Here is an 81,127-nt window from a genome sequence, read left to right as displayed (position 1 = left end):
CTCAGCTGGCAGGAAACCTGACCGCCGCCGTAGACGATACCGCGAAAAAGCTGCGTGCGCGTTTACTGGCGCTGGCCAGCCAGACCCAGGGTTCTCCGCTTGCCGGCGTACCACAGGATCGGCTCACGCTGGCGAACGGGGGGATACAGCTCACCGCCAAACCTTCCCAGGCCGTCAGCTTTAGTGAACTGATTAAGCTGGCTCACCTGGACGGGCTCAGCGTGGAAGGTGGCACCTTCTCTCCGGAGATGTCAGCGCAGGAGCGGGACAGCGTCACCGGTAGCCTGAATGAAATGAGTCGACCACAGGACGTGTCGGCTCACAGCTGGAGTGCGCAGTTTGTTGAAGTAAGGGTGGATGAAGATTTTGGCACCATACGTCTAAAGCGCATGGTCGCGGCTTTCGACAGTGGCCGGCTCTATAATCCCAAACTCGCCCGAAGCCAGTGGGTGGGCGGCATGATTATGGGCGTAGGTCAGGCATTACTTGAAGGCGGAATTATTGACCCGCGTAATGGCAGAGTGATTAACAACAACCTGGCCGACTACCTGATTCCAGTGAATGCAGATATTCCCGCCATCACCACCATTGATGTTGGCGAACCTGACTACAAAGCCACCAGCATGGGCGGCAAAACGGTGGGTGAACTCGGCATTGTGGGCGTTGCTGCGGCCATCAGCAATGCGGTTTATCACGCTACCGGTAAACGCGTCAGGGATTTGCCCATTACGCTGGACAAGATCCTTTAAGCATGCACGGCGATGTTGGCAGGAGTGCGGGTGTGAAAACGGCAATTGTGCTAACGGCGGCGGGAATGAGCCGCCGGTTTCGACAGGGAAATGGCCACCACAAACTGCTGGCGGTACTGGAGGGAAAACCCGTTTTGCAGCACACGCTGGAACAGGCAAAAGCAAGCGGTATGGATGTCATTGTCGTCACGCGTCCGGAAGATAAGGCCATTCATGCGTTGCTGCACGACGTAAGACCGGTATTTTGTGTCAGTGGCGGTTTGGGTGAGTCGATAGCGGCAGGCGTCAGCGCCTGTCTGGACTATGATGCGGTCATCATTGCACTGGGAGATATGCCTTTTCTCACCGCTGAAAGCTATCAGGCGGTGAACCAGGCTTTGCATTTTTATCCGCTTGCGCGCCCGCAGGTTGAAGGCCAGCCCGGTCATCCGGTTGGCTTTCAGCGATCGTTTTTTCCCGCGTTGCAACAGCTGACAGGCGATGTGGGTGCACAAAGCGTGCTTAAACATCAGCAAATCCGCTATGTGCCGCTCAGCGATCGGGGTTGTCTCGACGATATTGATTACCCGGATGACTTACGGCACGTCAGGAGCCACTTATGATTACATTGGATCAGCGGGTTATCGACACGGCCTTGCGCTGGCATCATGCGGGGCAGGCGGTCTGGTTGTGTACCGTACTGCGTACCTGGGGCTCTTCGCCCCGGGCGCCCGGCACGATGATGGTCATCAACCAGGAGGGCGAGTGTTGTGGTTCGCTTTCGGGTGGCTGCATTGAAGAGGATTTTTTGGCGCGTCTGGCAGAAGGACATTACCGGGTAAACAGCCAGGTCATCCGCTATGGCGAGGGTGGACGGCAAACCCAGGTACAACTGCCCTGTGGTGGCAGGCTGGACGTGCTGGTGGAATACCTGCTCCCTGATACTGTCAGCGGCGCGCTGTTACAGGCCATGCATCAGGCGCTCATCGGTAAATCCCGGCTGATAAAAACGTTGTCCGCAGGCGAACGTGCATCCTGGGACGTTGTGGCCCTCTCGGCCGTGTTACCTGTTCTCAGCTATCAGGACCCTGACATCGTGTTGCCCGTGGGTGCCATTCCCGAACTGTTGGTGGCAGGCTATTCTGCCGTTGCGTTTGAATGCATTCGTTTTGGCCAGCTGTTGGGTTTTCATGTACGGGTCTGTGAACATCGTCCGGAGATGTTAAGTGAGCTGGAACGCCACTTTATGGGTGAAGATAACATCACGATTGTGCCGCAGCATCCTGCACGCTGGCTGGAGTTAAACGGTGCCCATGCTTCAGTTGCCATCGTATCGTTAACACACGATCCCCGTATTGATGAGTTAACCATGATGGAAGCGGTCAACACGCACGCATTTTATATCGGCATCATGGGATCGGAAAAAAACAGCGCTAAACGAAAGGCTCGCCTTCAGGCGATAGCGGGATTTGATCAGGAGGAACTCGCCAGGATTAGCGCGCCGATTGGCATAGCCATCGGCAGTAAAACGCCTGCGGAGATTGCGTTGTCGGTGATGGCAGATATCGTACGGATTAAAAACCAACATGGAGCTTAGGTCAGCAGAGGGGCCGGCGGCGCTACGTGCAGCTTGCCGCCGGTTCGCAGGTTACTGCGACTCTTTCTCCAGCGAGTAAAAATAGGTGCCTGAATAGGGAACGGGAAGGAAATCGTTAAAGATCTGCCGCAGGGTTTGTTCCGGATTAACGTCATTAAACAGGTCTGGATAAAGGGTTTTGGCAAAAAACTCTGCTGCGGCAACATGCCAGGGGCTGAGATAAAAATTATGCCACATTGCCGCGGCATGACCGTTATGCAGCGCACGCAGCTGCTTCAGGCCATTTTGTTGCGCGGTGAGCTGCTGCAGGGACGCACGCGTTTCCGCCTGACTGATGGCGGGACCGATACGAAGGTCTGAAGCATCGTCGCTGCCACCGCTACCGGTCGCAAAATAATAATCCGGATTCGCGGTAATCACCGTTTCTTCATTCAGCCGACCGAATACGCCAGGCACCTTCTTACTGGCAATATTGTCTCCGCCCGCAAAGGACAGCACATCGCCAAGGCTTCCGTTCACGGCGGTCACGCAGCATTCATTTCGGCGGCCCAGGTGAAGCTGTAACAGCACGGTGGGTTTATGGCCCTGAAAACCGGCAAGGCGCTGCTGAATAGTCTGCATATGTTGCTGATAAAACTGATTGAAAGCCGTTGCCCGCTGACGCTGATTCAGCACCTCTCCCAGAATGGCAACACTGCGCGTCGTGTTTTGCAGGAGGTGTACGCGTAAATCGATTTTCACCACGGGAATATTGGCTGCTTTTAATACCGCTTCCAGCCGTTGCCCCGCCTCACTGCTGCGAGCCAGTTCGGGCAGGATCACCACGTCCGGTTTTAACGCAATCACCCGCTCAGGATTGATATCATTGGTGCCATCTAGCCCTGTTGACGGTATGTTCAGCATCTCGGGAAACTGGTGCGCGAAAATATCCCATGTCTGCCGGTCGTACTTTTTCAGGTCCTGCGGCCAGCCAACCAGCCTTTTGAAAGGATTGCCGGCCTCCAGCATGGCAAAGGTGTACAGCATCCTGCTCTCACCCAGGACGATTCGCTGGGGATGATCGGGCACAGTAACCCGAGTGCCATTGATATCGGTAATCGTTTTACCCCAGGCGAGCGTGCTGATTGTCACGGACAGCAGCAGGAGCGTGCGCAGCCAGAACTTCATAAAAGAATCAGAATTCAACACGGGCTTGTACCATCAGGTTGCGGGTTTCACCTTCACGTACGCGCAGGTTACCGCCGCTCGACGTGTAATAGTGTTTGTTAAACAGGTTATTCAGATTAAGCCTCAACTGAGTTTTTTTGCCCAGCAGGTGGGTGTTCCAGGCAATGAAGCCGTCAGCGACAACGTAATCCGGTAAAGTAAAGCTGTTGTCAGGATCGCCCGCACGACTGCCGACATAGCGTGCACCACCACCGACACGAAAATCGCCGGGCAAACCCGGTATGACCAGGTTATGACTCAGGTAAAGCGCACCGGCATGTTCAGGCGCATTTTGTAAGCGGTTGCCGTTGTTGGCCGGATTAATCGTGTCATCGACGATCTCGGCATTGTCATAACTGTAATTGGCACTGATATCCCAGTCGGGCGCAACTTCGCCATTCAGCTCAACTTCCACGCCCTGAGAGCGCGCTTTGTTAACAGGACGGGTCGTGCCATTAATGCTGAGTGACATCTGCTTTTCATCAATTCTGTAAAGCGCGACCGAAGCGAACAGGCGAGGGGAGATTTGCCATTTGCTTCCTACTTCCCAGGTCGTTCCCTGCTCGGGCTTGCTGACATTACCTTCGTCATCCACATCCGTTGAGGGCGTGAAGGATTTACTCATGCTGGTGTAAAGCGAAATATCAGGCGTTAGTTTATAAATCAGCCCGGTTTGTGGCAGGAATTTATTCCCTTCATCATCCAGTGTCTGAATCACCGGGTTGAAACCTTTTGAAGCCCGTTGCTCGTAATGTTGGTATCGCCCGCCAACCACCGCGATCCAGTCGGGACTCAGCGAAATGCTGTCTTTCAGATAAACCGAACGGCTGTGAATACGGTTCAGGTTGTTGGCATTCGCGCTATTTTCAGTGGTGCTGTCGGTTACGGGAGACAGCATGTCATAAACCGGATTGAAATAGTTGAAGCGCCGGTCATTTTTGCCCTGATACTGATGCGCACGATAGGTTTGATTCATTTCATAATCTGTGCCGAATACCAGCGCATGTGTCATGCCAAAAAGTTCTGGATTACCCAGCACATCCCACGACAGGTAGTTGGTTTTTTGATTAAATCCGCGGTTGGCATCGGCACGCCGCGTAACCACGCCGCTGGCAGGATCAATCGCCGTCACCCGCACTTCATTATTGTCATAACGGCGCTGATTCCAGCCAAGGGTCAATCGCGTACTCCAGCTGTCATTAAACTGCCAGTCGTAATGAGCGTTGAGTGCCTGATTGCGTCCCCAGGCATGATTGGCTTTGTCATCCAGTCTCTGCTTGTAGGGCAGGTCGACAGGAGAGCCGTTAATAAAGGCGGTGCCGCGGTCGTAGGGAATGTCATAACGATAATCGCTGTAACTCACTAACAGGCTGGCTTTTTCACCATACCATTGCAGCGACGGGGCCAGCAGCGAGTGTTCATCACTGCCAAAATTACGCCAGTAATCCTGACGTTGTTTTTCTGCGATCAGCCTGAAGGCAAAGCCATTGCCCAACGGCCCCGTCACATCCAGCGTACCGGCACCGCCGCCTTCACTCGCGTAGCGACCGCTTACCGAGGATTGCCATGAATATTGAGGCTTTTTGCTGATGACGTTGATCACTCCACCAGGATTCTGAATACCGTAGAGCAAAGACGCCGAGCCTTTGAGCACCTCAACGCGTTCCGTTGTGGCATCCAGATTTAACCCCTGGCTGCTGCGGATGCCATCACGATAAATGGAACCATCGGAATTGCTACCAAACCCACGGCGGACAAAACCATCTTCTGTTCCCGCCAGTGTGTTTGCCTCAGCAACGCCACTGACAAAACGCATCGCGTCGCTCAGGCTGCTGGCCTGGTAATCGTCGAGCTGTTGCTGTGTCACGGTACTGACAGATTGCGCCTCATCCAGACGAGACACAGGGGTTTTCGTGCTAACGCTGCTGGTGGAGGCGGCATAGCCGTCATTGCTGTTAGCGTCGCTGGTTACTGTCACCGTATCATCACTGGTCGCCGCCAGGCTTTCACCCGGTGCAAGCAGCGCGCCAGAACAGATCGCCAGCATCACCGCCTGCTGGATTCCCAGGTGTTTAATATCGTTGGAACGTTTTTTCATTATTTGTTTTCGCTGATCATCAAAGAGAGAAATAAAGTAAATAACCACATTGACTGCGTGTATTTATTCAGCGACGAAGGAAAAGCATAAAGGATCTGTTCACGCGCTGATTTGTAATTGATAATCATTCAACCATTGCGCGGTGTAGTAGTAAACAGAAATACCGGAATTTTCACTACATGTTAAAATGCACACCGCAATGCTTTGTCCTGGCTGGTTTTTGCCTTTTACTTAATGAAATTAAAGATAATTATCCCTTTTCCAAAACGGATTTCGGCAGGCGATGGGTGGTAAGCAGACGGCTGCTTTCCGCATTGCTGGCTTTCTGACTACAGTTTGCAGGTTTACTATCAGTGGAAAGCGAAAGAGAAAACCGGGTCCTTAAAAGCTTTACTGAGCCTCAGGCAATGGGATTTTCTCACCTGTGCTTAGTTAACCGGGAAAACGAAAAGGGTATGTCACAGTGTTTTTGCTATTTAAAAAAGGCGGACGATCATCGGAATGCAAGCTAAAAGCCGCGTTGACATATTGGGTGAGCGTTTACGTTCACGTGAGCAACAACTCTCTCCACGCCTTCTGGTGGTTGCACATTATATAAATGACAACCGGGAAACGGTGATTGACAGTACGGCAATGGAAATTGCTACTGCTAACCATACGTCTGACGCCACCGTTATCCGTGCCATCCAGGCGCTGGGTTTTTCAGGTTTGCGCGATCTCAAAAAAGTGCTGCAGGCCTGGTTCGGGCCTGGCATGTCTTCTGAAGAGAAGATGATCACCACGGTGAATGACGTGACGCGTGATGTCTCCTCCTCAATAGACTTTGTTTTGCAGGGACATCTTCATGCGTGCCACGTTTTATCTTCTGAGCACAACCGTCAGGCGCTGGCTGAGGCGACTTCATTGATGATCGAAGCCCGTCAGGTTGCCATTTTTGGGATCAATGCCTCAGGCATCCTCGCTGATTACAGCGCCCGGCTGTTAAACCGCATTGGCTTACCGGCGTTTTCACTTAATCGTGCAGGCATTGCGTTGGCGGAGCAAATGTTGGCTTTGCAACGGGGCGATGTACTGGTGATGATGGCGCAGAAGTCAGCGCATCGTGAGGGCAGCACCGTGATACGCGAAGCCAAAAGGCTCAGCATTCCTGTTATTTTACTCACCAATGCCACCGACTCGTTTTTTGCCCGGGAAGCTGACGTGGTGATCCACGTTCCGCGCGGGGGAGAAAATGGCCGCATCCCGCTACATGGCACCGTCATGGTTTGCCTGGAGATGATGATTTTATCGGTTGCCTCTTCCCTGCCAGACCGCACAGTGAAAACGATGAAACGTCTGCAGGATTTCTACAGAGGGCTTAAGCCTGCGGCTAAGAAATAGCGCATCCGTTTTGGTGTAACAAAGCTGGACGATAATCTGGCAAATCCCGCGTTGCCACGGCCCAGGGCTGAACAGTCGCCCTCAACCGTTAAGGCGCATTTTTGAACGTATCCCGGCATCAGCGATGAGCAGGGGGCTGGCATTTTTCGGAATTTTAAAAAAAATTTCTGTTTTTGCGAGCACACGCCTGCTTTCGCCTGGAGCGTTCTTCAATCAACGGCTATTACTCTGCCGTGACGTTATTTGCTGTTCTTCGATTTATCCATCCTTGTTACGTCCCTGAACGGAGCTAATCATGAAGAAAGATCGTGCATGGTTTCCTGTGTCGCTAGTGGCCCTTGCCACCATGAGTGCCCTGATAACCCCGCTGCCGGTAATGGCATGGGACAGTCTTACCGTATTTGGTGACAGCCTGAGCGATACAGGAAACGTCGGCCGGTTTACGTATAATTCCGCAAATAATCTGCTTTATGATGAAATTATCGCTCGCGAAGCAGGGCTGACATTGCAACCCTCTTCCGCTGGCGGTAGCAATTACGCAGCAGGAGGCGCCGTTGCTGTGCCTGCCCTTAATCCACAATTTAATACTCAGGATCAGGTTGCCCGTTATCTGGCTTCTACCAATGGTCGGGCCGATCCCAATGGCTTGTATATTCACTGGATAGGCGGCAACGATCTGGCGGCGGCGGTTGCTCTTCCGCCATTGGCCACATCGATTGTAGATAACAGTGCAGGCGCGGCAGCCAGCCAGGTCAAGGCGCTACTTGATGCTGGCGCGGGCACCGTGATTGTGCCGACGGTACCCAATGTGGGGGCGACACCCGCATTAATAGAGGCGATTCTTCAGCCGTTCAGTTCCGCTGCCGTGGCTGCTGCGTTTCAGTCTCTGGACGCGGCAGCCACGCCTGATAATGCAGCGCGACAGCAGGCCATTCAGGCTGCGTTTAATCAGGCCGCCGCGCAACTTTCAAGTGTGCCCGCGGTTCGCGACCTGATTGCGCAACAGTTATTTGCAGCATGGCAGCAGCTGAGCGGTCAGGCGGCAGCACTGACCGCGCGGTATAACCAGCTTGAAGAAAACGCACTGGCAACCACCCAGGGAAATATTGTTCGGGTGGATATCAATGGACTCTTCAGTGAAGTCATCCAAAATCCCGCCCTGTACGGGCTGAGTAATACGGCAGGCATGGCCTGTCCACCCGGCACTTCTTCCGTAAACTGTACCTCAGCAACAGCGGGTTTTTCATCCCAGCAAAATTATCTGTTTGCCGATCGTCTTCATCCCAGTCCTGCCGTACATGCCATTATCGCTGACTACATCCAGTCGATTCTGGATGCGCCCGCCCAGGTGGCTGTGCTGACCCAGGCACCCCTGGCCATGCTGCATGATATGCACAACACACTGGATGGTCATTTACAGCAACAGCGCAAGCAAGCTTCAGAAGCAGGTCAGTTCACGGTGTTTGGCGGTTATGCCGGTCAGCACGCCCGCAACAAAGATGATGTTTTTAACGATGGCGACACCGATACCGCTAATCTGTCTGTTGGCATCGGTTATCAGCTCACCGATAACTGGCAGGCGGGGGCATTGCTGTCGACTGCCAGTCAACGGCAGCAGCCCTCTGATCGTTATGATTACCGGCTTCGTGGCAACATGGTCGCGCTCTGGAGCCAGCTTCAGCTATTGGATCAGCTGTGGGTGAACGCCGATGTTCACTATGCGGATCTGGATTATGACGGGATAGAACGTCAGATTAAACTCGGGCCCGCTACCCGCACAGAACAGGGAAGCAGCGCAGGAAAACTCATGGGGATGCGGCTGCAAACGGGCTGGGATTTACCGTTAGGCAATGTGGTCACCACCGGGCCCGTTGCCAGCTATGCGCTGGACTATGTTAAGGCGGACGGTTACCAGGAGCTCGGCGACAGCAGCAGTGCGATGCGGTTCTCCGGGCAAACCCGGCACTCACAAGTTGGCGCAGCAGGTTGGCGTGTCGACACCAAAGGCTTATGGATCAATCCATGGGCGCAGGTGAGTTATAACCATCAGTTTGGAGATACTGACTCCTCAGTGAGCGCAGGTTTAAAATCGACCCGTACTGCCTTCCGACGTAACAGTGCAGGCCAGGATAAAGACTGGGTGGATATGGCTGTTGGCGCGAACGTACCCTTCGGCGATACGGTAACCGCTTATGCCGCCGTATCGACGGTGGCGGGTGCCAGTGATTATCATGAAGTCACATGGAACCTGGGTCTGAGCGCACGCTTTTAGGGTGAGTGATTCGCAGGGACGCGAGACATTTTATTCTTACTTATCAGACTGAGCCGGGCCAATTCATCCGTTGCAATGACGTCATGGCGTGCAATGATAACTTCCGGTGGGACAGGGCAGGTGGCACAGAAAGTTTGACGCCACCCGCTTCGCAAGCGTGTTTTGGTAAGGTATAGTTCGCGTTTTTGGAGGAACCATGCTGACCAATTCATCTACACGGCTCAATAAATACATCAGTGAGAGCGGAATATGCTCTCGTCGCGATGCCGATCGCTTTATCGAACAGGGTAACGTTTTCATCAATGGCAAACGCGCCGCGGTGGGTGCCCAGGTTTTTGCCGGCGATGTCGTAAAAGTGAATGGTCAGTTAATTGAGCCACGTGATGAAGATGATTTAGTGCTGATTGCACTGAACAAGCCCACCGGGATTATTACCACCATGGAAGAGGGTGAGCGCGATAATATCAGTGACTTTGTTAATCACAGCAAACGCGTGTTTCCTATTGGTCGTCTTGATAAAGATTCCCAGGGCTTAATTTTTCTGACCAACCACGGCGACCTGGTCAATAAAATTTTACGTGCCGGCAATAACCACGAAAAGGAATATGTGGTTACCGTCGATAAACCTGTTACCGATGAGTTTATTGCGGGCATGGCGGCAGGCGTTCCTATGTTGGGAACGGTGACCAAAAAATGCAAAGTAAAGAAAGAAGCGCCTTATGTGTTTCGTATTACGCTGGTTCAGGGGCTTAACCGGCAAATCCGTCGCATGTGCAAACACTTTGGCTATGAAGTGACGAAGCTTGAACGCACGCGCATCATGAACGTCAATCTCAAGGGCATTCCCTTGGGTGAATGGCGCGATCTGACGGATGATGAATTAGTCGAGCTGTTCAAATTACTGGAAAACTCATCCTCGGATGAAAAACCAGCGAAGAAAACATCACAAAAAAGTCCGGCGGCGAAAAAGCCGATGAAAAGTGCACCTAAGCAGGGTGATAAGACCGAGGATAAATCTGCGTCGCGCAAGCGTTTCAACCAGCCCGGCCGTAAGAAAAAAGGGCGTTAACACAGGTGCCTGTCAATGCGTCCACGCCCGCTAATTATCAGTGAATACCGGCCTGAATGGGCAGATCACTTTTCAACTGAAGCTGCCGCTGTTGCGGCGGCGCTGGGCGACACGCTTGTGACTATCCATCACATTGGCAGTACAGCTGTGGAAGGCTTAGCGGCAAAACCCGTCATCGATATGTTGACAGAAGTGTTAAATCATGACTCCCCGACTGCTGAGGCGCTAATACTGATGGGCTACCAATCGCGCGGAGAAAACGGGATGCCGGGGAGACGCTATTTCACGAAAGGTGCGGAGGCGCGGACCCACCACATTCATGCTTTTATCTCTGGCAGCCCCGATATCAGGCGGCATCTCGCCTTTCGGGATTATTTACGTCACTCTCCAAAGGTACGGGATGAATATGCGGCGGTTAAACGCGCTGCACAACTTGCCTGTCAGGGCGACATCAAGATTTACGGTCAATTGAAACATGATTTTATTGCCTGTCATCAGCAACGGGCATTAGCCATATTCCCATTCTGATTTATCCGCTCAAATTTTAACGCTATATCCGCTGACGCCCGACAACCGTTTCAGCCCTGCGTGTGCTTGCCTGCTCAGGAAATAAGCGCGCCTGAAATCCGTAGCCTCATACAAAAACAACGGACAGGATGGGGTGAAGATACCTGTGTAGCGCGCGAGTGATTAAAGCATTACTGAAGCCGTGCTTAACGCCGCACAATCAGAGGACGCCACCTTTTCAGGATGAAAACGGCATGGCAGGATAAGCCAAATAACAAAGGAGTGGGCCTGATGTTACTGAAAGGTATGAATGATCCGTTGCTTAAGGCGTATCAGAACCCGAAATCAAGGTTGATGATCAGCCGTTTCAGAGGATTAGCCGGGGATCGACGGCTCAGTGACTGGCAGGTATTTTGTATTCTCGTGAATGGATTTACTAATTACTGGTATGTGCACTCAGGTCATTTCACCATCAACGTTGAATTAACTAAAACCCGACAGTTCGATTTCATGCAGGATTTTTTGCATTTTTCCGTCACGCTGGACGGCTTATTGAGTGATGAGAATTTTCGCTGTCCCGATTTTATTTTGCCGCATTATGATGTGCCTTATGAATTTTGCCGTTGGCGCAACAAGCGTGGCTACGATTCACAGGTGACGTATGTGGGTAACCACGGTGTAAAAACACATAAAGGCCTGTTTATTGCCACCCATGATGTCGCCCGAGATGAATATCATATGAAATGGGAAGGTACTATTACCGTTTTTGATAAAGCCTTTTTTAAAATGGGAAGTTTCAATACCACGAGCGACTTTTTGGTCAATGACATCACCAAAAACATTCGTGAAGGCGTGATTAAACATCTGGGCCTGTATCGTGACCTGTTTAATTATATTTTCCCTTCGCCAACGGCCGCGCGTATTCAGGCTCGTGACAGTAAACGTTACCTGGCAAGGAAATAAAAAAACGGCGAGCGCGGAGTGGGCAGAAACCTGCTCTGGTTAAAACGTCATTATCCAGGGTCTCAGCCAGGCAGCTTCCATTTAAGCCAGGTATCAAGCTCCGTCTCAGCCATTGGCTTTATATTAAAATACTCACGTGCAACATCGTCACGGTCTTCTAAAGGCGGAGAAACCGATGGCGGGTAATCTTTTCCATCGGCCAGCACAAGGGTATTGAGCGCTTTTAAGGTAGTAAAAATGCTGTGGGCAATCAGACGTGACGTGATCCTGGCATTAAGTTCTTTTGCCAGTACGTTATCAAGTTTTATGACTTCAGGCGGGCTCTGTCGTAGGTAACGTATTTTGCTGTAGCCCTTAGCCGTATCTTCCCATGACATGCTGAAGCCTGAAAGCCTGAGCATTTCCAGTCCGAGCATAGCGGTTGGACTGTCAATCATATGCTCGGTTTTCAATATGTTGATGATAAGCATTGATGTGGGAAGGGCGGCCTTGAGCATTTTTTCAGCCAGTTTTTCTGCAAACGTGCTGTCAGCAATATCTCGCTCATTAATACTGATTGTTATTGGCAACTGGACATGATGATGTCGTAAACGTTTAAGGCGGGAAATGGCGCTGTCGACCTGCCAGGTTGTCAGTTGCGTATCAAGTTCCGTCCCTTTAGCCAGAGCGACAAAGTGATCTGCTAACAGCTCACCGCGTAACGGATGATGCCAACGCACCTGTGCTTCAAGACCAACGGGTTTACCACTTTTAATACAGACTTTGGGCTGAAAAACCAAGAATAAGCCGTGATTGTGCCGTAAGGCTTCTGCCAGGTCGCTCATCAAGGTGACATCAGTCGCGCAGCTTATGTCGCTGATTTCATCAAAACGAACCTGAGATAATGTCTGTCCGCTGATGTACTCCAGCGCATTGACTGCCCGTCGGAGGACTTCATAAGGCGGCGCATCGCTGGCAATAAAATCAGTTTGCTCCGTATAGGTCGTCAGCGCCATGGTCAGACCGTCGCCCATATCAGCGCTGATCGCTCCCAGTCGCTCAGCTACCCAGGTTGCACTCACGGGGCTGTCAGCCTGGGTTAAAATAGCAAAACGTCCTGTTGCGATAGTGTAAAACTGGCAGCCATTAGTTGGCCGAAGGCGTAACAGCAATAGTGTCGCGACATCTTTCAGCAGTGACTCCAGCGCGGCCATGCCCAACGATCGGGATAACTCAAACGCGCGGGACATATCGATACAATCAATCAACACCAGACGGCGCAGCGATTTATCCTTTTGGGTGGCAAGGTGCTGTATATCGCGAATAAGACGTTCGCGGTTGGCTAACCCGGTAACCGGTTCGATGAAAGCCGCGGAGTGCCAGGCATCAAGAAAAGCGATGATTAACCCAGCCAGGGATTCTGTTATTTTTTTTTGCTGGTCATTGAAAGGGCGCGGCACTGTATCCGTCAAACACAGCGTGCCCAGTATCTGGCCATTGCGGTTTTTTAGCGGCGTACCTACATAAAAGCGGATGAAAGGTGCATGCCTGATCAGTGGATGATGGGCAAAACGTGAATCGCAGGTGGTGTCCGGTACAATGACCGTTGCGCCGCCTTCCACAACATATCGGCACAGCGCTTGCTCGCGTGACGTATCCTGCAGCTCAATATTATAGTTGGCGCGAACAATATGCTGGTCATCGTTCAGAACAGTAATGTAACTTCCATTGATACCCAGCAGTTGACTGGCCAGACGCAAGAATTTTTTCAGCACCTCATCCCGGCCCCGATCGGAAAGACTAAGTGCTTTTGTTGCACTGGTGCGGTGATGTTCCTTGTCGCTAGATTCCGTAGACATTTCCGCTCCTGCCCGTTTGCTCAATGAAACTGCAAAAGAAGAGTGTACGATAAATAGCGAAAATAAAGCCCAATCATTATAAAAGGCAAAAGCAATTAAATTAATTTTTTCTTTAGAAGGGTCAAGGCGTAATTATTTTTTTATCCCTGCCCACTTAACGCAAATTAAAATTATCATTGGCGTCAGTGTCATTTTTAAAAGGTTTTTTCTGGCCAGTAAGGTTAAATAACATTGCAGTTATTTAATTAAACAGGGTCGCGTTCACTTAATATTGTGCGCTAAATTAAATTAACTCTATAGTTTGCTTTTGTTAATGTATGATCGGGCGTGAGAATAACCGGGTAAACGTCATAAGTTAGTGTACCACATCGCCGCATTCTGGGGTTTTTGTGAAATTAGCCGTTAATACAAGGGATTAATCATGATTAACAGCGGGCAGGGGGTTATGAACAGCCCTGAGCCGCAGCATTATCTCTGAATGCGTGAAATGGGAAATGCGACATTAAATAAATAAAATTAATCATTGAGGTGATAACCTTTTTACAGGGCCAACCTGTGCGTTGTCTTACCTGAGAATCATTTCTGTTGCATATTAATGTAAATTATCGTGCTCATCTCCCAACCGATACCTGCATATCAGGACAATAACTGATAAGCTAACAGCCTCAATCACGATGACGTTGGAGCTGCCCTTTGCTGACCACAATTATTTATCGCAGCCACATCTCAGATGACGTGCCCGTTAAGACGCTTCCTGACATGGTGGACGATGCCAGCATATTCAATGCTTCCCATGAAGTGACCGGCATTTTGCTCTTTAATGGCACCCATTTTTTCCAGTTACTGGAAGGCCCTGAAGAGGGCGTGCTTGCCGTTTACCAGCGCATCTGTGCCGCTCGCCGCCATCACAACGTGGTTGAATTGATGCGTGACTACGCACCATCCCGTCGGTTTGGTAATGCCGGTATGGAGCTGTTTGATTTACGCCAGCACGATCGTTCAACCGTGCTTCAGGCTGTACTCGATAAAGGCACGTCTAAGTACCAACTGACCTACGCTGACAGGGCGTTGCAGTTTCTGCGTACCTTTGTCGAAGCGCGTGAGAAAGAAAACTATTACGAGGTTTTGCCATCCGAATACTGGGAGTTTATTCCCGATCGTCCTGCGATGAGTACGGCAAAACCCGCTTCCTCCGGTATTAGTTTCCGCCCGGTGGTCGATCCTCTTGCCAGACAGGTCACAGCGATTGAGGCAATCACGGATACGCGTCATCGTGGCACCGACCAGAACGGCTCCGAGCAAGCGTTACATGATGCTGACCTCGAGGCGGTGATCAAGGCTTTCGACATGGCGGGCAGGGCCTGTCCGGATGAAATGACCCTGTATGTCAGCCTGCTTCCCATGACGCTGGTGGTGGTGCCGGATGCGGTTGCAAAGATTGTCTCGACAATCAATGCGGCCGGATTAGTCCCGGAACAGGTGGTGCTTGGCGTGAGCGAAACCGAAGTCATCTCCAGACTCGAAGCGTTTTCCGTTGCCGTCAGGCAGCTCAAAGCCGCAGGTATCAGTTTGTCCGTCGATAACTTTGGTGCGGGATCAGCTGGCCTGTCGTTACTGACACACATCCAGCCCGATCGCATTCGTATCGATTCCAGTATTACAACGGATGTTCATCGGAGCGGCCCTAAGCAGGCGGTTGTCCAGGCGATTATCAAATGCTGTTCTGCCTTAGAGATCACGGTGATCGCTGCTGGTATCGTTAAGGCCGAGGAGTGGATGTGGCTTGAAGCGGCGGGCATTATCAACTTCCAGGGCAGTCTGTTTGCCTCTGCAGGTTCGGGTCATGCCGATGCGGTTGCCTGGCCTGAATATCGTGATGCTATGTAGTGTTGCCCTATCGCCTCGCGGCGAATAGCGCAGCTATTAAACGCTTTGCGATATATCAACAGCAGCATGGATCGCTGCTCTCATTCCCCTTTGACTTCAATCATGATGCTCCCCACGTTGTACGCTCTACATTCCCCTTTGATACCCAGATAAAACCTGCTCTGGATATAACGTTCGCCCGCCTGTTTACCGAGATAGCTGTCTTTATTCGTGCGTTATAAGCGTTATATGAAAAGACATACAGCTGAGAAAATACCGGACTTTTAAACGGCAAATAAAATTAGCCAGGCGCACCGACATTATTTACGGGATTAATTTTCCTGAAAAGAGCGGGATGTTTTCTCTTCGCTGCACCTAATGCCGTCTTTCGCATTTTGCGAATGAGCCGTTGTGCCAAAACAACCATTCACACTTACAAATGCGTCGGCGCAATCCTCTTTTCCGAGATTGCCTGGACAGAAAAAGCACAGTTTGCGATCATAGCGGCATTACGGAAAATAAAAACCTTATCGGGCATTTATAATATGAAAGAAAACAGCCGTTTAGAATCGATAATGAATTACCTCAAAGGGAATAATCTGGTCACAGTTGAGCAGCTTGTTACGGTAACGGGTGCCTCACCGGCAACGATCAGACGCGATCTGATTAAACTCGATCACGAAGGTGTTGTCAGCCGAACACATGGCGGTGTGACACTGAATCGGTTTATCCCTTCTCAGCCGACCACGCTGGAAAAGTCCTCGCGTAATCTGGTGGAAAAACATGCTATCGCGCGCGTGGCGGCCAGCTTTGTTAAAGCCGGCGATGCTGTCATTCTGGATGCGGGCACCACGATGTTTGAACTGGCCCGGCAAATTACCCATATGCCGTTGCGCGTGATTACCAATGACTTACACATCGCCCTGTTTCTCTCAGAGTTCAAACAAATCGAAGTGACAATAATCGGTGGGCGCATTGATGAGAGCAGCCAGTCCTGTATTGGCGATCACGGGCGTAAAATGCTCAACAATATTCATCCTGATATTGCGTTTCTGAGTGGCAACGGCTGGGACCTCGCTAAAGGCGTAACTTCCCCGACAGAAGAAAAAGCGGCACTGAAACACGATCTGATAATGAACGCTCATCGCCGGATTTTACTGGCGGACAGCTCAAAATATGGGGCATGGTCACTCTTCAATGTGGTGCATTTAAATGAGCTCACCGATATTGTCACCGATGCTAATCTGGACGTTGAGATCAGGCAAGCGCTTCAGTCAAAACTGACGCCGACGCTGACCATCGCAGATCCGTTATAAACAGCCTCATTGTGCTAATCAGGCAGCCTGCTCAACAGGTATTCGTGGAGGTAGCCTGACGCAGTGACGGCTCGCTTGCGTGAATATCGCTGAAACCTTCGCGCCCTGGTGTAATCCTCGTCTGTAAAAGCGAACGGCAGCACAGCGCAAGGCGTGAATGGTGATGGTGAAATTAATGGGCAATCTGAAAGATGCATGTTCTCTCTGATCCTGAAATAAGCCATCTGTCATGGCTACTCTGGCGCATTGGTGCAACGATCAGCATCGCAGTGTCACCACTAGGCTTCGATACGGGGTTTCAGATACAGACAGGTGTCACCTTCTTCAACATGTTTTGGATGCCAGACCATCGCCGCATTTTCGTCGCCAATATAGGTCATTCCCAAAGGCTCTATGACCGCGTAAGGATGCGCAAAAGCGGCACGGTACGCGAGTAACTCTTTTGCCATTGCCACAACCTGATGTGAAACCCCATCCGGGCGACTGACAATATCATTCAACTGTTCTTCGGTAAGCATACTTCCATTCCTGAACAACCCTGACCAGCAACCCTGAAGAGGCGCTGGGGGTTTAAATCAGTTAATCGTGGTCAAACAGGCGCCCGTGAGTATTCGTCGTTGCAGAACGGTCAGGGGAAGATAGCCCATGTTGGCTGTAAGGGCGTAGCTTACTACGTGAAGGGAAGATTTCGAAGTCTGTTCACACAGAGATCTAAAGGAAAGTGAGGGGCGATGACAGAAGGGCTGCTACAGTCTGCATCGACAACCGCCTCCGCGCACAATGGAAAAGCCGCCTTAAGCGGCCAGGCCTTGCTCCATCCGCAAATTATTTATGCAGCTATGCACACACAGGGGCGCGGTTATGGATGTTGGCTTCACTAATCCTTTACTGCGCGTTGTGATCTTGTCACTGAGCGACGATTTTGACTTCAGCAACGCAATGAAGATGTCGCGGTAACAGGTTGGGCAACACGACCCAAAGAGATCAATTTCACAGAATTAACAACTTGAATTAAAAGGATTCTGGTATTATCTCTCAGGCCATCAGGATTAACGGCAAGCGCCTTTAAGGGATTGATGGTAATCATAAAAGTAATAACAATTGTTATTATTTGCGCGATTATTTAATTACCGCTTTTATGGGTTATTAATCGCCACTGTTGTTCAGAGAAACGGCAAACCCGATGCTGGCAGCACGGTATCATGTTAAAAATTTCTGAAAACAGTTTCGCGCATGTTATACAGTCGCACATGGCCCCTGTTTGCTATAAATTGTCGGTTAATATGGCGCTAAATATTTAAATTTAAGCTAAATTGTTTTTCTGCGTTTTTTGCACCCGCACAAGGGGAGGCTGTTGTGCACGATAATCAAAGTGGCAATGACGAAAATCGTCTTAAAGCGGTTAAAGCACTTTTGTCACCTGATATTACCAGGGATGAGGTGCTGGAAAAATTTGTTCATCTTGCCGCGCAGGCGCTGGGTATTTCAGGCAGTTTTATTTCAATTATTGATGATAAAAATCAGTATATTAAGGTTTCCCGCAACTTTAACCTCAAAGAATCAGCACGCGAAGTTTCCTTGTGTCGTCATGTTATTGATGGCGACGGGCAGCTCGTTGTACAGGATACATTGCAAGACAGCCGCTTCACTTTTCATCCCTTAGTTGAGGGTGAACCTCACATCCGGTTTTATGCGGGCGTGTCGTTATACAATCTGGAAGGGCTGGTGTTAGGGACGCTTTGCGTGACCGATACGCAGCCTCATACGTTTAGTGATGAGCAGTTGGAAACACTGAAGTCGCTGGCAAGACTGGTGACATCCTTTCTGGATGCATGGAATCTTGCCAGTTTCACCGATCTGATTACGCATCTACCGAACCGGCCACGCCTGATTCGCGACATGCAACAGCTGGCCGTCAGCAATCCCGATCGTCGTTTTCGCATGATCCTTATCGACTGTATTGATATTCCCCAGGCATATGAGTTATCACGTACCTTTGGCATTGCGCCAGTGGAAAACTTACTCAGGCAAATTGCCGGGCTGGTCAGCGCTCGTCTTCAGCTTCAGCCAGATGACATGCTTTATTCATTTGCACCGGGGCGCTTTGCATTAATCCAGCCTTATTTTGGCGGCTATAGCGCGCAAAGTACCATTGAGGTGTTAACCAACCTTAAAGCAGATTTAGCGGATAACATCACCATTGATATCGACGTTTATGCAGGCGAGACCGAGTTTGTTTCCCGCGATATTGATGCAAATGAAGTTGTCCGTCAGGCGGTCAGTGCGTTGCACGAATGTATTCACCAGAACGGTGGTGCTATGACGTTCGATCATGCATACGATTCGCGGCGCACGGAAGATTTCTTGATTATGAACGATCTGGCCCAGGCGCTTAAAAAAGACGAAGGCCTGTACCTCGCGTATCAGCCAAAGGTGTGCTTAAAGACGGGAAAAACCGTTGGGCTTGAGGCATTAATTCGCTGGCACCATCCGGAAAGAGGCGAGCTGTTTCCCGTCGACTTTATACCGTTGGCCGTAAAAACTAACCTGATTTCGGTGCTGACTGACTGGGTTATCGATCGCGTCATCATTCAGTTAACGCAGTGGAATAAAGAATTTGAATTAATCCCGGTATCCGTCAACGTCAGCGAACGTGACTTTTCCAGAGCGGAGTTTGCTTCCAGTTTAGCCAGTAAGATGCAGGCTGCAGAATTGCCAACATCATTAATGGGCGTGGAATGTCTGGAAAATGAGTTGATAACGGAAAGCGATGTGGCGATTAATGGACTCGAAGCGCTTAAAGCCCACGGGTTTATTATCTCACTGGACGATTTCGGTACAGGCTACAGCAACATTAGTTACCTGCAGGAAATTCCGTTAGATGTGATTAAGGTCGATATGTCTTTAATCAGTCGGATGGATAGCGATTCTGCCTCCAGAATTATCGTCAGAAGCATTATCCAGATGTTGAAGGAGTTGGACTATACGGTGTTGGCAGAAGGTGTAGAAACAGAAGCCACACTGAGTTTGCTGAAGCAATACGGCTGCGATCAAATCCAGGGTTACTTCTTTTCGAAACCGCTTCCAGCCAGCGATATCGAACACTGGTTACTGCAGAAGTAAACGCGATAAAGGCGACAGTATCTGTCGCCTTCTCAGTACGGTCAGTCAAGCTGAGTACAGGGCGTTTTGCACAACGCGCACTCGGGCAGCAATAAGGTGAATGCGCGTTGTGCCGTCAATCCAGATCGCTGCCGTTACTGGCAATCACTTTTTTATACCACCAGAAGGATTTTTTTCGCCGCCGGGCCAGCGTGCCTTGTCCACGATCGTCACGATCGACATACACAAACCCATAGCGTTTACTCATCTCACCCGTTGAGGCGGCAATCAGGTCAATACAGCCCCACGTGGTGTAGCCGATTACTGGTATCCCATCACCTATCGCCTCTCCCATGGCCCGAATGTGCTCACGCAAATAGCTGATGCGATAATCATCAATAATTTCGCCCTCATCATTGACCTCATCGCGTGCGCCCAGGCCATTCTCCACCAGGAAAAGCGGCTTCTGGTAACGGTCGTACATCATGTTCATGGTGATGCGGAGTCCAAGCGGATCGATGCCCCAGCCCCATTCACTACGCTGAATATGCGGATTCGTAAGGGATTTCACCACGTTTGCCGCGCTGCTGTTCTGCTCATTCATATCGGCGGACGCACAACGGGAAGCATAGTAACTGAATGACACGAAATCGACGGTGTTCATGAGTACATCAGCATCATCTTCTGCCATTTCAATCTGGATGCCTTTCTCGCGGAAAAGGCGAGCAGAGTAGGCGGGATAGGCACCCCGCGCCTGAATATCAATGAAAAACAGATTCTCACGATCTTTTTGCAGCGCCGCCCAGACATCGTCAGGTTTGCTCGACCAGGGATAAAAATTGCCGCCAGCCAGCATGCAGCCAATCTGATTATCCGGGTTGATTTCATGAGCTATTTTTGTCACCCGCGCGCTTGCCACCAGCTCATGGTGAGCGGCCTGATATTTAACCTGCTCACTGTTTTCACCCGGTTCAAATACCAGTCCTGCGCCCGAAAAAGGGCTGTGCAGCATGATATTTATTTCATTAAAGGTCAGCCAGTACTTCACTAAACCATCAAACGCCTCAAAACAACTGCGTGCATAACGGGCAAAAAAATCGATCATTTTACGATTGCGCCACGAACCGTATTGCGTAACCAGATGCATAGGTACATCAAAATGGCAAAGCGTCACTAAGGGTTCAATGCCGTACTTGCGACATTCGGTAAACATGTCACGATAAAAAGCCAGCCCCTCTTCATTGGGCGTGACTTCATCGCCGCGCGGAAAAATACGGCTCCAGGCAATCGACGTCCGAAAAACCGTAAAGCCCATTTCTGCCATTAAAGCGATGTCTTCACGATAACGATGATAAAAATCGATCGCAGTGTGGCTGGGATAGAATTCATCGTCCCGCAGTGCGTCACGTTTTTCCTGACCCAGCTTGACCGGCATACGTGCAGGCCCGATGGGGAGCATGTCAACGGTGGTTAATCCTTTCCCGCCTTCAAGAAAAGCGCCTTCTGACTGATTTGCGGATAAGGCACCGCCCCATAAAAATCCTTGCGGGAATCGTGATTCAGACATGAAATCCTCTTTAACACAGTCATTAATGATCAGCTAGCGTTAGCCGCTTTTGCTTTTTCAGGTGAAACCTTAGGTTGTGATGCTGCCAGGCTGGTGGTTTCAGGAATATCGTCAAAGCCCAGAATCAGGGTAAGAATAAATGACAGCACCACAGAGAGCACCATCACCGCGACAACCCAAACAATGGACATCGGGTTGGCTGGATCAAAAAACTGAACGCTGGTAAACAATCCGGGTGATGCCATCGAATGGCTGGCCAAACCGCCTATGCCGGCGACGGCACCACAAATAAACCCACTGATCATACTGGCAATCAAAGGGCGTTTTAAACGCACAGCGACACCGTAAAGGGCCGGTTCAGAAATGCCGGCCACAATGGCAGAGGCTGCTGCTGCCAGCGCGGTTTGACGTAATTCCGGGTTTTTCGTTTTATAGGCGACGGCGAGTGAAGAGCCGCCAAGGGACAGATTAGCGCCAATTTCCGAAGGCATAACCATGCCCTCTTTACCGGTTTCAGCAATGGTCTGGATAATAGTGGGTGTGAAAACCCGATGCATGCCGGTCATCACCAGCAAGGGCCAGAGCGCGCCCATAATCGCAACCGAAAGCCAGCCCAAATAACCGTGAATGGTGTAAACCACGGCGGAGATTCCACTGCCGATCCAGATACCAATCGGGCCAATCAAGACAATCGCAATCGGTGCGGCGATCAGCACAATCAACATCGGCTTCAGAAAGTTTTTTGTTACCGCAGGCGTAATACGGTCCACACCACGTTCAATGTGAGACAAAATCCACGTCATCACCAGCGCCGGTATTACCGTATAGGTATATTTCACCGCCGTTACCGGGATAAAAGCAAACTCGACGGGTTGTCCCTGCGCCGCTTTAGCCATCAGGTCAATAAAGTTGGGATGCACCAGGACGCCAGCGATGGCTATCGCCAGTGACATGTTCGTCTTGAATTTAAGCGCCGCTGACGCAGCCACCATAATGGGCAAAAAGAAGAAAGCACCATCTCCAATCACGTTCAATATGACCAGAGTCGATGAGCCTTTCTCAAACACACCGGCCATATCCAGGATCATGGCCAACAGCTTGACCATTGNGGCGGGAATCAGCGGTGACATGGTGCCGACCAGCGCATCCAGAATACCGGCCCCCACGCTTTTTAGCGTGAGTCGCCGTTTCCTGGGCGCAGTACCGTCTGACTGCGGATCGCCCAATGCCAAAACTGCCTCATAAGCTTTCGACACATCATTGCCAATAATCACCTGCAACTGTGTATCGGTATGCACAACGCCCATAATGCCATTGAGGGTTTTTAATCCGGCAAGGTCAACCAGGCTATCGTCTTTCACCACAAAACGCAGGCGAGTCATACAATGCGTGACGGCACTGATATTGTTCAGACCGCCCAGCTTATTAACGATAGCCTGTGAAATCTCTGCATAATTTCCTGGCATGATTTTATCTCGTAGGGTAGAGGAAAATGCGCTCGGGTTTCCGCTGGAGCCGCCGCTTTATTGTTATACGCCTTCAGTCAGCCTGACTCAGGTTGTATCTGACCGAAGGGGCAGCTAAATAGGAAACCGGTTTCACAAAATCATGAAGATGTTTTACTGTTTAAACAAGAGCGTAAAATGACCATCTGTTATTTTTGTGATGGCAATCACTCGAAGTGGAAAAGAGCGCCATGCCGGGCTAAGGGCAAATATTTTAAATAATGAAAGGCTTAGGTAGACTGCATTTACTCTGAGGACACGGGCAGCGAGAACATGACAACAATATCTGAAGTAGCAAAACGCGCCGGCGTCTCAAAAGCGACAGTATCGCGAGTGTTGTCGGGCAATGGTTATGTGGGGCAGGAGAAACGAGATCGCGTATTACAGGCCATTGCAGAGACAGGCTATCGGCCAAATCTGCTGGCACGCAACCTGGCGAACAAAAGTAGCCAAACCATTGGGCTGGTGGTCACCAACACACTTTACAGCGGTAACATTTTTAGTGAGCTGATGTCGCACTCTGCCAGAATTATGGAGCAGCAAAATCGTCAATTGATCCTGGCCGATGGTAAACACACCGCGGAACAGGAGCGTGCGGCTATCCAGTTTCTGCTCGACCTGCGTTGCGATGGCATTATTATCTATCCGCGCTTTCTCAGCATTGACGAGCTGGACGCGATGATCTCGCAGCACAAGCAACCTGTCATGGTCATTAATCGTCGCCTGCGTATCAATGACAGCTTCTGCGTTTATAGCGATCAGCACATGGCCAGCCAGATGGCCGTCCGTTATCTGATGGAGCAGGGCCATCGTAATATCGCGTTTATTACGGGATCACTGGATTCACCTACCAGTCAGGAACGGCTTTCGGGCTATCAAACCGCGCTACGCGAGCAGGGAATCGCCATCAATCAGCAGCTTATTGTGCACGGAAAGTGGACCGCGCAAAGCGGCATGCTGGCGGTGAAAACCTTGCTCGCAAGGGGACAATCCTTCAGTGCCATCGTTGCCAGCAATGATGAAATGGCTATTGGGGCCATCAAACAGCTGACGGAAAATAATATCGCTGTGCCAGGGACAGTCTCCGTGATTGGCTTTGACGATATCCCGCTGGCGGCCTACATTATTCCTGCGCTTTCCAGCGTGAAATTTCCCGTAACCGATATGATTAACGAGACCATTAACCGGCTGGTTTCGATGCTGGATGGCGGCGAGTTAACGACGTTAACGCCTTTTAAGGGCAGCCTTGTCCTGCGCGACTCCATCACCGTTGCCCCCTGACGTCTCTGCCTGCAAGGCGGCGATCCCGACCTGCATCAGCGCGATACCTTGCTCAGAAAGCCGGGCCACCACGTCCGGGGAAAGCCCATCCTCTGTAATAACATGGCCAGGCTGATAACCGGACGACAAGGGATAAGGATGTATTTGCCCGAATTTAGATCTGTCGGTCAGAACATAACTGTCTGCGCCTTTCGCCAGCACGGCGTCAACCACATCACATCTCTGCATATCGCGACCGGTAAAGCCGGTTTCCGGATGCCAGCCATCTGCGCCAACAAAGGCTTTGTGAAAGTGAATCTGCTGAATACAGTAACGGGTTAACGGGCCGGTTATGGATTCGCTGCTCTTTTGCAACATGCCACCCAGAATAATCACGTCACAAGCCGCATCTTTAAGCAGGTGACCGATATAGTGGCTCACCGTGATTAACGTCAGGCTTTTACGGCTGGCCAGCATGCGTGCCAGCAGGGCATTGGTGCTGCCGCCTTCAATCAATACAGACTCGCCATCATTGATCAGATCAGCGGCATAGCGAGCGAGAGCCAGCTTAATACCATAACGGGTGTTCATGCGCGTGCCAACATCGTCGCTGTCCAGCGACTGGGCCGCGCCATGAACCCGACGCAGAACCCGCTGTTGCGCCAGTTGGTTGAGATCCTGACGTACCGTGACCTCTGAAACACCGACAAGCTGAGCCAGCTCGCTGACGGCGATGCTGCCACGTGAATTAACCAGTTCGATAATTTGTTGCTGACGCGTATTCATCGTGGTTCTTTGCATCCATGGATTAAGCTGACGTTAAGCGATACGGGTTTCAGGCTAAACCCAGCCCCCGTTTTCCGTTGAGATTAAGATCGGCGAGGGTAAAGCGATTTTTCCAGCCAGCTTCGTAGTGCTCAGGAGGAAAATCAGCAGGGGAATGGCCTTGCTCAAGTGCGCGCGCGACAAGGTGCGCGTAGGCCCGGTTTTTATCACACATGGGCGCAGCGGGAATATACATAACATTGCCCCAGCCCTGCTGGTTTTCAACCGGTGCGACAGCGTGAATGAGGTCACAGTGCCACCAGACAGAGTCGCCCGCCGTAATCGCCGGTACCGAGCATAATCCCTTTATCAAATGTGGGTGCCATTTTTCATTTACTGCAAGCACGCGCCCCGGCTCAACGCCACACAATTCATCGTCAGCCACATCCGATAACAGCGGTCGAAGCAGGACATAGGTGATGGCTTCCGGCACGGGAACCACGTGCAGTAAGCCCTGACCGGGCATCATATCGGAGAGCGCAGTCCATCCCTGAAACGTGCGGAAAGCCGAGCATTTTGTGGTATCGGGAACATCAAACTCGTTCACTTCGCTACGATGGGCCGCATTCCATGGGTCGTAACGCTCAACATTGCCGTCAAAAAGCGAGCGAAAGACGCGTTGATACGCGGGCAACAACCAGCGTTCAAGCGCACCGGAATCCGTATGCGCGCCCAACCCTTTCGACGTTGTTCCCGGCGGACGTCGGCGAATTCGGTCCGGATAGATAAGATTCACATCCGGATCGAACCATTGCTGACCTTCGGATTCGAATCGCCACAGGCGATTTAAAAACGACTGCACCTGTGCCATTTCATGACTCTGGCGCGCCTCCATTTGCGCCTGAGACCAGTAAATCGGATAAATTTCAGGCCGGGAGGCTTCGAGACTTCCAAAAAAATTGTCCCCGGGACCGCGATACTGTGCATCGAACTGATTTTCATCCAGATAACGCAACATGGCGGCATCCCATGCCAGCGCCTGTTCTCGAGGAAAATGCTGCTTTACGACCACACAGCCACGACGTTTTATTCTTTCTCGTGTCTCAGGGGTCAGCGTGCCATCTGTAATCTGTTCGGGTGAAATCACCGGCCAGGAACTGCCGCTCTGTTGTTCTTCCGCTTTGGCCTGGCTTATGGCCTGCTCGATTTTATTGCAAACCTCACTGAATAAGCCTTCAACATCGCCGATCTGCTGACGCACCTGCTGCTTAAACTGACGGATCGCTGCTGGAATATCGTGGGGTAACGGTGTGTGTTGAAGCTTCACAGTCATAATTGTGGCCCTTAACAGATAGTTTATATTTCAGATGAAGATTTTTTTCATTACATTCGAAAGATGAACTTATGTTTAACAGATTGCTGATGGGTAAAATCGCGACTGGCGCACAATGTGAGCTAACAGAAGGATATTTAATGATTGGAATTCTCATTAATCCCTACAGCGAGTAAGCTTGAAGCAACATTCAGCCTATTCAGGCCGGGAGACAAGGGGGGAACGACAATGGCAGTAAGGATGATTGCAGTTGATATGGATGGGACTTTTCTGGACGAAAATAAGCAGTACAACGTTCAGCGCTTTTCACGCCAGTACGCCCTGCTAAAACAAAAAGGCATTCGCTTTGTTGTCGCCAGTGGCAATCAATATTATCAGCTACAGCGCTACTTTCCTGACATCAAAAATGAAATCGCCTTTGTCGCCGAAAATGGCGCGTGGGTGTCAGAGGGCGACCAGGAAATTTTTTGTGGTGAGCTGGCCAGGGAAAGCGTGCACCGCGTGTTGGAGATACTGGCAAAAGAGCCGGATATCAGCACGGTCGTTTGTGGACGTAAGGGCGCTTATGTTCATTCTTCCATGCCTGAAAGCGTTATTCAGATGCTCAATAACCATTATTATCGGCTCGAAAAGCGCGATAATCTTTATGATATTGACGACACCATTTTTAAATTTTCGCTTAATCTGGCGCACGAAGGCATTGAAAGCCTGATGGATCGTTTGCATAACCAACTCGGCGAGATCGATCATATTATGCATCCCGTATCGAGTGGCTATGGTTTTATCGACCTGATTATTCCTGGTTGTCATAAAGCACATGGCATTGCTTTGCTGCAACAAAAATGGGGCATCAGCGATTGTGAGGTGGTGGCGATTGGCGACAGCGCGAACGATATTGAAATGCTGCGTCAGGCCTGTTTCAGTTTTGCGATGGCCAATGCCGTAGAGCCGGTATCCGCCGTGGCGCGTTTTAAAACTGAAAGCAATCAGGATGAAGGGGCGCTAAATGTAATTGCCCGGATTCTGGCGCGCGAGTTTCCCTTTGAATAACGCCTTAACGCCGGGATTTGTGCTGTGCCCATAAAGGCAAATGCCGTGTATCAGATCGGTGTGACAGTGTCACATCAATGATGTTATTAAAGGTGTATGATTAGCTTTTCACGACGCTGGCAGCGTAAGGTGCCAGCGTCATCGCTGTACCAAAGCATCATAAAAGTTGTCGCCTATAGTTACAACATACTTTAAGTGACAGTAGTAAAAGCCCAGAGTCAGCATCCGGGTGGTTTTCAGGTCTTGCAGAATAGCGATCCACAGCCCGGCTTACACCGGGCTGATGGGGATTATTTGTCGGCTTTCTTCTCTTCTTCGGTGCCTGACGGTTGCGTTTCAGCATCCGATCGCCAGGGCTTCAGCAGCTGAATATCCAGAATCACATAAACCATCGTGCTGATAAACAGGGAAATCACGCTGCCAAATACGCCGCTGGTGGTGAAGGTCAGATAGTTATAGATAATCAACCAGGTGAGACAAATGAACATCGACAGGGCTAGCATGATGGACGAGAGCGAGTAGTTACTGGTGCCGGCGCCTTGCTGATGCGTCAGTTTAAACAGGTTTCCAGTCGTGTATCTTTCTAAAATCAGGATGGTTTTTTGCCAGTTACGACGTTGTCGTGAACCCGTGCGTACAATAAACAGATACAGGACGGAGATAAAAAAGCCTGAAAACGCAATCAGGACTGGAACGGCTTCCAGCGCATACTCAATACTTTTGTGGCTCGCCCCGGCTGGACTCAGATCCAGCGTCAACGAGGCACCCAGCGCGGCATAAAGGAACACGAACAACGCTAAAAAGGTTATCGTGCGTTTCCAGTCTGCCTCGGTTTCGCGGTTCTTTTGCTGAAGCGCAACGGTGAAAGCGCGTTCGATATGTTCAGCCTGGGGCGAGTGCATTTCAATCGCGTCAACCTTTTCATCCAGCAGGGCTTCGATAAAGGGCTTGTGGTCACTGTGCAGGGGAATATTCATTACGTGGATTCTCAGTAAAATTTCCGCTTATTTTAGTCTGCCTGAGAGGAAATGATACAAGCTTCACACGTTAAAAATCTTCAGGCTGAGTCAGTTAAGTATCAGGTAATGCGTTTTACGACAGCCGCATGATGTACACTGCTAGTGAACTTACCACGAGGAAAGCGATTATGAATGACAAGAAGATGATTTCCATCGATCAGTTCAGTGATGAAGAGCGACTTGCCGTTAACGAAGCCCTTCAAAATCTGATGGAAAAGCACCGTCAACGCACCGGCAAAGAGCCTGACAGCAAAAAAGAAAAAGAGCTTAACACTGAAGCCCGCCAGCAGGTGATGGCCGATAAACTGCTTAATGAAAAGTTAAAAGCAGAAAAAGAGAGCAAAAAACCGGTCAGGAAAAAGAAACCTTCATCAATGGCCGCGAGTGAAGTTAGCGACTTTAACTGGTCTGCTTCAGTCGCAAAAGGCCGCAGAAGATAACGACAGAATAATGATGCTGACGCCTGACGATATAATTCTGTTTATCGTTGGGCTTATGCCACTCTCACTAAACTGCCTGTACAAAATCAGGATCAAGCAGAGTAAAAACAATAATAAATAAAGCGGTAAAACGCTTAAAAATTTATGCGGTTTACATTTTTTATGGATAAACTGCGCTGAATATACCGTCAATTACGCTTGCGAATGACTTATTACTCCCCCGAAGATCATCATCTTAAGATGCGATCCACGCGATTTGTCCGTCGCATGTTCGCCATGCGCCAACTTGGCACGATTTTATGCGCTTTGCCGGTTGCATCCGTTTTGATGGAGCTGGGCAAAAAACCCGCCATTTTGGTCTTACTGATTAGTAACGTTATTATCTGGCCCTGCCTGGCATATTGTCTTGCCATTACATCACGTGATTCAACCGCCAGAGAGCGAACCAATTTAACGCTCGATGCCGCCTTCGGCGGTATTTGGGTAGCACTCATGGCCGTGAGCCCGATGCCATCCTTTGTCATTATGGCGGTACTGGTCTCCGACCGTTATGCCGCCGGAGGCTGGCCACAACTTCTCTCTGCACTGCAGGCGTTTCTGTTTGCCTTTATCATGGTATGGACAATAGAGGGCGCGCCGGTTTTGATGGAATTTAGCATCCGTTCGGCATGGCTTACGATACCGCTGGCCACGTTTTATCTGTTGGCGCTAAGCGTGGTATCCCATAATCTGACGTTTAATCTGCGCCAGAAGAACCGGGAGCTGGAAAGGATCGCCTTGATGGACCCCAGTTTGCAAATCCCTAACCGACGCCTGTTTGAACGGCGGCTTGAAAGTGAATTCCTGCGCACCCGGCGTGGAGACAGCAAGGCATACCTGATACTTATTGATGTCGACCATTTCAAGAACGTCAACGATACCTTTGGTCATGAAGCAGGGGATTTTCTATTGGCTGAAATTTCCGGGTTGCTGCGTGACAGCGTAGGCATGAAAGATATCCCGGCGCGCTTTGGTGGCGATGAACTGGGCGTGATCGTACGTGACTCAAATGACGTTAACATCGTCAGGCTGGCCGAAACCATTCAACGAAACATTGCGCAATTACGCTTGCCTGCTTCTGCAGAGTTCAGATGTTCAGTCAGCATTGGTATTGCCTGTGCGGCAAAAGCCAGCTCTATACATGAATGGCTGCGACGCGCTGATGAAGCCCTGTATGAGGTTAAGCGATCGGGGCGTAATGATCTGAAATTATGGCAGATCTGAGGTTATATGAAGCGGTGTAGCACGGGCGCTTTTTTACTGGTTTAACATCAGCATACCGATACTGTAATCAGCCAGAAATTAACGCCGCCTTATCTTAAGGCGGCTTTTGCTATCAGATTGCAGGATAGTCGCCAGTGCCTTCAGGCCAGGGCGTAAGCAAATCAAACCCTGTCTCAGTCACCGCCACCGTATGCTCCCACTGGGCTGAAAGCGATCGGTCTTTCGTGACCACAGTCCAGCCATCAGAGAGGACGCTGGTGCCGGCTTTGCCTGCGTTGATCATGGGCTCGATGGTGAAAATCATCCCTGCCTTCAACGGCATCCCTTCGCCAGGGGTACCATAATGAAGAACCTGTGGATCAGTATGATAAATCTCGCCCACGCCATGACCACAATATTCCCGCACCACCGAAAAGCCGGCGTTTTCAGCAAGGCGCTGAATGGCGGCACCAATATCACCCAGTGTCGCACCAGGCTTCACCGTTTTAATGCCCGCGACCAGGGACTGATAAGTAATATCGACCAGGCGTTGGGCGCGTACGGACGGTGTGCCAACAAAATACATTCGGCTCGTATCGCCATACCAGCCATCTTTAATAACGGCTACGTCGATATTCACAATATCGCCGTCTTTTAATTTTTTGGCAGCAGGGATACCGTGGCAAACCACATGATTCACAGAGGTGCAGGTTGTGCGCGTGTAACCGTGATAGCCGATGTTGGCTGGCGTAACCTTAAGTTCATTCACGATAAAATCGTGACAGATATCGTCCAGTTGTTCAGTCGTGATTCCCGGGCGCACATGCGGGGTAATCATTGCCAGTACCTGGGCTGCAGCATGTCCGGCAGCGCGTGCTTTTTCAATTTCTTCTGCGGAATGGATCTTAACGGTCCCCATTACACTTCTCCTTGTGAGGTTAAATCGGCGTTATGTAGCACCTGGCGAATATCCGCGCCGCCGTTCATTTCGATACGGATCAACGTTTGAGCCAGCTCATGTTGTGTCAGTTGAGGATACAGCTCGGCCAACATACCGAGTTTTAACCAGTGCTCAGCCTGAGCGTTGATCGAGCGGCTCATCGCCTGGCTGGCGAGGCGCAGGTTTTCATGCATCAGATCGGATATTTTGACAATGCCCATGCGAAGCCTATATGGAATATATACGTTTTGTATACAGGCTACGCGTTATGAAGGGAGAGTTAAAGAAAAAAATCACAGCGGGTCCGAACGTTTCAGTAACATTCATCCGCCAGCGCACCTGTGTCAGGCCCGTTTTCCAGATTGCGATTTTTAAGCCCTCTGGCAGATCCTGAACCATACTCTACATCTGAAAATCGGCAACAGAGACGCTGAGTGCATTATGTCGGCGGTACAAAGGTTATCCGTGAAGGCTAAATTTTTTATCACCGCTGGCCATACTGTCTGATTCGGCCAGGTCAGTGCTGGATAACGGTAACCGTCTTTTCAGCAATGGGCCGACTCCTGAGAATCCGCCTTCACTCGGCACATCAGTTAAAAAAGAAGCGGTTCAGATTAGTCAGGATGATTACGATAGGTGAGATGTTTAAAGGCAGATGATGATATTTTAATGACGGGCACGAAGGTGCCTGAACCGCATAAAACGGCATGATGAAACGGTCACGCTTATCCACTTCTTACTTCGTAATTACCGGGAACAACGTTATGAGAGCATTCTTCATCACAGGCCTGATGTTCGCGTTAACAGCATGCTCTAACTCAGTGGGACATAATTTTGATACAGCCACCGTTCAGAATATCAGGCCAGGTCAGACAACACGTGCGGAACTGATCGCGATGTTTGGCCCGCCTGATACGGAAACACCTTACCCCAATGGGCAGCAGTTACTGATGTGGAAATACAGCAAAGCCAGAGTGCTGGATACCTCTGCAGGTGAAACACTCACAGTGCAGACAAAAAATGGCAGAGTGTTTAACTACACATTTAGTAAAAGTTGACGTCCTTTTAGGGAGATATCAAGTCTTCTGACAGAAGCATGAATTTTTACTTTGTTCGAACGATTGCGGATTCACATATTGATTTACGCTATGCCTCTTAATTCAGGAGGGATGTGATGAAAAAACATTTCATTTTTACCTCATGCCTTATGGTGATGAGTTTACTGTGGGCCGAGAGTTCTGTCGCAAAGGCTCTCCGGCAGACGGATGACCAAATTCGTCAGCTGATTATTGAGGATTCAATCGCGTCCTATCCCGGTGTTTGCGCGTGCCCGTTTAATTCAGCGCGCAACGGTAGCAGTTGTGGCAAGCGTAGCGCATGGAGCAAGCCGGGCGGCTATTCTCCCCTCTGTTATAAAAAAGACGTGTCCCGGGAAATGGTGGAGGAGTGGCGTAAAAGTCATGGTGCCTGATGGCGTCCTGGATTATCGGTTCGCTTTGTTGTTTAAACGACATTTACCGTTGAGCATTGCTGTTCAGGTCAAACAGAGCGCAAGATCTTTTCTGACCTCGCCAGCGTCTCCACAGTTTGGCACTCAGCGTCATAACTGAGAATGCAAAACCGCATTTAAGAACAGATCATCATAAAACGCGGTGATGATGACGTCTGCGCATCTAACAGGCGTGGTATGTGCGTATGTGTTCAGTATTTAACGGGCATTTTTTCGTTTCCTTCTATCTTGTCAGCGTTGATCCGCTGTTGCCATTCAGGGCTTATATCAGCAGCGCAAAATATCCCATGCATTTTTATCAGAATCCGCGTAGCGGCATCATTGTGACTCCAGACTTAATAGGTCTGGAGTCACAATCATCTGAAGAGTAGAATCCGCGTTTCAGCTTTATCATCAGGGAAGGGCAGTGACAGAAATCCGCACAAAAACCGTTTCGCCCCATGTCGGGCATCACGTCATGGCGTGGCTTAATCAGGTCAGAAGTGCTTCGTTACCTGAGGTAGATAACTTTGGTGATGAAGGCACAGTTGAGCAGGTCATGAAAGTGTGGGTAAAACTGTCATTACTTGTGACGCGTCGTCGTCCCGAAATTGCGGTGTCCTCCCTGCTCAGACATGTATTGCCCAATATCGGTGCGCTGCCGTTAAAAGATCTGACGCGGCTGCGGCTAAATCGTTTGTATAACATACTGATTTCAGAGGGTAAAAAAGAAGAGGCGCGCCGGGTCTTTGCTCTAACGAAACAGTTTTTATCCTGGGCTGAAATGCAGGGTTATCTTGAACATTCTCCCGTTGCGTCAATGAAGAAACGCGATATTGCCGGTCGCGCTGCGCCGCCGCGAAGCCGGCAGTTGTCGGATGCGGAGATCTGGGTGTTCTGGCATGGTCTGGACAACTGGGCGCTTTCTGAGCAGGCACGGTGGGCACTGCGCCTTTGCCTTGTCAGTGCGCGACGTCCTGATGAAATCGTCCAGGCACGCAAGTCAGAATTCAATTTGCAGTCAGGGCTCTGGAAACAGGGAACGCGTAATAAGTCTCATCGCGAACATACTTTGCCCGTCTCGGCATTAATGCGACTCTGCATCGAATCATTACTCAATGCCAGCGATCCCGCTTCGCCCTGGCTGGTGCCGGCACCGCGCGATGTGATGCAGCCGCTGTCTAAAGGCGCGTTAAATCAGGCTTTGCGCCGTATGCTGCGCGCACCGCGTGGGTTGGGGCTGGAACACTTTACGCCACGAGATTTACGTCGAACGGCACGTTCGAAATTATCTGCGCTGGATACGCCCAACGACGTGGCAAGAAAAATTATGAATCATGCGTTAGAAGGGATAGACCGGGTTTACGATACTCACGACTATCTTGTGCAAATGCGGGCTGCGCTGGACAACTATTCGGCATCGTTAGAATTAATTATAAACAGTGATGATTACCATTGTTTACGTCATCGTTTTGAGGGCGAACCGCTAAAATTAGACGGCTCATCTGTTATGACTATGAGCCCGTAAAGCATGATTGATACGGTTTCCAATAAAAAGCGGTGTTGTTATCAACACCGCTTTTTTTATCAGATCAGGAAGTCATCAAGAGAACCGCCTGCATCCAGCGCCTTTTTAATTGGCGATGGTGTACGACCCTGACCTGTCCATGATTTAGTTTCACCGTTTTCATCGGTATATTGGTATTTAGCCGGACGTGGTGCACGTTTAGCTTTTGTTTTCGTTTCTGTTGGCAAATCCACCAGCTCAGAAATATCAATGCCGTCATTCATCAGCATTTCTTTATACTTAGCCAGCTTGTCTGCTTTTTCACGCTGCAGGGCTTGCTCGGCTTCTTCTTCTTCACGACGTTCAGCGACAACGACAGAAAGCTTTTCGAGCATCTCATTTAACACATCAAGCTCAATTTCCCGGGCTTGTGCGCGTAAAATACGAAGGTTATTTAATGCTTTGAGCGCATCCATTGATTAATCCTTAAATTACAGCGAATATTTAAACAGGGTCATTCTACGAAAAATATTCCAGGAAGGAAATATCTCTTCAGTCTGAAATGTACAAATTTGTTACTGTTAGGATTATTACCACTTCTTTGGGGCGCAAGCAGACATAACGTATTAAAAAAACATTGATGTTATAAACCCTATTTAGGCAGCACAGCCATGCTCAGGAGTGAGCATCTTCTGCGCAAGACGTATTATAAACTTTATTTATAAATAGAAAAATCAATTAAATCATAACCTAAAGCTATCTTGCCTCTGCCAGTAGTAGTGCAGATCCCTTAAGATAACGGGTTTCATCGGCGCCGCAGAAAAATGATAACGTATAGTGAATAATATCTGCCATTTAATAGAAAAACATTCGCATCGTCAGAATGCACCAAAATGCCTGTCGCTGACAGCGACATTTGTCATAAGTAAACCCTGATATTCATGTTGGAATCTGCTTCAAATTGGCTTAGCCCATTGGCTCTTTTATCGCGGCTTTTTTTTGAACGAGGTATAAACGTCTCATCCAGCCGGAACCCAATATCAATACATTTTTTGTGCCTAACAGAGGCGTCAAACGTGACATACATGACGTCTTATGCTGGCCTGACAGTTAATCACACTGTATCACAGCCATAAGTATGGCGAGCTAAATCATAAGCGAAGCGCCAATAAGGTTAAGACAGAATAAAAATTCAATCACTAATAACCGCTTTAGATAACGTTATACCTATATCGCAGCGGAAACCCGATGGGATTTTTCCTGGCATTTACCCAGGCATTCTCCGGGGGACTGAAATCAAAACAGGAGTGGAACCCGGCAATCATTTTATTCATAAGATGACATCACTCGCCGTACAATAAATTACCAGCCTTTTAAAAACGCCTGTGTTGTTGTGGCCTTTGTCTGGTGACCCTACACCTCATCTTTCAGCAAAACTTCCGCGTTATCAATGCCGTACTCCTTTCAGCTTTTCTGGAATCATTACTTATAAATATTAACAATAACTTGCAATGATAATCTAAATGCGTATATTTCTCATTTGCTTTTGTGTTTGATGGCTTTTGACTTATTCATAATGCTCAGGCTGTGCGGCAGTTTTTGGGGACTGATTCGCTGCAGTGGCAAATAAAAAACGAAAACGAGGCGTTTACAATGCTTTTGAGTACACTTCATGTTCAACGGGATCGCCTGCAGTCGATTTTCCCTCTGGTTCCCTCTCGCTATTCACTTTTGACGACGTTAATTACTGGGATCGTGTCACACAACGTGTTTGCAACGACAGCGCCTGTTTCGGCAGTGAATAACCAAACACTCATCGTCACGGCTGCTGAACCCCCTGTCGTCGAAAACACAGCGTCGGATTACAGCGTTCCGGTAACCCGGGCGGGCAATAAATTGCTTTCGACGGTACGTGATATCCCCCAATCCGTCAGCATTATCAGTGAGCAGCGGATGAAGGACCAACAGCTCCAGTCACTGAATGACGTTCTGGATAATACGACAGCCATTCAGACCAGCACCGCGGATATGGATCGCAAGACCTATTATTCTCGCGGGTTTTTAATCGATAATTATCTGATTGACGGTATTCCCACCGTATTTGAAGAGCGCTGGAATCTGGGCGATGCACAAACCGATAGCGCACTGTACGAACATATTGAAGTGGTCAGGGGCGCAAACGGGTTATTGACCGGGGCAGGCAATCCTTCAGCGGCCGTTAATATGGTGCGTAAACATGCTGACAGCCGTCAGCCAGAGGGAGAGGTGTCTTCCAGTTTCGGCAGCAGGAATAAGCAGCGTTACGTCATGGACGTACAGTCACCGCTGACAGCGTCAGGCAATGTGCGGGGCAGAGTGATTGCGGGTTACCAGGACAATAACAGTTTTGTTGAGCGGTATGGCGCGGAAAAGAAATTTATCTATGGCGTGATCGATGCGGACCTGAATAATACCACCACCGTTTCTGCGGGCTATGAATTTCAGCAACTCAATACTGACAGCCCAATGTGGGGCGGACTGCCTCGCTGGTATACCGATGGTACAAAAACTGATTACCGTCGCGGCTTTAATACCGCGCCTGACTGGACTTATAACGATAAAGAGAGCAGAAAGCTCTTTGCCCGGCTGAAACACACCTTTGACAGCGGCTGGCAATGGACATTAAACGGAACGCACGACCAGTCCACGCTTAACAGTAAAATGATGTATATCGCTGGCTATTTCGACAAAAATACCGGCGCAGGCGTTTCGCCTTATGCGGATTATCCTGTCGTAGGCGGCACGGGATATAATTCGGCAAAACGTAAAGTCGATGCCGTCGACACCTTTGCCAGTGGCCCTTATCAACTCTTCGGACGTAACCACGAATTAATGCTGGGTGTCAGCTACAGCAGGCAGAAAAACACCTATTACGGTACCTTTGCCAATATCTCTTCAGCGGAATTAGGTGACTTCAATCTCTTTGATGGTCAGTTCCCGGAAACGGACTGGGAGCCACGCACGCTATCCCAACAGGATATTACCCGCCAAACTTCAGGTTACCTTGCGACACGTATTTCAGTCGCCGATCCGCTAAATCTGATACTGGGCGCGCGTTATACCCGTTGGAGCAAAAACACCCTGACCAATGATATGGAAAAAAAAATATCACGCCTTATGCCGGTTTGATTTATGACATTGATGAGAACTGGTCAACGTACGCCAGCTACACCTCTGTGTTTCAACCACAATCCTATCGTGATATCTCAGGCGCCTATCTGGCACCGGTTATGGGTAAAAATTACGAAGCGGGCGTCAAATCTGACTGGTTCGACAGCCGTTTAACGACGTCGTTATCGGTGTTTCGTGCCGAGCTGGATAATGTCGCGCAAACAACGGGACGTATTATTCCGGGCACCACTGAGTCAGCTTATGAAGGTAAAAATGGCACGGTCAGCCGCGGGGTCGAGTTTGAAATTAATGGCGCAATAACCGATAACTGGCAAATGACATTGGGTGGCACCCGTTATATTGCAGAACAGCGAGAGGGCACGGCGTTAAAGCCCGATCTGCCACGAACGCAGTTGAGCGTCTTTACAAGCTACCGTTTATCCATGCTGCCTGACCTGACGGTAGGCGGCGGTGTGAAATGGCAAACCCATGTCTGGAGTGATAACTCCGCACCAGAAGGCAAGGGGACATGGCGTGCAGAGCAGGGGAGTTATGCCTTAGTGAATGTGTTCAGCCGCTATCAGGTCACTAAAAATTTTGCTGTCCAGGGCAACATCAATAACCTTTTTGATAAAACCTATGACACCAACGTTGCGGGAGACATCGTTTACGGCGAACCCCGTAACGTGTCTGTTACCGCCAGCTATCGCTTCTGAACAGTCTACAGTCTCTTCAATACGCGCCTCATGCGAGGCGCTTTCAGCAATCAGTGTTTTGCTCGCCTCTGCCAACTGCAAATCCATGATCCATCACGTTTTGATGCAATCTTCACGTCAGAAAGCCCCGGATTTGCGCTACACTGACCAGCGTTAACCCTGTGTTCTGCCGCTATCATGGTGCTGTTTGAGGCAAACTAATTAACCTGGAAGAAGTATGAAAATCAGATTCCTTTCGGCCAATGAACAAAAACTGGCAGAGGTTCGCGGAATACTGGAGCCAGTGGGCGTAGAAGTATTACCGATCGCACGTCGCATAGAAGAAATTCAAACGGAGAACGAGCTGGATTTAGTCCGCGATAAGCTGACCAAAGCTTTTTCTATTATAGGACGTCCTCTTTTCGTAGAGCATACCGGGCTTTATCTGGATGGTCTGAATGGCCTGCCAGCCGGTCTGACGCGTATTTTCTGGAACCGACTGGATGCCGACCGTTTTGCCTCCCTGGTTAACGGGCTGGACAGCCAGGGTGTCACGGCCAAAACGGTACTTGGCTATTGTGATGGGCGCAAAATGTATCAGTTTTACGGTGAATTGCGTGGGACGATAGCGCCAAAGCCTGCGGGTCCCCGGGGATTTCAGTGGGATTGCGTCTTTATCCCCGAAGGTTACGACCAAACCTTTGCTGAGATGGGCGACAAGAAAAACGAAATTTCAAACCGTCGCATTGCGCTGGACCGCTTCGCGTCCTTCCTGAAAACCGCACGAGGCGTGGCATGAAACCTGAACTAAAACGGGCTTATGATTCCGGTAAGCTGATACTGTTTGCCGGTGCGGGCCTTTCCCGCAATCTCGGCCTGCCGGAATGGCATGAACTCATCGCCCATCTGGCTAACGAGCTGGGTTACGATCCCAAGATTTTTAATACCTATGGGACGCATCTCTCTCTGGCGGAGTACTACAAGCAGAAAAAAGGATCGCTTGGCCCGTTAAGAAGTTGGATGGACCGCGAATGGCATCGGCCGGATATCGATGTCCGTAGCTCTGAAATTCATACCATGATTACTCAGGGCAATTTCTCCCGTATTTATACCACCAACTATGACCGGTGGTTAGAGGCTGCGCACGAGGCGCACGGCGTACCCTATTTTAAAGTGGCTAACGCGGCTGACTTGGTCTCATTAACGGAAGATAAGCGCCATATCATCAAACTTCATGGTGATTTCGACGACGATACCTCCATTGTTTTAGATGAAAGTAGCTATTTTGAGCGCCTCTACTTTGATTCGCCACTGGATATCAAGCTGACGCATGATGTGATGGGCAATTCCGTATTATTTGTGGGTTACAGCATCAGTGATTTTAATATTCGTCTGTTGTTTTATCGCCTGACGAAAATGTGGGGACGCACTGGGCTGGCCACCGCACGCCCTAAGTCCTACCTCTTTACTAATCGCAATAACCCGGTGGCAAAAGAGGTCTTGGGTCAGTGGGGCATCGAAATGATCGTGTCAGAAGAGGACGATCCCCGCAAAGCCCTGGCTGACTTTATGGAAGAGCTACTGGCTTGATAACCGAGACCAGTTCAACCGGTGCGCGGTAAAAACGGCGGACGACCTCCGTCTTAGCGGTTGTGTTTATTCTTCTCTGGAAAACGCGGACTACTGTGATAGACTGTATAAATACACAGTACCTGAGGGCAAAAACTATGGCTGTCGAAACAAAATTTGTAGTGGTCAGAAAAGGTGAAGAGAAGATGACATTTGCCAATAAAAAAGAGGCTGATGCCTACGACAAGATGCTGGATATGGCGGAAGCCTTCACCGACTGGCTGCTGACGCATCAGGCTGATATGGACGAATCGCAGGCTGAATCATTAGGCTTGTTGCTGGCAGAACAAAAAGAGGCGGTGCAACATATCCTTCGCACCAGTAAGTTACCCGAGTCCGTAACGGTCGACAGCGCAACGGATGTTGCGGATGCTGATTCTCCTGCTCAAAACGACAAAAAGGTGCGTGCCGTTAAAGCCGCCTGATCCTTTACGCTGGAAGTCAGCTTCCAGCGTACCGCTTTACGTCTCTCGCGTTCTGATATCATTCGTAACTCACTTCCGCAAAAATGTTTTGTATGTCAGTCATTAGCGTATCAAGTGCGTCACGGCAAAAGCATAGTGATGAAGATATCTGGCAATGCACGTCAGGCAAAGCGCATAGCCATGAAACCTGCCTGGTTTGTTAAGCATGGTGAATTTCCGGTTCAGGTATGTCCTGTCAAAGGGGTGACATAAACTGACATATTATTCCTGATGCGGTATTGTTTCACATCAATACTATCGATATTAGTAATGGATTGATGCGCATTTCCCGTCAGTAACTCAGGTTAAATCTGTGCGATCGCCTCGCGTGGTAGGCTGGGAGATGACTAAAAAAGTGACGCTGTCACTGCTGTCGTTTCGTGCCTGGTGACGGGCTCCCGGCGGAATTTCAATCCCCTGCTGAGCCTGCAGGCAATGTACAACGCCCTCAATTTCCATCGTCAGCTGGCCCTCAAGGATAAAAAAGAACTGACGGGCGCGGCTGTGAACGTGCCGTGTTTCAGAGGTGGCGGGCGGCATATGCTCATAAATAATGCTCAGATCCTGGCTTTTCACAAAATGCCAGCCATCACAGTTATTTCCCCACACATAATGTTCCGCGTTGTCTTTTGAAATCATACTTCCTCACGTTACGTTCGACGGGCTATGTGATCCGGCGCGGGTATGCATCAATCTTATTAAAGTTCATTTATGACACGCCGATAGTTCTTCCAGGGACACGACAGATTGTATCTGACAGGGTGGTCAATTTAGCCGGTATATTCCAGGGGAATCAGTATGACCACTCAACCCGTAAAAAAAACGATGAGTACCCGCACGCAGATGCTGCTGGCGGGCGGCTTAACCATCACGCTTGGATTTACCGTCACAATTGGTGTTCTGAGCTGGCAGTCGGCGAAAGAACAAAAAACGCTGGCGGAAAAATATCTGCAGCAGATTGCGCAAAGTCGTGGACTGCAAATTCAGCAAGAGCTGAGTTATGCCCTTAATATGGCGCACAGCTTAGGGCAAAGCCTTATCGCATTACCGAAAGCGGGCGTTAACGATCGTAAAATTGCCGACAAAATCATGGAATATACACTCAGGGCCAACCCTGACTATCTCTCCATGTCCGTTATTTTTGAACCCAATGCTTTTGATGGTCGGGACGCAGATTTTGCCACTCAGAAAGGGCAGGCGCCTCAGGGGCGATATGCCTGGTTTGTCGACCGCGATCAGTCCGGTAATTATTCTATGCATCCGTTACTTTCTTTTTTGACGCCGGGCCAGGGCGATTATTATCTGGTGCCGCAGCAGACAAAGAAAGACACGCTGATTGAACCCTACAGTTATGCCTATAACGGCGTGCCGACGTTGTTGACCTCGGTGGCCTCGCCCATTATCGATCAGGGCAAACTCTACGCGGTCGTTACTTCCGATATATCCCTGGCCTCGTTACAAAAGAAAGTGAATCAGATTAAGCCGTGGCAGGGTACTGGCTATGCGTTACTGCTTTCTAATAGCGGTAAAGTGGTTTCCTCACCAGATAAAGATGAGGCTGGTAAAGCCTGGAAAGGTGAGAAAGACAATTTCACTCAACAGATCGTGGAGCATGACGATCCGTTGCTGGGTGAGAAGGCCATGTACACCTGGTACCCGGTAACGGTGGGTAACAGCGATAAGCCCTGGTACGTCGGCATTGTGGCACCGGTCAGTCAGGTGATGGCGGCGGCGAATCGGCAACGCTACTGGGCCATCGGACTGATGCTGGTGAGCATTCTGCTGGTTGGGGCTGTCCTGGGGTTATTGTTCAATCGCAAAGTGATGCGCCCGCTCGGCGGTGAGCCAGCCGAAGCGGCCAGAATCGCGCTGGCCGTTGCGGACGGTAAGCTGAGTAACGCCATCACGGTGGCACCCGGCGACAATGCCAGCCTGTTTTATGCTCTGCATACGATGCAACGTCAACTGCAATCTATTGTGGGTCAGATTAAAGATGCCAGCGCATCGGTACGAGAAGGTGCAAGCGAGATCGCCAGTGGTAACCTCGATCTGGCATCGCGCACCGAACAACAGGCGGCAGCCCTGGAAGAAACCGCGGCCAGCATGGAGCAAATCAGTGCAACGGTTCGGCTGAACGCCGACAATGCGCAGCAAGCCACCAATCTGACCGAAAATGCTACCTCTATCGCCAGCCGGGGTGAAACGCTGGTTGGGCAAGTGGTGCAAACCATGTCGCAGATCGATGACAGTTCGAAGAAGATTGGTGATATTACGACCATGATCAACAGCATTGCCTTCCAGACTAACATCCTTGCGCTCAACGCGGCGGTCGAGGCGGCGCGTGCCGGCGAGCAGGGCCGTGGATTTGCTGTCGTTGCCTCGGAGGTTCGTAATCTTGCGCAACGCAGTGCGAGCGCGGTTAAAGATATCGCGGCCCTTATTGAAGAATCCAGCGTTCGCGTACAAAGCGGTGTGAAACTGGTCAACGAGGCGGGGAAAACGATGCACGAGATGACGAAGGCTGTCTCTTCTGTGCAAAGTATTATTGATGAGATTGTGTCGGCCTCAGATGAACAGGCGCGCGGTATCGGTCAGGTCACGATCGCGGTTAACGAGATGGACGGCACGACACAGCAGAACGCCGCACTGGTACAGCAGATGTCCGCGGCAGCCAGTTCACTTGAAGACCAGGCCCAGCAGCTGGCGCAAACGGTAGAACAGTTCCGTTGATATCGGGCAAAACGGAAAATAAAAACAACCCGCGCGCTGCGGGTTGTTTTATTAGAGGGGATTAGCCTGGATAGATACCGCGATCTTTACGTGCCATGAGAATACGTTCACAGGCGACGATATAGGCTGCGGTACGCAGAGAGCAGTCCTTCTCTTTTGCTTTTTCCCAAACGTGAACCATGGCTTCCGTCATGATCTTGTCTGAACGTTTGTTAATTTCGTCTTCGCTCCAGAAGAAGCTGGCCATATCCTGCACCCATTCGAAGTAACTGACGGTTACCCCACCGGCGTTACAGATAACGTCGGGCACCACAATCACACCGCGGTTGGCCAGAACATCATCGGCGTCCGGATAGGTCGGGCCATTAGCGCCTTCAAGCACCAGCTTACAACTCAGAATCTCCGCACGTTCACGGGTAATTTGACCTTCAAGGGCGGCAGGAATCAGAATATCCATTTCCGTGTGCCAGAAGGCGTCTTTCTCAATGCTTTGCGCGCCCGTAAAGCCTGCAATCTGCTTGTGTTCAATCTGCCATTGCGTCAGCGCATCCATATCAATACCGTCGGCATTGAACAGCGTAGCGGTATGATCCTGAATCACCACCACGCGTGCACCGGCCTGGCTGAACAACCGCGCGGCCTCACTGCCTACGTTACCAAAGCCCTGTACGGCAACGCGTGCGCCTTCAATTGGAATACCTGCACGGCCTGCTACTTCACGGCCTGTGACAAATACACCGCGACCTGTGGCTTTTTCACGACCCAGAGAGCCGCCCAGGTGAATAGGTTTGCCTGTGACCACGCCGGTCACGGTGGTGCCGAGATTCATAGAATAGGTGTCCATCATCCAGGCCATGACTTTACCGTTGGTGCCCACATCCGGTGCCGGAATATCTTTCTGTGGCCCAATGATGATGCCAATTTCACTGGTATAGCGGCGTGTTAATCGCTCAAGCTCGCCTTCAGACAATTTGAACGGATCAACGCGAATGCCGCCTTTTGCGCCACCATAGGGCAGATTGACGGCGGCACATTTGATGGTCATCCAGGCTGAAAGGGCCATCACTTCATTTAAATCGACATCGGGATGATAGCGAATGCCGCCTTTGCCCGGACCGCGTGACAGGTTGTGCTGAACACGATAACCCTCAAAATGGCGAATAGAGCCGTCATCCATTTGCAAAGGAATATCAACGATTAATGCACGTTTAGGATGACGTAAAGTGTCAATCCAGCGAGTGAGGTCGCCTAAATAAGGCGCAACGCGATCGATTTGTTGTAGGTAGGTGGACCAGGCTGAAGTACTACTGTCAGACGCGTAAGATAACTTATCCATACAAAACCTTTCTTATCGAAGTTATTTATTGTGTTGAACCGTGGAAACGACACGCGCTTGAGCGCGCCGACATAATTTATCACCACCAGAAAAAATTTGATGTCGACCAGGCAGGGATTATCCCCATGCTATATCGATTCCTGGTGAATAAGAGTGAATAATAACGCCCATTACCTGCCTTAAGGTCGGCTGTTTTGTGCATAAAGAACGCATAATTAATGCATAAATTAAAAATTTGACGATTTATCAGTTCTTTGAAGAGGGTCAAAAAGTTAAGGAATTGTTTCAAATGATATTGACTTTGTTGCACCAGTAAGGTGCATAAATAAAAGTAATGCGAAGCGTTGTTTCGCTAATGCGAAGAGGCGCATGAATAACACAACGTGATTTGTTTTACGCCGTCATCTATTCAATTAAGTCTCCAGCGCACCCTTTTACATTAAGCGCAGGACAGGGCGAAGGTTCTCTTTACCTGAACTGGAATACAGGTTTTAACGTTAAAAATGAATCTTGCTGACGCGCGGCGTTGTCCTGGCTGTGCACGGTTTACGCCGGCAGTGAAGACTACGCGGTGCCTCAGCCTGTTTGCAGCGATCCATACCAAACCGGCATAAATACCCGCACAGCGCACTCTTTGTTCATGCGTTAAATAATGTGTGACCTGCACATCCTGCGTTTTTAATAAAGCGGTAGGAATTTATGTTTCGTAAAAGAATGCCCGCGACCGTCTCTGCTGAAAATTGCGCAATGCGCAAAAACGACCGGGAAGATAAAACAGAGTGATATTGCTAATGGTGTTTTCATCCGGGTTCACTAATATGTTTAAACGGATAAAGACAACGCTATCCGCCTGTATTCAGGGATGGTTAACCAGCAAGCTGGCGCTCTGTTAACGCCTCCATCAGCCTGTTTTTTCGCCCTCGGCCATCAGAGACAACAGGTGGTTGACCGCTTTGGATGTATGATTACGTCGCCATGCAAAAGCAACATCTGTGAACAGGGTATTATTTTCAATTTCGCGAAAGCACACCTGTGGATTCTGAACGCAAACCATCGATTCCGGGATAAGCGCGATACCGCAACCTGCGCCCACCATGCCAAGAGAAGAACTGATTTGCGGCGCCTGCTGGAAAGACGAAGGGGTGAAACCCGCGCGTAAACAGGCACTGACGATAAGCTCATAAAGGCTGGGTGAAACGTCGCGCGGGAAAATAATTAAGGTTTCCTGCGCCAGCTCACTCAAGGCAATACAGGGATTTTGCTGCAGGCGATGCGCCGCCGGTAAGGCCAGCACCATCCGTTCGGTAGAAATAACGCGTAAATTAAAGGGCTTACTGCTTTCGCAGGGGAGACGAATAAAGGCCGCGTCCAGTAATCCTTCCTGCAGATCCTGAATAAGTAATGACATATTCTCTTCCCGTGTCATTAATTCCAGCGCGGGATAACGCCCTTTAAACCGCCGTATAATCTCAAAGACGCGAGGATTAAACGCCACCGAACTGGCAAAGCCCAGCGACATTTTGCCGCTAATTCCCCGGGCAACACCTTTCGCCTTCTCCAGCGCATGATCGGCGAGTTGAATGATTTCAATCGCATCCGTCAAAAACGTTTTTCCTGCATCCGTCAGTTCCACGCCGCGCGTCAGCCGTTTCAACAGCGGTGTACCGATTTCATGCTCCAGTCGCTGAATTTGCTGGCTCAACGGTGGCTGCGAAATGCCAAGCAGTTCGGCCGCGCGGGTGAAATGCAGCGTCTGTGCGACAGCAACAAAATAACGAAGGTGGCGCAGTTCCATATTAAAAACGTCTCAAAGTTAACAGGTTTTGCTATTGGATTCTGTCATCAAACAGGGCCACCATTATGTTAACACGGCTTAACAGTTAACCTATGAGGCATCCGATGAGCAATTTTGTAACTGATTGTTCCTGCGAGGATCAACTAAAAGATACTGTCCAGAGACTGCAGAAAAACATGCCAGAAAGCGTTATGTATCAAACCTCTCTGATGAGTGCGCTACTGAGTGGGGTTTATGATGGTGAAACCAGAATTGCGGACTTATTGCGTAAAGGCGATTTTGGCCTGGGAACCTTTAATCAGCTGGATGGCGAACTGATTGCTTTTGACAGCAACGTTTATCAGCTGCGCGCCGATGGCAGTGCCCGGCCTGCCGATCCCGATCAGAAAACCCCCTTTGCGGTAATGACCTTTTTTCAGCCGCAGCATAAACATGTCTTTGAACGTGCGGTGCAACGCGATGAGCTGCATCAGCTTATTGACAGTGAAATCACGTCAGATAATCAGTTTTGTGCACTGCGTGTAAGTGGACATTTTTCGTCAGTCCAGACGCGTACCGTTCCGTGCCAGTGCCGCCCCTATCGATCGATGCCTGAAGTCCTGGGCAATCAACCCGTATTTGAATTCACCCACCGCAGCGGTGAACTCATTGGTTTCCGCACGCCGCAGTACATGCAAGGTATCAATGTTGCGGGCTATCACGAACATTTCATCACAGACGACAGAACCGGTGGCGGCCATATCCTGGATTATGTGCTGGAGCAGGGCACGCTGACCTTTGGTGCCATCAGCAAACTGGTCATCGATTTGCCAGAAAACAGCGACTTTCTTAATGCCAACCTGACGCCAGAAAACCTGGATGACGCAATCCGTTCTGTCGAAAGCTAATGACGAGGTCTGAATATGAAAACTCTCTCTGATACGAATCTCTGGACCTGCGGTGCCGACCTGGTTGTCGCACAACTTGAAGCGCAGGGCGTCAGCCATGTGTTTGGCATTCCAGGGGCAAAAATCGATAAAGTGTTTGATTCTCTGCTGGATTCGACTATTCAAACAATCCCCGTGCGGCATGAGGCCAATGCGGCTTTTATGGCCGCTGCGGTGGGCCGACTGACGGGTAATGCGGGCGTGGCGCTGGTGACATCCGGTCCTGGCTGTTCAAACCTGGTCACCGGTATGGCTACCGCCACCAGTGAAGGCGATCCGGTGGTGGCCATTGGCGGCGCGGTCAAACGTTCCGACAGCGCCAAGCAGGTTCACCAGAGCCTGGATACCGTCTCCATGTTTCGCCCGGTGACAAAATATGCGGTCGAAGTGACGGATTCTTCTGCGCTGGCGGAATGCGTGTCGAACGCGTTCCGTCATGCAGAGCATGGACGCGGCGGCGGTGCATTTGTCAGCCTGCCGCAGGATATTGTTGATCAGCCGGTAACGGGTAAAGTGCTCACCAGTAAAGGCCGCATCACCTTGGGCGCGGCACCTGACATCATGATTGATGCGGTCAGCCGTGAAATCGCCAACGCGAAAAACCCGGTCATTTTACTGGGCCTGATGGCCAGCCAGCCTGAGAACAGTGAGGCGATTCACGATCTGTTAAACCGCAGCCATATTCCGGTCACCAGTACCTATCAGGCCGCAGGTGCCATTCGCCAGGAACACTTTTCCCGTTTTGCCGGTCGCGTTGGGCTTTTCAACAACCAGGCCGGTGACAAGCTGCTGCAACAGGCGGACCTGATTATTACCATCGGTTACAGCCCGGTTGAATATGAGCCAGCGATGTGGAACAGCGGTAATGCGACGTTAGTCCACATTGATGTGGTGCCCGCAGAAACGGATAACCGCTACCTGCCTGATGCGGAACTGGTCGGCAACATTGCCGAGACTCTGCGTAAACTGGCTGAACGTATCACCCATCCTTTACAACTCAGCCATGAAGCTGCAAGCGTACTGGACGATCGTCAGCAACAGCGGCAGTTACTTGCCTTGCAGGGGGCAAGCCTCAATCAGTTTGCCCTTCATCCACTGCGCATCGTTCGCGCGATGCAGGACATTATTAACAGCGATGTCAGTCTGACCGTCGATATGGGAAGCTTCCATATCTGGATTGCCCGCTATCTCTACAGTTTCCGTGCACGGCAAATCATGATCTCCAACGGACAGCAAACCATGGGCGTTGCTCTACCCTGGGCGATCGGCGCCTGGCTGGTCGATCCACAGCGCAAGGTCGTCTCGGTTTCGGGAGACGGCGGCTTCCTGCAATCAAGCATGGAGCTGGAAACCGCGGTCAGGCTGAAAGCGAATATTTTGCACATTGTCTGGGTCGATAATGCTTACAACATGGTGGCGATGCAGGAAGAGAAGAAATACCAGCGTGTTTCAGGGGTGAACTTTGGCCCAATCGACTTTAAAGCTTATGCAGAGGCATTCGGTGCAGCAGGGTTCGCGGTGAACAGTGCATCTGAACTTGAGCCAACGTTACGCAAAGCGATGGATGTGCAGGGGCCGGCTGTGGTGGCGGTGCCAGTGGATTATGCCGATAACCATTTGCTGATGGGTCAGCTACACCTCAGTCAGTTGCTTTGATTTCAATGGAAAATGGAATAAGGAAACGATGATGAAAAAACGAGTTGCGCTTGTTACAGGTGCGGGTCAGGGCATTGGTGAAGCCATTGCCTTACGTCTGGCTAAAGACGGTTTTGCGGTTGCAGTGGCTGATTTCAATATCGAAACCGCTTCACGGGTCGCAGAAAAGATCGAAAAAGAAGGCAGCCGTGCGCTGGCCATCAAGGTTGATGTGTCAAAACGGGATCAGGTGTTTCATGCGGTAGAAGAAGCACGCCGCGTTTTGGGTGATTTTAACGTCATCGTCAATAACGCGGGTGTCGCACCCTCCACGCCGATTGATGAAATCACCGAAGACGTCATCGACAAGGTTTACAACGTTAACGTCAAAGGTGTGATTTGGGGCATTCAGGCGGCGGTAAAAGCGTTCGCATCGGAAGGGCACGGTGGGAAAATCATTAACGCCTGTTCTCAGGCCGGGCATGTCGGCAATCCCGAGCTGGCAGTTTACAGCTCAAGCAAGTTTGCTGTTCGGGGCCTGACACAAACTGCCGCACGGGATCTGGCACCGGTGGGGATCACCGTGAATGGCTTTTGTCCTGGTATTGTTAAAACACCGATGTGGGCGGAAATCGACAGGCAGATTTCCGAAGCGGCAGGCAAACCCGTGGGTTATGGGACTCAGGAGTTTGCGAAAAGAATCACGCTTGGTCGGTTATCAGAACCCGAAGATGTCGCAGCCTGTGTCGCCTTTCTTGCCGGCCCGGACTCTGATTACATCACCGGACAGTCGTTACTGGTCGACGGTGGCATGGTGTTTAGCTGATCGGATAAAAGTCTGGCGCCAGTGCGCCAGACTGCCCGTAGTCCACACGAGCCTCAGCCCGAAACGCGCTTTGCTGCCGTGATTTATCCTGCCATGACCACTCTGGTTACCTTTCCCATAGTTTACTGACAATTTTAAGAGCATACCGAGCGTTTGCGGGCTTCCATCATGCGCTGAAACCGCTAAAATGATGCGCTCATTTGCCAGGGAGTCAGACAGCTATAATGCGTTATCGTAATCTTTTTGCCGCACTCGCGGTCGCCACCACATTAGCCGGATGTGCTAAACATCCTGCCGCCAATACCACTGCTGATGCTGCCGTTGCTGCCGATGATTTTACAACCGGTCCAACGCAGATTGATGTTTCACATGTCATTACGCGTGCTGATGACGGATCGCATATTTATCTGACGGTAGATGGCAAAGATGCAGGCGAACTGCCAAATGGTGAAAGCAAGATTGTTCATGTTGCTGCGGGTAAACACGAAGTCGGTGGCTATGTGCGCACGCTGTTTGGCCTGGGCCGCGTGACTATCGATCCACTTGAGGTGACAACGTCACCTGATGATGTCAAAAAAGTGGCTTACACGGTGACCCGTAATAAGGCGACGTTTGTTGAACAGCCAAAACAGACTGAACAGCCGCAACCACAGCCGCAAGAGCAGGAACAGGGCTGATTTAATCTTGAGGGGCAGAGAGAGCTTAGGGCACCCAGCAGAAGCCTGATGTTTGCATGAAGACAGATAATTTCAGGTTGCTGTCGTCATCATGCTGATCGCTCAGCAACCGCTTCCAGCGCTTCTGGCCACCTCATTCTGTAACCGTTCTTATCGTCTGCATCAGACCGCCCTGTGACGACGATTGTTCTCTTTTTAAAGAGAATAATCTGCTCATATGGCGTACCGGATAACAGAAACGGCTCAGGGATGCGTGGCTAAAGCCCCAACTCGCTGAGTGAAGGATGATCGTCCGGCCGACGGCCCTGAGGCCAGTGAAACAGTCGCTGACTGTCGGTAATAGCTACATCGTTAATGCTGGCATAACGTTTCACCATGAAACCATTCTCATCAAACTCCCAGTTCTCATTGCCGTAGGAGCGGAACCAGTTGGCCTGGCTGTCGTGCCACTCATAGGCAAAACGCACGGCAATACGATTCGCGTGAAAGCTCCATAACTCTTTAATCAACCGATACTCGGCTTCGCGTTGCCATTTGTCTTGTAAAAATGTCACGATTTCGGCCCGGCCCGTGATGAAGGTATCTCGGTTGCGCCATGCGCTGTCGGGTGAATAGGCCAGAGAAACGCGTTCCGGATCGCGGCTGTTCCAGGCGTCTTCTGCCAGGCGAACTTTCTTTATCGCATCCTGTACATCGGTAAACGGCGGTAACGGCTGACGTTGTGCTTCCATTGGGTCTCCTGAAATCCTGACAGACTCAGCGGCACCACAAAAGCAGGGTGCCGGCTGAATAGCGGGGCTGACGAAATAGCGCCTGTTTTAGAGCGAAATGGCGTGAACCTGACAGACCGCGCGTGCTGCTTCTTTCCCTTTTTTCACGAAATGCGCCGTGTAGAAATCAATGAAGTCGTCGGAAGGCTGAAAATTATGTGGCGTCAGTGAGACAGAAAATACCGGCACATTCGTTGCAAGCTGTGCCTGCATTAAGCCACTGACCACGGCCTGAGCAACAAAGTCGTGGCGGTAAATTCCACCATCTACCACCAATGCCGCACAGACGATGGCGTCAAACTGACCTGTTTGCGCCAGGCGCTGTGCCAGTAACGGCATTTCAAAGGCACCAGGCACATCCCAGGTTTTGATCGCGTAAGGCGTGCCACTGTTCTCCATTTCCTGATTAAAGCCAACCAGGGTTTGAGAAACAATGTCGCTGTGCCAGTTTGCCTTGATAAAGGCGACTCTTAACGGTTGCATAACTTACTCCAGTAAACGTGACATCCGGCTCCCGTGAAATCGCAAAACGATCGCCTTCTCCCAAATAAAAAATAAAGCTGTCTGATGAGCAGCACGACAGATTCGCTCAGCACTTCTTAATAAACCTAGCCGCCTGAGGGCGGAATGCAGGTGAAGTCACTAACGTAAGGGCGACATTATAAGCTGATGTCAATAAACCCTGCTTACCTTTAATGAGCTTTTACAGCCATCCACTGTTGCAATAGCCAGGGGCTTAGTGCAGCAAGGGGTGCTTTTGCAGCAGCCTTAACAGCGATGTCGTAACGCCCTTTTTGCGTAACGCTTTCCACTTATGTGTCTGCTTAAAAATACTACTGGATATTTAAACAGGTAATTGTATAATTATTCCACTGCCCGTTGGGTGTTGTCTGGAATGATTAGGGGGTAAAGCCCATGATGATGTCGACAGAAATCTTCAAAGCAACGGATCATGCCATTACCATGACCAGCCGTGAAATTGCCCAAATGACCGGGAACACGCACGGTGAAGTCAAACGTTTAATCAAAAGCCTTGAAACGGCGCAGCGCCTGTCCCAGCCGCTTTTAGTCAATCTCTATGAGCGCCAGGGTGAGATGCGTCAGGAGTTCTGCCTGAATAAACGCGACTCCCTGCTTGCCGTCGCCCGGCTTTCGCCCGGTTTTACTGCCGATGCGCTTGACCGTTGGCAAGCCCTGGAAGAACGCATTCATCTGCCTGACTTCACCAATCCCGCTGAAGCGGCGCGTGCCTGGGCTGAACAGTTTGAACAGCGGCGGGCCGCAGAGAAACAGTTGGCGGAGTCAGCACCTAAAGCCGCTTTTTTTGACGACTTTGTTAACGTCGAAACCTCTCTGGGTTTTCGCCAGCTGTGTAAAATGCTGAAAGCCAAAGAGGCTGATTTCCGTCAGTTCCTGCTGGAGCGTAATATCATGTTCCGTGACAAGGGAACCCTGACGCCTCAACATTATCATCTTCAGGCGGGTTACTTTACGCTGCATTCAGGCACGGCGGATAATCAGCATGCTTTCTCTCAGGCGCGTTTTACTGCTAAAGGCGTCAGGTGGATTGCCCACCTGTGGGCCGGGCATCTGTCGACACAAACCAAAGGTGCGGCGGCTTAGCGCTTGCCGGTGTTGTTAACAGGCCGCCGATTAAGCGGCCTGCTCCGGCAGGCTGTTTACCAGCCCTTAATAGCATCACCTTTGTAGACTTCTTCAGCCTTAGCCGCGACTTCTGGAGACTGTAAAGCAGACTTCAGCTTTTGAATCTTATCGCTGTCTTTATTGTCCTGGCGTGATACCAGCGCATTGACGTAAGGCGATGAGGCGCTCTCCATAAACAATCCGTCGCGATGGGCTGACAGGCCCGCCTGAGCAGAGAAGTTGGTATTAATAATTGAAAGTGTGACGTTCGGGTCGTCGAGAGTACGGGTTAACTGCGGCGTATCAACTTCAACCAGCTTCAGGTGCTTAGGGTTCTCAGTAATATCCAGCGAGGTGGGCAAGTAACCAACGCCCTCTTTGAGCTTAATCAAGCCCTGCGCCTGCAACAGCAGCAGACTGCGGCCCAGCGTCGTGGCTTCATTAGAAAGGGTGATGGTATCGCCATCTTTAAGTTCACTGATGTTTTTAATTTTGTGAGAATAAGCAGCGATGGGGAAGACAAAGGTTTTACCTACGACGGCAAATTTGTAGCCACGCTCTTTGGATTGTTCTTCAAGGTAAGGAAGACTTTGAAACGCGTTGGCATCCACTTCTTTATTATTGAGCGCTTCGTTTGGCAGCACGTAATCGTTGAAGTTAAGGACTTCAACATCCAGCTGATACTTGTCTTTAGCAATTTTTTGCACTTCCTGCCAGATCGCTTCATCGGGACCGGTGTTTATCGCGACTTTAACTTTATGATCATTATCAGGTGAACAGGCGGACAATAATAATACGGAACTGGCGATTAGCGCCGTAAATAAACCTTTCATTAGTAGCTATTCCCATCAGTAAAAGATGTCAAAAGCCTAATACAAATTCTCAGCCTTGCGTACTGACGTGGCGATATAAGATATAACCATTAACGCCTGATTTGTTTAAAAAATCATCACAAGATAATCCATGACTCAACGACCTCTGCATGAAAAAATCCATTATGAAGTCAGGCCGCACCACGCTAAATAATCAGCTACGTTTAAACACGTCACTCATTTCGGCATCGCCGACTCGCTGTCAGGAGCAAACATGTCAGGGAATCATCCCGATAAATCATCAGATTCAGAAATCGTCGCCGTGCAGGTATTAAAAAGCAGTCAGGCGTGGAACGGTCAGCGTATTGAAGCCTATCCGCAAGGGGAGCCCGAACTGACGGTGATGCGCCTGACCCTTCCGGCCCATACCTCATTGCCGTGGCATACTCATCCCATGCCGAATGCGTGCTTTATCTTGTCAGGCACGCTTGTGGTTGAGGATAAAGAAACCGGTGAACAGCAAACCTTTCAGGCTGGCGAAGCGTTAAATGAAACGGTAAACAGCGCACATCGCGGCTTTACGCTGAACACGCCTGCCGAGCTGGTGATTACCTATGCGGGGGTGAAAGGGATGGAGCTGACCGACCCGCTTCCCGGCGAACCTGAAGAATTTTAACGGGAAGAGGTATGCCGTTGTCGGTGAGCACTGGCAGCGCGGTGCCGCCCAACCATAAGGGAGCAAGGCCGTGAAATCCTTCGGGGAGCAGGCTATGTCGATGACGTCATTCAGGGTAATGACGGATAAAAAAACCAGCCGATAAAGGCTGGTTTATGTTGTTATGCGACACACTTCAGGCTTTCAGCGATGCGCCCCCACAGATGACCAGTTCCTGACCGGTAACAGGCGCGGCAAGTTCGCTGAGTAAATAACCCACCAGCGAGGCCACTTCTTCTGGCCGGATTAAGCGACCAATCGGGGGCACCATAGGTGCCGAAGCGGCGCGCTCAGGTTTGGTGAGCATCGGCGTTTCTGTTGCGCCAGGCGCGACGACGTTAACGGTAATGTTACGCGGTGCCAGCTCCATTCCCCAGGAGCGGACCATACCGACCAGCGCCGCTTTGGTTGCGGCATATTGCGAACGGTTAGCGGCACCCCGGGAGGTACGGCTACCTATAATGACGATCCGGCTGCCAGACTGCATCGTTGGCGCAAAGTGATTGACCAGGACTTCCGCCGCGTGAACGTGCAACGACCACAGGCGCGCGCTGGCCGCGCCATCCAGCTCACCCAAGGGTGCGGCCACTATCATCCCTGCGGCATGTATCAGCGCATCCGGCGTATCAAGATGGCTGATAGCCGATTTAAGCTGGTCGGCGTCCGTTAAATCAACGGCAATCCAGTCAAGGTTCGGTGATGTCATCTCACCTTGCGTTCTGCTCAGGCCGGTCACTTTCCAGCCATGACTCAGCAGATGCTGTGTGATGGCTTTGCCGATTCCGGAGCTGTATCCAGTGACGATAGCGTGACGCATCTCAGCCTCCCAACATAGATTTTGGTACTTTAAATACCGCTTTGCGGACCGTCATCGGTTCGTTTACCGCACACAGTGCCTGATGCGGTTCACCGGGCAGAAATACCGCAAAATCTCCTTTTTTTAGCACAATGCTCACCGGCAAATCGCTTCGGTTGGTGATAAACAAATCGGGTTTTTTCTCTTCATCCCCGGCATCGGCCACCGACTGCATTCCCGCGTTGATCATCTCTTCCCCTTCCAGCATCACCTGAATATCAGCCCAAAGATGATGATATTCCGTATGTCGTAATGCCGCATCCTGAGTGCTGGCCTGCTGGATATTACAAAACCACTCAGCCTTTTCCGGTTGCCACTTACCGATGTCTTTTGCTGCTAATGCCTCAAGTGAGCATTCGGGTAACTGGAGTAGGGCTAACAGTTTATCCGGTAACCCTGCCATTGGCAGGGCGTTCAGGTTTCCAATCATCATCTGACTATTCCTTCACCCACTCTGGCGTGACGCGAGCATATTTGATCGCCTGACGGAAATACGTATAAGCGATATGCAATGTGCCTTCAGCATCCTGTTTGATACTTGGATAGGAAAACTCACGGTTAAGCTTCTCCTGCGAGTTATTGGTCATGCAGTAACCATCGCCCTCATCCAGGTTTTTCTGCCATGGCCAGCTCTTGCCGCCATCAGCCGAAATAGCCAGGGTCATGGGCGCGCGTGGTGCCCCCCAAAATGCGGCACGGCCGGTAGTTTCTGGCTCTTTTCTGCCATCACCATCATCGATCTCATCATACAAAGAGGCACGACGTTCCGTGGCTCCGGCCGCGCTCATATTGTTAAACACCAGGGCCAGTTCGCCGCTTTGAAGCGTTGTCACCTGAATTGAGGAGTTGTTGTTAGGCAGAACGGTGGCTTCAGGCGCTGACCAGGTTTCACCGCCGTCGGTTGAGCGGCTGAGATAGATATTATCTGCCCAGCGACTGCGATAAAGGGCAACAAGCGAGCCGTCCTTTAAGGCGGTGATGTTCATGTGCACGCAACCCAGGCTGTCCGGCACCACCACATCCCGCCAGCTTTTGCCCTGATCGGACGAAATTTTCACCGCGCTGATATCATCATTACCAACCCACTTTTCGCCCGGCTGAGTGCGGCAGTAGAAGACGGGCAGTAACCAGTTACCATTCTCAAGCACGGTGATAGGCTGACGGATGAACGTTCCTGGCTTATCTAACAGGGTGTCAATCGGCCCCCAGGTTTTACCCAGATCGCGGGACTGGCGGTATCTGACAATCGCGGTATCCTGATTGCCGGATACCTGCGCTGTCCATAACAGCCACAGCACATTATCGGGCGCGAGAAACAGCACAGGGTTCTGCTCAGAACGCGTTGGATCGTCAGACAGTTTTACCGCCTCGCTCCAGGTCTCACTTCCCGCCGGCAAGCGCGAGCACCAGACGGAGATATCAGCAATCCCTTCCTGCGTGCCGCCGAACCAGACACAGAGCAGGGAACCATCGTGAAGCGGCAAAATATTTGCCGCGTGGTTTTGCGGGCACGACGAAGGCAACATTGCCGTCAGCACTCGGCCATCTTTTTCCCATGGCTTCACATGGCCATCACGAATTACGGTTACAGTCATTTTATTCTCCTTTGCTTGCTGCAGTTTTTGCGTCTTCAGCGGCTTGGGTTCTGGCTTTACTTGGGATCATATGATCAATAGCCATGATTAACGCAGGCGTCAGGAGCGCGATATACATGTTGTTAATACCAAACGGATCCCCTAACAGATACCAGATGGAGGTGACAACACAGGCGCCAATCAGTCCCGCGTTTGCGCCACGGGTACTTCTGTAAAATGGCGCGTAGAAAGCAATCACCGCGACAACGGTAATAGACAGACGAATAGCACGTGTAAAGAAAGAGAGCTTCAGGACTTCCGGTACGAACAGAACAAAAATCAGCGGCAGGAAGCCAATTAACAGCGATAACCAGCGGGTGGTTTTAAATTCCTGCTCAGGTGACGGCTTGAAGTAAGGCACATAAAAATCTTTCACCACCAGTGAGGCAATCGCCAGGGCTACAGTACTGACGCTGACAAAGATGGAGGCAACCAGCGAGGTCGTCACCAGACCGGCCAGCCACGGGTTCATGTCCTGCAGGAACACGGGCATTGCATACAGGCTGTTAATGTCGGGATGCAGATACTTAGCGGCCACGCCGATCACCGCAATCGCCAGGGCAATCGGCATACAGAACAGGAAAGCAATCCAGGTTGAACGCTGCGCAGACTTAACATCTTTGGTTGAGGAGATGGCCTGAATCACAAACTGCGTGCAGAAAATCGAACCAATGGTACCGATGAGCCAGGCAAAGATTGTTGACGCACCAATATTCCCGTCCCAGGTCCAGTAATAAGCGGGCATTTCGTCGATCATTGGCTTGAGGCCGCCCGTTTGCGACAGGGCAAACCATAAAATGGCCAGCACACCAAAATACTTTAATCCGCTGTGCAGCATGGTGACCCAGGCAATCCCTTTCAAACCACCAAACGCAAAATAGAAGGTACTGACCACGGCCGTAATAAACGCGGCAACAGGTAAGGTGACGTGTAATACCGTCGCGATAGCAGCGGCACCACTCACATAATTTCCCACATTGACCAGGAGCAGGGCATAAATCATGATCAGTGAAATGATATTTTTAGTACTGTTACCGTATTTTTCAGCGATAGCACCTGAAATGGTAATCTTGCCGGTATTATAAATACGTTTTACCAGGAGCATACCAAATAACGGGAAACCAATTGCGGCACCAATAACAGACCATGACGCGGCGATACCGCCTTCGAAAGCGGCCTGAGCAGTCCCAATAGTGGATTTTGCGCCTATATATTCTGACATCAGCAGAATACCAACGATAAAGGCTGGCATGGCTCTGGAGCCTTCCATAAAATCGCCAGAGTTTTTACTGCGTAATCGGAATGTCAGCCAGGTGGTAAAGACAATATAAGCCACCACAATGCCAATAATTATCAGGGTGTCCTGAGCGTTGAAAGTTTTCATTATAGCCTCAGATATAACAAGATAAATTCGGGGAGCAGGGTGTACTCCCTGTATTTACGATTTATTACTTCTTATTATCACTTCAGGTAGAGGTTGATGATTCTGCGGATTTCATCTTCCTGAGCGGCATCAAAATGAATCGCATAACGACTTTCGCCCACGTTATGGCCCAGAATCTGCAACGCTTTTTTTACCGCTGCAGGTGAAAAGGCCACTTTATAAAGGTCGGTGCGTAAACCCGTTACCTGCTCTTGTGCCAATCGCGATCCGTCGATATCTCCGGCGTGGAACCGGGACCAGATATCATTTATTTGACGGGGCGCAACGTTAGCCAGACCTGAAATACAGGCTGAACAGCCGTCTACATAACCCTGATGGATAAGCGAATCCGGCCCGTTCAGGACAGCAAAGTCTTTGCTATCCTTCACCGCATCCAGATATCCACTCAGGCTTTCGTAGCTTCCCGCACTGTCTTTTACGCCAATAATATTGGGATGCTCAGCCAGTATGCGGGCCGTTTCTGGCGCAATGGTATTGCCCGTTCTGGCCGGAATGTTGTACAAAAAAACCGGGACGGAAAGGGCATCGGCGATAGCCGTATAATGGTTAATCAGTTCGCGTTGATTGAGGGGAACAAAGTAAGGCGTAATAACCGAAACCGCGTCTACGCCCAGTTTCTCAATTTGTTTACCTAAGCGAATGGTTTCACGGGTAGAGATCTCACCAATATGTGCAACGACGTTTCCGCGTCCTGATACTTCATCGACACAGGTTTCAGTAACAGTAAGTTTCTCTTTTTCATTCAGAACAAAAAACTCACCGTTAGTGCCGCCGCAGAAAATCCCATTGCCCGCATTCAGTTGACGAATCACCTGACGTTTAAGCTCATCAAGATTAAGCTCACCTTCTTTGTCAAAAGGGGTAACAATCGCTGTTAGCACACCTTCAATTTTTTTACTCATTGCCCACTCCTTTTTAAATTAAACCGTTGGGAAAAGCGTCCGGTAAATCGCAGCCACGTCCTGATGGCTGACCACGCAAGGCGCATTGTTCATCAACCGCTTCACATTCAGAGCCGCTTCGCTAAGGGAATCAATGTCATCTGAAGGCACACCTAAGGCTTCAAGGTTATCCGGCAGGTTGAGTCGTTTAACTAATTTGGCGAGATAGTCGACCAGCGCATGGGATTTCTCTTCCTGGCTTAGCGTGGTATCGGCATCCGGAATCAGGTCCCAAACGTTGGCAAATTTTTCCACGGCAAACGGGCGCACGACTTTCATGCAGGGTGCCAGCAGAATGGCGTTGGCGACACCGTGAGGCAGATGCCAGGTCCCGCCCAGCGGATAAGAAAGCGCATGCACAAGGTGAGTGCCGGCATGGGCAATCGCCGCGCCGCCATAATAAGAAGCCCACAGCATCTCCAGCCTTGCGTTCAGGTTATGCGGCTCATTAACGGATGTTTCGAGATTACGGAATAATTTATGCAGACCCATTAACGCCACGTTGTCGCCCACAGGGTTAGAAATGGTGGCGGTGTAGCATTCAAGTAAATGGCACAACGCATCAATGCCCGTTGAAGAGGCGATGTGCGCCGGCATGCTGGTTGTCAGTTCGGGTAGCAGGGCAACATAATCGGGCAGCATCACAGGAGAAATAATGCCCACTTTGGTATTTTTCTCTGGAATGGCCAGAATCGCATTGGGTGTCGATTCCGATCCGGTGCCCGCAGTAGAAGGAATGAGCAGCGAGGGCAAACGGGCTTCGATTTTCTGACCGTCCAGCAGCGCCTTAAGCGACGGGCTGGAAGCATGGCATAAAACAGAGAGGAGCTTCGCCACATCTAAAACGCTTCCGCCGCCAATGCCCACCACCAAATCATAGGTTTTGCCTGTCGCGCGCGTCAGCACGGCCTCAACATCGGTATGCGTTGGCTCAGCGGGAACATCATCAATAAGTTCAACATGACGGTCATCCTGGCCCAGCAGTGCCAGAATTTGCTGAGTCGCGGACAAATTCACAATGTTCTTGTCTGTCAAAACCAGCAGTCGGTTACGGCCCACCACGACTGGCGTGAGGGCGTTTATCGCGTTGGAACCGCTTAAGATTGTACTGTTAATTAATGCCACGTTTTTCTCCCCATTTTTGACTGAAATTCTTCATGCTGCTGTAGCGCATTCACTCAGTGACTAAATTTATAAATAAAATAAGGCTTTATTAAATTGATCTTGCTCACATATAATCGATTGTGATTGAATATAATCAAATGACGGATGAGTAGCATTGGAGATCCAATGACGGTGCAGGCGGGTAATCAAAAAAAATGCATTGTGCTGGCCGATGATTTCACCGGCGCGAATGATGCCGGTGTTTCGCTGGCTGAAGCGGGCATGGTCGTGGATGTCATTTTCCAAAAGCCCTATCTGAGTAAGGCTCAGGCGATTGTGCTGAACAGCGACAGCAGGGCGTATTCAGCGAGCGATGCCGCACAGCAAGTCACAAACCACATGACTGCACTTTTGGCAGACCAACCCGGTATGACCGTGGAGTGGTTTATCAAAAAGATCGATTCGACGATGCGAGGTAATCCCGGAGCCGAAACAGAGGCAGTGTTGCAGGCAACCGGCATCAATCTGGCGGTCATTGCGCCTGCGTTTCCGTCAGCAGGACGAACAACGCAAAACGGTGAATGTCTGGTTTCCGGCAAGTTGCTCACCGCGACGGAATTTGCCAGCGATCCAAAAACCCCGATCGTGAGTGCAGATATCAGTGACATTGTGCAAAAACAGAGTGGCATTAGCTGCATTAACGTCAGGTGCAGCGATCTTGCCCGGCACGCGCAAGAGGTGCGCGAAGGAATGACCGCCCTCATCGTTGATGCAAAAACTGATGCTGAGTTGGATCACATCGTAGAAATATGTGCATCGTTACGGCCAAAGCCGTTGCTGGTAGGCTCAGCTGGGCTGTGTGATGCTTTTGCTCGCTATTTTACGTCAGCCAAAAAGTACCCAGGCCTGTTCGCTGTGGTGGGTTCAATGAGTGAAGTCGCTCAAAGACAACTGGTGCTAGCCGCAGAACATCCGCGAGTTGAACACGTCTATATCGATACCGCTGAACTGCTGGAGAAAGGTAGCGATCGTTTCAGAGAGGCCATTACCTGCATTCTTCGTCATGGCTCACATTGTCTGGTTCATACCTGCTGTGACAGTGGCGACAGGCAACATATACAGAGGCTGTGTGAACAACGTGGCATTACCCGTAAGCAACTGGGTGAAAAAATCAGTTTTCTGCTTGGAGAACTGGTCCATTCGGTCATGCGCATCACGCCACCAAAAGCACTGTATCTCTCCGGTGGTGATGTCGCGACTGCAACCGCAACCGCATTGGGCGCAACAGGATTCAGAATTCGGGGCAGGGCTGCAGGTTGTGTTCCCTACGGGCGCTTACTTGGCTGTGACTGGAATCAGACTGTATTTACTAAAGCCGGTGCTTTCGGTGATGAAACCACCCTCTTAAAAATTTTGAGTTTCGTTGAGGAGAAAACAGGTGACTAATACTGTTGCTATAACAATGGGCGATCCTGCAGGGATCGGTCCTGAAATCATTATCAAGGCTTTAGCCAAAGGGCCATTGAATGGCTCACCCGCGGTGGTTATCGGCTGCGCACAGACTTTCCGCCGTATACTGGCAATGAATATCACACCTCAGGTTGAACTCAGAGTTATTGAGCAGGTGGATCAGGCACAGTTCGCGCCGGGCATCATTCACATTATTGATGAGAAAGTTGCCCATCCGGAGGCGTTGCAGTGTGGTGTGGTTCAGCCCGAAGCCGGTGATGTGGCCTATCGGTGCATCAAGCGAGCAACCGAAATGGCGATGCGTGGCGAGGTCAAAGCGATTGCTACCGCGCCACTGAATAAGGAAGCGCTGCACCTTGCAGGACATCATTATCCCGGCCACACCGAGTTACTCGCGATGTTGACGGACACCAAAGATTATTCGATGGTGCTGTACACCGATAAGCTGAAGGTTATCCACGTCACCACGCATATTTCGCTGCGTAAGTTCCTGGATACGCTCAGTCAGGAACGGGTGGAAACGGTCATCAGAATCGCCGATACCTTTTTACGCCGGGTTGGCTTCACCCAGCCGCGTATTGCGGTTGCAGGCGTAAACCCACACGCTGGCGAAAATGGTCTGTTTGGTGATGAAGAGATTCGAATCCTGACGCCGGCTATAGACGCAATGAAAGCGCAGGGCATTGATGTTTATGGCCCTTGTCCGCCGGACACCGTATTTATGCAGTGTAATGAAGGTATGTATGACATCGTTGTCGCGATGTATCACGATCAGGGACATATCCCACTTAAGCTCCTCGGTTTTTACGACGGTGTGAATATCACGGCAGGATTGCCTTTCCTGCGCACCTCAGCCGATCACGGCACCGCATTCAATATTGCCTGGACAGGCAAGGCGAATCCCGAGAGCATGGCGATATCAATCGATATGGCGATGAAAATTACCCGAGAATAAATAACGCATCGGGTGTTAATACGTTCTGATCACTCAGGCGATGGTCATACATCGCCTTTTCTTTAGTGATCATATTAGTGATTGCTGTAGCCAGTATTGCCACAAAACTGTTATCTCAACAGGTGACACTGATAGCCTTAAATGCGGCAGCAGTAGCTCGTTGATATTTAAAGCTTTACGCTTCAGGGCATCGACCGCTCTTTCCATAAATATCGTACGCGCAAGCGCGTTACGGCTCCTCCTTTAGTTAGACCAGCCCGTACCCGCCGACGCAGTGCCGGATCGCGGAACCAGTCGAGCATAAACAGCGTTCGTTCAATACGGCCAGTTTCCCTCAGTGCTTTGGCAGGCACTGTCAGATAAAGACTCTTCGCAGGCCGACCCGATTACCGGCGCCGTGATAACCGCTATAAATAATATGCTTTTCGATCTGATGGCCGTAATCTCGCATAAGGACTGGCTGAGCCGCCGCCAGCGGCAAAAACAGGAAATTGAACGCGTAAATACGTTGGGTAAATATAGAGGAAACAGGCCGAACAGGAGCGTCATCATAAAGTCCTGTACTACCGGCAGGTCAAGAAACTCAGTATCCGGGAAACAGCGGATGCACGGAGTACGGTCCTTCGCAAATCTGCCGTATCCAGGCATGGTACCGGTAATCATAAGCCGAAGATTTTGGTTAAGACATGATTAAGGTATGATGCGCTGATTTTATAACCATTACATTCATGAGGGATTATGACTACGGGATTTTATCTGTATCACCTGGATAAAACCACCTGCGGGGGACGGATCCTTTCCGGTGCGTCTGACGACACCTACGAAATCGGTGGCATAGAGCGGCAGCAGGTCAGGGAGGGCGACCCGGTGACTTGCGGTAAGCACGAGGGGCGCTTCCGGGTGTGCGGCGGCATGGGGGATTCCTATGAAGTGGGCGATGAACTGAAAGAGTGGGCAGGTTCACTGGACAGCTATAGTTCCTGCCCTTGCCGCGCCCGATTTATTCCGTCAGTTCAGACGCACACCTACGAGAGCGACTGCAACGCCGGACGGCTGGCCGAACGGTCTGAGAAGGCGAAAAAACAAGCCCAGCAGTCAGAGCCTGAACAGCGAGCGCAGGTCGCGAAGAAGAAACGGGATATCACGCTGACCATCGGCGTATTCTTTGATGGCACTGGCAACAATGCGAATAACAGCGGTGCCCGTCAGGCCGCCTGTTCCGGTGAACATTACGGAATGAATGATGCAGAATCTATGTCTGCGCTAGAGCAGTGTGTCCAGCTGAATCGCGGAGTCAGCGGTACTGCCGCCGGAAGCTATATCGGCTACTACAGTAACGTGCACTGGCTCTATACGCTTTATAACCCGGAAATAAAAACTGATACAGGGGCAGGACAGTACGCCATTTATATTGAAGGTATCGGTACGGAAGACGGGGCTGGCGACAGCACTTACGGAATGGGCACTGGCCGGGGCGATACCGGCGTAGTGAGTAAAACCGATAAAGCAGTCGCAGCATTGGCTGCCGGTATTCAGGGCTATTTAGACAGACACACAGATGCCCGGTTCTGCACCATCAAAGAGTTGCAATTTGATATTTTCGGCTTCAGCCGGGGAGCGGCGGCGGCGCGCCACTTTGCCAACCGGATATTCAGTCAGGACAGAGCCATTGTATCGGCGATTAAAGCCAGTCTGAATGGTATTGATTTTTCCGGTACGTCCGGGGGCAAAACCCGCTTTCTGGGGATATTTGATACCGTAGCCGCCATCGGGACACCGGTTAACGGCCTCAACCCGCACAGCGCCGATACCGGGGATGTCAATCTGGCGCTGCGTCCGGGCGTTGCTGATAAAGTATTCCATATCACTGCGCAGCACGAATGCCGCTTCAATTTCGCGCTGAATAGCGTGAAACCGGCGTGGCCGGAGCTGGCCCTTCCCGGGGTGCATTCTGACATAGGCGGCGGCTACAATCCCGATGAGCATGAATTATGTTTTCTTACCCGACCCGATTTTGAAACCGTTCCCCTTTCTACACCAGACACAGAAACGCGGATTTATCAACAGACCTGCGGGGAGCTTACAGCGATGGACGGTTACCCCGCGATAGCGCCACTGCTGAATGCGGTGGAGGTGAATGTCGATACCTGGCATGACGACAGACTGCCAGCAGATCGTTACGGATCGCTACAGAAACGCAGCGGCGCTGCGCTGGTTATCGATCGCCCGACGCGTAACGACTGGTCGAAGGTGGTGTTGCGAGTGATGCTCGATGCGGCGCAGGATGCCGGGGTGGAATTTTCCCCTATTTTACCTAAAGACGACAACCTGTCACTCCGGCCAGAACTGAACAGCCTGTGTGAAAAAGCAATCGTGATGGGCCGTGCCATAAGGAGTGGTAAGTCAGCCCCCGGCTTTACCACGCCGGAAATTCTGATGCTGGCCGAAAAATATATCCATTGCTCAGCCAACTGGAACAGCGTGGTGAGAGACGGTCGGGGAAGTATCAGCGGTGCAGTCAGACCAGCGAAGCTGGTAACATTTACCAACCGGCCAGACGAGCGCTGGCAGCGGACAGTTTATAATATGGATGGGAATAAAATATGGAAATAATTCGTGTGGCCTGGCTGTTTCCGTTGCTCATTCTGACGGCCTGTCAGGGGCAGTCGTTGCCCGGAAGTGACCCTCAAAACGATGAGCCAGTAGAGTGGACCTTTGATTTTTTCACACCTAAGGCGCTGCCCGCACTGGTGACGTACGCCGTTGTTCAGGATGCCGATGGCAAAGTTTATGAATTTAATACCCTGAACCGTACATCTGTTCTACCCGACGTTATCGGTGAGTGGAACGACAAAGACCGTGTGTCTGGTGGCTACTGGAATCACGTTAAACGACCTCCCAGACATATTATTTTTTGCTGGGACTCTATTATCGATAAAAAAGTGTATGAGACCGCACTGACAATCCCTAAACCCATACTGGAGAAAATGCTCAGGCCGAGTGATTACAGGAATTATCGGGGAAGAACTGCGTATTACGACAGAGTGCAAATTGGTCTGGCTCCGGAGGGAAAAGTCGCCGTCTGGTTGCAGGGGATTAGTTCTGAGCCAAATTATCGCGTCAAACCGTCAGTCCTTAAAACCGTTTCAGGGGACAAATTAGATATGTGCAAAGGAATAACGCGGTTTTCTAACGGCTATGAGTACGGAAAAGATACCGAGGAGTTTATCAAAGGGAAAAAGTATCCTTATGGTAGCTGGTAAGCTTGCTATTGAGCCCTGGGGGATCTTCCCAAGATCCTTTGGGACTTGGAGGTCAAGTTTAAGCCTTAACGTACAATAATTTCCAATACCCAAATTGACCCCAAACATATTGTTCCCACGCATCAAGGGCGCGGAGCAGAGAACCTGCTCTCGCAGCTGGCCATTAAGCCCGGTCAATATGTTGCGGGGAATATGTATTTTACAACGACCCGATTCCATCAGGAAAAAAACGGCGCAACCTTTGTGGATATTGTTCGTGACGAAGCGCACGACGCTGGCCTGAAGGTGCCTTTCAAAGGCGATATTGACCTCAATAAATTAGCCAAACTCATCGAAGAAAAGGGCGCGGATAACATAGCCTATATCTGCCTGGCGGTCACCGTGAACCTGGCAGGCGGTCAGCCCGTTTCAATGGCAAATATGCGTGCCGTACATGAAATGACCCGTCAATATGGCATTAAGATTTTCTACGATGCGACACGCTGCGTTGAAAATGCCTATTTCATTAAAGAGCAGGAAGCCGGATACGAGAACACCAGCATCAAAGATATCGTTCATGAAATGTTCAGCTATGCCGATGGCTGCACCATGAGTGGCAAAAAAGACTGTCTGGTGAATATCGGCGGCTTCCTGTGCATGAACGATGACGAGATGTTCCAGGCCGCGAAAGAGCTGGTTGTGGTTTATGAGGGGATGCCGTCATATGGCGGATTGGCCGGTCGTGATATGGAAGCCATGGCTATTGGGTTGCGTGAAGCCATGCAGTATGAATACATTGAACATCGCGTGAAACAGGTGCGCTATCTGGGAGATAAGCTCCGTAATGCCGGTGTACCTATTGTCGAACCGACGGGTGGACATGCTGTATTTCTTGATGCCCGTCGTTTTTGCCCCCATCTGACGCAGGATCAGTTTCCGGCACAGAGTCTGGCAGCCAGCATTTATATGGAAACCGGCGTGCGTAGCATGGAACGTGGCATCGTTTCCGCCGGGCGCAGTAAAGAAACGGGGGAAAACCACCGCCCCAAACTGGAGACAGTACGCCTGGCTATTCCACGCCGTGTTTACACCTACGCACACATGGATGTTGTTGCTGATGGCATCATTAAACTGTATCAACACAAAGACGATATTCGCGGTTTGAGGTTTGTTTATGAACCCAAACAGCTCCGTTTCTTTACTGCCCGCTTTGATTATATTTAATACGATTCAGGTCCCCTGACAGGGGCCTGTTTTTTATAAACAGGATTTTATTTCGGACCTGCCTTAATGACAGGTCAGCTGTTAACAGTTTAGTATCCACATCATCAAGAATGACGCCAAAATGATAATAAAGAGTCAACAGGAGCATTTTTTCATGGATATTAATAAAACAACACCCGGTTTGCTCAGTGGAACAATGCTTATCATTGCCACCGTTATCGGTGGAGGAATGTTCTCTCTTCCTGTTGCTATGGCTGGCGTATGGTTTCCGGGAGCATCGGTTATTTTAATCGTTGTGGCGGTAATGATGCTGTTAACCGGTTTAATGCTGGTCGAGGTTAACCTCCATTATGGTGGTGGCGCGAGTTTTAACACCTTCACCAAGGACTTATTAGGTCATAAATGGAATGGGGTCGTCGGTATTGCATTCGGGTTTGTATTATATATTTTAACTTATGCTTATATTTCTGGCTCCTCTGCTGTCCTGTCCCAGACAGTGGAAAAATATAGCGATTTTCATCTTCCGGCCCGGTTATCGGTGGTTATCGTTAGTCTGCTGGTCGGGGGCATCGCCTGGTACAGTTCGCTTTTAGTTGGTCGTATCACAACGGTGCTCATTATCGGTAAGTTTCTGGCGTTTTTTGCTACTTTTTCCGGTCTGGTATGGCATGTCGACGGGGCCAAACTGATCGACAGTCCCGCGCTGGCGCTGCCTGATACGCAATACCTGCCTTATGTCTTAATGACCCTGCCTTTCTGTATTATTTCTTACGGTTTCCACGGTAACGTACCTAGCCTGGTGAAGTTATATGGCACACAAGGCGTTAAGAATATCACGCGTTCGATTTTTATCGGTTCCGCTTTCGCACTGCTGCTTTATCTGTTCTGGTTAGCCGTCACAATGGGAAATATCCCTCGCGCCGACTTTCCACCCATTATTGCCAAAGGGGGAAATATTGACGTCTTCGTGGACGCCCTGAGTGGGTTATTTACCCATCAGTATATGGATATTATTCTCACCTTCTTTGGTAACTTTGCCGTAGCCAGTTCATTGTTAGCCGCAACGCTTGGACTTTTCGATTATATTGCCGATCTTTTTCATTTCTCTGACGACCGTCCAGGCAGGTTAAAGACCGCACTGGTCACTTATTTGCCTCCTGCGGCCGTTTGTTACTTCCTGCCTGATGGCTTTATACGCGCAATTGGCTATGCCGGGCTGGCATTTACCATCTGGAGTGTCATCCTTCCCCCTGTTCTGGTCAAAGCGGCCCGTAAGCGTTTTCCAACCGCAGCTTATACAGCGCCTTGTAATAACCTGATTCTTAATCTGGTGATAGCCGCAGGCAGTCTCGTCTACCTGACGGTCATCCTTGATGTCTTGCGATGGCTACCTTCGTTTGGCTAAGTAAGACGTGCGGGAAACAGGCGCCTGGCCGGGCAAAGTCTTAGCCGGTCATGGATGCCAAACAGGCGTGCGAGGGGGATTTTATCGTCACCCTGTACCGCGAACGCGGTCCGTTTAATCTGCTGCCCTTTGCCGGATGAGGGGTGACAAACGGCAACGAGAGGACGTTAACGCGATGTTTTTGACACTGCTCAGTCTTCAGCAGCCACTCATCTCAGTTACCGTTTGGCGTAAGCTCAGGGTGAGGGTGCTGAGAAAGCTCAGACTGCGTCGGCGGCTAAAGCGCAAACAGCGTCATCGACAGAATTGCGATAACAGATAGCAGGGTGAGTGCGTGACACTTTGCGGCTGTATCAACGACGTTGCACGGAATCTTGCCTGAATCTCCAGAAACTCATCTCTTCACCACCGCATCTACATGCCAGGTTAGAGTCGTATGAACCAGGGGCTGTAATAAGAAATGCCCTCAGACAGAGCAATCAGAGGGCCAGAAAAAGTCAGGATAATGTCGATAGTTTTTCTGCCTTATTGGTATTTTTTACCTGTTCAGCGTAAAGGAAATTTTCGAGTTCATAAAAATTCATGGTTCTTAAGGAAGTGGGACTAATATCTTTACAGGGTAGGAGCCGGGTATCCCCCGCGTTATTGACAAATACGAGGTAAGGGTTTGTCCCTTGCATATCAATCACTGAATTCAATTTCCACATGATGTCCTCCTGGGTTCATGAATGTCATGAACACAGGTAAAATTATGCGTTGTAACCCGACGACGCATTGAGGAATCAGTGCTACCTGATGCTATTGATGTCTCAAAAAAACAATAAAATTAAAAAATGTGACATACATCCATGCTATAAAAATTTAACAATATGAAGTTAATAATTTAGCGGAGTAAGTAATTAACATTCTAATGCACGGCTTGTCCCTGAATCAGCGTTCTCAGACGCAATGTTAATTTAATGTGTCCTCTTCGCCAATTGTGGCTGTACTTTATCATCTGTTAACTTCCCTGGGCAGAATGCATCTTACTCCGAAAGGATTTACCCGACCGAAAAAGGGTGATCGAAAAACGCCTCCTGCTAAAAAGTAAATATTAATGTAATCGCCTGAATAGGGTCAGCTTAACCCATCATTTAGCCCTGTTAACTTATTTTGATTGATAAAAACGATGCGAAAGGTGTGACCTCAATTTGTTGGGCGCATATCACCATTTATTCGTTGCATCTGGTATGGTAGTGGGCGCATGTGTTGAGGCGGTAATTATTATGATCCAGGTTATGGCTGGGATCATATCAACGCACTTCTCATGCCACTCCTGAATGACTTATTTAATACATCCCATTAACTTTAATAATAACGAATGTTAACTATGTTGCTAAGTCAGAAAATTACACATCTATTCAACAGCAAAATAACCAGAAATTAATCGAGTCCAAATTATTAATTAACAGAGAGATTACAATGCCAAATAAATTACGCCGGGCTAACGCCACCGTTCCCCAATGGGATCGTCATAAACTGATTCCGCGAATCGTGCATCTCGGATGTGGTGCCTTCCACCGTGCTCACCAGGCCGTCTATGCGGATATCCTTGCTGCCGAACAGGGTAGTGACTGGGGCTATATCGAAGTCAATTTGATAGGGGGAGAACAGCAGATTGCCGACCTTAAGCATCAGGACTTTCTTTATACCGTGGCGGAGATGTCCTCGAATGCATGGACAGGAAGGGTTGTGGGCGTCGTCAGGCAAGCACTGCACGCGCAGGTTGATGGCATTGAAGCCGTACTTGACGCAATGTGTCAGCCACAGATCGCCATTGTGTCGTTAACCATCACCGAAAAAGGCTACTGCCATTCGCCAGCTAGCGGTGAATTGATGTTTGATCATCCCCTCATCCTGTCTGATTTACAGCAGCCCCATCAACCGCTTTCCGCACCCGGCATCATCGTCGAGGCGTTGGCCCGGCGCAGAGCGGCGGGACTGCCTGCATTCAGCGTAATGTCGTGTGATAACATTCCTGAGAATGGTCGGGTGATCAACAACGTGGTTTGCGCCTACGCCCGGAAAAGAGCGCCCGAACTGGCAAGCTGGATCGAACAGCACGTCACGTTCCCTTCCACTATGGTGGATCGTATTGTGCCCGCGGTGACACAGGAAAGTTTGCAAAAAATCGCACAGGTGATCGGGGTTGAGGATCCGGTGGCGGTAGCCTGTGAGCCCTTCAGGCAGTGGGTAATAGAGGATAACTTTGTCGCAGGACGGCCGGCGTGGGAAAAGGCCGGGGCAGAATTAGTTAAGGACGTTGTGCCTTATGAAGAAATGAAGTTACGTATGCTGAACGGCAGTCATTCATTTCTGGCGTATTTGGGTTATCTGGCAGGCTATGAACATATTTGTGACTGTATGCAAGATCAATACTTTCGTCTTGCGGCCCGGACATTGATGCTGGAAGAACAGGCACCCACGCTAAACGTGCAGGGCGTTGATCTTGCCCGTTACGCTGACCTGCTGATTGAGCGCTATGATAATCACGCCCTGAAGCACCGCACCTGGCAGATTGCCATGGACGGTAGCCAAAAACTGCCTCAGCGTTGGCTTGACTCCGTTCGCTGGCATCTCAGGAACGAAAGTGATTTTGACCTGCTTGCCCTGGGAATTGCTGGTTGGATACGCTATGTCTCAGGCGTCGATGAGCAGGAAAAAGCCATTGACGTGAGCGATCCGCTCCTGCCGGTGTTAAAAGCGGCTGTAGAATCCAGTGCCGAAGGCGAGCCGAGAGTCAAAGCGTTATTAAATCTGGACGCCATTTTTGGTGAGGCGCTGCCAAATAATGCGTACTTTGTGAAGCAGATAACCGCTGCCTATCTGCTTCTGCTGGATAAAGGGGCGAAAGAGGCGGTAGCCATGTCGGTTACGCAGCGTTGTTCAGGCTAAATTGCCCCTCTGCCAGGCAGGCCACGTTGAGTGGCTTGCCTGTGCGTCAAAGCGTGCTGTTTGGATCGGTAGATGTATCAGTTACTGCGCCAGTTTCTGGCTTGAGTTCACGGGTAAACCAGTTCACAACCTCATCGATCACGGCAGGCTGATACCAAACCAGGTCACCATGCTCTGCACCTTTTACGACGACGTAGTCTACCTTCTCGCCCGCCTTTTTAAGGGCATCAAATAACTGTGCACTTTGATGGGGCGATACCAGCGAATCGTTATCACCGTGCATAATCAGGAAGGGCGGTTTAGGGTTACTCAAATGCCCCATCGGGCTGGCGTGACGTGCTTTAGTCGTATCGTCCATGATACTTGCGCCAGCAAAGTCACGGAAAGCCGCGCCATGCACCAGTAGCGCCTCGGTCACGGCGGGAGACTGATGAACCTTTTGAATGTCATCGGCGTACCCTTCGCCAATATTCAGGAGATCGGATATACCGTATAAGGTTGCGACCGCCTGGACATCGGAGGATTTATCGGTGAAATCGCCGCGATCGAATGACGTTTCCCCCTGGGTGGTGCCGAGCATTTGTGCCAGCCAACCGCCTGCCGAGTCGCCTAAAACACCAATGCGTTCAGGGTCAATGCCGTAATCCTCGGCATGCTGTCGCAGGTAGCGGACCGCCGCTTTACCATCCACCACCGGCGCCGGGAAGGTATCAGGTACGACCCGATACTCTGCAGCCGCCACAACAAAACCAGACTCTGCCAGCGCCATACGCATCTGAATAAACTTATCGTGATCGGCACTGGTAAAACCGCCGCCCGGAAAATAAATGATAGCGGGCTTTAACGCCTGCGTCCGTGGCACCAGAAGCGACATATGCAGCTGCCTGACCGATCGCAGAGTGGTGACTTGTGAATAGACGACGCCGTTGAGGGAATCGATCTGGTTACGTACGGGTTTTACCTGAATCACCTTTGCGCCCTCACGGTAACCCGTCAGATCATGATGTTCTGTCGCCATTGCACCTCCCATCGTCATTATCGCTGCCAGTCCACCCATTAAAAAATTGTGGCATAGATTCATAATTATTCCCGGTTAAGTTAAGAGAAAAGCCAGGTGTTGAGAAATATAAAAGGCTGTTGACGCTGTCATTATCAGCCGTCAGACGGTAATGCAGAAATGGCAAGGATGAGTTGAGCGAGATTATAAAAGCAGGTTTTTTTGGGCGTCGGTTACTGTGTGATGTGGAAATGGCCAGATGTGGGTATTGTCTGGCCACGCATGAATTAACGAATCACGATGGTAAGCAGGATAATGACGACCGCGATAGCAACCACCTGAATAAAAATCTGGTCGAGCGTAAATTTACGCATAGCGCTACCTCACTGCATCAGAATTTGCCAAATACCCAGCACCATGACGGTGAGGCCGATTAAAAGAAAAATTAACGCAATCGCGTTTTCAGGTGAACGATTCATGAGGCGCTTCCTTGTCATCAGGATGACGATTAATCACAACATTCAATGTGGAAAACTGATATCACGCGGTGAGGTCTTGTCCCGCTAATCCATAGCGAAATGCAGCTACCCTTAACCTCATATTTCAACGGCAGGCAGGATAATCTTTATCATGCGCGCGTCTGAACGGCTCTTTATCAATGTTCCATCAAAGGATGAGCATGTCTGGCTGACGATTTGCTGTAAATCACCTTCGTGTGCAAGGTTTGGCCTGAGGCTTACCAGCACGCTTTCCGCTAAAAATCTGCGACAGTAGCCGGTTTAGCCTTGTTACCGACGCAAGCATTGCTACTACAGAAAGCAGGCGTTTTACAGCGATGGCACGTGCCAGTCGGGGGGAGGGAATAGCGCGTTTTTGAACAGTAACATGACCCTGGTCCTCATCGTCTTATGGATGGCTGACTGACCCGAAGGGCAATTATCGCCAGCTGAACTGATGCCGGCGTTTCCGGTAAGCAACACCGCCATGAAAGCGTTAGCTCATCGGGATAATCATACAGATGCCACGATGCCTGAATGAATCCGCGCTCAGTATAATCAGGATGCAGGTTGAGTAAAGGCAGGAACGGCGGGTGAGTGAGGATTGGTTTAGGTTACTCAGTTGTAATGTTAGCGAATCAGCAGCCTGTTATTTCCCAACGTCTTTTGCCGCATCGCGTGATTCAGGACCTACTCCCGCCATTGTCCATGCGCATTTGCGAAGGTGTGAAGCCCGTGACCTGCTTAAAACGATTACTGAAGTGGCTTAAGGAACTGAAACCATTATCCAGCGCTATCTGGGTTAACGACAGCGAGGTTGATCGCACCATCTGTTGTGCGTTTTCCATGCGACGTTGCATAACGTACTGATGCGGCGCAACGCCCAGCGACTGACGAAACATGCGGGCAAAATGGTATTCACTCAGGTTTGCCTGCGTGGCCAACGTATCAAGCGTCAGCGGCAACGCCAGATGCTCATCAATAAATGCCAACGTATTGCGCAAGACATAGGGCGCCAGCCCGCCGGTTACTGCCGGGAGCCGCCACTGCACGCTGGAATAATGCTGGATGAGGTGGGTTAGCAGCAGGGTGCTGGCCGTGCTCAGCATTAACTGATTCGCAGGCTGTTGCCAGTCACAGCTGAGTAAGAACTGACGATACAAGGCGGTGATTTTAGGATCGCTGGAAAATATTTTCTCATCCAGCGTAATCGACAACGGATTGCGATCCCACACTTTCTCGCCGACCTCGCGTAAGTGTTCATCGGTGCAATAAAGATGCACAAAGGTGAGGTCATTACGCACATCCCAGCTGGATTCACTCTGCTGGGGCATCAGACAGAATTTATCTGGCCCGCCACCGTTGCGCCATCCGCTCGCCGTTTTGTGATAGCTCTCGTAACCATCCGCCACATAAAGGCTTAACGTGTGATGATTACTGTTTACCGTGACCCGGTCTTGCTTGTTGTGCCATGCCGCCAATCTGATGCCGGAATTGAGCATGACCGATTCGCGCAGCACGGCCTTTTTTTGACGCAGCGTTTCAAACGTGTCGTAAACGCGAGACATAACTCTTTTCCGCCAGATGAACAGAGGCTCAGTCTAAGGCGAGTTCAGGCCGGTAGCCAGATTTGTTCCATTAAATGCGCAAGATTTTGCAAGTCACCCGCAAGGCCATGAAAGCCTCCGCCCGGAAAATCCGACACACTGTTTCCTCTCTCGCTCAAAGGAAAACGCATGAACGCATTACTTTACGCGGTGGTGGTGGCTATCTGGGGAACCACCTGGATCGCTATTTTTATGCAGCAGGGGCCGGTGGATGTCACCGTTTCTGTGTTCTGGCGTTTTGCTATCGCCAGCCTTTTACTCCTGTCACTGCTGAAGGTAGTGGGTCGTCTACGTGCCTTGTCACTTCGCGATCATCTGTTCTGCCTTCTACAGGGATGCTGTGTGTTTTGCTTTAATTTTTGGTGCTTCTACACGGCAGCGGGCTATATCAATACCGGTTTAGAATCCGTGATTTTTTCCATGGCGGTGCTCTATAACGCAGTCAATAGTTACCTCTTTTTCGGGCAGCGCCCCCAACCGCGTTTCTGGTTTGCCGTCACCCTGGGATTAACCGGCATGATCGTATTGTTTTGGCAAGATCTGGACGTCAGCGGCTGGAACAAAGGATTGTGGACAGGAATCGGCCTGTCGGCGCTTGGCACCTTTGGTTTTTCTTTGGGGAATATGATTAGCCTGCGGCACCAGCGCAGGCAACTGGAAACGATGACCACCAATGCCTGGGCCATGCTGTACGGTGCCATCGTGATGGGCGGCATCGCCTGGGCGCGTGGCGTGAATTTCTCGCCGCTATGGACATTACATTATCTGAGTGCGCTGCTTTATCTGTCTGTATGCGGATCGGTCATTGCGTTTTGGGCTTATTTTACCCTGGTCAGACGCACGGGTGCCGCAAAAGCAGCCTACACAACGCTGATGTTTCCGCTGGTCGCACTCACCTTGTCAACAATGTATGAAGGTTACCAGTGGCAAAGTCACAACGTGGCCGGATTGCTGCTTATTTTAGGTGGTAACCTGGTGATGTTTGCCCGCCCGTTGCACTGGCTGAAACCGAGAACCGTGACGGATACGGTTTAGCCTGGCCTCAGACAGATCGCTTATTGAGCGCTTGACGGAACGCTCTGCGGTTGAAGCTGGTAAATCCATGCGGTGACGCTGTCACCGTTTTCACGGAACGTTTCAACCCTGATGCGATCATAACCTGCCTCAAACTCATCCAGCATTGGCCAGTGCAAGCTCAGGTTGTCAGAAGAGAAAAGAAACCCATTAACCCGCGGAGCCTGATCATCCACGACGATACCGGGAAAGCCCGTAGCGGCGCCTCGTCCTTCAGGAAAGTAAAAACCGCTGACAAAACCAGTCTGCCATATACCGCCAATGCCCTCCAGGATATGCGCATTACTGCGGCCCGGACATAAGGTGCCGTAAACAAACAACGTTTCCATAGTCATCTCTGTCACAAAAAAGAGTCACCTTACTCTGACCGGATGTCCCTGTCATTATGGATAAACTGCTGGCTCCGCGCCTGCTTATTCTCACTGATAAGCCAGCCCGGAGCGTCATAAAACACTTCACGGCTGAACGCTCAGGGGCAACAGAACAAAAAGCGCGAATCAAACCCAAAAGTTTAACAAACCAGCCCTAATTATTTTAACCACAATTTAACGCATAGCGCTTATTTGGTATTTTTCAAGTTTCGGAACCGAAATATATCTGAAATTAACAGGTAAAGCTGCTTTGCGCTGTGCCGATAAGACTGTATTGCGATAACGAATCTTTTATTAAACATCCAGGGGTTTTTTTATGACTATTACACAGCGTTTAGTGCTGGCATTTTCGTTGCTGGCATTATCACTATGTGCGCTTGTTGCTGTTTCATTATCGGTAATATCTGGCTTCCAGTCTCGTTTTGAATATGTTCAGGTTAATGCGATACCCAGCATTAAAGATCTGAATAAATCCATTAGCGCAACTAACCAACTGGGTCTCGCATTATATCGCCACCAGTCAATGACCGACAGTACAAAACAGGTGGCAGCCGAAGAAAAAATAAACGGCGTTCTTGATAATATCAAATCGTTAACTGATTATTATATGGCGAATGATATTTCCAGCGATGATGATAAGGCCATGACGGTTCAGGCACTGCGTAATCTTGATGCCGTTCGTAGCGCTTTACCCGCATTTCTCGCGGCTTCACGTAGCCATAATAATGCGCTTTCTCTTGAACTGCTTCAGAGCGACAACGGCATTGGTGCCGCAGCGCGCAAAATGGAATCTGACTTCACTAAACAAATCGATCTGAACATTCAAATTGGTGATACGTTAAGGGCTGAAAATAATCATGTTTATTCTCAGACCATCTGGGCGATGACCAGCGCATCTGTACTGGTTATTTTATTACTCGGTATATTTTCAGTCAGCATTATTCTGGGTATTAAAAGAAGCCTGACCAGCATGAAAGATACGATGACAACGGTCAGCAGTAATCTTGATCTGACAAATTTAGCACCGGTACTAAGGAATGATGAAATTGGGCAGACAGCGATAGCGTTTAACGATCTGCTTAAACGTGTTTCCACCACGCTGTTGTCAGTCAATCATGCTGCGCAGTCCGTCAGTACGGGTTCCACTCAAATCGCCGCAGGCAATGAAGATTTGTCATCGCGCACCGAGCAACAGGCGGCATCGCTGGAAGAAACATCGGTAAGCATGGCGACGCTGAGTGATACCGTGCGTCAAAATGCGGAAGGTGCCGTACAGGCCAGCAACCTGGCGAATAATGCTAACACCATGTCTAAACAAAATGGTGGCGCAGTCAGTCGGATGCTGACAACCATGGGCGAAATTCGTGGCAGTTCTGCAAAAATCTCGGAAATTACCGGCCTGATCGAAGGCATTGCTTTCCAGACCAATATTCTGGCACTTAACGCCGCCGTGGAAGCTGCACGCGCCGGTGAGCATGGTCGCGGGTTCGCGGTTGTCGCCTCAGAAGTTCGTAATCTGGCACAACGTTCTTCCTCTGCGGCCCGCGAAATCAAAGAGCTTATTACCGCATCCGTTTCACAGGTTGAGCAGGGGCTGGAGCAGGCAACGAGCGTGGGCAGTAACTCAGATAATGTCAGCAATGCTATTCAGCAGGTTGCCGACTTAGTGAATGAAATTGCTGCCGCTACGGCCGAACAGAGTAAAGGCATTGAACAGGTCCATCTGGCTATCGGGCAGATGGATGAAGTGACGCAGCAAAACGCCTCTTTGGTCGAAGAAGCATCCTCAGCGTCTAAATCGTTGCAGGAGCAGGCAGAAACCCTGTCGAGACTGGTTTCTACTTTTAAAGTGAATGACAGTGTCGCGCATGCCCCTGCATCGATCAGCGCACCGGTGAGCCAGCCGTCACTCGCCTTGAAAAGGCCAGATTTAAAAGCAGTAAACGTAGATAAGGTCAACTGGGAAAGTTTTTAAGGCGTTATGTAAAAATCTGACCCGTTCAGGATCTTGTTGATTAGAGAAAGCGCTGTAGTAATACAGCGCTTTTTTTATTAACCCAGTCGTCAGCGGAGGGTGCTGTCGTGCGCTATTTCGACGGGCCAGCCGCATAACAGTCAGATCGTCTGCTGAATGCCGGTTATCGGTTACTTAGTTACAGACAGCATCTCTGTTGCGCCTGGCGGGTGACAGATGAACATCACCCGTTTATCGATCCTCTTTCTTCCCGCTGACAGGACGCATTCAGAACCGCGTTTTTTCCCGTTCCATCACCAGACTGAGCGTGGCAGGCAGCAGTGTTAAGGTGACCAGCGTTCCGGTAACCAGACCGCCAATAATGGCGTACGCCATCGGCCCCCAGAACACCTGCTGGGAAATGGGCAACATACCGAATATCGCCGCACAGGCCGTCAGTAATATGGGACGGGCGCGATGGATAGCGGCACTGCGGATAGCCTCATTATGTGCCATGCCTGCCTGGGTGTTACTGTCCACCTCACTGATCATTATCACCGCGTTACGGATAATCATGCCGGCCAGCGCAATGATCCCCAGCAGCGCAACGAATCCCATTGGCGTACCGCTCGGCAGCATGGCAATAACAATGCCGGGTAAGCCAAAAGGGGCCATCAACAGCGCCAGCAGCATTCTGGAAAAGCGTTTTAACTGCAACATCAACAGGATAAGCATAAAACACAGCGTCACCGGCAACACGGCAAAGACGGAGCTGTTTCCCTTGTTCGATTCTGCAACGGTACCGCCTTCTTCAATGTTATAGCCAGCCGGTAAAGATGCACGAAATGCACCCAGGGCGGGCCTTAACTGGTCTGATACCGTTTCAGCGCGTTGCGTGGGGGCAATATCGGTTTGCACCGTAATGTAAGGCAAGCGCTGACGCCGCCAGATAACCGGATCGTCAAGCTGCCATTTTAATGTCGCGACTTGCCCAAGGGGAATTTTCTGCCCGGAAGCCGTATTCAGCATCAGGCCGTTCAAAATGTCGGTATTTTGCCGCTCGCGATCGTCTCCCCTTAACACCACATCAATGAGCCGGTTATGGTCGCGGATGGTGGTTACTGTACTGCCAGACATCACAGTATTGAGCATCGAAGCTATGCTTTCCGAAGAGACACCGACCGCACGCGCTGCCGTTTGGTTCACATCAACCTTGATGGCCCGTTCTGGCTCGCCTGCGGTCATGTTCACTTCACGTGTATCCGGCGAGCGTGAGATCTGGGCGGCCAGCGTTTCCGCGATGTGACGAACGTTGCTGTAATCGGGGCCGGTGACACGGTACTTGAGCGGCCAGCCAACTGGCGGGCCCAGTTCAAGGGGCGAGACGCGCGACGTCACATCACTAAAATCACGCGCCAGAATGCGTTCGAGCTTACGCCGCACTCTGTCTCGCGCTTCAAGGTTCTTCGCCACCACTACCAGCTGTGCCGTGTTTTCATTATCAAGCAGGACTTCCATCGGCAAATAAAAGCGCACGGCACCAGAACCGATATAGCTGGAGAAATGATCGATATCGCTATCGCGGCGCATCACGTTTTCTAGCTGCCCGGTGCGCCGCGCCGTTTCGGTCTGAGAGGCATTAGCCGGCAGCGTCAGGTTCACCAGCAGCTCTGGACGGTCGGACGCGGGGAAGAATTCGCCCTGCATCAGCGTCGTCCCGAACACGCCCATTCCCAGCAGCAGCAGGGCGCTTATTACGGTTGCCCAGCGATAACGTAACGCCTGATCAAGCAGGCGGTGATAAAGCCGTGCCATCCGTCCCGGTTGTTTATGCCTTGCACCGGCACCCTCGATCAGCAGCCAGGTTCCCGTAACGGGTGAAAACAGGATAGCGACCACCCAGGAACAGAGCAGGGAAATGAGGACGACCGCAAAGAGTGAGTAACAATATTCACCCGCACTGGACGCCGCAAATCCCACAGGAATAAATCCGGCAATCATCACCAGTGTGCCGGTTAGCATAGGAAAGGCAGTGGTTTTAAATGCATAGGTTGCCGCCTGCCATTTGCTGTCTCCGGCTTCAACGCGCGAAACCATGGTTTCCACCGTGATCATGGCATCATCCACCAGCAACCCGAGCGCAATAATCAACGCGCCCAGCGAAATACGTTGTAAGCCAATCCCTGCAAATGTCATCCCGACAAACGTCATGGCCAGCACCAGCGGAATCGCGGCCGCAACCACCAGCCCGGCACGAAAACCCAGCGAAAAGAATGATATCGCCAGCACAATAATGACCGCTTCCGCCAGCACCCGAACAAACCCACTGACAGCCGTTTTCACCACCGTGGATTGATCGGCGATCTTTATCATATTGATGCCATGAGGTAGCTGGCCGGCAATAACCGTCATCCGTTGATTGAGCGCCTGACCAAACCTGAGCATATTGCCCGAAGGGGCCATGGAGACGGCAAGGCCAATCTCCGGTTCGCCGTTAATACGGAAGGTGGAAGACGGCGGCTGCGCAGGCTGGAGTGTGATTGTCGCGATACTCGACAGCGGGATAAAACGCTGCCCAATACGCAGGGTAACGGCCTTAAGGCTTTCCACCGTCGTCAGCGCACCACTGACGCGAAGCGCGATATTCTCTTTATCGGTGCGTATTTCCCCAGCAGGTGCCACTGCGTTCTGAGCGGTTAAGGCATCGCTCACCTGCTGAAGATTAAGGCCCATGCCGTCCAGTTGCCTGGGTGAAAAGGCGACAACGATCTGTTCTTCCTGTTCACCCAGTAGGGTGATTTTGCCCGTATCGGGCACATCCATCAGGCTACGACGAATCTCGTCGACCTTATCACGCAGTTCACGCGGGCTAAATCCGTCGGCGGTAAAACCATAAATCGTGCCAAACGTATCACCAAATTCATCATTAACACTGGGGCCCTGAACCCCTTGCGGAAGGGACGGGGCAATATCCTGCATTTTTTTACGGATTTGATACCAGATAGTTGGCACCTGTGCCGGTGGCGTATCATCGCGCAGATTGACAAATATCACCGACTTCCCGGCGCGCGTTTCACTTTCAATAAAATCCAGCGAAGGCGTTTCCTGAAGTTTCTTTTCCAGCGTATCGGTGACCAGTTGCATGGTGTCCTCGACCGAAGCACCGGGCCATTGGGCGGACACCACTGCGGTTTTAATAGTAAAGGCCGGATCTTCATTACGGGGCAGATTGATGTAACTGAGTACGCCGGTTGTCATCACCAACAGCATAAAGAAAATGACCAACTGCTGGTGAGCTAATGCCCAGGCGGACAGATTAAAGCCGTTCCGATTGCTGTCCGACCTCATTTTTCACTCTCCTCAAGCTGAACGCGTTCACCCGGCAACAGCGTTTTTACACCTGCGGTAACCACGCGCTCACCGGGTTGAACCCCGGCACTGAGATAGATCTGCTGTGCGTCAAAGCGTGCCAGCGTAACGGGCCTGACCTGAATCTGTTGGTTTTGCGTGTTCACCACGAGTACGGCGGGGCGATCCCCGGCCCGCGTCAGTGCA

General features: G+C 50.5%; 66 protein-coding genes and 4 pseudogenes (1 of these 70 only partly in view). 39 read left to right on the top strand and 31 right to left on the bottom strand.

Annotation, left to right across the window (positions count from 1 at the left end; translation table 11 throughout):
• The 3 genes from CMR03_RS13095 to CMR03_RS13085 form a co-directional block, all read left to right on the top strand.
• Positions 1-749 (top strand): xanthine dehydrogenase family protein molybdopterin-binding subunit (locus tag CMR03_RS13095; RefSeq protein WP_141248563.1); only part of this gene is annotated, 749 nt, incomplete at its 5' end.
• A gap of 2 nt (positions 750-751) precedes the next feature.
• Positions 752-1,351, top strand: a complete 600-nt coding sequence (locus tag CMR03_RS13090; protein ID WP_096011656.1) for a nucleotidyltransferase family protein — start codon at positions 752-754, stop codon at positions 1,349-1,351.
• Entirely contained in the window at positions 1,348-2,325 is a 978-nt protein-coding gene (locus tag CMR03_RS13085) for an XdhC family protein (protein WP_096011655.1), read from the top strand. Before CMR03_RS13090 ends, CMR03_RS13085 begins: the two co-directional genes overlap by 4 nt.
• Positions 2,326-2,376: 51 nt before the next feature.
• On the opposite strand, the gene CMR03_RS13080 is transcribed toward CMR03_RS13085, so the two are convergent.
• Both CMR03_RS13080 and CMR03_RS13075 read right to left on the bottom strand, forming a co-directional pair.
• Positions 2,377-3,513, bottom strand: a complete 1,137-nt coding sequence (locus tag CMR03_RS13080) for an ABC transporter substrate-binding protein (RefSeq protein WP_371873641.1) — start codon at positions 3,511-3,513, stop codon at positions 2,377-2,379.
• Positions 3,500-5,578: a TonB-dependent siderophore receptor gene (locus CMR03_RS13075; RefSeq protein WP_371873644.1), complete on the bottom strand. Its 2,079-nt coding sequence runs from the start codon at positions 5,576-5,578 to the stop codon at positions 3,500-3,502. Before CMR03_RS13075 ends, CMR03_RS13080 begins: the two co-directional genes overlap by 14 nt.
• A 552-nt stretch (positions 5,579-6,130) precedes the next feature.
• On the opposite strand from CMR03_RS13075, the gene CMR03_RS13070 reads away from it, so the two are divergent.
• From CMR03_RS13070 to CMR03_RS13050, 5 genes are all read left to right on the top strand, one after another.
• Positions 6,131-7,009: a MurR/RpiR family transcriptional regulator gene (locus CMR03_RS13070; protein ID WP_096011653.1), complete on the top strand. Its 879-nt coding sequence runs from the start codon at positions 6,131-6,133 to the stop codon at positions 7,007-7,009.
• Between the two features lie 295 nt (positions 7,010-7,304).
• Entirely contained in the window at positions 7,305-9,281 is a 1,977-nt protein-coding gene (locus CMR03_RS13065) for an autotransporter outer membrane beta-barrel domain-containing protein (RefSeq protein WP_096011652.1), read from the top strand.
• A 196-nt stretch (positions 9,282-9,477) separates the two neighbouring features.
• Positions 9,478-10,350, top strand: coding sequence for a 23S rRNA pseudouridine(2604) synthase RluF (rluF, locus tag CMR03_RS13060; protein ID WP_063876980.1), 873 nt, complete (start codon positions 9,478-9,480; stop codon positions 10,348-10,350).
• Positions 10,351-10,365: 15 nt separating this feature from the next.
• The gene (locus tag CMR03_RS13055) at positions 10,366-10,878 is read left to right on the top strand and encodes a GrpB family protein (protein ID WP_096011651.1); all 513 of its coding nucleotides are present in this window, start codon (positions 10,366-10,368) and stop codon (positions 10,876-10,878) included.
• A 270-nt stretch (positions 10,879-11,148) separates the two neighbouring features.
• On the top strand, positions 11,149-11,820 hold the full coding sequence (locus CMR03_RS13050; protein WP_063877094.1) for a hypothetical protein: 672 nt from the start codon (positions 11,149-11,151) through the stop codon (positions 11,818-11,820).
• A 62-nt stretch (positions 11,821-11,882) separates the two neighbouring features.
• Here CMR03_RS13050 and CMR03_RS13045 read toward each other — a convergent pair whose 3' ends face one another.
• A complete protein-coding gene (locus CMR03_RS13045; RefSeq protein WP_096011650.1) occupies positions 11,883-13,658 on the bottom strand; it encodes an EAL domain-containing protein in 1,776 nt (591 codons plus the stop codon).
• A gap of 693 nt (positions 13,659-14,351) precedes the next feature.
• Here CMR03_RS13045 and CMR03_RS13040 point away from each other — a divergent pair.
• The gene (locus tag CMR03_RS13040) at positions 14,352-15,545 is read left to right on the top strand and encodes a diguanylate phosphodiesterase (RefSeq protein WP_096011649.1); all 1,194 of its coding nucleotides are present in this window, start codon (positions 14,352-14,354) and stop codon (positions 15,543-15,545) included.
• A 524-nt stretch (positions 15,546-16,069) separates the two neighbouring features.
• A complete protein-coding gene (locus CMR03_RS13035) occupies positions 16,070-16,840 on the top strand; it encodes a DeoR/GlpR family DNA-binding transcription regulator (protein WP_096011662.1) in 771 nt (256 codons plus the stop codon).
• Positions 16,841-17,118: 278 nt separating this feature from the next.
• On the opposite strand, the gene CMR03_RS13030 is transcribed toward CMR03_RS13035, so the two are convergent.
• A complete protein-coding gene (locus CMR03_RS13030) occupies positions 17,119-17,358 on the bottom strand; it encodes a hypothetical protein (protein WP_096011648.1) in 240 nt (79 codons plus the stop codon).
• A gap of 838 nt (positions 17,359-18,196) precedes the next feature.
• On the opposite strand from CMR03_RS13030, the gene CMR03_RS13025 reads away from it, so the two are divergent.
• Entirely contained in the window at positions 18,197-19,963 is a 1,767-nt protein-coding gene (locus CMR03_RS13025) for a sensor domain-containing phosphodiesterase (protein WP_096011647.1), read from the top strand.
• A gap of 115 nt (positions 19,964-20,078) precedes the next feature.
• Here the strand turns inward: CMR03_RS13025 and CMR03_RS13020 are convergent, their stop codons facing one another.
• Complete coding sequence (locus CMR03_RS13020; protein ID WP_096011646.1) at positions 20,079-21,509, bottom strand: 6-phospho-beta-glucosidase; 1,431 nt, start codon at positions 21,507-21,509, stop codon at positions 20,079-20,081.
• A gap of 29 nt (positions 21,510-21,538) precedes the next feature.
• The gene (ascF, locus tag CMR03_RS13015; protein WP_096011645.1) at positions 21,539-22,975 is read right to left on the bottom strand and encodes a PTS cellobiose/arbutin/salicin transporter subunit IIBC; all 1,437 of its coding nucleotides are present in this window, start codon (positions 22,973-22,975) and stop codon (positions 21,539-21,541) included.
• A 312-nt stretch (positions 22,976-23,287) separates the two neighbouring features.
• Here ascF and CMR03_RS13010 point away from each other — a divergent pair, with 312 nt between their 5' ends.
• Positions 23,288-24,295, top strand: coding sequence for a LacI family DNA-binding transcriptional regulator (locus CMR03_RS13010; RefSeq protein WP_096011644.1), 1,008 nt, complete (start codon positions 23,288-23,290; stop codon positions 24,293-24,295).
• Here the strand turns inward: CMR03_RS13010 and CMR03_RS13005 are convergent.
• Together CMR03_RS13005 and CMR03_RS13000 are read right to left on the bottom strand one after the other, a co-directional pair.
• Positions 24,239-25,060: a DeoR/GlpR family DNA-binding transcription regulator gene (locus CMR03_RS13005; protein WP_096011643.1), complete on the bottom strand. Its 822-nt coding sequence runs from the start codon at positions 25,058-25,060 to the stop codon at positions 24,239-24,241. The two genes, CMR03_RS13010 and CMR03_RS13005, sit on opposite strands and share 57 nt — an antisense overlap.
• Before the next feature lie 49 nt (positions 25,061-25,109).
• The gene (locus tag CMR03_RS13000; RefSeq protein WP_096011642.1) at positions 25,110-26,372 is read right to left on the bottom strand and encodes a DUF1479 domain-containing protein; all 1,263 of its coding nucleotides are present in this window, start codon (positions 26,370-26,372) and stop codon (positions 25,110-25,112) included.
• A gap of 228 nt (positions 26,373-26,600) precedes the next feature.
• Here CMR03_RS13000 and CMR03_RS12995 point away from each other — a divergent pair, with 228 nt between their 5' ends.
• Positions 26,601-27,422 carry a Cof-type HAD-IIB family hydrolase gene (locus tag CMR03_RS12995; protein WP_096011641.1) on the top strand — a complete coding sequence of 274 codons (822 nt, stop codon included), beginning with the start codon at positions 26,601-26,603 and terminating at the stop codon, positions 27,420-27,422.
• A 290-nt stretch (positions 27,423-27,712) separates the two neighbouring features.
• On the opposite strand, the gene CMR03_RS12990 is transcribed toward CMR03_RS12995, so the two are convergent.
• A complete protein-coding gene (locus CMR03_RS12990) occupies positions 27,713-28,399 on the bottom strand; it encodes a RipA family octameric membrane protein (protein WP_096011640.1) in 687 nt (228 codons plus the stop codon).
• A 170-nt stretch (positions 28,400-28,569) separates the two neighbouring features.
• On the opposite strand from CMR03_RS12990, the gene CMR03_RS12985 reads away from it, so the two are divergent.
• Both CMR03_RS12985 and CMR03_RS12980 read left to right on the top strand, forming a co-directional pair.
• Positions 28,570-28,881 (top strand): hypothetical protein, encoded by a 312-nt coding sequence (locus tag CMR03_RS12985; protein ID WP_096011639.1) that lies wholly within the window; start codon positions 28,570-28,572, stop codon positions 28,879-28,881.
• Between the two features lie 204 nt (positions 28,882-29,085).
• On the top strand, positions 29,086-30,144 hold the full coding sequence (locus tag CMR03_RS12980) for a diguanylate cyclase (RefSeq protein ID WP_096011638.1): 1,059 nt from the start codon (positions 29,086-29,088) through the stop codon (positions 30,142-30,144).
• Positions 30,145-30,256: 112 nt separating this feature from the next.
• On the opposite strand, the gene map is transcribed toward CMR03_RS12980, so the two are convergent.
• Positions 30,257-31,042 carry a type I methionyl aminopeptidase gene (gene map / locus CMR03_RS12975; RefSeq protein WP_096011637.1) on the bottom strand — a complete coding sequence of 262 codons (786 nt, stop codon included), beginning with the start codon at positions 31,040-31,042 and terminating at the stop codon, positions 30,257-30,259.
• Complete coding sequence (locus CMR03_RS12970; RefSeq protein WP_096011636.1) at positions 31,042-31,284, bottom strand: ParD-like family protein; 243 nt, start codon at positions 31,282-31,284, stop codon at positions 31,042-31,044. Before CMR03_RS12970 ends, map begins: the two co-directional genes overlap by 1 nt.
• Positions 31,285-32,237: 953 nt before the next feature.
• Between CMR03_RS12970 and CMR03_RS12960 the strand changes: the two genes are divergently transcribed.
• Together CMR03_RS12960 and CMR03_RS12950 are read left to right on the top strand one after the other, a co-directional pair.
• Positions 32,238-32,534, top strand: a complete 297-nt coding sequence (locus CMR03_RS12960) for a hypothetical protein (protein ID WP_063876958.1) — start codon at positions 32,238-32,240, stop codon at positions 32,532-32,534.
• Between the two features lie 496 nt (positions 32,535-33,030).
• A complete protein-coding gene (locus CMR03_RS12950; protein ID WP_208625022.1) occupies positions 33,031-34,080 on the top strand; it encodes a tyrosine-type recombinase/integrase in 1,050 nt (349 codons plus the stop codon).
• A 59-nt stretch (positions 34,081-34,139) separates the two neighbouring features.
• Here the strand turns inward: CMR03_RS12950 and CMR03_RS12945 are convergent, their stop codons facing one another.
• Positions 34,140-34,535 (bottom strand): H-NS family histone-like protein, encoded by a 396-nt coding sequence (locus CMR03_RS12945; RefSeq protein ID WP_063876956.1) that lies wholly within the window; start codon positions 34,533-34,535, stop codon positions 34,140-34,142.
• A 1,177-nt stretch (positions 34,536-35,712) separates the two neighbouring features.
• Here CMR03_RS12945 and fhuE point away from each other — a divergent pair.
• The 4 genes and pseudogenes from fhuE to CMR03_RS12925 all read left to right on the top strand — a co-directional run bounded on the left by fhuE (position 35,713) and on the right by CMR03_RS12925 (position 39,958).
• A pseudogene (fhuE, locus tag CMR03_RS12940) lies at positions 35,713-37,925 on the top strand (ferric-rhodotorulic acid/ferric-coprogen receptor FhuE).
• Between the two features lie 217 nt (positions 37,926-38,142).
• Entirely contained in the window at positions 38,143-38,703 is a 561-nt protein-coding gene (locus CMR03_RS12935) for a non-canonical purine NTP pyrophosphatase (RefSeq protein ID WP_063876954.1), read from the top strand.
• Entirely contained in the window at positions 38,700-39,494 is a 795-nt protein-coding gene (locus CMR03_RS12930) for an SIR2 family protein (protein ID WP_063876953.1), read from the top strand. Before CMR03_RS12935 ends, CMR03_RS12930 begins: the two co-directional genes overlap by 4 nt.
• A 137-nt stretch (positions 39,495-39,631) precedes the next feature.
• The gene (locus CMR03_RS12925) at positions 39,632-39,958 is read left to right on the top strand and encodes a YebG family protein (protein WP_063876952.1); all 327 of its coding nucleotides are present in this window, start codon (positions 39,632-39,634) and stop codon (positions 39,956-39,958) included.
• A gap of 339 nt (positions 39,959-40,297) precedes the next feature.
• Here the strand turns inward: CMR03_RS12925 and CMR03_RS12920 are convergent, their stop codons facing one another.
• A complete protein-coding gene (locus tag CMR03_RS12920) occupies positions 40,298-40,636 on the bottom strand; it encodes a cupin domain-containing protein (RefSeq protein ID WP_096011632.1) in 339 nt (112 codons plus the stop codon).
• A 159-nt stretch (positions 40,637-40,795) separates the two neighbouring features.
• Here CMR03_RS12920 and CMR03_RS12915 point away from each other — a divergent pair, with 159 nt between their 5' ends.
• A complete protein-coding gene (locus CMR03_RS12915) occupies positions 40,796-42,727 on the top strand; it encodes a methyl-accepting chemotaxis protein (RefSeq protein WP_096011631.1) in 1,932 nt (643 codons plus the stop codon).
• Between the two features lie 61 nt (positions 42,728-42,788).
• Here CMR03_RS12915 and CMR03_RS12910 read toward each other — a convergent pair whose 3' ends face one another.
• Both CMR03_RS12910 and CMR03_RS12905 read right to left on the bottom strand, forming a co-directional pair.
• Positions 42,789-44,063: a Glu/Leu/Phe/Val family dehydrogenase gene (locus CMR03_RS12910; RefSeq protein WP_063876950.1), complete on the bottom strand. Its 1,275-nt coding sequence runs from the start codon at positions 44,061-44,063 to the stop codon at positions 42,789-42,791.
• A 901-nt stretch (positions 44,064-44,964) separates the two neighbouring features.
• Positions 44,965-45,858: a LysR family transcriptional regulator gene (locus tag CMR03_RS12905; protein WP_096011630.1), complete on the bottom strand. Its 894-nt coding sequence runs from the start codon at positions 45,856-45,858 to the stop codon at positions 44,965-44,967.
• 104 nt (positions 45,859-45,962) lie between these two features.
• On the opposite strand from CMR03_RS12905, the gene budA reads away from it, so the two are divergent.
• From budA to CMR03_RS12885, 4 genes are all read left to right on the top strand, one after another.
• On the top strand, positions 45,963-46,745 hold the full coding sequence (gene budA / locus CMR03_RS12900) for an acetolactate decarboxylase (RefSeq protein WP_096011629.1): 783 nt from the start codon (positions 45,963-45,965) through the stop codon (positions 46,743-46,745).
• 15 nt (positions 46,746-46,760) lie between these two features.
• Positions 46,761-48,440 (top strand): acetolactate synthase AlsS, encoded by a 1,680-nt coding sequence (gene alsS, locus CMR03_RS12895; protein WP_063876947.1) that lies wholly within the window; start codon positions 46,761-46,763, stop codon positions 48,438-48,440.
• Positions 48,441-48,471: 31 nt separating this feature from the next.
• A complete protein-coding gene (locus CMR03_RS12890) occupies positions 48,472-49,245 on the top strand; it encodes a (S)-acetoin forming diacetyl reductase (protein WP_096011628.1) in 774 nt (257 codons plus the stop codon).
• Between the two features lie 224 nt (positions 49,246-49,469).
• The gene (locus CMR03_RS12885) at positions 49,470-49,922 is read left to right on the top strand and encodes a hypothetical protein (RefSeq protein WP_063876945.1); all 453 of its coding nucleotides are present in this window, start codon (positions 49,470-49,472) and stop codon (positions 49,920-49,922) included.
• A 257-nt stretch (positions 49,923-50,179) separates the two neighbouring features.
• Here the strand turns inward: CMR03_RS12885 and CMR03_RS12880 are convergent, their stop codons facing one another.
• On the bottom strand, positions 50,180-50,653 hold the full coding sequence (locus CMR03_RS12880) for a nuclear transport factor 2 family protein (RefSeq protein ID WP_096011627.1): 474 nt from the start codon (positions 50,651-50,653) through the stop codon (positions 50,180-50,182).
• Positions 50,654-50,740: 87 nt separating this feature from the next.
• Entirely contained in the window at positions 50,741-51,175 is a 435-nt protein-coding gene (locus CMR03_RS12875; protein ID WP_063876943.1) for a 6,7-dimethyl-8-ribityllumazine synthase, read from the bottom strand.
• Positions 51,176-51,607: 432 nt separating this feature from the next.
• Here CMR03_RS12875 and CMR03_RS12870 point away from each other — a divergent pair, with 432 nt between their 5' ends.
• Complete coding sequence (locus CMR03_RS12870; protein WP_063876942.1) at positions 51,608-52,315, top strand: phage antirepressor KilAC domain-containing protein; 708 nt, start codon at positions 51,608-51,610, stop codon at positions 52,313-52,315.
• Between the two features lie 56 nt (positions 52,316-52,371).
• On the opposite strand, the gene CMR03_RS12865 is transcribed toward CMR03_RS12870, so the two are convergent.
• Positions 52,372-53,169 carry a MetQ/NlpA family ABC transporter substrate-binding protein gene (locus CMR03_RS12865; protein WP_096011626.1) on the bottom strand — a complete coding sequence of 266 codons (798 nt, stop codon included), beginning with the start codon at positions 53,167-53,169 and terminating at the stop codon, positions 52,372-52,374.
• A 253-nt stretch (positions 53,170-53,422) separates the two neighbouring features.
• On the opposite strand from CMR03_RS12865, the gene CMR03_RS12860 reads away from it, so the two are divergent.
• Positions 53,423-53,824 (top strand): cupin domain-containing protein, encoded by a 402-nt coding sequence (locus CMR03_RS12860; protein ID WP_063876940.1) that lies wholly within the window; start codon positions 53,423-53,425, stop codon positions 53,822-53,824.
• A gap of 175 nt (positions 53,825-53,999) precedes the next feature.
• Here the strand turns inward: CMR03_RS12860 and CMR03_RS12855 are convergent, their stop codons facing one another.
• The 6 genes from CMR03_RS12855 to CMR03_RS12830 all read right to left on the bottom strand — a co-directional run bounded on the left by CMR03_RS12855 (position 54,000) and on the right by CMR03_RS12830 (position 59,863).
• A complete protein-coding gene (locus CMR03_RS12855; protein WP_096011625.1) occupies positions 54,000-54,680 on the bottom strand; it encodes an SDR family NAD(P)-dependent oxidoreductase in 681 nt (226 codons plus the stop codon).
• Position 54,681: 1 nt separating this feature from the next.
• The gene (locus CMR03_RS12850) at positions 54,682-55,152 is read right to left on the bottom strand and encodes a NanQ anomerase/TabA/YiaL family protein (protein WP_096011624.1); all 471 of its coding nucleotides are present in this window, start codon (positions 55,150-55,152) and stop codon (positions 54,682-54,684) included.
• A 4-nt stretch (positions 55,153-55,156) separates the two neighbouring features.
• Positions 55,157-56,314, bottom strand: coding sequence for a sialidase family protein (locus CMR03_RS12845; RefSeq protein ID WP_096011623.1), 1,158 nt, complete (start codon positions 56,312-56,314; stop codon positions 55,157-55,159).
• Position 56,315: 1 nt separating this feature from the next.
• The gene (locus tag CMR03_RS12840; RefSeq protein WP_063876936.1) at positions 56,316-57,737 is read right to left on the bottom strand and encodes a sodium:solute symporter family protein; all 1,422 of its coding nucleotides are present in this window, start codon (positions 57,735-57,737) and stop codon (positions 56,316-56,318) included.
• Positions 57,738-57,814: 77 nt separating this feature from the next.
• Positions 57,815-58,699: a dihydrodipicolinate synthase family protein gene (locus tag CMR03_RS12835; protein WP_063876935.1), complete on the bottom strand. Its 885-nt coding sequence runs from the start codon at positions 58,697-58,699 to the stop codon at positions 57,815-57,817.
• A gap of 18 nt (positions 58,700-58,717) precedes the next feature.
• Complete coding sequence (locus tag CMR03_RS12830; RefSeq protein ID WP_096011622.1) at positions 58,718-59,863, bottom strand: iron-containing alcohol dehydrogenase; 1,146 nt, start codon at positions 59,861-59,863, stop codon at positions 58,718-58,720.
• A gap of 144 nt (positions 59,864-60,007) precedes the next feature.
• On the opposite strand from CMR03_RS12830, the gene dtnK reads away from it, so the two are divergent.
• Together dtnK and CMR03_RS12820 are read left to right on the top strand one after the other, a co-directional pair.
• Positions 60,008-61,288 (top strand): D-threonate kinase, encoded by a 1,281-nt coding sequence (gene dtnK, locus CMR03_RS12825; protein ID WP_244181374.1) that lies wholly within the window; start codon positions 60,008-60,010, stop codon positions 61,286-61,288.
• A gap of 16 nt (positions 61,289-61,304) precedes the next feature.
• Positions 61,305-62,267, top strand: coding sequence for a D-threonate 4-phosphate dehydrogenase (locus CMR03_RS12820; protein WP_244181377.1), 963 nt, complete (start codon positions 61,305-61,307; stop codon positions 62,265-62,267).
• Between the two features lie 138 nt (positions 62,268-62,405).
• Here CMR03_RS12820 and CMR03_RS12815 read toward each other — a convergent pair.
• Positions 62,406-62,614: pseudogene (locus tag CMR03_RS12815) on the bottom strand (Tn3 family transposase); the annotation flags it as partial.
• On the opposite strand from CMR03_RS12815, the pseudogene CMR03_RS25585 reads away from it, so the two are divergent.
• From CMR03_RS25585 to CMR03_RS12780, 6 genes and pseudogenes are all read left to right on the top strand, one after another.
• Positions 62,611-62,926 (top strand): annotated as a pseudogene (locus tag CMR03_RS25585) (recombinase family protein); the annotation flags it as partial. The pseudogenes CMR03_RS12815 and CMR03_RS25585 sit on opposite strands and share 4 nt — an antisense overlap.
• 79 nt (positions 62,927-63,005) lie before the next feature.
• On the top strand, positions 63,006-64,880 hold the full coding sequence (locus CMR03_RS12805; RefSeq protein WP_096011619.1) for a phospholipase effector Tle1 domain-containing protein: 1,875 nt from the start codon (positions 63,006-63,008) through the stop codon (positions 64,878-64,880).
• Complete coding sequence (locus tag CMR03_RS12800) at positions 64,871-65,530, top strand: DUF2931 family protein (RefSeq protein WP_063876930.1); 660 nt, start codon at positions 64,871-64,873, stop codon at positions 65,528-65,530. The genes CMR03_RS12805 and CMR03_RS12800 overlap by 10 nt, the downstream gene beginning before the upstream one ends.
• Before the next feature lie 102 nt (positions 65,531-65,632).
• Positions 65,633-66,733: pseudogene (locus tag CMR03_RS12795) on the top strand (tyrosine phenol-lyase); the annotation flags it as partial.
• Between the two features lie 154 nt (positions 66,734-66,887).
• A complete protein-coding gene (locus tag CMR03_RS12790; protein ID WP_096011618.1) occupies positions 66,888-68,138 on the top strand; it encodes an aromatic amino acid transporter in 1,251 nt (416 codons plus the stop codon).
• A gap of 1,461 nt (positions 68,139-69,599) precedes the next feature.
• Positions 69,600-71,072 carry a mannitol dehydrogenase family protein gene (locus CMR03_RS12780; protein WP_096011616.1) on the top strand — a complete coding sequence of 491 codons (1,473 nt, stop codon included), beginning with the start codon at positions 69,600-69,602 and terminating at the stop codon, positions 71,070-71,072.
• Between the two features lie 46 nt (positions 71,073-71,118).
• Here CMR03_RS12780 and CMR03_RS12775 read toward each other — a convergent pair whose 3' ends face one another.
• Positions 71,119-72,153, bottom strand: a complete 1,035-nt coding sequence (locus tag CMR03_RS12775) for an alpha/beta hydrolase (RefSeq protein ID WP_096011615.1) — start codon at positions 72,151-72,153, stop codon at positions 71,119-71,121.
• Positions 72,154-72,263: 110 nt separating this feature from the next.
• Here CMR03_RS12775 and CMR03_RS25800 point away from each other — a divergent pair, with 110 nt between their 5' ends.
• Positions 72,264-72,506 carry a hypothetical protein gene (locus CMR03_RS25800; protein WP_257469723.1) on the top strand — a complete coding sequence of 81 codons (243 nt, stop codon included), beginning with the start codon at positions 72,264-72,266 and terminating at the stop codon, positions 72,504-72,506.
• On the opposite strand, the gene mgtR is transcribed toward CMR03_RS25800, so the two are convergent.
• Positions 72,453-72,566 carry a protein MgtR gene (mgtR, locus tag CMR03_RS25385; protein ID WP_096011614.1) on the bottom strand — a complete coding sequence of 38 codons (114 nt, stop codon included), beginning with the start codon at positions 72,564-72,566 and terminating at the stop codon, positions 72,453-72,455. The two genes, CMR03_RS25800 and mgtR, sit on opposite strands and share 54 nt — an antisense overlap.
• A gap of 683 nt (positions 72,567-73,249) precedes the next feature.
• Positions 73,250-74,134 (bottom strand): helix-turn-helix domain-containing protein, encoded by an 885-nt coding sequence (locus CMR03_RS12760; RefSeq protein ID WP_096011613.1) that lies wholly within the window; start codon positions 74,132-74,134, stop codon positions 73,250-73,252.
• Between the two features lie 168 nt (positions 74,135-74,302).
• Between CMR03_RS12760 and CMR03_RS12755 the strand changes: the two genes are divergently transcribed.
• Positions 74,303-75,208, top strand: coding sequence for a DMT family transporter (locus tag CMR03_RS12755; RefSeq protein ID WP_096011612.1), 906 nt, complete (start codon positions 74,303-74,305; stop codon positions 75,206-75,208).
• Between the two features lie 20 nt (positions 75,209-75,228).
• On the opposite strand, the gene CMR03_RS12750 is transcribed toward CMR03_RS12755, so the two are convergent.
• On the bottom strand, positions 75,229-75,576 hold the full coding sequence (locus tag CMR03_RS12750) for a gamma-glutamylcyclotransferase family protein (protein WP_096011611.1): 348 nt from the start codon (positions 75,574-75,576) through the stop codon (positions 75,229-75,231).
• Between the two features lie 358 nt (positions 75,577-75,934).
• Between CMR03_RS12750 and CMR03_RS12745 the strand changes: the two genes are divergently transcribed.
• The gene (locus CMR03_RS12745; protein ID WP_096011610.1) at positions 75,935-77,593 is read left to right on the top strand and encodes a methyl-accepting chemotaxis protein; all 1,659 of its coding nucleotides are present in this window, start codon (positions 75,935-75,937) and stop codon (positions 77,591-77,593) included.
• Positions 77,594-77,860: 267 nt separating this feature from the next.
• Here CMR03_RS12745 and CMR03_RS12740 read toward each other — a convergent pair whose 3' ends face one another.
• Both CMR03_RS12740 and CMR03_RS12735 read right to left on the bottom strand, forming a co-directional pair.
• Positions 77,861-80,920 (bottom strand): efflux RND transporter permease subunit, encoded by a 3,060-nt coding sequence (locus CMR03_RS12740; protein ID WP_096011609.1) that lies wholly within the window; start codon positions 80,918-80,920, stop codon positions 77,861-77,863.
• On the bottom strand, positions 80,917-81,127 hold the end of the coding sequence (locus tag CMR03_RS12735) for an efflux RND transporter periplasmic adaptor subunit (protein WP_096011608.1). Its footprint extends 923 nt past the window's final position; the window shows 211 of its 1,134 coding nt (coding positions 924-1,134); its start codon lies beyond the right edge, outside the window; it ends in the stop codon at positions 80,917-80,919. The genes CMR03_RS12740 and CMR03_RS12735 overlap by 4 nt, the downstream gene beginning before the upstream one ends.

Origin of the sequence: Pantoea allii, from assembly GCF_002307475.1 — a bacterium.
GTDB classification, from domain to species: Bacteria; Pseudomonadota; Gammaproteobacteria; order Enterobacterales; family Enterobacteriaceae; genus Pantoea; species Pantoea allii.
This window is presented reverse-complemented; position numbering and strand designations above follow the sequence as displayed.

What these genes read in the sequence shown, in the direction of transcription:
- CMR03_RS12760 (WP_096011613.1), bottom strand. Translation starts at nt 74,134, where the DNA reads ATGTCTCGCGTTTACGACACGTTTGAAACGCTGCGTCAAAAAAAGGCC.
- CMR03_RS12970 (WP_096011636.1), bottom strand. Translation starts at nt 31,284, where the DNA reads ATGGGCATTGTCAAAATATCCGATCTGATGCATGAAAACCTGCGCCTC.
- CMR03_RS13030 (WP_096011648.1), bottom strand. Translation starts at nt 17,358, where the DNA reads ATGCTTACCGAAGAACAGTTGAATGATATTGTCAGTCGCCCGGATGGG.
- CMR03_RS13085 (WP_096011655.1), top strand. Translation starts at nt 1,348, where the DNA reads ATGATTACATTGGATCAGCGGGTTATCGACACGGCCTTGCGCTGGCAT.
- CMR03_RS12835 (WP_063876935.1), bottom strand. Translation starts at nt 58,699, where the DNA reads ATGAGTAAAAAAATTGAAGGTGTGCTAACAGCGATTGTTACCCCTTTT.
- CMR03_RS13055 (WP_096011651.1), top strand. Translation starts at nt 10,366, where the DNA reads ATGCGTCCACGCCCGCTAATTATCAGTGAATACCGGCCTGAATGGGCA.
- rluF (WP_063876980.1), top strand. Translation starts at nt 9,478, where the DNA reads ATGCTGACCAATTCATCTACACGGCTCAATAAATACATCAGTGAGAGC.
- CMR03_RS13075 (WP_371873644.1), bottom strand. Translation starts at nt 5,578, where the DNA reads ATGCTGGCGATCTGTTCTGGCGCGCTGCTTGCACCGGGTGAAAGCCTG.
- CMR03_RS13065 (WP_096011652.1), top strand. Translation starts at nt 7,305, where the DNA reads ATGAAGAAAGATCGTGCATGGTTTCCTGTGTCGCTAGTGGCCCTTGCC.
- CMR03_RS12840 (WP_063876936.1), bottom strand. Translation starts at nt 57,737, where the DNA reads ATGAAAACTTTCAACGCTCAGGACACCCTGATAATTATTGGCATTGTG.
- CMR03_RS12990 (WP_096011640.1), bottom strand. Translation starts at nt 28,399, where the DNA reads ATGAATATTCCCCTGCACAGTGACCACAAGCCCTTTATCGAAGCCCTG.
- CMR03_RS13010 (WP_096011644.1), top strand. Translation starts at nt 23,288, where the DNA reads ATGACAACAATATCTGAAGTAGCAAAACGCGCCGGCGTCTCAAAAGCG.
- CMR03_RS12740 (WP_096011609.1), bottom strand. Translation starts at nt 80,920, where the DNA reads ATGAGGTCGGACAGCAATCGGAACGGCTTTAATCTGTCCGCCTGGGCA.
- CMR03_RS12980 (WP_096011638.1), top strand. Translation starts at nt 29,086, where the DNA reads ATGACTTATTACTCCCCCGAAGATCATCATCTTAAGATGCGATCCACG.
- CMR03_RS12935 (WP_063876954.1), top strand. Translation starts at nt 38,143, where the DNA reads ATGAAAATCAGATTCCTTTCGGCCAATGAACAAAAACTGGCAGAGGTT.
- CMR03_RS12800 (WP_063876930.1), top strand. Translation starts at nt 64,871, where the DNA reads ATGGAAATAATTCGTGTGGCCTGGCTGTTTCCGTTGCTCATTCTGACG.
- CMR03_RS12925 (WP_063876952.1), top strand. Translation starts at nt 39,632, where the DNA reads ATGGCTGTCGAAACAAAATTTGTAGTGGTCAGAAAAGGTGAAGAGAAG.
- CMR03_RS12750 (WP_096011611.1), bottom strand. Translation starts at nt 75,576, where the DNA reads ATGGAAACGTTGTTTGTTTACGGCACCTTATGTCCGGGCCGCAGTAAT.
- dtnK (WP_244181374.1), top strand. Translation starts at nt 60,008, where the DNA reads ATGAGTAGCATTGGAGATCCAATGACGGTGCAGGCGGGTAATCAAAAA.
- CMR03_RS12880 (WP_096011627.1), bottom strand. Translation starts at nt 50,653, where the DNA reads ATGGAAGCACAACGTCAGCCGTTACCGCCGTTTACCGATGTACAGGAT.
- CMR03_RS12960 (WP_063876958.1), top strand. Translation starts at nt 32,238, where the DNA reads ATGAAAAAACATTTCATTTTTACCTCATGCCTTATGGTGATGAGTTTA.
- CMR03_RS12985 (WP_096011639.1), top strand. Translation starts at nt 28,570, where the DNA reads ATGAATGACAAGAAGATGATTTCCATCGATCAGTTCAGTGATGAAGAG.
- CMR03_RS12870 (WP_063876942.1), top strand. Translation starts at nt 51,608, where the DNA reads ATGATGATGTCGACAGAAATCTTCAAAGCAACGGATCATGCCATTACC.
- CMR03_RS12820 (WP_244181377.1), top strand. Translation starts at nt 61,305, where the DNA reads ATGGGCGATCCTGCAGGGATCGGTCCTGAAATCATTATCAAGGCTTTA.
- CMR03_RS12945 (WP_063876956.1), bottom strand. Translation starts at nt 34,535, where the DNA reads ATGGATGCGCTCAAAGCATTAAATAACCTTCGTATTTTACGCGCACAA.
- CMR03_RS13020 (WP_096011646.1), bottom strand. Translation starts at nt 21,509, where the DNA reads ATGTCTGAATCACGATTCCCGCAAGGATTTTTATGGGGCGGTGCCTTA.
- CMR03_RS12775 (WP_096011615.1), bottom strand. Translation starts at nt 72,153, where the DNA reads ATGAATCTATGCCACAATTTTTTAATGGGTGGACTGGCAGCGATAATG.
- CMR03_RS12755 (WP_096011612.1), top strand. Translation starts at nt 74,303, where the DNA reads ATGAACGCATTACTTTACGCGGTGGTGGTGGCTATCTGGGGAACCACC.
- mgtR (WP_096011614.1), bottom strand. Translation starts at nt 72,566, where the DNA reads ATGACAAGGAAGCGCCTCATGAATCGTTCACCTGAAAACGCGATTGCG.
- CMR03_RS12780 (WP_096011616.1), top strand. Translation starts at nt 69,600, where the DNA reads ATGCCAAATAAATTACGCCGGGCTAACGCCACCGTTCCCCAATGGGAT.
- budA (WP_096011629.1), top strand. Translation starts at nt 45,963, where the DNA reads ATGAGCAATTTTGTAACTGATTGTTCCTGCGAGGATCAACTAAAAGAT.
- CMR03_RS12745 (WP_096011610.1), top strand. Translation starts at nt 75,935, where the DNA reads ATGACTATTACACAGCGTTTAGTGCTGGCATTTTCGTTGCTGGCATTA.
- CMR03_RS12920 (WP_096011632.1), bottom strand. Translation starts at nt 40,636, where the DNA reads ATGATTTCAAAAGACAACGCGGAACATTATGTGTGGGGAAATAACTGT.
- CMR03_RS12805 (WP_096011619.1), top strand. Translation starts at nt 63,006, where the DNA reads ATGACTACGGGATTTTATCTGTATCACCTGGATAAAACCACCTGCGGG.
- CMR03_RS13050 (WP_063877094.1), top strand. Translation starts at nt 11,149, where the DNA reads ATGTTACTGAAAGGTATGAATGATCCGTTGCTTAAGGCGTATCAGAAC.
- CMR03_RS12855 (WP_096011625.1), bottom strand. Translation starts at nt 54,680, where the DNA reads ATGCGTCACGCTATCGTCACTGGATACAGCTCCGGAATCGGCAAAGCC.
- CMR03_RS12950 (WP_208625022.1), top strand. Translation starts at nt 33,031, where the DNA reads ATGGCGTGGCTTAATCAGGTCAGAAGTGCTTCGTTACCTGAGGTAGAT.
- CMR03_RS12845 (WP_096011623.1), bottom strand. Translation starts at nt 56,314, where the DNA reads ATGACTGTAACCGTAATTCGTGATGGCCATGTGAAGCCATGGGAAAAA.
- CMR03_RS12850 (WP_096011624.1), bottom strand. Translation starts at nt 55,152, where the DNA reads ATGATGATTGGAAACCTGAACGCCCTGCCAATGGCAGGGTTACCGGAT.
- CMR03_RS12910 (WP_063876950.1), bottom strand. Translation starts at nt 44,063, where the DNA reads ATGGATAAGTTATCTTACGCGTCTGACAGTAGTACTTCAGCCTGGTCC.
- CMR03_RS12905 (WP_096011630.1), bottom strand. Translation starts at nt 45,858, where the DNA reads ATGGAACTGCGCCACCTTCGTTATTTTGTTGCTGTCGCACAGACGCTG.
- CMR03_RS12860 (WP_063876940.1), top strand. Translation starts at nt 53,423, where the DNA reads ATGTCAGGGAATCATCCCGATAAATCATCAGATTCAGAAATCGTCGCC.
- CMR03_RS12790 (WP_096011618.1), top strand. Translation starts at nt 66,888, where the DNA reads ATGGATATTAATAAAACAACACCCGGTTTGCTCAGTGGAACAATGCTT.
- alsS (WP_063876947.1), top strand. Translation starts at nt 46,761, where the DNA reads ATGAAAACTCTCTCTGATACGAATCTCTGGACCTGCGGTGCCGACCTG.
- CMR03_RS13045 (WP_096011650.1), bottom strand. Translation starts at nt 13,658, where the DNA reads ATGTCTACGGAATCTAGCGACAAGGAACATCACCGCACCAGTGCAACA.
- CMR03_RS13005 (WP_096011643.1), bottom strand. Translation starts at nt 25,060, where the DNA reads ATGAATACGCGTCAGCAACAAATTATCGAACTGGTTAATTCACGTGGC.
- CMR03_RS12875 (WP_063876943.1), bottom strand. Translation starts at nt 51,175, where the DNA reads ATGCAACCGTTAAGAGTCGCCTTTATCAAGGCAAACTGGCACAGCGAC.
- CMR03_RS13070 (WP_096011653.1), top strand. Translation starts at nt 6,131, where the DNA reads ATGCAAGCTAAAAGCCGCGTTGACATATTGGGTGAGCGTTTACGTTCA.
- CMR03_RS12995 (WP_096011641.1), top strand. Translation starts at nt 26,601, where the DNA reads ATGGCAGTAAGGATGATTGCAGTTGATATGGATGGGACTTTTCTGGAC.
- CMR03_RS12890 (WP_096011628.1), top strand. Translation starts at nt 48,472, where the DNA reads ATGAAAAAACGAGTTGCGCTTGTTACAGGTGCGGGTCAGGGCATTGGT.
- CMR03_RS12865 (WP_096011626.1), bottom strand. Translation starts at nt 53,169, where the DNA reads ATGAAAGGTTTATTTACGGCGCTAATCGCCAGTTCCGTATTATTATTG.
- CMR03_RS12930 (WP_063876953.1), top strand. Translation starts at nt 38,700, where the DNA reads ATGAAACCTGAACTAAAACGGGCTTATGATTCCGGTAAGCTGATACTG.
- CMR03_RS13035 (WP_096011662.1), top strand. Translation starts at nt 16,070, where the DNA reads ATGAAAGAAAACAGCCGTTTAGAATCGATAATGAATTACCTCAAAGGG.
- map (WP_096011637.1), bottom strand. Translation starts at nt 31,042, where the DNA reads ATGGGGACCGTTAAGATCCATTCCGCAGAAGAAATTGAAAAAGCACGC.
- CMR03_RS12885 (WP_063876945.1), top strand. Translation starts at nt 49,470, where the DNA reads ATGCGTTATCGTAATCTTTTTGCCGCACTCGCGGTCGCCACCACATTA.
- CMR03_RS12915 (WP_096011631.1), top strand. Translation starts at nt 40,796, where the DNA reads ATGACCACTCAACCCGTAAAAAAAACGATGAGTACCCGCACGCAGATG.
- CMR03_RS13090 (WP_096011656.1), top strand. Translation starts at nt 752, where the DNA reads ATGCACGGCGATGTTGGCAGGAGTGCGGGTGTGAAAACGGCAATTGTG.
- CMR03_RS13000 (WP_096011642.1), bottom strand. Translation starts at nt 26,372, where the DNA reads ATGACTGTGAAGCTTCAACACACACCGTTACCCCACGATATTCCAGCA.